Origin of the sequence: Mesorhizobium sp. M0968 (assembly GCF_040319065.1) — a bacterium.
Lineage (GTDB): Bacteria > Pseudomonadota > Alphaproteobacteria > Rhizobiales > Rhizobiaceae > Mesorhizobium.
This window is the reverse complement of the sequence record NZ_JAMYNL010000023.1, coordinates 1-83,692: the sequence shown is the minus strand read 5'-3', so window position 1 is coordinate 83,692 and position 83,692 is coordinate 1. Positions and strand designations below refer to the sequence as shown.

Sequence of the window (83,692 nt, the reverse complement as noted above, 5' to 3'; positions counted from 1 at the left end):
CTTCGAGGTCGACCTCCATGATCTGCAGCGGCTTTCCGGCGGCAACGGCGACAGCGGCGCGCGTTTTCATCAGGCAATCCTCCCATGACGACCCATAGAGTTTCTCATTCCGCCATTGCTGCGGATGAGACCGCAATACGCTCATTCATCGCCGTATCCCCGCGAAAAGGAATAGGACTAAAGCAGACACGTAAGTCCACTTGCGGGGCTTTGATAAATCTTGTGGCGTCCGCTAAGCTCATTGTGGGCACCTTGAATTCGCGCTGGTCCGGGAACAATCGGACTTTAGTGCAAGAATAGGCAGTTTTATCGATGACGAGCGCGGTGCCAGGCACTCTCGCGGCCTTTTTGTGCTTTTTTTTCCAGACCGCCAACGTTACAGGCGTGATGGCCCAGGAAGTGACGGGCAAGCAACCGGTCGCAGCCGACAGGCCGGAAAGAAAGATAACCGAAATCAGAATAGGTTATTTGCGGGCCTACGCGCCGCAACTGGCGCTTTCCCTGCTGGACCTGCCGCCACGCGACGAAGGTGTCGCCGGCGCCAATGTGGCGATCGGCGACAACAACACGACAGGAAAGTTCCTCAGCCAGAAATTCAGCCTCGACATAGCCGAGGTCAAGCCGGACGCCGACGCGGTTCAGGCGTTCAACGATCTGATTGCCAAAGGTGACCGCTATGTTGTCGCTGACCTCTCGGCCAGGCAATTGCTGTCGATCGCCGACATCGCCCGCGACAAGGGCGTTCTGGTTTTCAATGTCGGTGCCACAGACGACAGCCTGCGCGAGGAAGACTGCCGCATAAACATTTTCCATGTGGCGCCGACACGAAGCATGCTGGCTGACGCGCTGGCGCAGTATCTCGTGGTAAAGAAATGGCCGAATTGGGTGCTGCTCTATGGTTCGCACGAGCGGGATCATCTCTATGCGGCCGCGTTGCGCCGCGCGGCGGCTCGCTTCGGCGGTCAGATCGTCGCCGAGAAGGAGTTCAAAGACACTGGCACGGCGCGCCGCACCGACACCGGCGCCACGCAGATACAGCAGCAGATTTCCGTGTTCACGCAGGATCTGCCGGAGCATGACGTGGTGCTTGTCGCCGATGAGAGCGAGGTGTTCGGAACCTATGTGCCCTTCCGCACCTGGACACCGCGGCTGGTCGCTGGCACGGCCGGTCTTGTCGCATCGTCCTGGCATCCCGCGAGCGAGCAATGGGGTGGCATTCAAATGCAAAGCCGTTTCCTGAGGACGACCGGCCGGCGAATGCTGTCCAAGGATATGTCGGCCTGGACGGCGGTGCGGGCGGTGGGCGAAGCCAGCACGCGGACCAATGGCGACGATCCGAAGAAGATCAGCGACTACATCCGCTCGGACGATTTCTCGGTCGCCGCCTTCAAGGGACAGAAGCTGACCTTCCGCAAGTGGAACCATCAGCTTCGCCAGCCAATCCTGCTCGGCGACACCAAATCCGTGGTCTCGACATCGCCACAGGAGGGTTATCTCCACCAGATCTCCGAGCTCGATACGCTCGGCGTCGATCAGCCGGAAACGAAATGCGTCCTTAAGTAGAACCAATCGGGAGGAATTTTCGTGCAGAGACGAGCTTGCGCACTCGCCATTCTCGGCTTCATGGCCAATCCGGCGTGGGCTTACACCGTGTATGTCTCCAACGAGAAAGACAATACGATAACGGTCGTCGACACGGCGACGATGCAAGTGGTGAAGACCGTCGAAGTCGGCCAGAGGCCGCGCGGTATCACCATCTCGCATGACGGCAAGTTCATCTATTTGTGCGCCAGCGATGACGATACGATCGAAATCATCGATACCGCGACGCTGCAGATCGTTGGCACGCTGCCATCAGGTCCCGATCCCGAACTGTTCGTGCTTTCGCCCGACGGCAAGACGCTCTACGTCGCCAACGAGGACGACAATCTCGTCACCGCGATCAACGTCGAGAGCAAGCAGGTCATGACCGAGATTCCCGTTGGGGTGGAGCCTGAGGGCATGGCCGTCAGTCCCGATGGCAAAACCATGGTCAACACCTCCGAAACCACCAGCATGGCGCATTTCATCGACACCGGCAGCCATGAGGTGACCGACAACGTCCTGGTCGACACGCGTCCGCGCTTTGCGCAATTCAAGCCCGACGGATCCCAGATCTGGGTCAGTGCCGAAATCGGCGGCACCGTCAGCGTCATCGACAGTCTCAAACGCGAGGTGGTGAAGAAGATCCAGTTCGCGATTGCGGGACTGCGGCCCGAAACCATCCAGCCGGTCGGCATCGCAATCAGCGCGGACGGCAAGAAAGCCTATGTCGCGCTCGGCCCAGCGAACCACGTCGCCGTCATCAACACCGAAACCTACGAGGTGGAAAAATACATCCTGGTCGGCCAGCGCGTCTGGCATCTCGACTTCACCCCCGATCAGAAGACGCTGATCACCACCAACGGCAATTCCAACGACATCACCTTCATCGACACGGCGACGGACGAGCCGGTTCAATCGGTTACGGTGGGCCAGCAGCCTTGGGGCGTGGCCATATCGCCCCACTAGACCGCAGCAATGATCAGGGAGACCGACGTGATGAATATTTGCCGCGGGGATGTTGCAAGTGCACTAGATGACCAGCGCGCCCCGAAGGAGCCAGCGGCATGCAGCATGTGAGGACAAGCGGAGCTGGAGAGGAGGTGGCAGCGCTCGATGTTGCCGGCGTCAGCCATTCCTATGGTCCGAAGCGAGCGCTCCAGGACGTCTCATTCTCGATCGCGCCGGGAACTTTCACCGTTCTGCTCGGCCTCAATGGGGCCGGCAAGACAACTTTGTTCTCACTGATCAGCCATCTTTACGGCACCCGCCGCGGATCGATTCGCATCTTCGGCTATGATGTCAGCCGCGCTTCGGGCGAAGCGCTCAGGCGTGTCGGCATCGTATTCCAGGCACGCACGCTCGACCTCGACCTCAGCGTCCACCAGAACCTCTCCTACCACGCCTCGCTGCATGGCATTGGCGGCCACCAAGCCCGGCAGCGCATTGCCGCGCTGCTCGAGACAGTCAACATGCAGGGCCGTCAGCATGACAAGGCACGCAGTCTTTCCGGCGGCCAAATGCGGCGCATCGAGATCGCGCGGGCGCTGCTCCACCGCCCTTCCCTGCTGCTGCTCGACGAGGCGACGGTCGGTCTCGACATCCAGTCGCGTGCGGGCATTCTGGCCACCATCCGCAAACTCGTCGAAACCGAGGGCATCGGTGTGCTGTGGGCGACGCATCTGATCGATGAGGTCGAAGACGGCGACCATGTCGTCGTGCTGCGGCAGGGCGACCTGGTTGCCAAGGGTAAGGTGGCCGATGTCGTTGCGACGAGCGGTGCCAGTTCGATCCGCGACGCCTTTTCCAGGCTCAACCGCATCGAAACAAGCGGCATCGCGGAGATGTCGCCATGAGCGCTCCCGCAATGCCCGCAAAAGTCGCCGCCCTCACGCCGGTGAAGTTCGAACAGTTTGGGCTCCGCCACTACCTCGTTTGCCTCAAAGGGATCGTCGTGCGGGAGTGCCTGCGCTTCCTGCATCAGCGCGAGCGCTTTATATCCTCGCTGGTTCGGCCGCTCGTCTGGCTGTTCATTTTTGCCGCCGGATTCCGGCAGGTGCTCGGCGTATCGATCATCCCGCCCTACAAGACCTACGTGCTCTACGAGGTCTACATCACGCCGGGCCTGTGCGGCATGATTCTGCTGTTTTCGGGCATGCAGTCTTCGCTGTCGATGGTCTATGACCGCGAAATGGGCAACATGCGCACCCTGCTGGTCAGCCCCTTCCCGCGTTGGTTTTTACTGATCTCGAAGATGCTCGCCGGTGTCGCCGTGTCGATCGCGCAGGTTTATGCGTTCCTGATCGTTGCCTGGTTCTGGGGCGTCAAGGCGCCGCCGCTTGGCTATCTCACCGTGCTGCCGGCGCTGTTCCTGTCAGGCATGATGCTGTGCGCGCTCGGCATGCTTCTGTCTTCGATGATCAAGCAGCTCGAAAACTTCGCTGGCATCATGAACTTCGTCATCTTTCCCGGCTATTTCGCTTCTCCGGCACTCTATCCCTTGTGGCGTATCCAGGAGGCTAGCCCCCTGCTCTACAAAATCTGCCTCGCCAATCCATTTACTTACGCCGTCGAACTGATCCGCTTCGCCTTCTACGGCCAGGTTGACTGGCTGTCGCTGGGCGTCGTTGCCGGCTGCACGCTGCTGTTCCTTGCCGCCGCCATCATCGCCTACGACCCTTCGCGCGGCCTGATGACCCGCAAACAGGACACGGGAGGAAATGCCTGATGGCGCGAATGATCCATGTTCGCAGTCTGGCTCTGGTCGCCATGCTTGCGCCAGGCGTCAACGCCATGGCAGCCAACCCCGATCCGCACTGGCCCTGCATGCAGCGCAAGGTGCCGCAACTCTCGTTCGGCCAGATCTGGAGCGGACCGGACCTTCCTTCAGCCGCGAAGGACTGGTCGAAGGACCCCACCATCTCCGCCCTGATCGAGGAAGTGTCGGCTCGCCGGATGCCGATTGCGGAAGCTCAAAAGAAGATCAGGGATTTCGCGGCCTCCTTGCCGGCCGAGCAACGTGCACCCAAAATGGCGATGATGGTGCAAGGCATGTTCGACCACCTGGACGCCGAGCGTTCGCAGGTGATCTCCGGTATTTCCCGCTACGCCCACAAGCAGCTCGAAATGGCCGCCGCGTTGCGCAAGGAAGCGTCCGAGGTCGATGCATTGCGGGCAAAGCCGGATGCAGATCCCGAAGAGATCGATCGGCGAACCGAACAGCTGACATTCGCAACGCGAATTTTCAATGAACGCGTCCAATCACTGACCTACGTCTGTGAAGTGCCGACGATAATCGAGCAGCGGCTTTATCAATTGTCCAAGGCCGTCTCGGAAACGCTCGCCGCGAAGAAATAGAACCTCATTCGATCTTCGCGGCGGATATCACGATCCACGGCCGGGCAGCACGCGCCAGCGCTGAACGAAATAACCGGGATGCGTCTCGATCCACTGGGCGACCAGCGATTGCGCCTGCATGAAGGCGGTCCCGGGATTCATCGCCAGGCCGTCCACCATCTGTTCGCGTTGTTCACAGGTCTGCGGCACAGCCGTCAGACAGACCATCATAACGAGCGTGTAAAGCATTACCCCTTGTCCCCATCGATCCCGAACCCCATGCCCGGGAGGTTTCCGTGATTCCGACCAGTCTGCAGGGGTCGCACATACGGATCGCTTACGGGTGTGAAAGGACGTGGCCCCCGCTCTTTCGCGCCGCAACATAACATGGCGCTAATCTAACGCCAACGACCGCAGGGCGTTCTCCAGAGCAATCGCGTCAGGTTGCGCCGCGCCAATGTGGTGCCGACGTTTCCAGCGTCGATGATTCCGATCTTCACGGGTGTTCGTCGATGTCATCAAACCGAGAGCCCGAGTTGCTTTCGCAGGCTTTTGTCGAATGCGGATGCGGGGACGAAACGGCGCAGGAAACTGACCTGGCGCGCCATTTTTCCAGCCGCATAGCGCCCCTTCGGAGCGGGATCGGTCGCAGCCGCCAAAACGGTCCTGGCCACCACTTCCGGCGCATCGCCTTTTTCCATCGCTTTCCGCACAGCTGCATTCATGCCGGCGCGCGCAGAGTCATAGATATCGAGCAACTGATCCGGCCTGGCGAGATTTTCTTCAAATGAGGTGCGGGTATAGGCGGGCTCCACCAACACGACGCGAATTCCGAAAGGACGCAGTTCGTGGTCGAGCGATTCGGAGTAGCCCTCAACGGCATGCTTGGTCGACGAATAAAGCGCGAAATAGGGAGCTGGAATGAACCCCTGCACCGAGCTCAAATTGACGATTCTGCCCTTGCCTTGGCGGCGCATTGTCGGCAACACCGCTTTGGTTACCCGCATAACGCCAAAGACGTTCACGTCAAACAACGACTTGGCCTGGGCCATCGAGGACTCCTCCGCGCCACCAAGCAGGCCAACGCCGGCATTATTGACAAGCAGGTCGATGCGCCCGGTCTCGGCCAGCACGTCCTTGACAAGTTTCGCCACCGACGTGTCATCGGTCACGTCACAGGCCAGCATGGTAACGCCATCGGATCGGTCGACGACCGCGCGACGGCTGGTTCCGAACACGCGAAAGCCCGCGTTCTGCAGGGCTTTGGCCGTTGTGTGCCCGATACCGCTGGATGCCCCCGTCACCAGGGCGACGCCTAGATTGGTCTTGTTCATGGAGGTCACTTCTTTCTTCGTTTTGGATTGGCGTGGGAGAAGCGCGACAGGTCGGAGCGAAAGGCGTCAATCATGAGCGTCTCCGGCACTCGCGCCGGCCAGATCATCCGTCCAGCGCCGGAACAGCGCGCTGGCATTAACGCCTCCGAAGCCGAAGCCATTGGCGATTGCATAGCCCATCGCCATCGGCCGGGCCCGGTTTGCGACGAAGTCGATCCCGTCGCCGGCCAGATCGGGAGCGCTCAGATTGAGGGTCGGTGGTGCCATCTGATCCCTGAGCGCCAGGATTGCGAAGATTGCTCCGAGCCCGCCGGCGGCTCCGAGCAGGTGTCCGGTCGCCGATTTCGTTGCACTGACAGCTATCGCGAAATCGCGCCCGAACACGCTCTTGATCGCTTCGATCTCACCCAGGTCGCCCACCGGCGTGGAGGTCGCATGGGCGTTGAGATGACGAACCTCGCGGGGCGAAATCCCTGCTTGGGCGATTGCGATCTCCATGGCCCGGCGCGCACCGTCGCCGTCCTCGGGACCGGAGGTGACGTGATGAGCATCCGCTGTCGTGCCGTAGCCGACAAGCTCGGCCAGCGGTCTTGCGCCGCGCGCCAGCGCGTGGCTCAATTCCTCGATGACCAGCATGCCGGCTCCTTCGCCCATGACGAAGCCGTCCCGCGACTTGTCGAACGGTCGGGAGGCCTCATCAGGACGGTGATTAAAGGACGTCGAAAGAGAGCGTGCCGCCGCAAACCCACCGAGGCTGACAAGATTCATGCATGCTTCTGTCCCGCCGCACACGGCAATATCGGCCTCGTTGGCGCGGATTAGGCGAGCCGCATCGCCGATCGCCTGAATGCCGGCCGCGCACGCCGTCACGGGTGCACCGAGCGGACCTTTGAAGCCATAGCGGATCGAGACGTGGCCTGCCGCGAGGTTCACCAGGAAGGACGGCACCGTAAAAGGTGATAGACGGCGGACGCCGCGCCGGTCGACCGTGCGCACCGCCTCGGTTATGGCCGGGAACCCGCCGACGCCCGAGGCGATGATCGTGGCCGTGCGCAAGCGATCCGCTTCCGAGACGGGGGCCCATCTTGCTTGGGCGAGCGCTTCTCGTGCCGCGGCCAGCGCAAAGAGAATGAACCGGTCTACCTTGCGCTGATCCTTCGGCGGAAGGATGGCTTCCGGATCGAAACCAGCGTCCGGATCTTCTTCTGTGGAGGGCACCACCCCGCCGACCTTCGCCGGCAGGTCGCACACCACATCATCCGCAAGCCTCCGGATGCCCGAGCGGCCGGCCAGGAGACGCGACCAGGACGCTTCGACATCGGCAGCAAGGGGCGTGACCGCTCCCATGCCTGTGACAACAATCCGTCGCATCTATTTTCCTATCAATTTGGGTGCGCCGCCAGCGTTGCGCACGCCATTCAAGCGCCGGCTGCTTCGCGAACCTGTTCTGTCGCCGCATCCAGAAATGCCTGCGCGAGGTCGGGGTCGTTGACGACGCGCGAAAGGAGCACCGAACCGACCATTGTCGAGAGAATGGCCATGGCCTTGTCGCCGGGCCGCTCGCCGTCGGCCTCGCCAACCCAACTACCAAACATCTCAAGATATGCCCTGATCCCGGCTTCGAACGACGCTCTGACGTCCACGCCCTGTCTGGCGGCATCCGAACCGAGCGCCACGATCGGGCAGCCGTCCATCCTTTCTTCGCGATGGTCCATGCTGAGGTAGAACGCGATCACCGCGCCAAGCGGATCCTCGGGTTTTGCCGTAGTCGCGGCCGACCATCGGTGGGTGGCGCTCTCCATCGCCCGTTTGGACGCCTGCGCCGCCAGGTCCTCCTTTGACGCGAACTGCTTGTAAAAAGCGCCTTGGGTCAGCCCGGCACCCTTCATCAGATCCTTAAGGCCGATGCCGTCAAAACCGCGCTCCCGAAAAAGGCGGCTTGCCACATTGATAACGGTTTCACGGTTTTCCGCAGCCTGAGTACGACTTACGCGCATCGGTAATCTCCCTTTAGCTTGTGTTCGTAATCTATATCTTATATAGAGGGCGAACGCAATCTATCAAGAGAAGATGAGAGATGATCCGCAGAACCCCGACCGCTCCGCTCTTGGCCTCACTGAGATGGGCATGAAAACGAGACCCGCGTTGTGCTGGCGGGCGTCCTGCTCGGTGGTCTTCCCGACAGCGCCACGGATCCGACCAGCGGACACAAAACCACTAAGATTCCACCGGATCGGGATGTCAGAATCGACCCGGTAGAACGCGATCACAGCGCCAAGCGGATCCTCGGATTTTGCCGCGGTCGCGGCCGACCATCGGTGGTTGGCACTCTCCATCGCCCGCTTGGACGCCTGTGCCACCAAGTCCTCCTTTGATGCGATGCTTGTAAAAGGCGCCTTGGGTCAGCCCGGCACCCTTCATCAGATCCTTGAGGCCGATGCCGTCAAAGCCACGCTCCCGCAAAAGGCGGCTTGCCACGTTGATTGCGGTTTCGCGGTTTTCCGCGGCCTGTATGCGACTCACACGCATCCTCGAACTCTTTTTTTTTAGATTGCATCCGTAATCTATCTGCTATATAGATGGCGAATGCAATCTAAAAAGGAGACACGAAATGATCCGCAAGATCCTGAGCGCTTCGGTCCTGACCGCGCTGTTTCTGGCGACCCCAGCGTTTGCCGAGGAAGCTACCGTCGGACGCCCAATCGAAGCCGGCAGCCTGCACAACGGACGCCTCGACATGGTGGTCTATTACGTCCCAATCGACGGCGACCTCCTGGAGGTCACCGCCACCTTCGCGCCCAAGGGCGGAGGCGATCCGCTGCGCGTCGTCATGGGCCTCGCCGACCGCGACTCCGTTGCCTTCTCCATGCCGGGCTACCGGGGCTCTCTCTACGCGTTCTCGAGGTCCGGCGAGGAGGTGACAGTCGCGACTGGGACCGACAAGCATCCGCGCGCCGACGCGCTACCGGACTGACTCGCCGCGCAGGTCGCAGCCGGCCGCTGCCGGTCGACGCAGGACACAGCATAGAGAATGAACGCAATCTATTTCGGCATGAGGCGATGGGCATGAAAAAGCGACTTGTCGTTGGGCTGGGCAGCGTCCTGGCCGCGGGGTTAGGGGTGGCCGCATTCGTCACGCTGCCCATTCGCACGCAGGCAACCGCAGTGGCGGATCCGAGGCAGGAAGCGCCGATCGTCAGATTGGTGACGGCGGCGCCGGTGGCTGGATCCGAACGCGGTTTCACGGGCACGATTGCCGCGCGGGTGCAGAGCAATCTTGGTTTTCGCGTACCCGGCAAGATCATCGAGCGCCTGGTGAACGTCGGTGAACGGGTCAAGGCGGGCCAACCGCTTCTGCGGATCGACGACACCGATCTGGCTCTCGCGCTCACCGCCAAGCGCAATGCGGTCGCCGCGGCACGCGCTGTGCTGGTTCAGGCGAGCGCGGACGAAAAGCGCTATGCCGTTCTGGTCAAGAAGGAATTGGCAGCAACTCCGCAGCGCTACGAGCAGGCGAAGGCCGCGTTGGACACCGCGACCGCACAACTCGCCGCCGCCGAAGCGGAAGCGAAAGTCGCGGAAAACGAAGCGGCCTATTCCGTCCTGGTGGCGGACGCGGATGGAACTGTGGTCGAAACCATCGGCGAGCCGGGACAGGTCGTCTCCGCCGGTCAGACAGTGGTTCGGATCGCCCAGGCCGGCCCTCGTGAAGCGGTGGTCGCGCTTCCCGAAACGATCCGGCCGGCGATCGGCTCTGTGGCCGAGGCCGCCGTTTATGCAGCCGATGGGCGCCATACGGCGCATCTGCGGCAGTTGTCGGATGCCGCCGATCCCCAGACCCGTACCTATGAGGCCCGCTATGTGCTCGACGGGGAGGCCGCGGCAGCACCGCTTGGCGCGACCGTGACTATCCGGATCACAAGCCAGGCGAGCCAGCCGGAAGTCCAGGTGCCGCTCGGAGCCGTGCTCGATGATGGCGGCAAAACAGGCGTTTGGGCCCTGGATCGCGCCACCTCGACCGTACACTTCCGACCTGTCGGCCTTGTTCGTGTGACAAGCGAAAGCGCCGTGGTCTCCGGGCTGAACATGGGAGATCCGGTCGTTTCGCTCGGCGCTCATCTTCTGCAGGAGGGCGCTCGCGTCAGGTCTGCTTCCGAAAGCGGGAGCAACTGACGATGAACCTCAATTTTTCAGCGATCGCCGTTCGCGAACGGGCCGTCACCCTGTTCTTCATCCTCCTGCTCGTGGCGGCTGGCGCCTACGCGTTCCTTATGCTCGGGCGGGCGGAGGATCCCAACTTCACCATTAAGACCCTGACGGTCACGACGGCATGGCCGGGCGCGACGGCCCGCGAGATGCAGGACCTTGTCGCCGAGCCGTTGGAGAAGCGGCTTCAGGAGCTCACCTGGTACGATCGGGTCGAGACCACCACGCGGCCGGGCTACGCCTATATGACGGTCACGCTGAAGGACAGCACGCCGCCATCCGTCGTGCAGGAAGAGTTTTACCAGGCCCGCAAGAAGCTGGGGGATGAAGCCCGCAACCTGCCGCCTGGCGTCTACGGCCCCTTCGTCAACGACGAATATTCGGATGTGAGCTTCGCCCTTTATGCGCTGAAGGCCAGAGGCATGCCGATGCGTGAGCTGGCCAGGCAGGCCGAGGCAATTCGACAGGACCTCCTGCACGTGCCCGGCGTCAAGAAGATCAACATCCTCGGTGAGCGCCCCGAACAGATATTCGTCGAGTTCTCCTATGCCAAGCTGGCAACGCTGGGCGTGTCGGCACAGGACATCATCGTCGCATTGCAGCGGCAGAACACCGTCACACCGGCGGGCTCGATCGATACTCAGGGGCCGCAGGTCTTCATCAGGCTCAACGGCGCTTATGACAGTGTCCAGGCTATCGCCGACACGCCGATCGTTGCCGGGGGGCGGACGCTGAAGCTTTCCGACGTTGCCGAGGTCCGCCGCGGCTACGAGGACCCTCCCACCTATCTCATCCGACGCCAGGGCGAGCCCACCATCATGCTCGCGGCCGTTATGCAGGAGGGTTGGGACGGTCGCGCGCTCGGCAAGGCGCTGGAGGACCGGACGGCGGCCATCGCACGAACATTGCCGCTTGGGATAACGCTCGACAAGGTGTCCGACCAGGCCGTCAACATCACCTCGGCGGTCGACGAGTTCATGTTGAAGTTCGCGATGGCGCTCGGTGTCGTGCTGCTGATCAGCCTGCTCAGCATGGGGTGGCGCGTCGGCATCGTCGTGGCGGCCGCCGTCCCGCTGACGCTTGCCGCCGTGTTCCTCATCATGCTGGAGACCGGCCGGTTCTTCGATCGCATCACGCTCGGCGCCCTCATCCTGGCGCTCGGTCTTCTCGTGGACGACGCCATCATCGCCATCGAGGTGATGGTGGTGAAGATGGAAGAGGGCATGGATCGCATCAAGGCGGCGGCCTATGCCTGGAGCCATACCGCGGCGCCGATGCTGTCGGGAACGCTCGTGACGATAGCTGGGTTCCTGCCCGTGGGCTTCGCACGCTCGACGGCCGGCGAGTACGCCGGCAATATCTTCTGGGTCGTAGGGTTCGCTCTCATCGTCTCCTGGATCGTCGCCGTGGTTTTCACGCCCTACCTTGGCGTCAAGATGCTGCCCGCGATCAAACCGGTCGAAGGCGGCGTTCACGCCATATACGACACACCGAACTATCGGCGCCTTCGCCGGCTCATCATCTTTGCCGTGCGCCACAAGTTCGTAACCTGCGGTGTCGTCGGCATCGTCTTCGCACTTTCGGTTGTCGGCATGGGCAGCCTGAAACAGCAGTTCTTCCCGACATCCGATCGCCCCGAAGTGCTGGTCGAGGTTCGTCTGCCGGAAGGCACCAGCATCGAGACGACGACCGCCACAGTGGAGAAGCTGGAGCACTGGCTGGACGGCCAGCCCGAAGCCAAGATCGTGACGAGCTACGTCGGTCAGGGCGCTCCGCGCTTCTTCTTCGCGATGGCACCGGAACTGCCTGATCCTGCCTTTGCCAAGATCGTCGTGCTGACACCGGACGCGGAGGCGCGCGAGGCGCTGAAGCACCGGCTCCGGGAGGCGGTATCGCAGGGGCTCGCGCCGGAAGCCGATGTCCGCGTCACGCAGCTTGTGTTCGGACCCTATACGCCGTTCCCTGTCGAGTTCCGGGTCACGGGGCCTGATCCCGCGCAACTCTATAGCATTTCCGAGAAGGCCCTCGACATCATGCGGGGCGTCCCGGACGTGCGGCAGGCCAACCGCGACTGGGGCAACCGCACGCCCGTACTGCGCTTCATCCCTGACCAGGATCGACTGAACCTCATCGGCCTCTCGCCGGCGGAAGTAGGCCAGCAGCTCCAGTTCCTCCTCACCGGCATCCCTGTCACGCAGGTCCGCGAGGACATTCGCAATGTCCCCATCGTGGCGCGCAGCGCTGGGGCTGAGCGGCTGGATCCGGCGCGTCTGGCGGATTTCTCGCTGATGAGCCGGGACGGCCGCCAGATTCCGCTCGACCAGATCGGTCATTCGGAGATCCGTCTTGAAGAGCCGATCCTGAAGCGCCGCGACCGGACGCCCGTCGTCACGATCCGGTCGGATATCAACGAAGCGACTCAGCCTCCGGAGGTCTCAAAGCAGATCATGAAAGCCCTTCAGCCGCTGATCGCGTCCCTTCCGGCCGGCTATAACATTGAAATGGGGGGATCGATCGAGGAGGCTGAGAAGGCCAACACTGCTTTGGGCAAGATCTTCCCGGCCATGATCGCCGCCATGCTGATCGTCATCATGCTGCAGGTACGATCCTTCTCGACGATGGCCATGGTCGTGCTGACCGCACCGCTTGGGCTCGTCGGCGTCGTGCCGATGTTGCTCACCTTCAACCAGCCCTTCGGGTTCAACGCCATTCTGGGCCTGATAGGGCTGGCCGGCATCCTGATGCGCAACACCCTGATCCTGACCGAACAAATCAAGGAGAACCGTGCTGCCGGCCTTGACGACTATCACGCCGTCATTGAGGCCACCGTGCAACGCACGAGGCCGGTGATCCTGACGGCGCTTGCCGCCGTGCTGGCCTTCATCCCCCTTACGCACTCCGTGTTCTGGGGATCGATGGCCTATACGCTGATCGGCGGCACGGCGGCCGGCACGGTGCTGATCCTGCTCTTCCTTCCCGCTCTCTATGCCGCGTGGTTCCGGATCAAGCCGACCGCAGATGTGGCCCATGAGGCTTCGACCGAGGAACCGGAATTGCAAACAGCGATGGCTGCCGAATAGGGCACTGTTGTCGGAAAAGACGGTTCAAGTTCTCGCCCGCCGATTTTGCCTGAACATATGCAGGGCCAGCCGGACGATCTTGCCGCTTACGAATGATCGCCCAGGGCGAGCCCGGCAGATCCGTTTCATCAGTCCTGGAGACATCCATGAATCGTCCGCTCCGAATGCGAACTGATCCCGACGAGGTGCGCGCGCGCATCCTGGAGGTGGCGGAGGGGCACTTTCGCCGCATCGGCTACAACAAAACGTCGGTGGCCGACATCGCCTCCGAACTCAGCATGAGCACGGCAAACATCTACCGCTTCTTCCCCTCAAGGGACGCAATCAAAGAATCCATCTGCGGGAAAGCTTTGAACGAGGTAGCTGACATCGCCCTCGCAATCGCGCGCACGAACGCGTCGGCCGGGGAGAAATTGGGTCAGCTACTGACCGCCGTTCACCATCACAAGAAGATGACGCTGGTCAAGGAAAGGCGCATGCACGACCTGATTGTCGCCGCCATGCAGGAGAACTGGGCGACCATCAAGGCGCATATCGAGCACGTGGTAACTACCTTAGGGGTCATTATCCGCGAGGGCATCGAATCGGGCGAATTCAATGTCGACGATTCCGCTACGGCGGCGCGTGCCGTCCACACCGCGTTCACGCCGTTCCTCCATCCGATCCTGATCGAGCACTGCGTCCAATACGGCGAAGACACCGAAGCGGGCCTGCGCGAGCAGATCCGATTCATCCTGAAAGCTCTCGGCAAGTCGGATTGACCAGCCTGCCGTATGCAGGATCAAGCCGCCGCTGATGACATCCACGAGGACTCGACGGAGGAACTTGACACACGAACAGCAACGGTTGCCGGACCATGTGCCGGAAGAGGTGCAAAGCCGTCCCTCGTCCGAGACAGCTCTCCAAAGGCAGCCATTTCGGGCGATGCCCGCTGACCAGCCGGATGCGGACCTTGCAGCCCGCCTTCCGACGGTCGGCTTAGGGGTCGACTCCGGCCGCTCGGCCTTGATCGCTTTAGCGACCGCTCACGCGCAGCTAAGCCATACGGACAAGCGGTTGCGTCGCTCCATTCGGACTTCCATCCTAAATGATTCGAGCCTTAGGGGTTAGTCGAGTCGAAGCTGCCGCTCAGCGCCACCGCCGTTCTCCTGTATTTGCACGCCACGTCCCTACTACGACCGAAACTTGTTGAACTAGGCTAACTCGCGCGACCTCTACTGTTCGGTTCCTCGTGCGGATAGAGCTTGCCGAACAGGGGCAGGTACATCGCGCCCTTGCGCATCAGAAAATCGTGGAAGGTCGCCATCGCCGGCGAGATCGCGTGATCGCTGCGCATCACCGAAAACCATTGCCGGCGGATCGGCATGCCGACAACGTCGAGGATAACCAGCCGGCCGGCTTCGGTTTCGGCAGCGATGGTGTGGGCAGAGATGAACGCGATGCCGAGCCCGGCCATCACCGCCTGCTTGATGGTCTCGTTCGAGTCCATCTCGACGCCGAGATCGTCGATGCGGCCGGGCACGTCGCTCAGGAATATTTCCAGTGAGATGCGCGTGCCGGAGCCGGGCTCGCGAATGAGGAAATGCTCCTCGGCGATCCGCTCCTTGGAAATGTCGCGTGCCGACGCCAGCGGGTGATCGGGCGATGCGATGATGACCAGCGGGTGATCGCCGAAGACCGAGGCACGCACCGGGATTTCCTTGGCCGGGCGTCCCATCAGCGCGATATCGATGTCGTGGTTCTTCAGATTGTCGATCGTCTCGGCGCGGTTGCCGATGGCAAGGCGCATGTCGATATCGGGATGTTCCTTCATGAAGGCGGCCATCAGCCGCGGCGCGAAATATTTGGCCGTGGAAACGACGCCGAGCCGCAAGCTGCCGGCGCGCACGCCCTTGATTGCATCCATCTTGTCTTCGAGCAGACGAAGCCGCTCCTCGATGGCCTGTGCCGTCTCGACGAAGGCCAGACCTGCGGCAGTGGGACGCATGCCGTCCGACGTCCGGTCGAACAAGGCCAGTTGGAACTCCGCCTCGACCTGCCGCAACTGGATCGTCACCGCTGGAGGAGACAGCCCTAACACCTTGGCCGCGCTGACGATTTTTCCATGGCTGATGATTGCCTGAACGGTCTTGAACTGCTTGAGCGTGAGGTTTCTCATAGGGCATACTAAAATTTTTTTATTGCCTGAGTAAAGTTATTGAATTTTACTTATCCAGCGTCGTTTGTTCTCCTTTCGCAATCCGGACCGACCCGAGGAGAGGCGGCTGGATCGGGAGGTTACGATGCCAGCGGCAACGCTCGACGCTTTTCTGAACTCCTATCTTGGCGAGCCGGACGAACTGCGCTCCGCCGTCGTAGCGACCATCCGTCAGCTGACGCAGGCGGCCACCACAATCCGCAACACCATCAATCAAGGGGTGCTCGGCACCGCCTTTGCGGGAACCCGCGGCGCCAATGCTGACGGCGACATCCAGAAGGATCTCGATGTCTTCGCCGATGACATCTTCCTCGATGCCATGCGCCACGCTCCGGTCGCGCTCTACGCTTCCGAGGAACTGGAGCAGCCGGTGCTGCTCGACAGGCAAGCGGCTCTTGCCATCGCCATCGACCCGCTCGATGGCTCATCCAACATCGACACCAACGTGTCGATCGGAACGGTCTTCTCGCTCCTCCCTGCAACTGGCGCGCCGGATAGGAATCCGGCCGCCTCGTTTTTGCAGGCGGGCGTGAACCAGCTGGGCGCCGGTTTCTTCATCTACGGCCCGCAGCTGGCGCTGGTTCTGTCGCTCGGCAGCGGCACCCATGTCTTCGTTCTCTCGACCAGGCTCGGCACCTTCGTCCAGGCCTACGAGAGCCGGATCATCCCGCAGCGAACCCAGGAGTTCGCCATCAACGCCGCCAACTACCGGCATTGGGACGAGGCGGTGCGGCTCTACATCGATGACTGCCTTGAAGGCACCGAAGGCCCACGTGAGAAGGACTTCAACATGCGCTGGATCGCCTCTCTGGTTGCGGACTGCTACCGCATATTGATGCGCGGCGGCGTATTCCTGTATCCAGGCGACAAGCGCAAGGGCTACAGGCAGGGGCGACTTCGCCTCGTCTATGAGGCAAACCCGATCGCCTATCTCGTCGAACAGGCGGGCGGTGCGGCCACCGACACGATGACCCGCATCCTCGAAATCGAACCCGAGAGCCTGCACCAGCGCGTGCCCATGGTTTTCGGATCGGCGCGGGAAGTCGCGCGCATCACCCGCTACCACACCGAGCCGAGTGCCATCGGCGAGCGCGCGCCGCTGTTCAGCCGCCGCGGCCTTTTCAGGGCCTGAAGACCATGTCGGCAAAGCACCCCATCATTACCATCACCGGGTCGTCGGGCGCAGGCACCACCTCTGTCAAGCGCATCTTCGAACTGATCTTCCGACGCGAGAACATCGGGGCCGCCTTCATCGAAGGCGATGCTTTCCATCGCTACGACCGCGCCACGATGAAGGCGAAGGTGGCCGAGGAGGAAAAGGCGGGCAATCCGAACTTCACCCACTTCCATGCCGAGGCCAATGAACTGGCAATCCTCGAAGAGGTATTCGAGGAATATGGCCGCCGGGGAACCGGAAAGACCCGCACCTACATCCATGATGAGGATGAAGAGAAGCAGTACGGCACGCCGCCGGGACATTTCACCGAATGGCGCGAATTTCCGCCGAGCGACCTGCTCTTCTATGAGGGCCTGCATGGCTGCGTCGTCACCGACAAGATCAACCTGGCCAGGCACGCGGATCTCAAGATCGGCGTGGTGCCGGTCATAAATCTCGAATGGATCCAGAAGATCCATCGCGACCGCGCAACGCGCGGCTATTCCACCGAGGCGGTGATGGACGTGATCCTGCGCCGTATGCCGGACTATGTCCGCTACATCGTCCCGCAGTTTTCGCAGACCGCCATCAACTTCCAGCGCGTGCCGATCGTCGACACGTCCAATCCATTCATCGCGCGCTGGATTCCGACGCCCGACGAATCGATGCTGGTTATCCGCTTCGCCAATCCCCGCGGCATCGATTTCCCCTACCTGCTTTCGATGATCCACGACTCGTTCATGTCGCGGCCGAATTCCATAGTGGTGCCCGGCAACAAGCTCGACCTTGCCATGCAGCTGATCCTGACGCCGCTCATCCTGCAATTGATCGAACGCAAGAACCGTGTGTCGTGAGGAGGACGCCATGAACAGCCAGGCAGCAGCACTGAAGCCCGTCGCCGCCGTCTCGGAGCGCGACATGGCCAACGCCATTCGCGCACTGGCGATGGACAGCGTCCAAAAGGCCAATTCCGGTCATCCGGGCATGCCGATGGGCATGGCCGATGTCGCGACGGTGCTGTTCAGCCGCTTCATCAACATCGATCCGTCGGCCTCCAACTGGCCCGATCGTGACCGCTTCGTGCTCTCAGCCGGGCACGGCTCGATGCTGCAGTATGCGCTGCATTACCTGCTAGGCTTTGAAGACATGCCTATCGAAGAATTGCAGCGGTTTCGCCAGCTGGGCAGCCGCACCGCCGGACATCCGGAATATGGCCATGCGCTTGGCATCGAGACGACGACCGGCCCGCTTGGACAAGGCATTTCGACCGCTGTCGGCATGGCGCTGGCGGAGCGCATGCTGGCGGCCCGCCACGGCGCCGATCTCGTCGACCATTTCACCTACGCAATCGCCGGCGACGGCTGCCTGCAGGAAGGCATCAGCCACGAGGCGATCGATCTTGCCGGTCACCTGAAGCTCTCCCGGCTGATCGTCTTTTGGGACGACAATGCGATCTCGATCGACGGGCCCACTTCCCTGTCGACATCGATGGACCAGCCGGCGCGGTTCAAAGCCGCTGGATGGCATGTCCAGTCGGTGGACGGCCACGACACCGAAACCGTTGCGGCGGCAATCGAAGCGGCGCAGCAATCGGACCAGCCGTCTCTGATCGCCTGCCGCACGGTGATCGGCAAGGGCGCGCCAAATCTGGGTGGTTCGGAAAAGACGCATGGCGCGCCGCTGGGCGATGCGGAGATCGCCGCGACGCGCGAAAATATCGGCTGGGCCTTCGCGCCGTTCGAGGTGCCGGACGATATCCTTTTCGCCTGGCGCGCGATTGCCGGCCGCGGTCAAGCGGCACGCCGCGCCTGGGAGAATCGGCTTGCCGCCTCACCACGGCGGCAGGCCTTCGAGAGCGCGGTCGCCGGCGCCCTGCCCGACGCGGTCTTCGAAGCACTCGACGCTTTCCGCAAGGAGCATGTCGGGAAGGCGACCAAGGTTGCAACGCGAAAAGCCTCGGAAATGGCACTCGCTGCGATCAATGGCGCAACCGAACTGACCGTCGGCGGCTCCGCCGATCTGACGCATTCGAACCTGACGATCACCAAGGGTATGAACCGCATCGCGCCGGGCGACTACGCAGGCCGCTACATCCACTATGGAATCCGCGAGCACGGCATGGCCGCAGCCATGAACGGCATCGCACTGCATGGCGGCTTCGTGCCTTATGGCGGCACGTTCCTGTGCTTCGCCGACTACGCGCGCGGCGCGATGCGGCTCTCGGCGCTCATGGGCCAGCGTGTCATCTATGTGATGACGCATGATTCCATCGGTCTCGGCGAGGACGGCCCGACCCACCAGCCGGTCGAGCACCTGGCGATGCTGCGGGCGACGCCAAACCTCAACGTCTTCCGCCCGGCCGACATCATCGAAACGGCGGAGTGCTGGGAACTGGCGCTGAGAAGCGAGAAGCGGCCGAGCGTGCTGGTGCTCTCGCGCCAGAACCTGCCGATGCTGCGCCAAGCACCTAGCGACGAGCCAAACAGCGACGAGAACCGGTCGAGCCGGGGCGCCTACATCCTGCGCGAGCCAGTCGGGCAGCGCGCGGTGACGCTGATCGCCACCGGCTCGGAGGTCGAGATCGCGGTTGCCGCCGCCGAACGGCTGGAGACCGAGCACGGCGTCGCCGCCGCAGTTGTCTCGATGCCGTGCTGGGAGCTTTTCGCGGAGCAGGACGCCGGCACCCGCAAGGCCGTCCTCGGCTCGGCGCCCCGCATTGCCATCGAAGCCGCAGCACGGCTCGGCTGGGACCGCTGGATCGGCGACACCGGCACTTTCGTCGGCATGGCCGGTTTCGGCGCCAGCGCCCCTGCCCCGGATCTCTACCGGCATTTCGACATCACGCCCGAAGCCGTCGCGGCAGCGGCGCTGAAGCTCATCATCTAGGAGAAACCGACAATGGCCCGCATCACCCTTCGCCAGCTTCTCGACCATGCCGCCGAGCACGGCTACGGGGTGCCGGCATTCAACATCAACAACATGGAACAGGGCCTCGCCATCATGGAGGCCGCCAGGGCCTGCGATGCGCCGGTTATCATCCAGGCCTCACGCGGCGCCCGTTCCTATGCCAATGACATCATGCTGGCCAAAATGATGGAGGCATTGACCGAAATCCATCCGGCCATTCCGCTCTGCATCCATCAGGATCACGGCAACAATGAAGCCACCTGCCTGTCGGCGATCCGCCACGGCTTCACCTCGGTGATGATGGACGGATCGCTGATGGCGGATGCCAAGACGCCGGCGAGCTACGATTACAACGTCGCCATCACCGAACGTGTCGCACGCATGGCGCATTGGGTCGGCGCTTCGGTCGAAGGCGAGCTCGGCGTGCTCGGCTCGCTGGAGACCGGCCAGGGCGAGGCCGAGGACGGGCACGGCGCCGAAGGTGCGCTTTCCCATGACCAGCTTTTGACCGATCCCGATCAGGCGGTCGACTTCGTGACCGCCACCCGGGTCGACGCGCTGGCGATCGCCTGCGGTACCTCGCACGGCGCCTATAAATTCAGCCGCAAGCCTGACGGCGGCATCCTGGCCATGCAGGTGATCGAGGCGATTCACGAAAAGCTGCCCAACACGCATCTGGTCATGCACGGGTCTTCCTCCGTGCCGCAGGAACTGCAGGATATCATCAACAACTATGGCGGCGAGATGCCCCAGACCTTTGGCGTCCCGGTCGAGGAAATCGAGCGCGGCATCCGCTACGGCGTGCGCAAGGTCAACATCGACACCGATTGCCGAATGGCCATGGCCGGGCAGTTCCGCCGCGTTGCGACGGAGGATCCGCGCGAATTCGATCCGCGTAAATTCCTGAAACCCGCCATGGACGCCCTGCGCGACCTTTGCCGCGATCGCTTCGAACGCTTCGGCACCGCAGGCCACGCGTCGAAGATCAGGGTGATCGCCATGGATGAGATGGCGAAACGTTACGCCGCAGGAAAGCTCGACCCCCATATCGCAACCGCGAAAGCCGCCTGAGCGGCAAACAGGAGACCTGCCATGAACAAGATCGACATGCCCTCAGCAGGCACGCTCAAGGAAGGCAAGGAACGCTACAGGTCGGGCGTCATCCCCTACAAGAAGATGGGCTACTGGGAGCCGGACTACCGGCCCAAGGAGACCGACCTGATCGCCATGTTTCGGATCACGCCGCAGCCCGGCGTCGACCACGAGGAGGCGGCCGCCGCCATCGCCGGTGAATCCTCTACCGCGACATGGACCGTGGTGTGGACCGACAGGCTGACCGCCTGCGAGCTCTACCGCGCCAAGGCATTCAAATCCGAGCCGGTGCCGAACACAGGTCCAGGCACCAGGATCGAGCAACAGTACTTCGCCTATATCGCCTACGACCTCGACCTGTTCGAGCCCGGCTCCATCGCCAACCTGACTGCATCGATCATCGGCAACGTGTTCGGCTTCAAGGCCGTCAAGGCCTTGCGGCTCGAGGACATGCGCATCCCGGTGGCTTACCTCAAGACCTTCCAGGGCCCGGCGACCGGCATCGTGGTGGAACGCGAGCGGCTCGACAAGTTCGGCCGGCCGCTGCTCGGCGCGACGACGAAGCCCAAGCTTGGCCTGTCCGGCCGCAACTACGGGCGCGTCGTCTACGAGGCGCTGAAAGGTGGCCTCGACTTCGTCAAGGACGACGAGAACATCAACTCACAGCCCTTCATGCATTGGCGCGACCGCTTTCTCTACTGCATGGAGGCTGTGAACAAGGCGTCGGCCGCCACCGGCGAAGTCAAGGGCCATTATCTCAACGTCACCGCCGGCACGATGGAGGACATGTACGAGCGCGCCGAATTTGCAAAACAGCTTGGCTCCTGCATCGTCATGATCGACCTCGTCATTGGCTACACGGCGATCCAGTCGATGGCCAAGTGGGCACGCCGCAACGACATGATCCTGCACCTCCACCGGGCCGGCAACTCGACCTATTCGCGCCAGAAGAACCACGGCATGAATTTTCGCGTCATCTGCAAATGGATGCGGATGGCCGGCGTCGATCACATCCATGCCGGCACGGTGGTCGGCAAGCTGGAAGGCGACCCGCTTATGATCAAGGGGTTTTATGACACGCTGCGCGAGGAGCGCACGCCGCAGAACCTCGAAACCGGGCTGTTCTTCGATCAGGACTGGGCCTCGCTCAACAAGGTGATGCCCGTCGCCTCCGGCGGCATCCATGCCGGCCAGATGCACCAGTTGATCCATTATCTCGGCGAGGACGTCATCCTGCAGTTCGGCGGCGGCACGATCGGCCATCCGGACGGCATCCAGGCCGGCGCGACGGCCAATCGCGTCGCGTTGGAGGCGATGATCCTCGCCCGCAACGAGGGCCGCGACTATCTGCGCGAAGGAACCAAAATCCTCGAACAGGCGGCCAGATGGTGCACGCCGCTCAAGGCGGCCCTGGAGACGTGGAAGGACGTCACCTTCAACTACGAATCGACCGACACGGCCGACTTCGTGCCAACCGCAACGCCGAGCTTCTAGACGAAAGGAACCGTCGCCATGATGACCAATCCCGGAAACAAGGTCACGCAGGGACAGTTTTCGTTCCTGCCCGAGCTAACCGATGAGCAGATTTCGGCGCAGATCAAATACGCACTGAAAAACCACTGGGCGGTCAGCGTCGAGTACACGGACGATCCACATCCGCGAAACACCTATTGGGAAATGTACGGCAACCCGATGTTCGACCTGAGGGACCCGGCGGGCATCCTGCTTGAAGTCGACAATTGCCGGAAAGCTATGCCCAACATGTATGTCCGGGTCACCGCCTTCGATTCGACCAAGGGCTGGGAAGCACCGCGCATGTCATTCATCGTCAACCGGCCACCCAATGAACCCGGGTTCCGGCTGCTGCGCCAAGAGCGTGACGGCCGCAGTCAGGGCTATTCGATCGTGCCTTATGCGACCGACAGGCCCGAAGGCGAACGGAGCTAGGCGAACCATGCTGGACGCGATAGCTAAGAGCGCTGCCGCGCAGGGCGAATCGGTTGATCTACAGGCCGAGTTCGAGGCCTCCAACATCGACGAGGTGATGGACAAGCTCGACCGCGAACTCGTCGGCCTGAAGCCCATCAAGACCCGCATCCGCGAGATCGCGGCGCTGCTCCTGGTCGACCGGCTTCGCCGCAAGTTCGGGCTGATCTCTGGCGCGCCGACGCTGCACATGAACTTTACGGGAAATCCCGGTACCGGAAAGACCACCGTGGCGCTCAGAATGGCCGAAATCCTGCATCGTCTCGGCTATGTCCGCGAAGGCCACATGGTCGCGGTGACGCGCGACGATCTCGTCGGCCAGTATGTGGGCCACACCGCGCCCAAAACCCGCGAAGTGATCAAGCGCGCCATGGGCGGGGTGCTTTTCATCGACGAGGCCTACTATCTCTACAAGCCCGAGAACGAACGCGACTACGGCCAGGAATCGATCGAAATCCTGCTGCAATGCATGGAAAACAACCGTGACGATCTGGTTGTGATTCTTGCCGGCTACAAGGACAAGATGGACCGCTTCTTCGACAGCAATCCCGGCATGCGCTCGCGCATCGCCCATCACCTCGATTTTCCGGACTACGGCGTCAGCGAACTCAAATCAATCGCCGAGATCATGCTGGCGGAACAGAATTACCGCCTCAGCGAAGCGGCGGCCAAGGCGCTCGAAGAGTATCTCCCGATCCGCATGCGGCTGCCGCATTTCTCCAACGCCCGCTCCGTTCGCAATAGCCTCGACCGGGCGCGGCTTCGCCAGGCCGGCCGGCTTTTCGCATCGCGCGACCGGGCGTTGACGAAAATCGATCTTATCACCATCGAGGAATCCGATATTCGCGGCAGCCGCGTGTTCGCGGAAGGTAAGCTCGAAGGCGAACCGGAGACGAAGGCGCGCTGACAAGATGACGGCGGTTGGTGTGCAGCGACCGGAAACGGACGACAGAATGGGAGCCGACGACCATGGATAGCAAGACAATCATCGCGCCTTCGGTGCTTTCCGCGGACTTCTCGCGGCTCGGCGACGAGGTCGAAGCGGTCGTCCGGGCGGGTGCCGACTGGATCCATCTCGACGTGATGGATGGCCATTTCGTGCCCAACATCACCTTCGGTCCGCCGGTGGTCAAGGCGATCCGTAATCGAACGGACAAGGTCTTCGACTGCCACCTGATGATCGCGCCGGCCGACGCCTATCTCGGCGCCTTCGCCGATGCCGGCTGCGACATCATTACGGTGCATGCCGAGGCCGGACCGCATCTCGACCGTTCGCTGCAGGCAATCAGAAATCTCGGCAAGAAGGCCGGCGTGTCGCTGAACCCGTCAACGCCGGAAAGCGTCATCGAATATGTACTTGACCGGCTCGATCTGGTGCTTCTGATGACGGTCAATCCGGGCTTCGGCGGCCAGGCCTTCATTGCGGCGGTCGTCGACAAGGTCAGGCGGGTCAAGGCGCTGGTCGGCCATCGTCCGATCGACATAGAGATCGACGGCGGCGTCACGCCCGAAACCGCTCCGCTGGTCACCGCGGCCGGCGCCAATGTGCTGGTCGCCGGCTCGGCCATCTTTGAGGGCGGCACCGAGGCGGCCTATCGCGCCAATATCGGCGCCATCAGGCAGGCGGCCGACGGGGCGATCCGGAAAGCGGCGTAAACCGTTTCATCGGAGGGCAAACATTTCATCGGAGGAAAACTTGGCGGCAATCCCACCTGTCTGCGATTTCGGCTGGCGAGCCATCGACGCCGTTTTGCCAGGCGTCGACGGCACGTCGCATTCGATCTTAAGCCACGCCGGCCCGAACGGGCTGGTGGTGGCCTTCATCTGCAACCACTGCCCCTATGTGAAGGCGGTGATTTCACGCATGGTGCGCGACGCCAATGACCTCAAGGCCGAAGGCATCGGCTTTGTCGCGATCAACTCCAACGACAGCGACGCCTATCCAGATGATTCCTTCGACAACATGAAGCTCTTTGCCAGGACGAACGGCTTCACTTTCCCCTATCTCCACGACGAGCACCAGACGGTGGCGCGTGCCTACGGAGCCGTTTGCACCCCGGATTTCTTCGGGCTCAACAGCGAGTTGACGCTGCAATACCGCGGCCGGCTGGACGCGTCGCGACGCGACGCCGAATCGCCCAGGCTGAGGCGCGACCTGTTCGAGGCGATGAAGCAGGTTGCCCGAACCGGCGACGGACCGCTTGACCAGATCGCTTCGATCGGCTGTTCGATCAAGTGGAAGGATGCTGCATGAACGTCGGCGCAGGCAGGCCGTTTCGCTCGCCCAAGGCGATCCTGTTCGACCTCGACGGCACACTGGTCGATTCGGCACCTGATATAGCGGCCGCCGTCAACGAATTGCTGGCCGGCCACGATCTGCCGCCGCTGCGGCTGGATCAGGTCAAGGCCATGATCGGCGGCGGCATCAGGAAACTGGTCGAACGCGCCTTCGCGGCTTCCGGCACGCCGCTCCTCGGCAGCGCGCTCGATGAGGCCAACCGCGTCATGGCGCCGATCTATCGCAGGCATCTGACCGGCCGCACGAGGCTGATGCCTGGCGTCAGGGAGGTTCTCACGCACTTGCATTTGAGCGGAATAGCCATGGCCGTGGTGACCAACAAGCCGCAGCTGGCGGCGCGCGAAATCCTGCTGCATTTTCGGCTGACGGAATATCTCGGCGCGATCGTCGGCGGAGACGCGGTGACATACTTGAAACCGGCGCCAGACGCGCTGTTGCTGGCGCTCGACCTGCTTCAGGTCGAACCTCGTGACACGCTGATGGTCGGAGACAGCAGCGCCGACGTGGCCGCCGCCCGCGCCGCCGGCATGGCCGTCATTCTGCTGCGTGGCGGATACAGCCAAATTCCCGTTGAAGAGCTTGGCGCCGACCTCGTTTGCGACAGCCTGTTCGATCTGCCGTCCGCGATGCAGAGGCTGCAAGACGCTGCATGACCCCAAGCGCAGCCCAGCCAACGCCGGCCGAGCGCAGTCCGACGGCCGGCGGTACCGTGTTATTTTGAGAATTGTTTCAGATAAGCAATGACGTTGGCGATGTCCTCGTCTTTCTTGAGACCGACAAACGCCATCTTGGTTCCTTTGACCATCGCCCTGGGATCGCGAAGGTAGGTCGTCAGCGTGGCTTCGTCCCATTTGACGCCGGACTTGCCGGCCTCGGTCATGGCCTTGGAATAGCTGAACCCCGGATGCGTCCCGGCCGTTCGGCCGATGACGCCGTTCAAGGACGGGCCGACCTTGTTCTGGTCCTTGTCTGCGACGTGGCAGACCTTGCATTTGGCGAAGACCTTCTCACCCGCCGCGGCATCCTGTGCCTGAGACTGGGTAGTGACAAAGGTGGCGACGGACACGGCGGCGAAAAAAGCGACTGCGCGCATGGCATTTCCTCATTGATGGTGTGAGTGCCCGGGACACTTTACGCGTGTCGATGCCTTGATCGCCGGCATTCGTTTTAAAGCGGGAGAGCGAACCATTCGTCCTTCCTCCCCGGACTGGCAGGACCTGCACACCTCGAAAAGCTAGACTGCCGATGAGGGAAGTCAATCGTACAAAGGTCCTGTTTCGTTTCCCGACTGCGCGACGGGAAGTGTGTGGCGACACGCGGTCCACATCATTGACGCCTATTGGCCGAACGCGTAGCCTCACTCCAACCGGTTTGCTGTTTGGGCACCTTCAGGAATCCGCGCAACTCCAAAGCACGAACTCTGGAGAGTTCGCCGCGCAGGCGACGATAAGTGCCAAATGGACATGGTCGATCTCATATTAACGGTGTGCCTTAGCGCCAATCCGGGCAATTGCCGAGATGAACATCTCTATTTCGAGAGCCGCGGCTCTCTGTTCCAATGCATGTTCCTGGCGCCCGCCGAGATCGCAAAATGGTCTCAGGAACATCCGAGTCTCAAGGTCGTGCGCTGGAAATGTGCCGTTCCGAGCAAGGAACGAGCGATTTGATCGACATTCCTGGTTCGTCGACGGCCCTGAAAGAGGAGACGCCATGATGATTTCGCGGCGTACGACGCTGCGCTTGGCGGCTCTGGCGGCCATCCTCGCCTCAAGGCCGGTTGCCGTCTTTGCGGCCGCTAAGGTCCGAATTGGTGTCCTGAAGTTCGGCACCGTGAGCTGGGAACTCGATACGCTGAAACGCCACAAGCTCGACGAGGCCAACAGGATCGATCTGGAGATTGTCTACTTCGCCGGGGAGGATGCGACCAACGTCGCGCTGCTGGCCGGCGCGATCGACATGATCGTGACCGACTGGCTGTGGGTCTCGCGCCAGCGCTCCGAGGGCGGCGATCTTACATTGGCCCCTTATTCGACCGCCGTGGGGGCAATCATGGTGAAGGAGGAATCGCCGATCCGGACGCTCGCCGACCTCAAGCGAAAGAAAATCGGTGTCGCCGGCGGCCCGCTCGACAAGAGCTGGCTACTGGTCCAGGCGCTGGCCAGACGCGAGCACGGCCTCGACCTGCCGACAGCCTGTGACGTCGTCTTTGGCGCGCCGCCGCTGATTTCTGAAAAGGCGATGCAAGGCGAACTCGATGCCGTGCTCAATTTCTGGCATTTCTGCGCCCGGCTCGAGGCCAATGGCTTTCGCCGGTTGATCGGTGCGGATGACGCGACGAAAGCGCTTGGTGCCTCGGGCCCCGTGTCGGCGCTCGGCTACGTCTTCCACGACCAATGGGCGAGCGACAATCCGGATGCCGCCCGGGGCTTCGTCAAGGCATCCAAGCAGGCCAAGGACTTGCTGGCCAAATCCGATGATGAATGGCTGCGCCTGGCGCCGCTCATTCGCGCAGAAGGCAAGGAGCTGGAAAAACTGCGCGACCGCTATCGCCAGGGCATCCCCAGACGGCCGGTCGCCGAAGAAGCGGTCGATGCGGGCAAACTCTATCACGTGCTGGCCGCGATAGGCGGCGAGAAGCTGGTTGGCAGGGCGCCCGAGATGGCGCCCGGCACGTTCTGGCCGGAACTCACGAAATGACCGCAACGGAAGACAAGTCGCGTCGATCCGGCTTTGCGACGGCGCTGACGCCAGCGCTGACGGTAACGGTTTCCCTGCTGGGACTTTGCCTGCTGTGGAGCCTCGCGGCCAATCTGTGGCAAAGCCGAGCTTTGCCCTCACCAGGGCAGGTCTGGCAGGTGCTGCTCAGGGAAGCGGCGAGCGGCGACCTTTTTTATCACCTTGGCGCGACACTCGGACGGGTTGCTGCGGCGTACGTCGTCGCAATGATTATCGGCTCGGTCATCGGCGTCATCCTCGGGAGCCACCGCGGTGTGGACCGGTTCTTCAGTCCATGGGTGGTCCTGTTTCTCAACATTCCCGCGCTGGTGGTCATCGTGCTCGCCTATATCTGGTTCGGCCTCAACGAGGCGGCGGCGATTGGCGCAGTTGCCGTGAACAAGATCCCGAATGTCGTGGTGACGATGCGCGAAGGCGCCAGGGCGTTTGATCCGCGTTATGCCGAAATGGCCGCCGTCTACCGCTTCGCCCCACTCGAGCGCATCCGCCATGTCCTGCTGCCGCAACTGCAGCCCTATTTTGCCGCGGCCTCGCGGTCCGGCATCGCCCTCATCTGGAAGATCGTCCTGGTGGTCGAACTGCTCGGCCGCTCCAATGGCGTCGGTTTCCAGATCTATCTCTATTTCCAGCTCTTCGACGTCGCCGCCATTCTCGCCTACACGCTGGCTTTCGTGGCGGTGATGCTTGTCATCGAACTTCTCCTGGTGCAGCCCATTGAACGACATGCAACCCGTTGGCGCCGCCGTCCCGCTTAGGGTCGATATCGCCGAAAAGACCTTCAGGTCCGCGCAAGGCGTCTCGATCACGGCGCTCCAGGGTCTGTCCTTCGAGGTCCGGCAGGGCGAATTCGCTTGCCTGCTTGGGCCGTCGGGCTGCGGCAAGACCACGACGTTGCGCATCCTGCTTGGACTGGACAAAGACTTTTCCGGCTCTTTCCAACTGCCGCAAGGCGGCTCGAACCGCATCGCCGCCGTGTTCCAGGAGCCTACTTTGCTGCCATGGCGGACGGTGGAGCAGAATGTCAGGCTGGCGCTGCCGAAAAGCCTAAGAGCGAAGAGTCTCGACGAGCTGTTTGACACTCTCGGTCTCGCCGGCATGCGCTCGCTCTATCCGGCGGAGCTTTCGCTCGGCCTTGCGCGCAGGGCAGCGCTGGCCAGGGCTTTCGCCACCGAACCGGCGGTGCTTTTCCTGGACGAACCCTTTGCCTCCCTCGACGAACAGACCGCCGAGCGGCTTCGGCAATTGCTTTTGACCGTCTGGTCAGCGCGACCTACGACCGCCTTGATGGTCACGCACAATCTGCGCGAGGCACTGATGCTGTCGGACCGCATCATCGTGCTTGCGCAGCGCCCAGCCCACGTGCTCGGCATGTTCGACGTAAGAGTGCCGCGACAACATCGCAATCCACAGGTGATGAGCGACCTTTTGCGGTCATTCCAGCAAAAATTTCCGGGTGTGGCCTGATCGCCTTACGGCTCGAACGCGGATTGCAAGGTATTTCGCAGCCAATGGCCATAGAAACGGCGGGACTGTGAGGCGCACGGCCACGCGTGCCTGTTCCGCCTGACTAAAAGCAACGTACGTCGGCTTCGGCCTGCGCGCGTTTCAGTTCCGTGCGCGCCGCCTTCGCTGGCGCGCTTTCGCGAAACAACCCTGCCGCCTCCCCTGTCGTCAGCGACATGCTTTTGAAGGTCTCCGCCCTCTCATAGTGATCGTAAGGAAGGATCGAGGCGATAACATCGATCGAGCAGGAACAGCTTTCAAGCGCCTGACGTGTCTGGCCATTTGTTTGCATGCAGCCGAGCACGTAGTCGGCAATCGTTGCCGTCGGGTAGTCTCCCGCGGCGTTGGCCAAGTTGGCAAAAGCCAGCGTCGCCGCAAAGGCCACCGGCAAGGTGAGAGATCCAACAGACCTTATCATGAGGAACCTCCAGTTGGCCTGGACACCATGCATCCAGACGGGGTCATCGCTCCAATTGGCGACGTGCCGCAAAGCCAGTCAAGCTCCCATGGCCTGCGTATAGGACCAAAGGAGGAATGCCCTATCGACCGACAAGAGCCCGCTTCATGACCCGCTGCGCACCTTCCTTCATACGTTCATTTCATGCTTCGCTCACTATCGGCAACGAGCGAGACGCCCGCATACTTACTCGTAAGTGCCCCGCAGAATATATCGAAATAAAGTCAAATGTGTATCACCTCGAGAATACGCGAACAATATGTTTGCTATATATATCGCGGCTGGCGGTCATCCTCTTATTAGTTCTTCACGCGGCGCTTATTTTAATTGTTTCTAAATATTGCATCGCACCATATCGATATTGCAGCGCAGCGACCCATTGTAGGTTTTTGCTTGCCTGACCTTTTACGATGACATAGCTTTTTCCTGTTTCCGGCTTCAAGAGCGCCACCGTCATCAGGGAGCGGCGGCAGTCTTTCGAAGACCAAGGGGGGCGGGCGGTAACGGTGCCCTCTGCTTCGGGGTAGGTCGTGACAGCTGCCGGAAAATAACTTCCCAACATGAATTGCTTGGGCAAGCCCTTGTGGGGCTTGACGGTCGATTCTTCACTGCGAACCCGGGAGGATTTTGGATGCGTGTACTTGCGAAAACTACTTACATTCTGACGACCGCGGCGTTTTTATCGCTCGGCGCTGCCTATACGGCTTCGGCCAATGAAGACCTTGCAAAGCTCGCATCGGATGCGAAGAACTGGGCAATGCAGACGGGTGACTACGCCAACACCCGCTATTCCAAACTCAACCAGATCACTGCCGACAATGTGAAGAACCTGCAGGTCAAATGGAGCTTTTCCACCGGCGTGCTGCGCGGTCACGAAGGCGGGCCGCTGGTCATCGGCGACGTGATGTATGTCCACACGCCTTTCCCAAACAACGTCTATGCTCTGGACCTCAAGAATGACGGCAAGATCCTGTGGAAATACGAGCCCAAGCAGGACACGAACGTCATTCCGATCATGTGCTGCGACACGGTCAATCGCGGTGTTGCCTATGGCGACGGCAAGATCATTCTCAACCAGGCCGACACCACCGTCGTCGCGCTCGATGCCAAGACCGGCAAGGTCGTCTGGTCTGTCAAGAACGGAGACCAGACCGACGGCGGAAAGGGCGAATCCGGCACGTCGGCACCCGTAGTCATCAAGGACAAGGTGCTCGTGGGCGTCTCCGGTGCTGAATTCGGTGTTCGCGGCTGGCTGGCCGCCTACAATCTGAAAGACGGCAAGCTCGCCTGGAAAGCCTATTCGGAAGGTCCTGATGCAGACACCCTTCTCGATCCCGAGAAGACGACCCATCTCGGCAAGCCTGTCGGAAAGGATTCCGGCACGAACACCTGGGAAGGCGAACAGTGGAAGACGGGCGGCGGCACGACATGGGGATGGTATTCCTATGATCCCAAGCTGAACCTGGTCTATTACGGCACCGGCAATCCCTCGACCTGGAACCCGGTCCAGCGCCCAGGCGACAATCGCTGGTCCATGACAATCATGGCTCGCGATGCGGATACCGGTGTTGCCAAATGGCTCTACCAAATGACCCCGCATGATGAGTGGGACTATGACGGCATCAACGAGATGATTCTCGTCGATGGCATGGAGGTCAACGGCGCCAAGCACGACGTGCTGGTGCATTTCGACCGCAACGGCTTTGCCTACACAATGGATCGCGCCACCGGCGAACTTCTCGTCGCCAAGAAATACGATCCGGCAGTGAACTGGGCGACGGAAGTCAACATGGATCCCAAGAGCGACCAGTATGGCCGCCCGCAGGTCGTGGCCAAGTATTCGACCCAGCAGAACGGCGAAGACACCAACTCGACCGGTATCTGCCCGGCCGCGCTTGGAACCAAGGACCAGCAGCCGGCCGCCTACTCGCCGAAGACCGGGTTGTTCTACGTGCCGACCAACCATGTCTGCATGGACTATGAGCCTTACAAAGTGAGCTACACCGCCGGTCAGCCCTATGTGGGCGCCACCGTGTCGATGTATGCGGCACCCGGCGGTGACGGTAACATGGGCAACTTCATTGCCTGGGATGCAGCCAAGGGTGAGATCGTCTGGTCGAAGCCCGAGCAGTTCTCGGTGTGGTCGGGCGCATTGGCGACGGATGGCGACGTCGTCTTCTACGGTACCCTCGAAGGCTACATCAAGGCGGTCGATAAGGACGGCAAGGAACTCTACAAGTTCAAGACCCCGTCCGGCATCATCGGCAACATCACGACCTACGAGCATGACGGCAAGCAGTACGTCGCCGTTCTGTCCGGCGTCGGTGGATGGGCCGGTATCGGTCTGGCAGGTGGGCTGCTTTCGCCCGATAACGCCGCCGCCTGGCATGGCGCCGTTGATCAGGGCCGTGCGCAGGGCGATCAGGCCGCGGTCGTTGGAACCGCCGGTCTGGGTGCCGTCGGCGGTTATGCGGCACTTGCCGACTATACGACGCTGGGCGGCCAGCTCACCGTCTTCGGCCTCCCGGACTGATAACCGGGAAGAGCCTCACGGCTAGGTTCGAAAACGAGAGCCCGGGTCACCCCGAAGCCGGGAACCGGGCTCTCGATTGCGCCGCGCACCCAACTCCGATCAATGCCGCTGCACGACGGCAGCCAGGATTTCTGGCAAACGAAGGAAGAGCCTGAATGATCGTTCGCATTGCAGTTTCCGCTCTCGCCCTGGTCCTGCTGCCTCTGGCCAGCTCAAGTCTGGTACGGGCCGAAGACAGCATGGAGAAAGCCAAGGCGGTGAAGCAAGAAGGAGGCAAATATTTAGATGCGGACGGAAATCCGACCTACAAGATCGAAAACGGAACCGTCGATTGGTACACCTTCAGCGGGTACCGCCGGTATCACTCAGATTGCCATGTCTGTCACGGACAGGACGCCACAGGTTCGAGCTATGCGCCTGCCCTGGCTAATAGCCTGAAGACCATGGATTACGCCACGTTCCTGTCGATCGTCGCCGAGGGCCGCAAGAATGTCGGCGGCGGCAAGGAAAACGTCATGCCCGCCTTTGGCGACAACAAGAACGTCTATTGTTACCTGGACGATCTCTACGTCTATCTGCGCGCGCGCGCCGATGGCGCGGCACCCCGCGGCAGGCCGCCGAAGCACGAAAACAAGGCTCAGGCAGCCAAGGATGCCGAAGCATCCTGCATGGGTGGATGATATGACCGGCTGCACTGCATCGAAGCTGCGTGTCGTTCTGCCGATCCTCGGCGCGCTCGCCTTGCTGCCGTCGAATGTTCTGGCGCAAAATGCCGGGCTTGGCGCTGCGGGCGAACTGGTCGATCCCGACATTCTGCGCGTCTGCGCAGATCCCTCGAACATGCCCTTTACCGACAAGAACGGCCAAGGCTTCGAAAACAAGCTGGCTGAACTGGTTGCCAAGAAGACGGGGCGGAAATCAGTCGCTTACACGTGGTTTCCCACTGTCACCGGCTTTGTGCGCAATACGCTGGGGGCCAATCGATGCGACATCATCATGGGCTACGCCCAAGGCGATGAATTGGTGCAGAACACCAACGCCTACTACCGCTCCGCCTATGTGCTCGTATACCCCAAAGGCAACGGCATGGAAGGCATCGAGACGATCGAAGACCCGAAACTTTCCGGCAAGAGAATCGGCGTCGTCGAAAGCACGCCGCCAACCGCCAACATGGCCGCCAACAAGCTTCTGCGGACCGCCAAGATCTACCCGCTGGCGGTGGATACGCGCGTCACGCCTTCCATGGGGGAGGTCATGATCAAGGACATGCTCGCCGGCAAGATCGACGCGGCGGTCCTGTGGGGGCCGATGGCGGGCTACTATGCCAGGGAACTCGGAGCCGATGTCACCATTGTTCCGCTGTTGAAGGAAAAAACCGGCTCGCGCATGTCCTACCGCATTACCATGGGTGTACGTCCGTCCGACCAGGAATGGAAACGGACGCTCAACCGGGTGATCAGGGAAAACCAGGCGGAGATCACCAAGCTCCTGCTGGGTTACAATGTGCCGCTGATCGACGAGCACGACAATCCGATTACGCAATAGTTGGGATGGGTCAGGAGGAGGAAAAACCTACGCGATGAACAATTGAAGAGAAGACTACAGCTACTTTCGATACTTTTTTGTTTTTCGGGCTTTCAAAACCTTGTGTTCATTTGTCCATTTTGAGAACGTGATGGACGAGCCATTGCTTCGGTGCCCTGCAATGGTTGGCTAACCACCGGATCGGCCCCTTCGGGCTGGTAGAAGAGGAGAAATGTTATGAAGAAGAGCTGGACAAAACCGACCATGTGCCAGGTTGCTGCGGGCTTTGAAATTTCGCGCTATCTGCCTGCTGAAATTACTCCCAAGAAGTAGGCCGCAGAGGTGCGTGTCCCTGGCAACAGGGGCACGCATCCCCTTGCCGTATGGGATTTTCGTGAAAGAGTTTGAGGCGCGCAAAGCGGGCGGGCCGTTTTTTGCGGCTGCAAATTGGCTGCTGGTCAGAGAAGCCGCGGGGCGGGCGTTTTCATGCGCTTGAGAATCATCGGATCGGCGGCCGGCGGCGGCTTTCCGCAATGGAACTGCAATTATCGTCTGAGCCGTGCGGCTCGCACCGGGGTAGCTGGTGTGCATTCACGAACCCAATCGAGTGTCGCCGCGTCGGCGGATGGCCTCGGCTGGGTTCTGTTCAACGCCTCGCCCGACATTCGCCAGCAGATCGCGGCAACGCCTGAATTGCAGCCCGCGCACGATGCGCCGCTGCGCTCGACCCCTATTCGCGCGGTGGTGCTGACCAATGCCGATGTCGATCATGTCGCCGGCCTGCTCAGCCTGCGTGAGCGGCAGCCTTTCGCTATCTATGCAACGACACAGGTTCTGGCGACGCTGGTGGCGAATTCGATTTTCAATGTCCTCGATCCGGCGCTCGTGCCGCGACGCATCTTGCCGCCGGCGCAAGAGCTGTCGATCTGCGACGCAGACGGCCACGACACCGGGGTGGCTGTCGAGAGCTTTCCCGTGCCCGGGAAGATAGCCCTCTATCTCGAAGAAAGAGGCCAGCCGGATGCCAATTTCAGCTCCGATGCCGGCGACACGATCGGCGTCCGTATCGCCGGAGCCGGCAGTCGCGGCTCCGTCTTCTACATCCCCGGCTGCGCGCGCATCGATGCGACCCTGCGCACGCGTCTGGCCGATGCCGCATGCCTTCTGTTCGACGGCACGGTCTTCACCGACGACGAGATGATTGCTGCCGGCGTCGGCCAAAAGACCGGTGCACGCATGGGGCATCTGGCAATGTCGGGAGACGCGGGGTCGATCGCCGGCTTGGCCGATGTGAGGATCGGCCGCCGTGTCTTCGTCCACATCAACAACACCAATCCTGTTCTGGACGAGAATTCTGCCGAGCATGCAGCCGTCGAAGCGGCTGGCTGGGAAGTGGCCTGCGACGGGATGGAGATAGAACTTTGAGTGATTTCCACGACGCGGCCAGCAACGGCCTGTCCTCAAGCGAGCTCGAAGCAGTGCTGCGGCAGGTCGGTGCCGAGCGCTATCACAACCGCCATCCTTTCCATCACAGGATGACCAGCGGTGCGCTGTCGAGGACCGAGATGCAGGCCTGGGCGCTGAACCGCTATTGCTATCAGGCGGTCATTCCGCGCAAGGACGCCATGATCCTCGCGCATGCCGAGGATCCGGCGTTTCGCGCCGCCTGGCGCAAACGCATCGAGGATCATGACGGCGAGGACGGCTGGAGCGGCGGTATTGCGCGCTGGTTGCACCTGGCGACCTCGCTCGGTCTCGATGCCGACGCGGTGAAGAGCGAGAGGCTGGCCCTGCCGGCCACACGTTTTGCGGTTGGCGCTTACCTCTCCTTTTGCACGAACCGGACCCTGCTGGAGGCGGTCGCGTCGTCGCTGACCGAGATGTTCTCGCCGCTCATCATCGGCGAGCGGGTACCCGCGATGCTGGCCAGATACGATTATATCACCGAGGACACGCTGGCCTATTTCACCCGGCGGCCTGAACAGGCCTCGCGCGACGCCGACTTCGCCCTCGCCTATGTGCTCGAACATGCCGACACGGCAGAACGCCAGCAGCAGGCGATCGATGCACTGGTGTTCAAATGCGATATACTCTGGGCCATGCTCGACGCGCTTCAACACGCCTATGGCGAGCCGGGCAATATCCCGCCCAGCGCCTTCCGTCCGGAGGCAGCCCAATGATGGCACTGCGCGAAAGAGCCATAGTGTCGCTGCAGTCGGTTCCATCGCTGCCGAAGCACGTGCGCATACAGCATGACCCCGTGCGCCAGGCGTTCGCCGTGCTGTCGCCCGAAAAGGTGTTCTGGCCAAACGAGATCAGCCTCGACATATTGCGCCGCTGCGATGGGCGATCCACGGTCGGCGACATCATTGCCGGCCTTGCCGCAGATTATGATGCCGAACGGGAGGCTGTGGCGGCCGATGTCGTCGCCTTCCTGCAGGAATGGTCGGACAAGCTGCTGGTGAAGCTATGAGCGAGCCCCCTCTCCCCCCGATCGGCATGCTGGCGGAACTGACGCATCGCTGCCCGCTGCAATGCCCCTATTGCTCCAATCCGCTCGAGTTGCTGAAGGCCAATCGCGAACTCGACACGCAGAGCTGGCTCGACTTGTTCTCGCAGGCGGCCGACCTTGGCGTTCTCCAGGTGCATCTGTCCGGCGGTGAACCGACGCTGCGTCGCGATCTCGAGCAATTGATCGCCAGGCTTTCGGCGCGCGGCGTCTACACCAACCTGATCACCGCCGGCGTCGGCATTGCGGATGGCCGCATCGAGGCATTTGCCGAAGCCGGGCTCGACCATCTGCAACTGAGCTTTCAAGGCGCACGGCCGGCGACCACCGAGCGCATCGGCAATCACAGGGGCAGCCACGAAAAGAAGCTGGAAACGGCACGCCGCGCTCGCGCGGCCGGCTTGCCGCTTACCATCAACGCGCCGATCCATCGCCACAATATCGAGGAGGTACCGGAATTCATCGATCTGGCCCTTTCGCTGGGTGCGGAGCGTCTCGAGATCGCCAACGTGCAGTACGCCGGCTGGGCGCTGACCAATCGCGATCAACTCATGCCCGAGCGTGCTGCCGTCGACCGCCAGGCGGAGATCGTCGCGGCGGCGCGCGAACGGCTCACCGGCATCATGAACATCGATTTCGTCACGCCGGATTATTTCGCCATCTATCCCAAGCCGTGCATGGGCGGCTGGGCGCGCGACGCCTTCATGGTGACGCCAGACGGCACCGTACTGCCATGCCATGCCGCCCAGACCATACCGTCGCTCGGCTTCGAGCGTTTTGAATCACGCAGCCTGGCCGCGATCTGGACCGATTCCCCGGCATTTAATGCCTTTCGAGGCACGGACTGGATGCAGGAGCCCTGCCGCAACTGTGAGCGGCGCGAGATCGACTGGGGCGGCTGTCGCTGCCAGGCGATGGCAATCGCCGGCGATGCCGCCGCGACGGACCCGGCTTGCGCGAAATCGCCGATCCATGCGCGCATGGCAATGCTGATCGATGAGGCCCAGCGCGCTGCGACGGTTCCTTCGAAGGACGAACCATTCGTCTACCGGCGCATCGGCGTCGTCACCGAGCCCGCCTGACTGCCGACCAATTCCTACGGCCTACCCTCGTGAAAGCCGTTCGGCATGCCACGTCATATGGTCATGCATGAATGTCGAAATGAAAAAATAGGAGTGATCGTATTCGTCCTGCATCCGCAATTTCAACGGAATGCCTGCCTTGGAGCAGGCGTCTTCGAGCAGCCAAGGCCTGAGGCCCTCCTGGAGGAAACCGTCTGACGTTCCCTGATCGACCAGGAATTCCGGGAAACGGTGCCCATCCTCGATGAGCGAAGTTGCATCGTAGCGCCGCCACGAGGCCTCATCCAGGCCGAGATATTTTTCGAAAGCCGGCCTCGACCAGCCGGCTGTGCTTGGCTGCACGATCGGCGCAAAGGCCGAGCAACTTCTGAAACGCCCGGGATTGTTCAGTGCGATCGTCAGCGCGCCATGCCCGCCCATCGAATGGCCGAAGATCGACTGGCGCGCCATATCGGCGGGAAATTCGCGCCCGATCACGGCTGGCAGCTCCTCGACGATATAGGAATACATGCGATAGTTCTTGGCATACGGCTCTTGCGTCGCGTCAAGGTAGAAACCGGCGCCGCTGCCGAACTGCCAATTGTCCTTTTCATCCGGAATGTCGGCACCACGCGGGCTGGTGTCGGGACAGACAACGATCACGCCAAGTTCGGCGGCAATACGTCTGTATTCACCTTTTTCCATCACATTTGCATGGGTGCAGGTGAGCCCGGAGAGGTACCAGACCACGGGACAACGGCTTTCCCGTGCCTGCGGAGGCACGAAAATGGCAAACGTCATTTCGCACGAGCAGTTCGTGGAGAGATGCGAGTAAACATGCTGGGCGCCGCCATGCGACTTGGCAGTCGAGACGAGTTTCAGGTGCTCTGGCATATATCCTTCTCCACCAATTTTAACCGCCGACCGTAGGCTCTACGACATCAAGGGTGATCGCGGCAACCTTGGTGGCCCGGCTGGCGCGCGGGGCTCTTGATCGGAGCCGGGATGGCCTGCCTTCGCCGACCGTCTTGGCGCAGCAAGGCGCGAGAGGCCGCTCGCTGGCGCAGCGCCATACGGGCCAGGCTGGGCGATTGTTGGCGATGCTGGCTATAACAAGGACGCAGTCACTGCGCAGGCATCGGCGATGCTTCCGGGACGCCGAGCCCTGCGCAAATGCGGCTTGACGTCCAGTTTGCCAAACCTGGTCAGCGGCGGTTTCGCAACCCACTGATCGACTTTTGCCCCGCGGAAACTGCCGGCCGGTTGACGACAACCATTCGCGGTGTTCAGCAACGCCCGGATCGCCGCGGCAAATTTTCGCGCTCTGTCTGGTACTGCCGGGCCAGAACCCTGGGAACTCGCACAAGGCCTTCACGCTCACGGCCACGATGTCCGCTTTGGCCAGCAGGTCGACAGCAATGGCCGCCTGCCCCTCATCATCGGCGACATAGGCGCGCAGCAGCACATTCGTGTCGGCCGTAACCCTCATTCCTCGCCGGACCCGGCCACAGCGCCCGCTTCCGCCATCGCCTCGTTGATCTCCTCGATGCTGAGCACCCGGCCGTTCGTCTTGCCTCTGAGGAAGCCGTGGAGGTCCCGGAACGACCCCTTCGCCCGTGCAGCCCTCAATTCCGCCCGACCGTCGGGCAGCAGATCAAGCTCGATTTTCTCGCCCGGTTTGATGCCCAGATGTTGCAGCACGTCCTTGCCGAACGTCACCTGTCCCCTTGTCGTCACTGTCAACGTTGTCATGTTAAACATTCCTGTTCATCGCGATAAGACAATGCAAATCTGCATTATTATCAATGCAGATGGTCGGGGCCAAGCTTGGCGTCCATGCGGCGACTGAATCGCGACCAGCGCTCTGCCAGAGTGAAGTCGCCAAACGTCACCTGGAGGCCAGCATGCAAGCCAACACCGCGGCCGCTATCCGCGTCGATCTTGCCGCAATGTTGTCTCGTTAGAGCTGTCTCGTTCAAAATGGCTCGTCAATTCGCTTCGGCTGGTGTCGGGAATGGCGCGACCGCCGCCGGGAAGCGAGGGAAGACAGCGTCAAGTTCGATTAACCAGAGATCAACAAGAACAAGCCATCGCCGCATAGGCGTCTGCCTGCGTGGGTATGGACGGATTCACTCATGCGCAATATGAATCATGAATGGAGATGAGGCCTGCCGTGGCGCTCACATTTTCGCCGTGTCGCTAAGGCAGGTGACGCTCGTTCAATGACGCTGCGCAGGGCGGGTTGGCCTTCTGGTCTAACGCCGCCCGCAGAAGTGTCGATATCAGGGGATCTGGTCAATGACCGACAACAAGCCAGACGTTACCAAGGATTGGCAAGCGACGCAGGGCCAGAAGTCCTCCGCCACGCGTCTTCGCCTTTTCGCCGCACTCTCGTGGATCGTCGCCATTGGCGGCGAGATCTACGGAATTATGCTGCTTCGCCAGAACAAGTTCGACCAGGGACACCTGCCGCTGGTCATCGGCCTTCTGGTCGGCATCGCGATTTTCGCAATCGCCGGCAACTTGCTATGGAAGGCGGCCAACAGGCACGATCCGGCTCGTGCATCCGACGCAGCCAGGTTCTTCTTCCAAAACCAGCTCGGCGCAATCATCACACTGATTGCCTTCCTCCCGCTGGTTTTCCTGATCCTCACCGACAAAAACATGGATCCGCGGACCAAGAAGGTTGCCGGCGGCGTCGGCGCCGCGCTGGCCGTGCTCGCGACGGTGATGGGGATCAGTTTCAAACCCCCGTCGGTCGAACAGTACACCCAGGATATGAACGCATGCGCAGCCCAGATCAAGTCGGGGCAGCCCACCACCGCCTGTTCGCCCGATGTCGCCGCTCAGGCGCAGGCGATCGCGACGGACACCGCCGCCGTGGCGGCGGCGACGCGCGACGCGAGCCACCCCGCCGGTCAGGATGTCGTCTACTGGATCGCGCCCGAAAACGGAGCCGCGAAATCCACCGAGCCGCATGTTTTCCACCTCTGCGCAGGCGTGAGCCCGCTGAAGGACAAGACTGTGAATAGTGGCTCCGTGACGGAGGCCTACGCACAGAACGCCGTCCGCATCACGAAGCAGATCGATATGGAACAGAAGCAGTGCGGGTTCACCGCCACAACCAGCACCAACTGAACCCGTTTGCACTCGATCGGGTCCAGCCGTTGGTCTTGTCGAGAAGGATGGCGCGTAAGCGCAGGCTCAGTATTGACTCGCCGAAGCAACGCCAAATGCCGGGATCGCCCGGCTGGCCAATATTGTCCAACTGCAAACTTATCCGCGGCGGGCGATGACCTGGCGTCTTACGCACGGCAGCTTCCGGCCTGAGCGCTTCGAATGGAAAATGACGTTAATGAAGCGCATTGCCGCCCAGCAGCGTTACGGGCGGGAAGCGATCCGGGAACTTCTGGCGCCCAAAAAAACGATAGCGGACATTTCACCTGGTGGGCCGCATCGACCAGAAGCGGATTGGGCAAGCGTTCCATGGCATGTAGCGTCGGGTATCGCGCACCTGCTGGACCCCTGTTGACGACTGCCTGCTGGCTTGGAGGCGGGGGAGTGGGGAGTCTCGGGGCGAACGACTATTTCATTCCGCCGAGGGCATTCGGCAGCGGCATGGCCGGCCTTCAAAGTCCTTTGGCCGGGAAGTTCGTACGAATAGTCGGAATCAGGCAACCCTGTTTTCCGAGCTGGATTTTGAAGCTGTGAATGAGCGGCTATGATGAACGCGCCGAGTGCAAGTAAGGTCACGAAGGCCCCTACAATAAGCTTTAGAGGAGACTACGTCGATGACGAACGTGCGCGCCCTTGTCCTTGAACGCCAGCACGAACTCAAGCTGCGTGACATCGATCTGCCACAGACCGTCGGCCCGGGCGAAGTTCGCATCAAGATCCATACGGTGGGCATCTGCGGCTCCGACGTGCACTACTATACGCATGGCCGCATCGGCCCATTCGTGGTCGAAGCGCCGATGGTCTTGGGCCATGAAGCCGCCGGCACCGTCGTCGAAACGGGGGAACGCGTCGAGCATCTGAAGGTCGGCGACCGCGTCTGCATGGAGCCGGGTATCCCCGATCTCAATTCGCGGGCGAGCCGGCTCGGCCTCTACAACATCGATCCAGCGGTCAGGTTCTGGGCAACGCCGCCGATCCACGGCGTGCTGACGCCCTATGTCGTCCACCCCGCCAACTACACTTTCAAACTGCCCGACAATGTCAGCTTCGCCGAAGGCGCCATGGTGGAGCCCTTCGCCGTCGGCATGCAGGCGGCTGCCAAAGCAAAGATCGCGCCGGGCGACACGGCGGTGGTGATTGGCGCAGGGCCGATCGGCACGATGGTGGCGATCGCGGCGCTCGCGGGCGGCTGCGCCCGCGCCGTTGTTGCAGATCTCGCCCAACCCAAGCTCGACATCGCCGGCGGCTATCAAGGCGTGATCCCGGTCAACGTCCGCGACAAGAACCTGGCGGCGGAGGTAAAGCGCCTGACCGATGGCTGGGGCGCCGACGTGGTGTTTGAATGCTCGGGCTCGTCCAAGGCATGGGAGACCCTGCTCGATCTGCCGCGGCCCGGTGGCGCGGCAGTGGTGGTCGGCCTGCCGGTGGCGCCGATCGCATTCGATGTCGCCACCGCCTCGACCAAGGAAGTTCGCATCGAAACGGTGTTCCGATATGCCCACCAATATGAGCGGGCAATCGCGCTAATGGGGTCGGGCCGGGTCGACCTAAAGCCACTCATTTCGGCGACCTTCCCCTTCGAAGATTCCATCACCGCCTTCGACCGCGCAGTCGAAGCCTGGCCGGCGGACGTAAAGCTTCAGATCCTGTTGCCGGATTAAGGGGAATTCCAAAGCGCCCGGGTTGTCCTCCCGATCTCCTCGATGCTTTCGTAGCCTTCCGGGCTGCCAAAATTGGCGGCGGCCCTGAGCGCGTTTGAGGCTGGTGCACGGCATTTGCTGGCGGCGCTCCCTCCAAAAACAACCCGGTACCCGGCGATCACGGCATCCTCTGGGACCACGAGCAAATCCCTGGAGCGCTGACGGAACCGACTTGACAATTCGGCGGCCGTCCGACACGTTCTTAACAAAAGGCACAACAAACTTACAAAAGTTCAAGTTGGCACAATCTGGCCGATAGGGAGAAGGCCGATGCGTCTGTGTGACCGAGCGGAGATTTGCGCGTGAGCACGGTGACCGTGACCCGCGAAGCGCCCAGATGGGCCCTGCCCCGGTTCATGACGGCCGAGCATCCTTTCCCCTGGCTCGCGCCGATCACGGTGATGCTTCTCGTGTTCGGCATCTATCCCCTCGCCTATTCGGTCTGGCTGTCGTTTCACAAACGCAATGTCGTTTCCCGTCAGCTCGACTTCGCCGGGCTCCACCAATGGACGCGCGCCTTCTCGGATGCGCGTATGTGGCATTCGCTGGAAACCACGCTGATCTATACCTTCGTCGCGCTTGCGGTTCAGCTTGCGCTCGGCATCCTCATCGCGCTTCTGCTTGACACCGATCGCAAAGGTTACGGCGTGCTGCGGGCGCTGATGACACTGCCGCTGGTGGTGCCGCCTGCGGTGACCGGAATGATGTTCCTGCTGATGCAGGACGGCTCTTTCGGCGTCCTGTCGTTCTACCTGTATGCCCTCGACCTGATCTCGCCGGCACAGCCGATCCTGACGCAGCCCGGAACCGCATTGGCGGCGATCCTGCTGGCAGACATATGGCAATGGACGCCGTTCATGGTGCTCATCATCCTGGCAGGGCTCAGGGCGCTGCCGAAGGAACCTTTCGAGGCCGCCGCGATCGACGGTGCCAACGGCATCCAGACCTTCTTGCGCCTCACATTGCCGATGCTGCGCAAGGTGATAGCGGTCGCGGTGCTGATCCGCGGCGTCGATCTCTTTCGCATCTACGACTACGTCTACATCATCACCGCCGGCGGGCCAGGCACGGCCACCGAGACGCTTTCGTTCTACGCTGGCCGTATCTACTTCACCGGAGACTTCCCCTATGCCGCAACCCTGTCGCTGATCGTGCTCGTCGTCTTGATCGTCGTGTCGAACCTCTTCGTCAGGCTCTTCAAGGTGAGGTTCTGATGGAGTCGTCGCGCGCCCAAACGATCGCCCGCGACGTGCTCGCCGTCCTGGTGGTGGCGATCTTCATGTTCCCCATCGCGTGGTGGGCCTTGTCGTCCATCAAACCTTATTCGGCGATCTTCGACCGCAGCGGACCGGTCTACACCGGTTTCACACCGACGCCGGACAATTACCGCGTGACGTTGCTTGGCGTCTCACGCGTCGACATCGGCATGGAACAGGGCGGCGAGGCGGCCGGGGTCATCAAGGGTGGCGCCAGTTCCTACGATTCCCGCCAGTCGTTGCTCGACAGCGCCATCATAGCCGTCGGATCGACGGCGCTGACGCTGCTGCTGGCCACCCTGGCCGCCTATTGCCTGTCGCGAATGCAGTTCAGCGGCCAGCAGTCCTTCCTGTTCTGGATTCTCTCGCAGCGCTTCATGCCGCCAATCGCGATCGTCATTCCGATCGTTTTCATGTTCCGCGATCTCGGCTTGCGCGATACCTATACGGGCCTCGTCCTCGTTCACAGTTTGATCAACCTGCCGCTGGCGGTTCTGCTTTTGAAGTCGTTCTTCGACGATGTTCCGCGCGAGGTTGATGAGGCGGCGCTTATTGACGGCGCGACGCGCTGGCAGACGTTCCGACGCGTGGTCCTTCCCATGGTCAAGGGCGGCATCGCTGCGACGGCTGTGCTGTGTTTCATCTTTTCGTGGACCGAGTTCCTGCTCTCACTCTTCCTGACAACGTCGATCCGCACTGTGCCGGTGAAGATCTCGACCTTTGTCACCTCGACGGCGACCGAGTGGGGCTACATCACAGCGCTCGGCACGTCCGCGATCATACCCAGCTTCATCTTTATCCTGCTGGTTCAACGGCATCTGGTCCGCGGCCTCACCCTCGGATCGCTGAAGGAGTGAGGCACAGACGAGAAGAACGACGACAAAAACGCAATGGAGGAACGATCATGAGCTTCAGTGAACACGACAAGAAGACATTCGTCGCCGATACCTGCAATGACTTTACGGCGCGCCGAATAACCAAACGCGACTTCATGAGGAAGATGGCGCTCGCCGGTGTCGGCTTTTCCGCCTTCGGATCGGCCATGCTAGGTGGTGGCCGCACCAGTCGGGGGATGCTGGGCCTCGGGGTTGAAGAAGCCCGCGCCCAGGACGCCGATATGCTGAAGTGGCTGGCCGACGTCGGCAAACCATATGCCGGCACCAAAATCCGCTACACGTCGGAAGCGACGCCGCCAACGATTGTTGCCAACCAGCTTGTCGCGGGTGAATTCACCAAGGCAACCGGCATTGAGGTGGAAGTCGAGATCGTGCCGCTGGAGCAGGTTCTCGCCAAGGCGACGCAAGACGTACAGGGCCAGCTTGGCACCTATGACGTCTACTATCTCGACCAGTCCTGGATGGCGACATTTGCCCAGGATGTCGTCGATCCGCGCGAGTATTACGACCAGAACAAAGAACTGGCGATGCCGAACTTCGACTGGGACGATTTCTCCAAGCCGCTGGTCGACGGCATCGCCATGTACAACGGCAAACAGTGCGGAATTCCATTCGATATTCCGATCTTCATCCTGATGTACCGCAAGGATCTTTTCGACAAACACAACATTGCCCTGCCGACAGACCTCGACGCCTACCTCAAGGCCGTGCAGGCGCTCACAGAGGCAGAAAAAAGCAACGGCATCTTCGGCACCGCGTGCCAGGCGAAGTCCGGCCACTATTCGCTGGAATGCGACTGGACCTTCGCATTGTGGGGCCATGGCGGTTCTGTCTTCAACAAGGACAAGAAGTTTGTCGGCAATGACGAACGCGGCGTGGCCGGGCTCAAATTCTATCAGGAACTGGTCAAGAACTCGCCGCCGTCGGCGACGACTTGGACCTGGGACGGCCAAGGACAGGCCCTGACACAGGGACAAGCCGCCATGGCAATCACCTGGGGCGAGGATTTCCCCGGCTTCGATGCCAACGATTCCAAGGTCAAAGGCCTGTTCGAGGCCCTGCCCGCGCCCAAGGAAGTTCCTGGTCGTCGCGCCGCCGCCGATTGCGGCTTCAACGAAATCCCGGCCGTCGGCCACCAGGGCGGCTCGATGATTTCGCTGTCGCAATATTCCAAGAACAAGGAAGCGGCATGGCTGTTCATGCAGTGGGTCTGCTCGAAGGATGTCATGGCGCGGGTATCGACGCTCGGCGGCGGCGCCTCGCCGATGCGCAATTCCTCTTTTACAGATCCTCGGGTCAAGGCGAAGGCTGTTGTCGGCCCCGGAACGACACGCCATTTCGACGCGATCAAATACACGATCGACAATCAGATGGGATCTGAGCCGGACATGCCGATCTGGGCGGATCTGTCGAACAACGACATTCCGGTTGAGCTCGGCAAGTTGCTTACGGGCCAAGACTATGGCGGCGATGCCAAGGCATGCCTGGATGCCATTGCCGGCATTGTCGACGGCAAAGTTAAGGATGCCGGTCTTTAGCGGCTGGTCGGTGATTTGGGCGAAGGCGGTTTCGACCGCCCTCGCCCGTTGGCAACGTGGCGGCAATGGTTCCTGATCTCGTCATCGGCATTGATTCCTCGACCTCGGCAACCAAGGCGATCGCCTGGGATCGCAATGGTCTGGCCGTGGCCGAAGGTCGTGCACCGCTTGCAATGTCCAACCCGCGTTCGGGCTATTTCGAGCAGGATCCGGCCGAGTGGTGGACCTCGACGGTCGCAGCGCTGCGCGCCGTGACGTCAACGGTTTCGCCGGCACGCATTGCCGCCCTTGCGATTGCCAACCAACGCGAAAGCTTCGGCCTTTTCGACGAGCAAGGCCAGGCGGTCGGGCCGGCAACGCTCTGGCTCGATGAGCGCGCCCGTGGGAAAGCACGGCGCTTCGGCGAGAGTTTCGGCGCGGCACGCGTCCACGCAATATCCGGCAAGCCGCTGGACGTCATTCCTTGCCTTTACCGCATGATCTGGTTCCGCGAGCAAGAGCCCGAGATTTTTGCCCGGGTGGAGCGGATGGCCGAAGTCCACGGCTATCTGGTCTTTCGCTTGAGCGGCCGGTGGGTGACGTCCACCGCATCCGCCGACCCGATGGGCATACTCGATATGCGGGCTATGGACTGGTCGAACGATATACTGGAGGCAGCGGGCGTCGCCCGGCGCATGATGCCAGAAGTGGCGCGGCCCGGCACCGTTCTGGGCCAACTAACTTCGGAAGCGGCCATTTCGACGGGCCTGCGCGAGGGCACGCCGATCGTCGCCGGCGGCGGCGACGGTCAATGCGCCGGCACGGGCGCTGGTGTGTTGCAGCCGCGATGCGCTTACATCAACCTCGGCACGGCGGTCGTCTCCGGCAGCTTCGGCACGGACTACGTCCACGACCAGGCCTTCCGCACCGAAACGGCGGTCGCCGATAATGGCTACATCTACGAGACGTGCCTTCGCGCCGGCACTTTTCTTGTCGACTGGATGGCGCGCGAGATGCTTGGCGTCGATCTGCATGGCGCAAGCGATGCCCTGGAGGCGCTCGAGGCCGAAGCCGCTGCCAGCCCGATCGGCGCAGGCGGCATAATGCTCCTGCCCTACTGGCAGGGCGTCATGGACCCACACTGGGACAGTGCGGCCCGTGGTGTGATTGCCGGGCTTTCGGGCTCGAGCCGCCGCGGCGACATCTATCGCGCCGTGCTGGAAGGCATAGCGCTGCATCAGGCCGCGACAAGTCAGCGGGCGGCTGCGGCTGCCGCCCAGACTATCGACCAGTTCATAGCCATCGGCGGAGGAGCGAAGTCCGACCTGTGGATGCAGATTCTGGCGGATGCACTGGGCCGTCCCGTAAAACGTTCGACGACCGTCGAAGCCTCCTCGCTAGGCGCGGCGATGGCGGCGGCAAAGGGGGTGGGCTGGTTTTCCACCATCGCCGAAGCGTCGCTGGCAATGGCCAGCGAGCCGGCCAAAACCTTCGAACCGGACACGAAACGGGCCGCGCTCTACGCCGAACTTCTTGCGATCCATGCCGATCTTTGGCCAACGCTTGCAGCCTGGAACCAGCGCCTCGCGGCCTTCATGGAGGCCGATCATGGCTGAAACGACCAACTGGAACGCGTTGATCGAGGACGTTGTAGCTGGACGCTGGACAGATCCCAAGACAGGCGCGGCCGCGGTCCTGCCGTTCCAGACGATCGAATTGCTGGAGACGACGGAAGGCCGCGAGGCGGATCTCGTTGCGCCGCTGAAGCTAGGCAGCCGCATCGCCGTGGTCTCCGATATCAACACCGTCGATGTGATGGGCAGGCGCGTCGCGAAGGCGCTGCGTGCCATCGCCGACATCGATGAAATCGTGCTGCCTGACGGCCTCGACTGTGATGAGGCGACGATCCAGGTGGTCAGGGAGAAGACACGTCACGCCGAAGGGGTCGTGGCCGTCGGGTCGGGCGTCCTCAATGACAGCTGCAAGCATGCAACCTTCCTCGACGAGCGACCCTATGCCGTCTTCGGCACGGCCGCCTCGATGAATGGCTACGGCGCCTCGACAGCGTCGGTGACCTTGGCCTCCGGGCTCAAGATCTCGCTGCCCTCACACGCCCCCAGGGGCATCTTCCTGGATCTTGGCGTGTCGGCCGCAGCGCCCGCCTGGCTCAGCGCCGCCGGGCTTGGCGACAGCCTCTGCCGCTCCACGGCCCAGATCGACTGGTGGGCTTCGCATCGGCTGTTCGACACTTACTATTCCGAGGTGCCCTACCTGCTGCAGGCGGGCGATGAGGAGCCGATGCTGGCCCATGCGCCTGGCCTTGCCAGGCATGACGTCACCGCTGTCGGGCATCTCCAGCGCGTCCTGACGCTGTGCTCGATGGGCGTGTGCTTTGCCGGCGTTTCCCATCCCGGGTCCATGGGAGAGCACCAGATTTCCCATTGGGTCGACATGTTCGCGCAAGACCATCATCCCGGCACCACGCACGGCCAGCAGGTGGGGGTTGCCTCGCTGGTCATGGCGCGGCTGCAAGCGCGGCTGCTGGACATGGAAAAGCCGCCGCAGGTGAAGCCGACCGCCATCGACGAGGCGGCGATGCTGGCCCGTTATGGCGCGCAACTTGGACCACTTTGCATTGCCGAGATGAAGAAGACGGCACTCGACGCCAGCCAGTCGGAAATCTTCAACCGCAGGCTTGCGGAAATCTGGCCGGCGCTGCGCCAGGAGGTTCGGCCGATGGCAATGCCGGTCGCCCGCATGGAGGCAGCACTCAAGGCTGCGGGAGGGCCGGTCACCGGCGCGGAACTAGACCTGCCGCGCGCGCTTTGGCACGACGCCATTCGCTATTCGCGAGAAATCCGCGGCCGATGGTCCTTTGTCAACCTGGCCGCCGATGCGGGACTCTTGGAAGAGTTTCTGGAGAGCGAATGGTGAGAGCGCATCCGATCGCCAATCGCTCGCATGGCGAAAATGAGATCCAACCGGCAAGGGCAATCGAAGGGTAGCAATTTATGGCGTCTGTCACCATCAGCAACATAAAGAAGGACTATGGCGCCCTCTCGATTATCGATGGACTCGATCTCTCGATCGAGGATGGCCAGTTCGTCGTTCTGCTGGGGCCGTCCGGCTGCGGCAAGTCCACTCTGTTGCGCATGATAGCCGGTCTCGAGCCCATCACGTCCGGTGAGATCGCCATAGGCGACAGGGTCGTCAACATGCTCCATCCCAAAGACCGCAATATCGCGATGGTCTTCCAGAATTACGCGCTTTACGCGCACATGACCGTCTTCGACAACATGGCCTTTTCCATGCAGTTGAAGAAGCGCCCCAACGAAGAAATCAAACAGAAGGTCGGGTGGGCGGCATCGATCCTCAACCTGACACCCTATCTGGAACGGTATCCCCGCCAGCTTTCGGGCGGCCAGCGGCAGCGCGTCGCCATGGGTCGCGCCATCGTGCGGGACCCAACTGTGTTCCTGTTCGACGAACCGCTGTCCAATCTCGATGCCAAGCTGCGGGTGCAGATGCGCACCGAAATCAAGGAGCTCCACCAGCGGCTGAAGACCACCACCGTCTATGTCACGCATGACCAGATCGAGGCCATGACCATGGCCGATGTCATCGTCATTATGCGCGACGGCCATATCGAGCAGATCGGGCGCCCGCTCGATGTCTACGATCGCCCGGCAAACCTCTTCGTCGCCTCCTTCATCGGCTCGCCCGCAATGAACATGTTCCATGGCGAGGTGGCTTCCGAGCGCGACGCCTGGGTGGTGCGGACCGACGAGCTATCCCTCCCGCTGCCGCCAGGGGCTGCGGTCCGGCCCGGCCAAAAGGTGATCTACGGCATTCGCCCCGAACATCTTCGACCAGTGGCCGACGGGCGCGGCATTCCGGCGAGGATTACGGTTGTCGAGCCGACTGGCCCCGAAATCCACATCTTTGCCAGCATGGGCAACACCGCAATCTGCTCGGTGCTGCATGACCGCATGGAGCTCTCTCCTGGAGCTGTGATCCATCTGGAGCCGGCGCCTGAGCGAATCCATCTGTTCGACCAGGGCAGCGGCGAGCGGCTGGACAAGGGAAGAAGCTGAATGGCGCGGATCATCATCCTCGGCGCCGGCGTCATGGGCTCTGCCATGACGCTTCCGGCCGCTCACGCTGGTAACCGCATCACTCTTGTCGGGACCCATCTCGATGGGGAGATCGTCGGCTCGGTGGCCAGCACAAGTCATCACCCACGCCTCAACATCGCTCTGCCTGATGTGGTAACCGCCTGTTCCTGGACCGAATTCGCTGCGGCCATGAACGATGGACCCGATCTGCTTGTACTCGGCGTCTCGTCGGCCGGCATTCCTTGGGCGATCGACCGCATTGCAGAAAGCATCAAGTCGCCCGTGCCGATACTGATGATTACGAAAGGGCTTGCATCAAGCGACGAAGGCGTGGAAATCCTGCCACATCTGCTTGCCCGCGAGATCGAGCAACGCACCGGCTTGTCGGTCCCTATGATGGCCGTCGGCGGACCCTGCATTGCCGGCGAACTGGCGGCGCAGCGCGACACCTCTGTGATCGTGGCCGGGCATGATCCCGACCAGGTGGCCGCGGCGTCCCGCATTCTGCGCGCGCCTTTCTATCATGCGCGATCGTCATCCGATCTCGTCGGCGTCGAGATCTGCGCCGCTTTCAAGAATTTCTACACACTCGCCGTTGGAGCTCCCGTCGGGCTGCTCGAGCGCGACGGCAAGGCGCCCAATGGCGCACTGATGCACAATCTTGCCTCGTCGCTATTCTCGCAGTCCCTCGCCGAGATGGCGATTCTGGTCGAAGCCCTGGGTGGAAAGGTCGAAACAGTGCTGGGGCTGGCCGGCTCCGGCGATCTTTATGTGACCTGCCAGGCGGGCCGTAACGGTCGCATGGGGCGCCTACTCGGCCGCGGCCTGCCCTATTCCGTGGCGAAGCGCGAACACATGAGTTCAGACACGGTCGAGGGCGCGCAACTGGCGCTGGACCTTGGTCCGACTTTGAAGAATATGATGGCCCGGGCTGTACTTCCCCACGATCGCCTGCCGCTGACGAGCGCCATCATCGACGCAATTTGCCATGATGCTCCGCTGGTTTTGTCCTTCGACCGCTATCATCGAGGCTAGCGGAGCCGGGAAACTCGATTGATGCCTCATATCGATGAGCACATGGCTCCGCCGAGCCGCTCTGGACCCGCTGCCGCGGAGTGGACAGGATGATCTGATGGAGAAACCAGCGCGAAAGAAACGCGACGGCCGCCAAGCCGTAACGAGTTCCGTCACGGCCGATCGCGAGGAAGGGCTGCTCGTGCGCGCCGCCTGGCTTGCTTATGTCGGTGACCTGACGCAAGCACAAATCGCCAAGTCTCTTGGCCTGACACGCCTTCGCGTCAACCGGATGCTGGCGCATGCCCGCCAGCGGGGGATCGTTCAGATACGCATCAATTCCAAGGTGGCGAACTGCATCGAGCTGGAGCATCGGCTGCGGGACGCCTATGGCGTTTCCGACCCAATCGTGGTTCCGACACCGCCCGATCCTACCCTGGTGCCACAGGTGATCGCAGCCGCTGCCGGTGAAGCCCTGTCGCATAGAATCCGTGACGGGATATCGGTGGGCGTGGGATGGGGACGGACGCTCCAGCTTAGTCTGCGCTCAGTGACCGTGCGCCCCGTCAGAGGGATGTCGGTCGTTTCCCTGCTCGGCGGGCTCACGCGTGGATCGGCGATCAACATCTATGAAATCGCCTCGCGGCTCGCGGCGCTTTTCGACGCGGAATGCTACTACATCGCAGCACCGGTGTTCACAGACACGGAGGCCACGCGCGATCTGCTTATGCGCCAGTCCATTCTGGAAGACGCCTTCACCCATGCCCGCGACGTTGACGCCGCTTTCGTTTCGGTTGGCGCGGTGCACAAGGACGCCACCATCTTTCGGATCGGACTGGTAGGAGACGATGATCTCAGATCGCTCCAAAAGGCCGGAGCCGTCGGCGATATTTGCGGCCACTGGATCGGCGCCGACGGACAACTCGTCGATCACCCGCTAAACAGCCGTGTCATCGGCCTCGCCCCCGAACATCTGCGCGACGTCGACACTGTGATCCTGCCCTCCGGCGGCCTCGACAAGGTTCCGGTGCTGCGTGCCGTGTTGCGTCTCGGCGTCGTCGATGTGCTGATCACCGACGAGAAAACCGCTGAGGCGATCCTTGCGGAAAAGCCGTAGCGCAGACTGACCTCTACCAGCAGAGCGGCTCGCGAGTGATCGCTTCTTCGCGTCACAGAACCTCGTGGATTTCCTCGATCGAAGTCTCGCCGATCCGCTTGTCGAGAACGATCTCGCCGCGCGCCATCGCCACGACCCGGTCACAGCATTCGAAAACATGATGCATGTTGTGGCTGATGAAGACGCTGGTGATGTTCTGGGCCTTGAGGGCACGAACGAAGCCGATCACCTTTCGCGTCTCCTTGACCGAGAGATGATTGGTCGGCTCGTCGAGGATCATGACTTTCGACTTGAAGTGCATGGCCCGGGCGATCGCCACGCCTTGGCGCTGGCCGCCCGACAGTTCGCCGACCAGCGCGTCGGGCGATCTCAGATGCAGATCGACGTCGGCGATCGCCTTGACGCTTTCGTCACGCATGCGCTTCTGGTCCAGGATGCCGATGCCGAAAACCGAGCCCTTCACCGGCTCGCGTCCGATGAAAACGTTGCGGGCGATGGTCATGGTCGGGACCATCGAATTGTACTGGTAGATCGTCTCGATGCCGCGATCCATGGCGTCGCGCGGGTTCGAGAATCGGACCGGTTCACCTTCGATCCTGATCTCGCCGCCATCGGGCTTTTGGGTGCCTGACAGGATGTTGATCAGCGTCGATTTGCCGGCGCCGTTGTCGCCGACAAGGCCCAGCGCCTCGTCTGGATAAATGTCCAGCGTGACGTTCTTCAAGGCGTGGACGCCGGAATACCATTTCTGGAGTCCCTTGATCGCGATGATGGGTGCCGCCATGATCAGGTCTCCACCTTCATTGCCCTGCCCCGCTTTCGAAGCCAGGCGTTCACGACGACCGCGAAGATGGTCAGGAAGCCGATTGCCATCTTGAACCAGTTGGCGTCAACCTGGCTCAGCACCAGTCCGTTGTCGATGACGCGGATCAGGGCAGCCCCGATGATGCCGCCGAAGATGGTGCCAATGCCGCCAGTCAGCGAGGCGCCACCGATGACGGCAGCCGACACGGCCTGCAACTCCAGCCCCTCGCCGATCGAAGGCAGCGGCGCGCCGAGCCGCATCACCTGAATGGTGCCGGCAAAGCCGGCGAGCACCGAACAGATCATGAAGCAGGCGACCTTCACCCGGGCCGTCGGGATGCCCATCGATTGCGCGGCGGGCAGAAAGCCGCCGGTGGCGCGCACCCAGTTGCCGAAATTCGTGCGCGACAGAAGCACCGTCACCAGGATTGCCACGGCGAGAAACCAGAAGAACGACATGCGAAAGAGGTCGCCCGGCCCCACATAGATCGTAAACAGCCATTTGGGCAGAGCGTTGGCCGGGATGACAGGAGGGAAGCCACCGGAGATTACCACCGTCAGCGAACGCGCGATGAACAGCATGCCAAGCGTGGTGATAAAGCTTGGTATCGCGAAACGAATCGTAATGAACCCGTTGAAGAAGCCAATCAGGGCGGCGATCGCGAGTCCGGCGGCAAAGGCCGGCGCGAACGGCACGCCTGCCGCCAGCATCACCGCCATGGTCATCGGGGTCAGCGCAAATACCGAGCCTACCGAAAGATCAAACTCGCCGCATATCATCAGCAGGGTCACGCCGATCGCGACCAGCCCCATTTCAGGCAGCAGCCCAAGCATTCCGCGCACGTTCTGTGTGTTCAGAAATACGCCGTTCGAGCGAATCTGAAAGACGAGGAGGAGGAGGAGCAGGAACACGACCGCCGCAAGCTCCGGCTTCTCCAGATAAATCTTCATCAAGCGCTTCATCATTCGCTCCGGCTTGGGATTGTTTGCGCTGGCTTGTCGCATCGGCAAGGGGATGGCCGCAGTCTGTCTGCTACCGCCCCCGACAAGGGAGATGCCGTTGGAGGATGGGACGGAGCCGACGCCCAAGGCCGTGCTGCCTGGCCCTCCCCTTGCCCTCTCCGCGTAAGAACGAGGAGAGGACGCCGGCTTCGCGCCTACCGCACGCCTTGTGCGGCCAGTTCCTTGAGCTTTGGCACGTCTTCCTTGACGATGATGCCCTTGCCGGTGTCGATGTCTGCCGGCAGCAGACCGACGTTCTTGGCGAGATAGGCTTCCATCACCGGCATGAAGCCCTGCATGTAGGGCTGCTGGTCGACCTGGACCTGGATGTAACCCGCTTCCATCTGTTGCAGGACTTCCGAGACGATGTCGAAGCCGCCCATCAGCACCTTGCCCGGCTCGATGCCGCGATCGATCAGGACCTGGGCGACGTAGGCATGCCAAAGGCCGGTGTCGAAATACACCGTGGTGTCCGGGTGGGCAGACAGATAGGCGCCAACACGATCGGCGACGACGGCGCCATCTGTGCCGGTGTCGAGCCGTTCAATGACCACTTCGCGTCCGGCATTCGCGGCCTTGTATTCCTCAAGGAACTTCATGACGCCGGCAGCGCGCTGTTCCGACCAGTTCTGACCGGGCGCGGAGACGCCGACGAGCGCCCTGATCTTGCCTTCCTTGGGGAAGAACTCGGACATCTTCTTGCCGAGTTCGTAGCCGGCGGGAATGAAGCCTTGGCCGATGAAAGCCTGGCGGGCATTGCCGGCTGCACCCTCGGTGTCGTCGACGTTGGACGCGATGACCGTGACGCCGGCAGCGCGGGCGTCGGCGATGATCTGGTCGAAGGCATTGTTGTCGACGATCGAGGTGATCAGCGCGTCCGGTTTTGCCGCGAGCGCCGCCTGCATGTTGCCCGATTGTTGCTCGATCGAGCCTTCGGTCTGCGTGAAGACCATCTGGCAATTGGCCTGGATCTTGGCGCAGGCGTCGTCAAAGCCCTTCTTCACCGCCTGCCAGAACGGGTTCGACGCCGACGAATGATGCGTGAAGACGATGTTCATCGGCTCCTGTGCGCGTGAGCCGATTGCCGAGCCACCAGCCAGTACTGCTGCCAAGGCTGCCGAGATAAGTAGCTTCTTCATGATTCTCCTCCTCCGTAGAAAGCTGCTTCAGGTTCATTTTCAGAGAGTAGATGCGTCGCTCACCCGTCGAAGCGCCGTGAAGGCGCGATCGATCTCCGGGTTCAGTTCCATGCCGAGGCCCGGTCCGGGGGGCACGGTGATCATGCCGTTCTTCACCTGCGGCAAAGCGGTCACAAGATCGCGGTACCAGGTCTTGTAAAAGGCCCTGACACTCTCCTGGACAAGCGCGTTCGGCGCATTCAGCGACAGGTGGGTCGATGCGCCGAGCACCACTGGACCGGTGCAGTCGTGTGGCGCGACCGGCAGGTGCCATGCTTCAGCCATGGCAGCGATCTTGCGCGCCTCCGAGAGCCCGCCGCACCAGCTGATATCAAGCATAATGACACCGGCCGCTCCGGTTTCGAGAAGGTCGCGGAAGGCCCACCGGGAACCGAGCGTTTCCGAAGCCGATATCGGCGCCAGCGAAGCCTCGGCATAGCGTTTCAGGCTGGACAGGCTGTCCATCCTGATTGGATCTTCGTGCCAGAAGGTCTTGTGGGGGGCAAGCTCGCGAGCGATCTGCATGGCCGGCAGCAGCTGCCACATTGAATGGAATTCAACCATGATGTCCATCTTGTCGCCGACCGCATTGCGGATTTTCTCGAACGGCGCCAGCGCGGAATTCAAGTCGGGCTGCGATATATACTGGCCGCGCGTTTTCTCGGCGGCCATGTCGAAGGGCCAGATCTTCATGGCCGTGATGCCTTCCTCCAACAACGAATGCGCCAGTTCGTCGGCGCGGTGAAGGAAGCCGTTCAGATCATCATAGGCGTCGCCGGGCTTATCGAGCCCGTAGTTGGCCGTCGTCTGCCCGGTGGCCTTCTTGATGTATTCGGTTCCGGCACAGGTGTTGTAGGTCCTGATCTCGTGCCTGGTGAACCCGCCGAGGAGTTGTGCGATCGGCTGACCCGTCGCCTTTCCGAACAGATCCCAAAGCGCGATGTCGAAAGCGGAATTGCCCCTGACTTCCGCGCCCGTCGATCGGAAACCGAGATAGCCGACAAGGTCGGCGGCAAGCAGGTCGATCTGCAAGGGGTCGCGCCCGATCACGCACGGCGCGACATATTCGTGCAGATAGGTCTCGACGGTTTCAGCCATGAAAAAGGTCTCGCCGAGTCCGACGAGGCCTTCGTCCGTGTGAACCAGGACCCAGAGAAGGTTCGGCCGCTCCTTGAGCCGCAGCGTTTCCAGTTTCGTGATCTTCATTGCGCCCCTGCTCCTCAGGCGATGCCGGCCGCCAGCAGGGCCTTGACGCTCTCGTCAAAATGCCTCGCCATCAGGTCACGTGCCGACTGGGGATCACCGGTCTCGATTGCTTCGGCGAGGTCGATATGGATCTGGATCATCGCCAACTGCTCGGCATCCGAAGGGCGGGTCCGCCAGCCGATCGGCCAGGTCTGGCGCGATACGCGCTCGAACGCGCCGACGATGAGGCTGAAAACCGGATTCTTCGCAGCCTTGGCGATTTCGAGGTGAAAGGCGAGATCGTGCTCCATGACCTGTTCCGGCCGCTGGAAATTCTCGAGCATGGCGAGCGCGTGCGTCCTGATCCTTTCCACTTCGTCGGCTGTTCTGCGCAAGGCCGCCAGCATGGCGGTGCGGGTCTCAATCGTGCGGCGCACGTCATAGATTTGCTGCACCGTGATCTGCTCGGTGTGGACGCCATGCTCGATCACCAGTGACATGGCGCCATAATCCAGCTCGGCGACGGTAGCCCGTCTGCCCGCCCTCAGGTCGATAAGCCGCATGGCGGCGAGCGAGCTGAAGGCCTCGCGAACCACGGTACGCGAGACGCTCAATTGTCTCGAAAGCGCGGCCTCGCTGGGCAGCCGGTCGCCGGGCCCGAGCTCATGCGCGCGGATATGGCGCGTGATCTCGCCGATCGTATTGCTGACCAGGCTCGCTGCGTCGGAATGTTTTGCGGATACGGCCGTGCTCACGCAATCTCCCGTTCAGGAGTGGGCAAACCTGTATGGCAGGTTTTCCAGATATGTTGATAGTACATAGGAAAGCTGTAAGTCAATCGAGTCTTCGCCGGGAGACCTCGGCATCATCGCCGGGGACATCGATGACCAGAGGCTTGCATGAGCGATGCTGTTGACGCGACCGGGTGCGGGAGCCTGCGTGGTCGAACAGCGATCATCGCGCTTGGGTAGGGCAGACATTCTCGTCGTGAACACCGGCGGGCGGCCGACCATGCCGCCCGAAAATATCTCGACGGACGATTCACTGCTATTTCGATCGACGCACCCCATATGAGCGGAAAGAGTGTCACTTGAGGACTTGCCTATGCTGATTTCGCGTTGGGGACGGTTTGCAGTTTTGTTTGCGGGGTTGTTCCTGGCATTTTCCATGGTCGCTGTGGATCACGCCGATGCGCGCCGTGGCGGCAGCTTCGGCAGTCGCGGCATGCGCACTTTCCAGCCGGTCCCGCCGACCAGAGTTGCGCCGCAACCGGCCGCACCGGTCGAGCGCTCGATGTCGCCCAATGCGACCACGAACAATGCGGCCCGTCAGCCGCAGGCATTCCAGCGCCCGGGCTTCTTCAACGGCCTCGGCGGATCGATGATACGTGGGCTGCTTCTCGGCGGTTTGATCGGCGTTCTTCTGGGTCATGGGTTCGGCGGCTTGGCCGGCATGTTGGGTCTTTTGCTCCAAGTACTGCTGTTCGGCGGCGCGATCATGCTGGCGATCCGCTTTTTCCGCTTGCAGTCGGCGCAAAGCCCAGCGCCCGCTACGGCTGGTGCCTCGCGGGGCACCGGGACCTTTGCGCGAAACGCAGCAGCGCGGCACGAGCCGAGCAACGGCCCGACTTCCTCCATTACCGGCATCGGGTCAGGATTTGGCGGAACGAGCCAAGCCAACGCTTCCGATGAGATCACTCTCACCCAAACCGACCTCGACACGTTCCAGCAACGGCTGACGGAAGTTCAGGAGGCATTCGGGCGCGAGGATCATGCTGCATTGCGCCGGTTGGTGACACCCGAGATGGTGTCCTATCTGTCCGAGGAACTTGCCGACAATGCCAAAAAGGGGCTCAGGAACGAGGTGTCGGACGTCAGCCTGCTGGAGGCCGATATTGCGGAAAGTTGGCGGGAGGGTGATCGCGACTACGCGACGGCTGCTTTGCGCTATGAGTCTCGCGACGTGACCCGCGACCGCATCAGCGGCAAGATCGTTGAGGGCCAGGCCGATCAGCCGACGGAGACGGCCGAACTGTGGACCTTTACGCGGCAGAACGGCGGTGACTGGAAGCTTGCCGCAATACAGCAGCCTGGCTGATGTGCTTGCCTTCATTGAGATGTCTGCGCAGAGGCTGTTCAGGTTTCGCGCTACCACTCGAAGACCAGCGCCCTTTTCGCGCTTGATCAATCCGTCACGGACTGATGCGGTAGCTCACCAGCGCGCGCCGGCGTCGGCCGGTCGGTCAATCGAGTCTTTAGCACGTCGATGAGGCTGATTGTGATGGCGATCACCGCAGGTCCGAGGACAAGGCCGGATGCTCCGAACAAGACGATGCCGCCGACCGCGCCGATAAAGGCCACCACCGTGTGGAGGCGCAACCGATTCCCGACAAGCATCGGATAGAGCAGATTGTCGATGCCGCCGACGATGACGCCGCCCCAGACGGTCAATATCGCTGCGCTGGCCCAAGCTCCCTCCAGTGCGAGATAGACCGCTGCGGGCACCCAGATCACAAACGCCCCGAGCACGGGCACGATGGCAAGAAGTCCCATGACAAGGCCCCAAAAGACTGGCGTCGGCAGGCCGAGCCACCAGAACATCAGGCCACCCAATGTTCCCTGGACGGCGGCGACGAACACGGTGCCGAGCAGTGTTGCATGGACGGTCTCCGCAAAGCGAGACAAGATGTAGGCTGTCTCCGGAGCGCGCAGGGGCGAAAGGCCCGCGACGGCTTGCAGGCCATGTTGGCGGTCGCGCAGAAAATAGAACAGAAGATAAAATGTCAGGCCGAACATCGCGACTTGATAGATGGAGCCACGCAATAGCGATGTGCTTTGTCCCGTCAGCCATTGCACGAATGCGGCGACTGAGCCGGCCGGATCGAATTGGTTCTCGATCCATTGGGCAATGGCCGAAAGCGTGGGATAGCCAGACATGAAGCCGACTGCGTTCCAACCGCGGATGACCTCCTCCAGATAAGTCGCTCCGTTTACCGCCTCGCGAACGAGCTGTTGTGCGACGAGCGCCAGCGGCAGGCCGACGGCGATCGCCGCGACGCTTACCGATATCAGCGCTGCCAGGTTTCGATTTCCGACCCGTCTCTCAACCCACCGGTGAGCCGGAGACAGAATAATTGCCAGGACGAGCGCCCAGGTCAATGCCGGCAAAAAAGGCCACGCCAGCAGATAACAGACATATAGACCGATCGCCGTCGCTGCCAGGACGCCGAGCAATTTCAATTGTTTCACATCCGCCATCTGTTTCAGATCGGGCATCTCTCGCTGTCTCGCAAGCCCAGCGAGGCTAATGGTTTTCCTGAAGAAAGGCAGGTCGGTTGCCGTACCCTTACGGTCAGGCTGCCGCTGAGGCGCTTCGAGTGACCTTCAGGGGATTTTGACGGCATGCAAATCGAACCTGATATCGCTCGCCTGCGCTTTGACGGCCTTTCAGCCCGTCTGTGACTGGCAGATGGGCTTGAACAACAGCGACGACAGGAAAACGCTTCAGAACTCCCACGGAGCTGTCAGAACGAGTCCTGCCGTCTCGAAGTCAGTCAGATTGCGCGTGGCGAGGCGGCCACCGTTTACTCGAGCGATCGCCGCGATCATGCCATCGGGTGCCGACACGCCGCGTCCCTGGCGAGCAGCAGCACCCATAATTTCCCCATAGACCAGCGCAGCTTTCTTCTGCTGACCGATGATGCGGTCTGCGAAACGCCGGCGCCAGTCGCCAACCCTTCCTCCAGCCGTTCGGCACGTTGATCCGGTCTTATCTTCGCAATCGGTTGGAAGCGCGAGTTGGGCATGGTATCGGATCAGCCAGGCAATGCCTCGTCTGGGGTTCTTTCAACGTTTCGGCAACGACGTTGGTATCGACAAAGATCAAAGCTCGACGCCTCGATTCGGCCGGCGACTCTCACGGATCACCGCCTCAAGGTCGATGTCTGTGCCGGATTGCGCTGAAAGCCGCGGATAAAAGGCAGAAGCAGGCTCACGATCGGCCTCGCGGACCTCGTAAGATTCGAGGGCGCGCTCGACCACCTCCGCAATCGAGCGGTTTTCACGGCGGGCAAGTCGGTGTGCAAGATCGCGCGCCTTGGCGCTGCGGACTGAGAGTTGTGGCTCGGCCATATCGGACTCCTTGGCACCCATTGTATTTCGCCTGCTAGCAAGATGGCTTTTGATGGCTTGATGTCAAAATCGATCTTGCAGGGCGTGTTGCGGCTGCGCTTGACAGCTTGCGACCGAACCCGATGGACTTGGCCAGTGCCGAGCGACAAACGGCATTGACGCATTCTCCGAACCAATCGAGCGGGCCAATCTTGCTTTGGCGCGCGCTGTCGGCTCGCGCTCCTGTTTCAACGATGTCGCCGAGGCGCGCGATCCGGCCCGTCATCCAATCCTGCCAGCGAATAGCTCGTGCTTCGCCCACCGGCTTCATCTCTCACGAGTATCCCTTGCGCCAGAAGATCATTGATATCGCGCAAGGCCGTGTCAGGTGAGGTCTTGGTCAGCACTGCCCATTTCGAGGAGGTGAGCTTGCCTTCGAAGCCGTCCAGGAGCCGATTGACGACTTTGCGCTGGCGTTCGCTTAGAGGTCGTTGGACCATCTCCTCCCAAAAACGGGCCTTTCGCAGCACATTGGCCAAAATCTCCTCGGCCCCGCTGAAGGCGCGGTCGAGGCAGCTTAGAAACCATTGCAGCCAAGGGGTGATGTCGAGACTGCCCTTCTGCGTCCGTTCGAGGATCGCGTAGTAGTCCTTCCGCTCCGCCCGGATTTGCGCGGACATGCTATAGAACCGCTGAGCGCTGCCCTCCGATCGCCCCAACATCATGTCGGCGATCGCGCGGGCGATACGGCCGTTGCCATCCTCGAAGGGATGGATGGTGACGAACCATAGATGGGCGACCCCCGCCTTCAGAACGGGATCAAGCGGCGCGTAACCGTTGAACCAGTCGATGAACGCGGCCATTTCAAGCTCAAGCCGGGCCGCTGCTGGAGCTTCATAGTGGACTTTCTCCCGACCGATGGGACCTGAGACGACCTGCATCGGACCAGAGGCTTCATGCCGCCACGCACCGACGATAATCTTCGTCATGCCGCTGCGACCCGTCGGAAACAGGGCCGCATGCCAGGCGAACAACCGCTCATCCGTAAGTAGCGCCTGATAGTTCTGAGTTGCGTCGAGCATCATCTCGACCACGCCCTCGACATCGCGGTCGACCGGCGCCAGTGCGCCAATATTCATGCCCAGTCGGCGGGCGATGGACGACCGCACCTGTTCCTTGTCGAGAATTTCACCCTCAATTTCGCTGGATTTGAGAACGTCCTCCGTTAGGGTCTGAAGCATCGCCTCGGCACGCAATTCGAAGCCTAGCGCCTCCATCCGCCCCAGCAGCCGGCCCTGCCGATGGCGCACCGTCGCCAGTTGATCGGCAAGGTCCTGGCTGCGCCACTCGAACTGCGGCCAGTTTTCAAGCTCGTAGATATAGGTCGCCATATTCTCCGCACTTTTTGCGTCGAATATGGGCCTCAATCGTCGTATATGCAAGATCATTTGCCGCAATGTATGCGGTGAATAGACCAGCTAAACACCGCATGGTCACGGCTTATTATTCCTCTTGTCGGCTTCTTCTCTCAAAGACCTCCCATCTTGACGCTATATCTCCTCAGGTTATGAGGCATTTTGCGGTTAGGCAGTGAGATGGCACTGGTCCAGTACTCCGACAATGGCTTCTTCGCTCCGCGCACGATTGCCGACGCCTTTCGCACGACGAGCGACGAAGTCGGCCGAACTGCCGGGCTGGGCAAGGATGCCGTCCAGCACAAGCAGCGGGTCCGGTCGGACAAGACCATGGCCGATGTGGTCCACAAGGTCGAGCCGTGCTTCGGTTCAACCCTTCGCAAGATCGCCCACCTTGCCGCTACGAATTGAGAGCTGTGGCTCGGCCATATAGGATTCCTTCGCAGCATTACTTAAACCCACTGGACCCAAGGCGGTCGCCCTCAATCAGCAGTAGACCTGCCCAAGCTCCACCCGTCCGTGCGTTGCGGCCGCCCTAACGCCGGATTGTGCGCGCCGCATCTACCGCTCGCGACTTCGCCTACGACGCTCCCGACGACCAGCTCCTGCGCTCATTGCGCCATCTGGCACGCGGAAAAGCTCGCTGAAACCGCTCGACCGCCATTCTAGAAAGACGACTGACAAGGCCTCCCTTTGGCGGCATGATGCAAGCATCAACATCTGAGCCTTCCATGCTCAAATCGCCGAAGGTAGTTGAGAACTTCGGATGACCCGTATCGCAACTTTTAACGTCAACGGCGTGAACGGTCGCCTGCCCTTGCTCATCAAGTGGCTGGGTCAGACCGACTATGACATCGTGTGCCTTCAAGAACTGAAGACTTCGGACGAGAAATTTCCCGCGGAAGCCGTCAGGAACGCCGGTTATGGCGCGATCTGGCACGGGCAAAAGTCCTACAACGGTGTAGCCATACTCGCACGGGGAAAGGAGCCCCTGGAGCGTCGACGCGGCCTGCCGGGTGACCCTGACGATACTCACAGCCGGTATATCGAGGCAGAGGTGGATGGGATCGTCGTGGGGTGCATCTACCTGCCCAACGGCAATCCAGCTCCCGGCCCGAAATTCGACTACAAGCTCCGCTGGTTCGACCGTCTGATCAGCTACGGCCAGCTACTGCTCAAGGAGGGGATCACAAGCGTTCTGTGCGGCGACTACAACGTCGTGCCAACGCCGATCGATGCGGTGGTGCCGAGACGTTGGACGGGCGACGCAGTCTACTTTCCGGAGAGCAGGCAGGCCTACGCCGAAATGCTAGACAATGGCTGGATGGATGCCGTCCGCTGCATTCATCCGGAGAAAGGCATCTACACGTACTGGAACTTCTCCTACCGAGGCGGTTATGATCGGAGTTCCGGCCTGCGGATGGACCACCTCCTCGTCAGCCCATCACTTTCGAACAGGTTACGTGACGCGGGCGTGGACGCTGACCTGCGAGGCTGGGAAAAGCCGAGTGATCATGTGCCCGCCTGGATAGAGATCGACCCGTCCGGCAATTAGTTGACATGATCGAATGTTCGGCGGAATCGCCGGGCGTCTTCGCCCACTGCTAATAGAATGCGCTGCGAGATTGCTCACGCTGCTTTTCTAGCAGCCGCCCTAAACGGACGGTCAATGCTGAACGCATCCGGACGGATGGCTGCCTCCACCTGGCTCCAGGTCACGGGACGGGCGATTGGGAAGCCGGGTCGCGCTCGTGGGGAGAAGGCGCCGACCGCCGTGTTGCCGCGCCCATTGCGAAGGTAGTCGATGAAGATGCGGCCCTTTCGGGCTGCCGGCGCAGCGGAGAGCAGATAGCGATCAGGATGAGCTTCAGCGAGGCGCTTGGCGAACGATCGAGCAAGGAGCCGGGCATTGTCGTGCGTGATCTTCGTCTCAAGTGGGGCCATCAGGTGAATGCCCTTGCCGCCCGTCACCTTCGGCCAGCTCTGCAGACCTTCCGCTTCCATGATGTCGCGGAGCGTTAGCGCGGTCTCGATCACTTCATCCCACTCGACCCCCTCGCCCGGATCAAGGTCCAGAACAACCCGGTCGGCATGTTCGATGTCGTCAACAGTAGCGTTCCAGGGATGCAGCTCTACCGCATCCATCTTGACCAGCCCCAGCAAGCCGGCAAGGTCGTCCACCCACACGCGCACACCTTCGCCACCCTCGCGCTTCTGAACGCGCATCTGATGCACTGCTGCGGGGATCTTCGGCAGCGCGCCCTTGTGGTAGAAGGTTGCCCCGAGAGCATGGCGGACCAGCTTCAGCGGTCGGTGGCCGAGATGGACGAGTGCGTAATCGGCAACCCTCTGCCAGTAGCGCGCAAGCTCTTCCTTGGAGGGCGAGACCGCGTCGGGCAGCAGTTGCAGGATGTTCTCGCTGGGAACGCCATATTCCTGGGCTGGTCCACGTCGCTTTGATGGCGCCGGAGGCTTGGCCGGGATCGCCACGAGGTCTTCTCGCAGACCCTTGAATACTGCCTCGCGCAACACGCCGCGATCAGTGACGCCGCTGAACTGTACCTCGGCCAGCACCTCTGGTCTGACCCACGTCGCCTTCGGCTTCACGATGGGCTCTGACAGAGGCGACTTGCTGATGATCAGCGGGTCGAGCCGCTCTCGAACCAGTTGAGCAACGCTCAAGGTGTAGCCGCTGCGGGCCTTCCCGGCATAGAGCAGTCGGTCGCCCTCGCGGCGACCGATGTAGAGGGATGCGATGCGGCGCGGGTGAGCGCCCAGCTTCTCGACAAATGCCACGATGGGGAAAGTGTCGCTCTTGATGCACTTCACCTTGAGCCAACTGGTCTGGATCCCTGAGCGGTAGGTGGCATCGGTGCGCTTGGAGACGATGCCCTCCAACCCCATGCGGCAGGCATGTTCAAACACGTCCGTGCCGCCCAACTCCAGATGTTCGGCGTAGGTCAATGTCGGGGCTGAGTTCTTCAGCAGCTTCTCTAGGGCTGCCTTACGCCTTACCAGCGGCTGCTGCCGCAGATCGCGCCCGTTGAGGTGCAGCAGGTCGAATGCGCAGAAGATGAGCCTCGGCGAGTCTGGGTTGCCCAACTCCCGTTCCAACGCTTGGTAGTCCGGCAGGCCAGTGTCGCCGAGAACGACAGCCTCCCCGTCGATGATCGCCGCCTTCACCGGCAAGCCCGCCGCCGCTTGAACAATTCGTCGGTATCGGTGCGACCAGTCGTAGCCACGGCGCGTGAAGGCTCTCGCTTTGCCGCCCTCAATGATCAGTTCGGTGCGGTAGCCGTCGTACTTGATCTCATGAAGCCATTCGCCGCCCTCGGGCGCATTCTCGACCAGCGTCGGCGACTGGAACTCAATGAAAGAAAGCCCGTCTGTGGCGTTACGCATGCACCCTCCGACGGCGACTCAAGACGCAGAGCAGCAATAGGTTCCGGGGCATTTTAGCGAAATTGTATGTTGGGGCAGTTTATGGTTCCGTTGGAATTAGCATCAATTATCAAGCCGCGCACATAGCAAGGACTGGCGCGAGCTGGAGGCGGATTTGCTATGGCTCGATCTGCCGCCAGCCAAAATGCAATGACAATAGCCAACGCTTGGGAGGCGTGCGTGGCGCGGATCGTAGTCGCACCGCAATTGCACCGCCGTGGCGTCGTAGTCGAGGTGTCGGGGTCCGCCGAGCCTCCCTGCACCATCCTGATCTGATGTGCGTCCTGACATGGACTCTCCTTCCATGGCTGCATCGGGGCAAGCGGCAATTTCTGTCCTCACCAAAGGTCCGCTTTGTGAATAGCCGTTCATTGCGGCTGCCATGGATGAGCAACGGTCGGGTGGAAGCCTCACATTGCTGCGATCGATCTGAACCGGAACGGGCGCGCCATGAGCAGAAATTGAGAAACATCTTCCGAAGTGGACATTCGGGTGATGCGCTGGGCACGGAAGCAAGGAGGCTCGTGCATTCGGGGCGCGCCCTCTTTAAAGCCGTCACGGGGCTTGCAATTCGGTGGCGCATTGCGACACTTGTTGCATGAGCACGTCCGCACAACCAGTGCGTCTGGCCCGCCCCGAAAAGAAGCGGCGTCGCATCCCTATTGCGGTCATCATGGCGTTGAGTTTTGGCAGCCTCATATTCCTGTCGGTCGGGGGCGTGCTCGCGTTGTCGGTCGGCGCCAATTTTCGCAACACGTTCGACTTGCTCGGCGCTCAGTCGACACTCCTGATCGATGCGATGGAGGACTCGCTGCGCGCAGAGATGGGGGACGCCGAGAACGCGGTCGACGGCATCGCGCAGCTGTATGCCCAGGGCGAGTTCCAGATCGACGACGAGGCGATGTCTGCAGCCGTTGCCGGTGCTCTGGCTACCGCCTCGGGGGTCGAGGCGATGCTGATCTGCACCCCCGACCTGGTCTGCCGTGGCGCCGCGCGCTCAGTCGAAAACAACGTTGCAACGGGCGCCATCGAGCATTTTCCGGCCAAGCCCGAGAAGTCGCCCCAAGTCCGCGCCGCCCTCGAACAACGCAGACGGGTCGGCGGCAGGCAATGGGGGGCATTCGTAGCCAACGAGTTCGGCCTGTACGCGCATGTCTCAGTGCCGCTGGCACGTGATGGCGTGACGCAGGCCTGGGTGATCGCGGCGGTCGAATTGCAGAAACTGTCCGATATCACGCGGGAGCTATCATCGCGATTTGGCACGCATGCCTTCATTCTCGACGGCGAAGACCGCGTGCTCGCCGACCAAAGGCTGGCCGATCCCGACGCTCTGAAGAACGGCGTCCTGCCGCTTACGCCGCTGGCCACGTATGGCGATCCGGTATTGGCCGCCTATAGCGCGCGGAAGGTAGAGCGGGATTTCGACACGCGCCGCGCCCGCGACATAGAAATCGCCGAGATCGACCGCAGCGTGGACAATGCGTCCGAGTGGAGCGGCGACGCCACCTACATCGCCATCACCCGCAAGATCGCAGGCTATGGCAACGAGCCCTGGACGCTCGGCGCGTATTTCGAGACCAGTCAGATCAGCAAGGAGATCGAGCGCGTGTTGGGATCGGCCCTGCTCGGTCTTGGGGCGATGGCCGTGGCGGTCATCGTCGCGATCCTGCTTGGCAGCCGCCTGTCGCGACCGATCCAGGCGATCGCCGGCCAGGCCATGCGCGTTGCCGATTTCGATCTCGACGGCGTGACTCCGCTGCCGCGCAGCAGGGTTCTGGAGTTGGACAACCAGGCTTCGGCCTTCAACGCCATGCTGATCGGTCTGCGTGCATTCTCGACCTATATTCCGCGCTCGCTGGTGGCCAAGCTGGTGCGCACCGGAGAGGTCGGCATCGCCGAACCGCGCGAAGCGGTCGTCACCGTCATGTTTACCGACATCGTCGGGTTCACCACGCTGTCGGAGCAGATGGACGCCGCAGCCGCGGCCAGGCTGCTGAACCACCACTTCGAGATCCTGTGCGGCGCGGTCGATGCACATGGCGGTACGGTCGACAAGTTCCTGGGCGACGGCATGCTGGCGTTCTTCGGCGCGCCGGATCGTCTGAAGGGCCATGCCGCCGCGGCCGTCCGCGCCGCCGCGGCGATCCGCGAGGAGCTGGACAAGGACAATCTGGAAGCGGCTGGCGAAGGCCGGCCTCCGCTTCATGTCCGCATCGGCATCCACACAGGCTCCGTCATCGTCGGCAATATCGGCGCATCCGATCGCGTGAACTACACAATCGTCGGCGACACCGTGAACATCAGCCAGCGGCTTCAGGAACTCGGCAAGTTGCTCGCACCAGATGCCGCGACCGCCATCGCCATTTCCGGCGAGACTGTTTCGCGGCTCGACGAAAAGTTCGAAACGATCACGGCGGGCAAGCACAGGTTGCGCGGGCGCGGCGAAGCGACGGAAGTCTTTCAGCTTCGCAAAGTCGCGACGTCAGCACCGCCCCGTATGGACGTTCGCCACGCCCAAGCAGGCTAGGGCCATGCCGCTTCCATGCCGTTGATCGGCGGCTTGGAGAAGCCGGCGCGAATGCTGATTCCGGCTAATGTCGACTTCCAAAAAGAGAATTCGGCTCCGCAAGGTCTCGAAAGGGTCATCGGCGTGAATTCGTCCTGCGCGAACGACCTTCCCCTCGGGGTCGCTCAAAGACTCCCATCTTGCGGACCAACCTCACCAAGGCGTCTGGGCTTTAACGTCGGCGATTGTCGTGTGGCGCTTTTTTGATCATCCTATCGAGCGGTTGGAAACTCGTTGGCCTCGAAAACATGGTGATGCACACGGCCGGTGAACATCTTGAGCAGCTCTCCAGTCGCATCGCGGCTCTGAAAGCGAACGTCGGACTGCAGCGCCTTGTTGCAGGCGTCCATGTCGTGATAACGGATGGCGAGCGCCATGGCATAGACGGGGGCGCCCTCATCCCGTGCCGTGCCATCCAGAACGCGCACCTCCTCGGCTCCAGGAAATTGCGTCCACAACGGCACTAGCCTTTCCCTGACAAAGCGCCGGAATTCGCTCTCGCGTCCGGGGTGGATTTCGCCTTCGAACAGGGCGTAGCGAATGATCATGGCGAGGATTTCCTGATTTTCTGCGCTTGGGATGGCCGCCGGCCGGCAAGGGCAGGTCGCGGTGCAATTCGTGGATTTGTCGTGCGAATGCGATGCGGGCGCATCGCGTATTGCGCCCGCATCGCCGGGCGTCCTACTTGCCCCAGATCTTCTTGTATGCGTCGCGGTAGCCATTGCCGGGGTCGAATGCGTTATTCGGCCCACCGTCGAACTCGACATTGTCGGCCGTCACCACATGCAGCGGCGACAGATAGCCCGACCATTTTTCGCCAGCGATGGCGCGGTTCAGCTCGTCGACCAATTGCCAGCCCTGCAAGTTGAGCGGTTCGGCGACGGTCACCTTCTGGAACTGACCGGCGCGAATGCGCTGATAGGCCGATTCCGAACCATCGCCGGCGGCGACATTGATCGGCGCGTCGGTACCGGCTTTGCCGGCGGCGGCAAGTGAGGGTCCCATGAAGTCGAAATAGAGATCGTTGATCGCCAGCGAATGCGTCCAGGCATCGCCGTATTTCTGCAGCAGCGAAGTGGTCAGCTGCGGCATGCGCTGCGAAGTCTCGGCGATCGGCGTGTCGACATATTCGAGCACCTTGCCGCCCAACCGCTCGATCTCCGCCTTCATCTTGTCGGCTTTGGCGATGGCGATGGCGTAGGTCGAATCGGTGAAGATAACGACGCCGGGCTTGCCCTTGGCATCGGCGTAGGCCCAGTCGGCCGCGGCCGTGGAGACTTGCATGGCATCCGTCGACACGTTGGCGAACACGCCGCTTTTCTCGTCGGGCCCGATCACCGGTCCGGCATGCCAGGAGACCAACGGGATACCTGCGACCTTGGCCTGTTCCAGCGCCGGCGCCTGCTCGACCGCGTCAAAACCGTTGATGACGATGCCATTCGGCTTCAACGCCATGGCTTGGCCGAAGGCAGCGGTGCGGCCGCCGATCGAGCCGGCGCCGTCAATCACCTTGACCTCCCAGCCTATCGCCTTGGCTGCTTCCTCGACGCCGTTGGTGACGCCCAGGATGCCGCCGTTCTTGAGGTCGCCGGCGAGCACGACGATCGTCTTGCCTTGCTGCGCCTTCGGACCGGTGGTCGGGCCATCCCAGGCCGTGACCTTCTGCGCATATTTCTGGACGACCGCCATGGCGTCGGCTGTGGCGTCCGCCCGTGCCTGGCCGGCGAACAGGACAGGAGCAGCGATTGTCATGGCCGTCAAGGCGACGGATGATTTCAGGAATGTTCTGCGTTGCATGTTGGTACCTCCCTTGGTTTCAAGAAATTGCATGGTCTTTCAAAACTCGGCTTTCGATTGGAGTTGACGACATGTCACCGGCTGATGTCGCCCGCCACCGGACCAACGCCGGCCGGATGTGCGTTGACGTAGATGGCGTAAAGGGATGTCTGCGCAGTGATGTAGAGGCGGTTGCGCTTGGGACCGCCGAAACAGACATTGGAAACGAGCTCGGGAACCAGGATACGGCCGATCAGGGTTCCGTCCGGCGCATGGACGCGCACCGAGTCGGCGCTGGAGGCCCAGATGTTGCCGTCGCGATCGACGCGAAAACCATCGAAGAGGCCTGCCCCGCACTCGGCGAAGATGCCGCCTGCGCGCGCCGACCGGCCATCGGCGGCAAGGTCATAGGCCTTGATCGCGCGCGGCAGGCCGGGCACATGGCTGGCGCCGCTGTCCGACACGTAGAGGATCGTCTCGTCGGGCGAAAAAGCCAGGCCGTTCGGCTGCACCATGTCGGTGACAACGGCGCTCACCTCGCCCGAAAGCTCATCGAACCGGTAGACATGGGAGCCGCCGATCTCCGCTCTGGCGATCTTGCCCTCGTAGTGGCTTTGGATGCCGTAGACCGGGTCGGTGAACCAGATCGTACCGTCGGATTTGACCACCACGTCATTGGGTGAATTGAACCGCTTGCCTGCAACGGTTTCGACAAGCGTCTGCCAACGCCCGTCATGCTCGAGCCGGGAGACACGGCGCCCGCCATGCTCGCAAGCAACGACGCGGCCTTCGCGGTCGAGTGTGTGGCCGTTCTGGTAATTACAATGGGCCTCGAAGATGCTGACGGAACCATCGCTTTCGTCGTAGCGCAGCAGCCGATCGTTCGGGATGTCCGACCACAGCAAATGCCTTGCGGCCGGGACGTACACCGGTCCTTCCGCCCAACGGCTACCGGTCCATAGCCGTTCGAGCTTGGCATGCCCGATCATCAGCTTGCCGAACCGATCGTCGAGAACCTCGTAGTCGTTCATTCCATGATCCACGGGTTTGGCTCGATTTGTCACTTCGAGGGCTGCGCGACGGTCTTGGTCCGGTTTCTTTGCGCTGCGCCGCGCTTGCGCTGGGCGTAGCCGGCTATGCCTATGGCGACGAGCAGCGTGACGCCGTTGAACAATGGCTCGACGAAGAACGAGCCGCCGAACTGCTGGATACCGGAAATGCCGACCGCCAGGATGATGACGCCCGTCATCGTGCCCCAGACGTTGACTCGTCCAGGCTTGATCGTGGTCGAGCCGAGAAAGGCGCCGACGAGAGCCGGCAGCAGATACTCCAGTCCGACGCTGGCTTGGCCAATGCGAAGCTTGGAGGCGAGCAACACTCCTGTCAGCGCCGTCAGGAAGCCCGAGGAGATGAACGCCCCAATGACGAAGCGGCGCACCGGAATGCCATTGAGAGCAGCCGCCTTCGGGTTGGCGCCGATGGCATAAACGTAGCGGCCGATCGGCAGATATTCGAGAATGATCCACAGTGCGACGGCGATGCCAAGCACGTAGAGGCCGGTGATCGGCAGCCCGAACACCATCGTGCCGTTGAGCGCGTAGAAGCCGTTGGGCAACACGCCGACAACCTGCCGGCCGCCAGTGTGCCAAAGCGCCAAGGAATAGAGCACGGTGCCGGTGCCCAGCGTGGCGATGAAAGAGTCGATGCGGGCGACTTCGACCAGCAGGCCGTTGAGGAAGCCGGTCGCGGCGCCGAGAACCAGCACTATCATCACTGCCAGCGGCCACGGAATGCCGAACATGGTCTGCAGACTGATGGCCAGGATGTGCCACAGCACAATGCCGTAGCCGACGGTGAGGTCGATGCGTCCCGACGCCATCGGGATCATCGCCGCCAGCGACAACAGCGCAATAATCGCCTTGTCGGAGATGATCGAGCGCAGGTTAAGCAGCGTCGGGAACGTGTTCGGCAGCAGGATCGAAAACAACAGGATCAGCAACACCGTCAGGATAACCAGCCCGTAGACCGGCAGCAGCCGGATGACCTTCTGCCCCATGGACAAATCAGCCATCTCGCCGCGGGTCGGTTCGAGGGCGCTGGATTCGATCGATTGCATGAGTTCGCTCCCAGAAAGATCAGGCGGCTTCGGAAGCCGATGCCGCGGTGATCACGGCCGATGTGGTGAGGTCTTTGCCGGTGAGTTCGCGAACGATCTGTCCTCGCGAAAACACCAAAGCGCGGTGGCAGATGTGGGCAATCTCCTCGAAATCAGTCGACACCACGACGACGGCGAGGCCGGCTTCAAGCGCGCGGCCGATCAGCCGATAAATCTCTGCCTTGGCGCCGACATCGACGCCGGCGGTCGGATCCTCGGCGATCAGCAATGTACGGCCGGTGTGGAGCCAGCGCCCGACGACCACCTTTTGCTGGTTGCCACCCGACAGCGCCTCTATCGGCAGGTTCGGATCGTTGGGGCGCAGCCCGACGGAACTGCCGATCGCCTGCGCCAGCGCAGCCTCCCTGTGAGGCGCAAGGAAGGAAAACAGGCCGCGCTTGCCGGCGCCGGGATTGAGGAAACTGTTCTCACGGATCGACAAGGATCCAGCGATTGATTCTTCGGTCCTGTCACGCGCGATCAGGCCGATGCCGGACGACATCGCCGCGATCGGGCTGGACAGGTCCGGCACAGCCCCGCGGATCGTCACCGTGCCGGAAAAGGCCTGGCAGCCAAACAGCGCCCGGCCAACCAGTTCCTGCCCGGCGCCGCGCAGGCCGACCAGGCCGAGCAACTCACCCTTGCGCACGTCGAAAGACACCGGGCCGGCACCGGCGCAGACCAGGTCGCGGACAGCACAGATCGTCTCGCCGGCCTGCGTTTGAGCCTTGCTGAAAACCTGGCTGACCGGACGGCCGACGATCATCTCGACCAGTTCGTCCGGTTTTGTGTCGGCGACTTTCTTCTCGCCGACCAGCCTGCCGTCGCGCAGCACGGCGACGCGATCGGCGATGCGGAAAATTTCATCGAGGCGATGCGAGACATAGATCATGCCGACGCCGCGCTGCTTGAGCGGACGGATGGCGTCGAACAGCCGCTCGACCTCGTCGGCGGGAAGGCTGGCGGTCGGCTCGTCGAGCACCAGCACATCGGCCTCGGTAGCCAAGGCGCGAGCGATGGCGACCAGCGACTTTTCTGTACGGGTCAGATCCTGGACCCGTGTCGTCGGGTCGAAGTCACAGCCGACCAGCTTGAGAGCCTCATGCGCCCTCGCCTCGGTCGATCGCCAGTCGATGAGCCCGGAGCGCAGCGAAAAGCCTTGGGCCAGGCCGACATTCTCGCCGACCGTCATCCATTCGATAAGACCGAGATCCTGGTGAATGAAGGCGACGGGCTGGCGCTGGTTCGGCCGCGGCGGGCGATGATGGTAGGGCTCGCCGCGAAACAGGATTTGGCCGCCATCCGGCCGATAGATGCCGGCGAGCGTCTTGATCAGCGTCGACTTGCCGGCGCCATTCTCGCCGAGCAGCGCCAGGATCTCGCCCTTGTGCAGATCAAGCGTCACGTCGGAGAGCGCGCGGGTGCCGCCGAACTCCTTCGTAATTGACTTGAACTCGATCAGTTTTTGCTCGGTCACAATGCGTTCCTCCCGAGATCGCCCAAATGATGTTATCGATAACATTTCTAGGCGTCAAGCATCAAAGAATAAGGCCAACGGATCAGCTGGTCTTGCCGTCGAGCAGACGCATCATCTCGGCCGAATCGTTCGGCCCCAATCCAGCGGCGCAGAGCAGGCGATGGATCTCGACCACCTGCCCGGTCATCGGCATCGGCGTCTTGGTTTTCAGCGCGAAGGCCTGCAGCGAATCCAGATCCTTCAGCATGTTGTCGATGCGGCCGGTCGCCGAAAAATCCCGGGCAGCGAATTTTGCCATGAATTCCTGCATGATGCTGGAATCGGCCCGCCCGCCCTTGAGTGCCGCGGGGATTGCCTTCGGGTCTACGCCGCCGGCTTCGGCAAGCTTCACGGCTTCGGCGACAGCCTGGAACAGTACGGCGCAGAACAGCTGGTTGATCAGCTTTGTCGTCTGCCCCGCCCCACTCGGCCCCATCAGTGTGTAGTTGGTGCAGAGATGCCGCATCACCGTGCGCGCCTGTTCGAAGTCTTCAGCCTCGCCACCCGCCATGACTGTCAGCCTGCCGGCCAGCGCGCCGGGAACGCCGCCCGAAAGCGGGCAGTCGAGCCATTTCATGCCGGTCTCGGCTGACAGCTTCCTGGCCATCTGCGCGGTGTCGACGGGATCGATCGACGACATGTCGATCAGCAGCTTTTCCGACGACGCCGCAGCCGCGACACCACCATCGCCAAACACCACCGAACGCACGATATCGGCATGGTTGAGACTGAGGACGACGAAGCTGCTCGCCCGCGTTGCTTCCGCCGCCGACGCGGCGGCAACCGCACCCCTTGCAGTCAGCGCGGCGACCTTGGCCTTGTCCAGATCGAACACCGTCACGGCTTGCCCGGTCTCGATCAGGCGGGTGGCGATCGCCGACCCCATGATGCCGGCGCCGACAACGGCGACTTTTGCTGGTTGCGTCATTTCAACGTGCCTTTCTTTGATCTGGCAGGGCCGACCCCAAATGTACCCAGACCCTGCAACACTCTATCGGCAATCGTGTCGACAGGCGCCTCGATGTCCACTGTGACCACCAGCTTCTCGTCACCTGGATGCTCCAGTGTGGCGAACTGGCTGTCGAGCAGCGCCGGCGGAAAGAAGTGGCTGCGGCGCTCGGCGAGCCTGGCTTGCAACACCGCACGTGAACCGTCCAAAAATACGAAAAGCACGGGCCCAATGGCACCATCGCGAAGACGATCGCGATACGATTTCTTCAGCGCCGAGCAACTCGCGACGAGCCCGCGTCCTTCCTCATGGGCATGGCGCAAGGCTGAGCCCAACAGGTCCAGCCAAGGCCAACGATCCTCGTCGGCAAGCGGTATGCCCGCCGACATTTTCTCGACATTCCCGCGGGGGTGCAGCGCGTCGCCTTCGACAAAAGCGAGCCCTAGACGAGCCGCGATCGCGATGCCAATGCTGGTCTTGCCGCAGCCGCTGACACCCATCACGACGATGGACCAGGACTCAGAGGCAGGTTGTGATGCCGCCATCGACATAGAGCGTGTGTCCATTGACAAAGGACGAGGCCGGTGCAGCCAGAAAGATCGCCGCGCCGACCAGTTCGCCGACATCGCCCCAACGACCCGCCGGTGTGCGGTTGGTCAGCCAGGCTGAAAACTCGGGATTGTCGACCAGCGCCTGGTTGAGCGGCGTCTTGAAGTAACCGGGCGCAATGGAATTGATCTGCAAGCCGTGCTTCGCCCAATCGGCACACATGCCGCGCGTCAGGTTGCGCACAGCGCCTTTCGTGGCTGTATAGGGGGCGATGTTCGTTCGGGCCAGTTCGCTCTGCACCGAGGCGATATTGATGATCTTGCCGCGCCGCCGCGGGATCATGTGCCGCGCCACCGCTTGTCCCACGAAGAACACGCTGGAGATGTTGGTGCGCAAGAGTTCCTCCCATTTGTCGGCGGGGAAATCCTCGAGCGGCATTCGGAACTGCATGCCGGCATTGTTGATAAGAATATCGATGGCGCCGATCGTCGCCTCGATATCCGCGACGCCGTTCGCCACCGCTGCATGATTGGTGACGTCGAAGACGGCGCTATGGACCTTGTATCCCTTCGCTGTCAGTGCATCCGCAGCTGTTTTGACCTTTTCGGCGCTGCGTCCGTTGAGCACGATTTCGGCGCCGTGCTGCGCCAACCCCTCGGCCAGCGCCAGGCCGATCCCCTGTCCCGAGCCGGTGACCAGCGCCCGCATGCCGGTCAAATCGAATAATGAACTGCCCAAATGCTCCTCCTGAGCAATGTTTCCTGAGCGGCCACGATTTCCAACGCACTGCCGCCAGTCCCTATTGACATGAATGTTATCGATAACATAGTCAATGGAAAAATGAGTTCGCACAGGAGACGACGCCGTGACCGACATTTTGATGACAGGTCCCTATCCCGATTGGGACATGGGAGATCTTGAGGCGAAATATCGCGTCCACAAACTTTGGCAGTCCGAGGACAAGGACGCGTTGCTCTCAAGCCACGCCGGCGCGATCCGCGCCATAGCTACGCGCGGCGAGCTTGGCGCAAGTGCTGCGCTGATGAGAAAGCTGCCGCAGCTCGAAATCGTTTCCTGCTATGGCGTCGGCACCGACGCCATCGACCTTGCCTATGCCAGTGCGAACGGCATTCGTGTCACCAATACACCTGATGTTCTAACCGAGGACGTAGCCGATATCGGGATCGGGCTGCTGCTCGCCGTGGCGCGAAAAATCCCGCAGGCCGACGCCTATGTACGCGATGGAAGCTGGCGCAAGGGCAATATGGGGCTGGTCACGCGTGTCTGTGGAAAAAGGCTGGGCATTGTCGGCATGGGCCGCGTCGGTGCGGCGGTGGCGAAGCGCGCCGCTGCATTCGACTGCACGATTTCCTATTTCGACAACCGCAAGCGCGACGATCTTCCTTATACTTTTGTCGGCGATCTGGTCGAACTGGCGCGCGAGAGCGAATTTCTGATCGTAACGCTCGCCGGCGGCGAAAGCACAAAACACATGATTAATGCGTCGATCCTGGCAGCGCTTGGAGCAGACGGTATCGTCATAAATATTTCGCGCGGCAGCACGATCGACGAGACCGCGTTGCTCGCGGCCCTGGAATCCAGTGCCATCAAGGGTGCCGGGCTCGACGTGTTCTGGAACGAGCCAACCATCGACGAGCGCTTCCTGAAGCTTACCAACGTCGTGCTGCAACCGCACCACGCCAGCGGCACGGTGGAAACCCGCAAGGCCATGGGTCAGCTCGTTCGCGATAATCTCGCGGCCCACTTCGGCGGACAGACCTTGCTCACACCGGTCGTCTGAGAAGGGATCACATCATGAAGTCGATCGTCATCCACGCGGCAAAAGACCTGCGGATTGAGGAGACCGATCCGGGCTCCCCTGGCGCCGGACAGGTCGAGATCGCGGTCGAGGCTGGCGGCATCTGCGGCTCGGACCTGCATTATTACAACCATGGCGGCTTCGGCGCGATCCGCCTTCGTGAACCCATGATTCTTGGCCATGAGGTTGCGGGCACGGTGCGGGCCCTCGGCGACGGCATCTCCACACTTGCGGTCGGCGATCGCGTGGCGATCTCGCCCAGCCGAGCCTGCAATGCCTGTCGCTACTGCCTGCAAGGCATGCAGAACCAGTGCCTCGACATGCGCTTCTATGGCAGCGCCATGCCGATGCCGCACATCCAGGGCGCCTTCCGCCAGCGCCTGATCGCCGAGGCGTGGCAGTGCCACAGAATAGCCGACCACATCTCCATCAACGAAGCCGCTTTCGCCGAGCCCTTCGCGGTGACGCTGCATGCCATGAACCGCGCCGGCTCGCTGCTCGGCAAGCGGGTTCTGGTCACCGGCTGCGGGCCGATCGGCGCGCTTTGCATCCTCGCCGCACGAGCCCACGGCGCACGCGAGATCGTCGCCACCGATGTCATGGAGGGCGTGCTGGCGAAGGCCCTGGAGATCGGTGCCGACCGGACGATCAATGTCGCGACAAACAGCGAAGAGCTCGCCGCCTACAATGTCGACAAGGGTAGTTTCGACATGATGTTCGAGGCCTCCGGCAATGAACGCGCGGTGCGTGCAGGGCTCGATGTCCTGAAGCCACGCGGCGTGCTCGTGCAGCTCGGTCTCGGCGGCGATCTGTCAATCCCGCAGAACCTCATCGTCGCGAAAGAGATCGAGATGCGGGGCACTTTCCGTTTCCACGAGGAGTTTGCGCTCGCCGTCGACCTGATCAATCGCCGCCGGGTGGATGTCAAACCGCTACTGACGGGCATCTATCCTCTCGACGAGGCGGTCGCGGCTTTCGACATCGCCGGTGACCGGAACAAATCCATGAAGGTTCAGATCGCGTTCTGAAGATCCTTCGGTTGCGCTGGAGGCGCATCGGCACATCGCATGAAATCACGTCGGCGCCAACCGCCGCCAAGGCGGCGTGTGCCACATCGAAATCCTGCTCGCCGGTTCCCGACCCGACGCCGATGCCGCCCGCAAGGCGTCCGCCGAAGCGGATCGGCAAGCCCTCGGGCAAATTGGTCACGCCGCCCTGCGATGCGATACCGGCTGAGAGCGCCGCTTCGAACGCCATGCCGCCAGTAGCGGCGTTTATTGACGCTGCGGTGCGCGCCTTCGCCTGTGCCGAACGCATGCTGAGGAACCGCGCGCCATCCATGCGCAGACTGGCGAGGACTTCGCCGCTCGCATCGACGACCACGAGACATTACGGCACGCCCATCGTAACGGCGCGCGCTGCTCCGGCTGCAACGGCTTTCAAAGCACCGTCATGCGTGAGGGTGATGGTCTCGCGAAACATCGCTGCTGGGCTGCCCTTCGCTGCGTTTGAATCGATGCAGGAACTCAGGTGCTTTCGCGCTCGACGACGCGATAGCTTGTGAGGACGATTTCTTCGCCGTGTCGTTTCTCGTCGCCTCGGATCACCTGGATCAATCTGCGGGCGGCCTGTTGCCCGATGCCGTAGCAGTCGACATTCACGGTGGTGATGCCGGGATGGCAAAAGGCGGCTACCTCGTAGTCGCCGAAGCCGGCAATGGCGATGTCCTGCGGGATCCGCATGCCCCGGCGCTTGCATTCCATCAGTGCGCCGAAGGCCGAAAGGTCCGAAACGCAGAGTACGGCTTGCGTGTCCGGCCAGCGCTCCAGCATGCTGACGACGGCCTGGCCTCCCTGCTCGATGGATATCGGCGGCACGCCAAAGGAAACGAGGCGCCCAGTTGGCAGGCCGAGTTCCTCAATGGCTCTGACAAAGCCTTCGCGCCGTTGGCTGCCGCGCGTGTCGCGCGAGGTCGTGCCACCGATGTAACCGAATTTATTGTAGCCTTTTCTGGCCAGCGTCTTGACGAGAAGCCCCATCGCCTCTTCGTTGGAGAATCCGACCACCTGATCGATGGGTTTCGCCGGCAACTCCCAGGTTTCGACTACAGGGATACCCGCGTTTTTAAGAAGCCGGCGGGCGCGCTCCGTATGGGCGCCGCCGGTCAGAATGATGCCTTCGGGCCGCCGACGGAGCATCGCTTCGATCAGCTTTTCCTCCTTCTCGACCGTATAGTCGGTGTAGCCGAGCAGAAGCTGGAGTCCCGTGCTCTCCAGTTCATCCGTTATGCCGCGCGCCGTATCGGCGAAGTTGGAATTGTTGAGTGATGGAACCATCGCGGCAACAAATCCAGTCTTGCGCGAGGACAGGCTGCCGGCCGATTGGTCGAGCACGTAGCCGAGGTCGTTGACCGCGACCATGATCTTTTCCCGCGTGGCCTTGGAAACGAGGCTGCCCTCTTTCAGGGCGCGTGAAACCGTCATGGTGGACACACCTGCCCGCCGCGCCACGTCGACCATCGTCGGGGCGTGGCTCTCGCCCGGTCTCGATGAGGCTGCCTTGGCCATCATGCCGCTCCACCAGCCGGCAGCGATGTGCCCAAGCAAAACGCTGGACACTCGGGCACAAGGTCTCTGCGGCGTCCGGCATCGCTCATGAACCACCCGTTGGAATCAACTTCACGCAAGGTATGTTATCGATACCATATCAAAAGACAACAGCCACATACGGCCCAAGCGTAAACATGGTCATGAGCACCGGTTTGGGCCGCGATCACACTTTGGCTCTACTGCCGACGACGATTGCCGAATGAGGTCCGCCCGACAGGACCGGACACCGTTTCTTCGATGCCTGCCGGGCGTGGGTGCGCCAGCTCTGTCAGCCAGCCCATAGCGAGCAAGTCGACGGTGTAGGCGACGGGATCAGGAGCAGCAGGGCAGGAACGCCCGCCATTGGGATGCCGGCACCACACGATAGACCGCCTTCATGTAGTTGGCGCTCCCGAGCAGATAGATCGCCGGTCCGCCAGTGAGGATCAGGACTTAGGTTAGGCCGTCTTGAGCGGATCATGGGAATGCGCCAGCACCAGATCGTTGCCGACGGCGGCGGCGATGACCTCGCCGACCAGGATCCCGCGGGCATAACGAGGCCTATCTGCCGAATTGTCGGAGGTTAGGAACTCTTCCGCCGAGGAGAACGACTTCGCGTTGAAACCGAACGCTCTAAGCAGGTCTGGCAGGGACTCGCGCACGGATTCATCGTCGTCGACGACAGACACGAGTGGTTGCACAACTTTTCATCGAATCCCCGCTGAACTCTGCGCATTGCCCATAGCCGATGCGCGCACGGTGCCGACCTCGCGAAGCCCTTCCCCGAAGTACTCCGGGATGGAGAATGAGAACGTAGCACCCGGGCCACGGTTCCGTTCAGCCCACAGGCGTCCGTTATGGCTCTCTATGATGGTGCGGCTGACGGACAACCCGATCCCCATGCCCTCGCTCTTGGTTGTATAGAACGCCTCGAAGAGGCGCGCCGTTCCTTCCGGCCCGAAACCAACGCCGGCGTCCTGTACGGAGAGGTGCACGTGATCGTCCAATTCGGTTCTGATCACCAGCTGCTTCGGGCGGTCATCGACGCCGCTCATCGCATCGGAAGCGTTCCGCAGCAGGTTTATGATTACCTGTTGAAGCTGGACCCGGTCACCGCCGACCGGCGGAAGCCCGTCGGCGAACTCGGTGTGCAGCACCACCCGGTTTCGTTGAAGATCGCCGGACGACAGTGCAATCACCTCTCGCGCAGCCTCGTTCAGATCAATTGGTTCGATCGTTGGGGACCGTTTGCTGAAAAGCGCGCGCAATCGTGCAATCACGTCCGCCGCACGATTGCCGTCGCGGATGGTGCGGCGCGCGGTTTCTTGCGCGACCTCGATGTTTGGCGGGTCGGCCGCCAGCATGCGAAGGCACGTGCTGGCATTGGTAATGAGGCTGATTGACCTCATGCGCGATCGAGCCCGTTATTGCGCCGAGGCTCATTATCCTCGTGAGGTGGGCGAGTTCCGACCTAAGTTTGTCGTGCGCCTGCGCCAACAGCCGGCTTTGTGTCACGTCCTGAACCGCGCCAACGCATTCCAGTCGACCGGTATCGTGCTTTATCACGCGGCCGAATACTCTGACGTGTTTAATCCTGCCATCAGCCATGAGAAGCCTGATGTCGTATTCGGGATTGTCCCGACCGGAGCGCACCCGACGGGCGGCTGCACGATGCCAACAGCCTTGATCGTCGCCAGCAGCAGGGGGCCTGCGGGCTGGACTTGGAACGGCGCGCCTTGTCGGGATTGTCCTTGAGCGAGCGCGGATCAACGAATTTCAGTTCCATTGGAATGCTCCTGGAGGGTTGCGGACGCGGCCTTTTCACCGGTCCTTTCTCGTCTTCTTTCCGAAGACATCACCCGGCCCGCGGAGCGGGCGGGCCGGTGCAACTGCCTGGTGAGCTTCCCTGCCCGGCAGGCCAAGCGGGGCTTTCAGCCCTGCGCCGGACGACGCGGCCGGGATTGCGAGGCTGGCGGTTGAGCGTCAGCGCCACCGGTCCGACCGATCAGCGAGCGGGTTTTCCTTGCCCCCCATTTTCCTCTCCCCACGCTGTCCAAATCTGCTGGGCGGAGCGCTCACGCCTGACGGAGCTTGAAACCCGTGTATATTATGGCAATATACACTGATGATCGAATGGGAACGGATTGCCGGCTTCGACTGGGATGCGGGCAACGCCCGCAAGAGCATCGACAAGCACGACGTCAGCCAGGCCGAGGCGGAACAGGTGTTCTTCAACGAGCCGTTGCTGACCGTTCCCGACGCAAAGCACAGCGCCATCGAGCAACGAATTCATGCTCTGGGGCGCACCGATGATGGAAGGCTGCTGCACATCACCTTCACGCTTCGGGACAAGGACACCAAGATCCGGGTGATTTCCGCCCGGGATATGAGCCGCAAGGAGCGAGGCTACTATGACCAAGACAGCTAAGCCGGTTCCGACCTTTGCATCGGAGGCCGAGGAGCGCGCCTTCTGGGAGTCCAACGACTCCAGTGAGCATGTCGATTGGAGCAAGGCAGAGCGGGTCCGCCTGCCCAACCTCAAGCCGTCGTCGACCTCGATCTCGTTGCGGCTGCCCAATAGCCTGCTCGAACGGATCAAGGTCGCGGCGAACAAGCGCGACGTGCCCTATCAGTCCCTTATCAAGACCTGGCTGTCCGAGAAGATTGACGCCTCTCGAGGCTAAGGAGGCCGGCCTTAAGCCGCCTCTACCTCTCCCGGGTAACGAGCGGCAATGCCGATCTTGACAGGATGACGAGCGGGGGCTTCTTCCGCGACAGCGTTACGCTGGTCAGCGGCGCGACCGGCACCGGCAAGACGCTGCTGGTGACCAATTTCCTGGCCGGTGGCGTCGCGGCCGGCGAACGCTCCTTACTGGTTGGCTACGAAGAAAGCCGCGGTCAGCTCATTCGCAACGCGCGCAGTTGGGGTGTCGATTTCGAGACGATGGAAGCGGAAGGCGGGCTCAAGGTCGTGTGTCTCTGTCCGGAGGCGCAAAGCCTTCCCGACCATCTGCTGATGATCCGTCAATTGGTCGAGGAATTCAAACCGGATCGGCTTGCCATCGACAGCTTTTCCGCGCTCGAACGCATTGCGCCGGAGACCGGCTTTCGCGAGTTCCTGATCAGCCTCACATCCTTCGTCAAGAAACGGGAAATCGCTGGACTTTGCACCGCGACGGACAAGTCGCTGGTCGGCGGCCATTCGGCGAGCGAACAGCACATCTCGACGCTGACCGACTCCATCATCCTTTTGCGCTACATTCAGAAAGCACAGTTCATGCATCGCGGCCTCATGGTGCTGAAGATGCGCGGCAGCGAACACGACAAGCAGATCAGACGCTTCACGATCGATGGCGGCGGAATGCATCTCGGCCAGCCGATAGAGGGCGCGCCGGATGTCTTCGGCGGTTCCGCGACGAACGATCCGTCATAGTCATACCTGTGAGGAGGCCAGAATGATGACGCGGAGCGCGGCGGAAATTTCCGACCTGACCGATGATCCGCAGCTGACCAGCATCAGCCAGCTCAGTTTCCGTCTCCTGATCGAGAACACGGCCGACGGTGTCCTCGTCGTCGATCTTTCGGGAGCGGTTCTCTTCGCATCGCAGCCGGCATCGTTCATGACTTCAACAATCTGATCGCCGTCTTCGAATCCGGCCTCCGGCAGTTGACAAAGCAGCTTGCGGAGAATCCCGCCGATCCGAAAATCGGTACGCTGATCGAGGAGATGCTGAAGCGCACGCGAAATGGCGGCGCGCTGACGCAGCAGTTGCTCGCCTTCTCCCGGCGTCAGTCCCTGGAGCCCGAAAAGGTCGATCTCAACCAACATATTGGATCGCTCACCGCTCTGCTGGAGCGGACCCTCGGCCGCGACATCAGGATCGAGCGTCATCTCGATCCAGCGCTCGGTCCGGTTCTCATCGACGCCAATCAGCTCGACGTCGCCATTCTCAACCTGGCGGTCAACGCCAGGCAACTCGCCCGCAACGAAAGGGTTCCATCAGGACGTCGGAATATTTAGTATAATTTCTGAGCGGGAGATCGCATAACTGGCTCGCGCGAAGACCCCCCGTGTCACGTTTGCCGCAGCATTATCCTCGCTCCTTGAACTGAAGATTTGTGTCGGTCTGGCGTCGGCGTTGCACATCGTGAACGTTGGAATGCTTCTGTCCAATGTTTGCTCACGCTGTGATGCCGATAGGGCAGGCTCTTGCGGCAGCGTGCCGCAAGGCCGCGACGAATGAAACGCCGGCCCAGTTCAACCCGCGCGACGTCGTTCAAAGCTGGGGGGATCGATCTCCATCAAGCGGTCTGCGGCCTCGACCGCAGTTCGTATCCTGCTGCACAGCGC

Annotated in this window: 80 protein-coding genes and 5 pseudogenes; 51 read left to right on the top strand and 34 right to left on the bottom strand. The window is 61.8% G+C overall.

Annotated features, from left to right (window positions below; translation table 11 throughout):
- Window positions 1–387 precede the first annotated feature (387 nt).
- The 5 genes from NKH67_RS27515 to NKH67_RS27495 all read left to right on the top strand — a co-directional run bounded on the left by NKH67_RS27515 (window position 388) and on the right by NKH67_RS27495 (window position 4,938).
- Window positions 388–1,563 (top strand): lanthanide ABC transporter ABC transporter substrate-binding protein PedA1, encoded by a 1,176-nt coding sequence (locus NKH67_RS27515; protein WP_353032226.1) that lies wholly within the window; start codon window positions 388–390, stop codon window positions 1,561–1,563.
- Between the two features lie 21 nt (window positions 1,564–1,584).
- Entirely contained in the window at window positions 1,585–2,550 is a 966-nt protein-coding gene (locus tag NKH67_RS27510) for a YVTN family beta-propeller repeat protein (protein ID WP_352474598.1), read from the top strand.
- Window positions 2,551–2,648: 98 nt separating this feature from the next.
- Entirely contained in the window at window positions 2,649–3,437 is a 789-nt protein-coding gene (locus NKH67_RS27505) for a lanthanide ABC transporter ATP-binding protein PedB/LutE (protein ID WP_352934624.1), read from the top strand.
- An 11-nt stretch (window positions 3,438–3,448) separates the two neighbouring features.
- Window positions 3,449–4,309, top strand: coding sequence for a lanthanide ABC transporter permease protein PedC (locus tag NKH67_RS27500; RefSeq protein WP_352503305.1), 861 nt, complete (start codon window positions 3,449–3,451; stop codon window positions 4,307–4,309).
- Complete coding sequence (locus tag NKH67_RS27495; protein ID WP_352934627.1) at window positions 4,309–4,938, top strand: hypothetical protein; 630 nt, start codon at window positions 4,309–4,311, stop codon at window positions 4,936–4,938. The genes NKH67_RS27500 and NKH67_RS27495 overlap by 1 nt, the downstream gene beginning before the upstream one ends.
- Window positions 4,939–4,965: 27 nt before the next feature.
- Here NKH67_RS27495 and NKH67_RS27490 read toward each other — a convergent pair whose 3' ends face one another.
- The 5 genes and pseudogenes from NKH67_RS27490 to NKH67_RS27470 all read right to left on the bottom strand — a co-directional run.
- Window positions 4,966–5,166 (bottom strand): hypothetical protein, encoded by a 201-nt coding sequence (locus NKH67_RS27490; RefSeq protein WP_352474601.1) that lies wholly within the window; start codon window positions 5,164–5,166, stop codon window positions 4,966–4,968.
- 269 nt (window positions 5,167–5,435) lie between these two features.
- Window positions 5,436–6,251 carry an oxidoreductase gene (locus NKH67_RS27485; protein WP_352874822.1) on the bottom strand — a complete coding sequence of 272 codons (816 nt, stop codon included), beginning with the start codon at window positions 6,249–6,251 and terminating at the stop codon, window positions 5,436–5,438.
- Window positions 6,252–6,317: 66 nt separating this feature from the next.
- Complete coding sequence (gene fabF, locus NKH67_RS27480) at window positions 6,318–7,622, bottom strand: beta-ketoacyl-ACP synthase II (RefSeq protein ID WP_353032218.1); 1,305 nt, start codon at window positions 7,620–7,622, stop codon at window positions 6,318–6,320.
- Between the two features lie 47 nt (window positions 7,623–7,669).
- Window positions 7,670–8,248 (bottom strand): TetR/AcrR family transcriptional regulator, encoded by a 579-nt coding sequence (locus NKH67_RS27475; RefSeq protein ID WP_353032216.1) that lies wholly within the window; start codon window positions 8,246–8,248, stop codon window positions 7,670–7,672.
- Window positions 8,249–8,506: 258 nt separating this feature from the next.
- A pseudogene (locus NKH67_RS27470) lies at window positions 8,507–8,780 on the bottom strand (TetR/AcrR family transcriptional regulator); the annotation flags it as partial.
- Between the two features lie 82 nt (window positions 8,781–8,862).
- Here NKH67_RS27470 and NKH67_RS27465 point away from each other — a divergent pair.
- The 4 genes from NKH67_RS27465 (at window position 8,863) to NKH67_RS27450 (ending at window position 14,298) form a co-directional block, all read left to right on the top strand.
- On the top strand, window positions 8,863–9,225 hold the full coding sequence (locus tag NKH67_RS27465) for a hypothetical protein (protein ID WP_353032214.1): 363 nt from the start codon (window positions 8,863–8,865) through the stop codon (window positions 9,223–9,225).
- Between the two features lie 92 nt (window positions 9,226–9,317).
- Window positions 9,318–10,424, top strand: a complete 1,107-nt coding sequence (locus NKH67_RS27460; RefSeq protein WP_353032212.1) for an efflux RND transporter periplasmic adaptor subunit — start codon at window positions 9,318–9,320, stop codon at window positions 10,422–10,424.
- A 2-nt stretch (window positions 10,425–10,426) separates the two neighbouring features.
- A complete protein-coding gene (locus NKH67_RS27455) occupies window positions 10,427–13,537 on the top strand; it encodes an efflux RND transporter permease subunit (protein WP_353032210.1) in 3,111 nt (1,036 codons plus the stop codon).
- 146 nt (window positions 13,538–13,683) lie between these two features.
- Window positions 13,684–14,298, top strand: coding sequence for a TetR/AcrR family transcriptional regulator (locus NKH67_RS27450; protein WP_352795824.1), 615 nt, complete (start codon window positions 13,684–13,686; stop codon window positions 14,296–14,298).
- 437 nt (window positions 14,299–14,735) lie between these two features.
- Here the strand turns inward: NKH67_RS27450 and NKH67_RS27445 are convergent, their stop codons facing one another.
- Window positions 14,736–15,695 carry a LysR family transcriptional regulator gene (locus NKH67_RS27445; RefSeq protein WP_353032208.1) on the bottom strand — a complete coding sequence of 320 codons (960 nt, stop codon included), beginning with the start codon at window positions 15,693–15,695 and terminating at the stop codon, window positions 14,736–14,738.
- A gap of 124 nt (window positions 15,696–15,819) precedes the next feature.
- On the opposite strand from NKH67_RS27445, the gene NKH67_RS27440 reads away from it, so the two are divergent.
- From NKH67_RS27440 to gph, 10 genes are all read left to right on the top strand, one after another.
- Window positions 15,820–16,866, top strand: coding sequence for a class 1 fructose-bisphosphatase (locus tag NKH67_RS27440; protein WP_353032206.1), 1,047 nt, complete (start codon window positions 15,820–15,822; stop codon window positions 16,864–16,866).
- Window positions 16,867–16,871: 5 nt separating this feature from the next.
- Window positions 16,872–17,744 (top strand): phosphoribulokinase, encoded by an 873-nt coding sequence (locus NKH67_RS27435; protein WP_023678839.1) that lies wholly within the window; start codon window positions 16,872–16,874, stop codon window positions 17,742–17,744.
- A 10-nt stretch (window positions 17,745–17,754) separates the two neighbouring features.
- The gene (gene tkt, locus NKH67_RS27430) at window positions 17,755–19,776 is read left to right on the top strand and encodes a transketolase (protein WP_353032204.1); all 2,022 of its coding nucleotides are present in this window, start codon (window positions 17,755–17,757) and stop codon (window positions 19,774–19,776) included.
- A gap of 12 nt (window positions 19,777–19,788) precedes the next feature.
- Window positions 19,789–20,868 carry a class II fructose-bisphosphate aldolase gene (gene fba / locus NKH67_RS27425; protein ID WP_352507750.1) on the top strand — a complete coding sequence of 360 codons (1,080 nt, stop codon included), beginning with the start codon at window positions 19,789–19,791 and terminating at the stop codon, window positions 20,866–20,868.
- A 21-nt stretch (window positions 20,869–20,889) separates the two neighbouring features.
- On the top strand, window positions 20,890–22,383 hold the full coding sequence (locus NKH67_RS27420) for a ribulose-bisphosphate carboxylase large subunit (RefSeq protein WP_084641467.1): 1,494 nt from the start codon (window positions 20,890–20,892) through the stop codon (window positions 22,381–22,383).
- An 18-nt stretch (window positions 22,384–22,401) separates the two neighbouring features.
- Window positions 22,402–22,836 (top strand): ribulose bisphosphate carboxylase small subunit, encoded by a 435-nt coding sequence (locus tag NKH67_RS27415; RefSeq protein ID WP_352474618.1) that lies wholly within the window; start codon window positions 22,402–22,404, stop codon window positions 22,834–22,836.
- 7 nt (window positions 22,837–22,843) lie between these two features.
- Entirely contained in the window at window positions 22,844–23,782 is a 939-nt protein-coding gene (gene cbbX / locus NKH67_RS27410; protein WP_352617335.1) for a CbbX protein, read from the top strand.
- Between the two features lie 62 nt (window positions 23,783–23,844).
- Window positions 23,845–24,531: a ribulose-phosphate 3-epimerase gene (gene rpe, locus NKH67_RS27405; RefSeq protein ID WP_353032202.1), complete on the top strand. Its 687-nt coding sequence runs from the start codon at window positions 23,845–23,847 to the stop codon at window positions 24,529–24,531.
- A gap of 40 nt (window positions 24,532–24,571) precedes the next feature.
- Window positions 24,572–25,129 (top strand): thioredoxin family protein, encoded by a 558-nt coding sequence (locus tag NKH67_RS27400; RefSeq protein ID WP_352474623.1) that lies wholly within the window; start codon window positions 24,572–24,574, stop codon window positions 25,127–25,129.
- Window positions 25,126–25,827, top strand: a complete 702-nt coding sequence (gene gph, locus NKH67_RS27395; RefSeq protein WP_352775152.1) for a phosphoglycolate phosphatase — start codon at window positions 25,126–25,128, stop codon at window positions 25,825–25,827. The genes NKH67_RS27400 and gph overlap by 4 nt, the downstream gene beginning before the upstream one ends.
- Before the next feature lie 59 nt (window positions 25,828–25,886).
- Here gph and NKH67_RS27390 read toward each other — a convergent pair whose 3' ends face one another.
- The gene (locus NKH67_RS27390; RefSeq protein ID WP_352503280.1) at window positions 25,887–26,267 is read right to left on the bottom strand and encodes a c-type cytochrome; all 381 of its coding nucleotides are present in this window, start codon (window positions 26,265–26,267) and stop codon (window positions 25,887–25,889) included.
- 364 nt (window positions 26,268–26,631) lie between these two features.
- Between NKH67_RS27390 and NKH67_RS27385 the strand changes: the two genes are divergently transcribed.
- The 4 genes from NKH67_RS27385 to NKH67_RS27370 are packed head-to-tail and all read left to right on the top strand — an operon-like array spanning window position 26,632 to window position 29,374.
- A complete protein-coding gene (locus NKH67_RS27385) occupies window positions 26,632–26,841 on the top strand; it encodes a hypothetical protein (RefSeq protein ID WP_023678830.1) in 210 nt (69 codons plus the stop codon).
- A gap of 43 nt (window positions 26,842–26,884) precedes the next feature.
- Window positions 26,885–27,871, top strand: coding sequence for an ABC transporter substrate-binding protein (locus tag NKH67_RS27380; RefSeq protein ID WP_353032200.1), 987 nt, complete (start codon window positions 26,885–26,887; stop codon window positions 27,869–27,871).
- Window positions 27,868–28,665 carry an ABC transporter permease gene (locus NKH67_RS27375; protein ID WP_353032198.1) on the top strand — a complete coding sequence of 266 codons (798 nt, stop codon included), beginning with the start codon at window positions 27,868–27,870 and terminating at the stop codon, window positions 28,663–28,665. The genes NKH67_RS27380 and NKH67_RS27375 overlap by 4 nt, the downstream gene beginning before the upstream one ends.
- A complete protein-coding gene (locus NKH67_RS27370) occupies window positions 28,634–29,374 on the top strand; it encodes an ABC transporter ATP-binding protein (protein ID WP_352617382.1) in 741 nt (246 codons plus the stop codon). Before NKH67_RS27375 ends, NKH67_RS27370 begins: the two co-directional genes overlap by 32 nt.
- Before the next feature lie 103 nt (window positions 29,375–29,477).
- On the opposite strand, the gene NKH67_RS27365 is transcribed toward NKH67_RS27370, so the two are convergent.
- Both NKH67_RS27365 and NKH67_RS27360 read right to left on the bottom strand, forming a co-directional pair.
- The gene (locus tag NKH67_RS27365; RefSeq protein WP_023678826.1) at window positions 29,478–29,831 is read right to left on the bottom strand and encodes a hypothetical protein; all 354 of its coding nucleotides are present in this window, start codon (window positions 29,829–29,831) and stop codon (window positions 29,478–29,480) included.
- Between the two features lie 346 nt (window positions 29,832–30,177).
- Window positions 30,178–30,432, bottom strand: coding sequence for a hypothetical protein (locus NKH67_RS27360; RefSeq protein WP_352744692.1), 255 nt, complete (start codon window positions 30,430–30,432; stop codon window positions 30,178–30,180).
- 195 nt (window positions 30,433–30,627) lie between these two features.
- Here NKH67_RS27360 and NKH67_RS27355 point away from each other — a divergent pair, with 195 nt between their 5' ends.
- From NKH67_RS27355 to pqqE, 8 genes are all read left to right on the top strand, one after another.
- Complete coding sequence (locus NKH67_RS27355; RefSeq protein ID WP_502893813.1) at window positions 30,628–32,403, top strand: methanol/ethanol family PQQ-dependent dehydrogenase; 1,776 nt, start codon at window positions 30,628–30,630, stop codon at window positions 32,401–32,403.
- 155 nt (window positions 32,404–32,558) lie between these two features.
- Entirely contained in the window at window positions 32,559–33,083 is a 525-nt protein-coding gene (locus NKH67_RS27350; protein WP_352474919.1) for a c-type cytochrome, methanol metabolism-related, read from the top strand.
- Window position 33,084: 1 nt separating this feature from the next.
- Window positions 33,085–33,948 carry a substrate-binding domain-containing protein gene (locus NKH67_RS27345; RefSeq protein WP_352450664.1) on the top strand — a complete coding sequence of 288 codons (864 nt, stop codon included), beginning with the start codon at window positions 33,085–33,087 and terminating at the stop codon, window positions 33,946–33,948.
- A gap of 216 nt (window positions 33,949–34,164) precedes the next feature.
- Window positions 34,165–34,260, top strand: a complete 96-nt coding sequence (locus NKH67_RS27340) for a pyrroloquinoline quinone precursor peptide PqqA (protein ID WP_101918690.1) — start codon at window positions 34,165–34,167, stop codon at window positions 34,258–34,260.
- A 153-nt stretch (window positions 34,261–34,413) separates the two neighbouring features.
- Window positions 34,414–35,352, top strand: a complete 939-nt coding sequence (gene pqqB / locus NKH67_RS27335; protein ID WP_353032196.1) for a pyrroloquinoline quinone biosynthesis protein PqqB — start codon at window positions 34,414–34,416, stop codon at window positions 35,350–35,352.
- Entirely contained in the window at window positions 35,349–36,107 is a 759-nt protein-coding gene (gene pqqC, locus NKH67_RS27330) for a pyrroloquinoline-quinone synthase PqqC (protein ID WP_353032194.1), read from the top strand. The genes pqqB and pqqC overlap by 4 nt, the downstream gene beginning before the upstream one ends.
- The gene (pqqD, locus tag NKH67_RS27325) at window positions 36,104–36,400 is read left to right on the top strand and encodes a pyrroloquinoline quinone biosynthesis peptide chaperone PqqD (RefSeq protein ID WP_353032192.1); all 297 of its coding nucleotides are present in this window, start codon (window positions 36,104–36,106) and stop codon (window positions 36,398–36,400) included. Before pqqC ends, pqqD begins: the two co-directional genes overlap by 4 nt.
- Entirely contained in the window at window positions 36,397–37,518 is a 1,122-nt protein-coding gene (gene pqqE / locus NKH67_RS27320; protein ID WP_353032190.1) for a pyrroloquinoline quinone biosynthesis protein PqqE, read from the top strand. Before pqqD ends, pqqE begins: the two co-directional genes overlap by 4 nt.
- Window positions 37,519–37,539: 21 nt before the next feature.
- Here the strand turns inward: pqqE and fghA are convergent, their stop codons facing one another.
- Both fghA and NKH67_RS27310 read right to left on the bottom strand, forming a co-directional pair.
- Window positions 37,540–38,391: an S-formylglutathione hydrolase gene (gene fghA, locus NKH67_RS27315; RefSeq protein WP_353032188.1), complete on the bottom strand. Its 852-nt coding sequence runs from the start codon at window positions 38,389–38,391 to the stop codon at window positions 37,540–37,542.
- A gap of 591 nt (window positions 38,392–38,982) precedes the next feature.
- Entirely contained in the window at window positions 38,983–39,249 is a 267-nt protein-coding gene (locus NKH67_RS27310) for an AbrB/MazE/SpoVT family DNA-binding domain-containing protein (protein WP_353032186.1), read from the bottom strand.
- Between the two features lie 546 nt (window positions 39,250–39,795).
- Between NKH67_RS27310 and NKH67_RS27305 the strand changes: the two genes are divergently transcribed.
- From NKH67_RS27305 to NKH67_RS27260, 10 genes are all read left to right on the top strand, one after another.
- The gene (locus NKH67_RS27305; protein WP_023678783.1) at window positions 39,796–40,635 is read left to right on the top strand and encodes a succinate dehydrogenase/fumarate reductase transmembrane subunit; all 840 of its coding nucleotides are present in this window, start codon (window positions 39,796–39,798) and stop codon (window positions 40,633–40,635) included.
- Window positions 40,636–41,288: 653 nt separating this feature from the next.
- On the top strand, window positions 41,289–42,335 hold the full coding sequence (locus tag NKH67_RS27300) for an NAD(P)-dependent alcohol dehydrogenase (RefSeq protein ID WP_353032184.1): 1,047 nt from the start codon (window positions 41,289–41,291) through the stop codon (window positions 42,333–42,335).
- Window positions 42,336–42,676: 341 nt separating this feature from the next.
- Complete coding sequence (locus NKH67_RS27295) at window positions 42,677–43,588, top strand: carbohydrate ABC transporter permease (RefSeq protein ID WP_352684021.1); 912 nt, start codon at window positions 42,677–42,679, stop codon at window positions 43,586–43,588.
- Complete coding sequence (locus NKH67_RS27290; protein ID WP_352620264.1) at window positions 43,588–44,487, top strand: carbohydrate ABC transporter permease; 900 nt, start codon at window positions 43,588–43,590, stop codon at window positions 44,485–44,487. The genes NKH67_RS27295 and NKH67_RS27290 overlap by 1 nt, the downstream gene beginning before the upstream one ends.
- 47 nt (window positions 44,488–44,534) lie before the next feature.
- The gene (locus NKH67_RS27285) at window positions 44,535–46,064 is read left to right on the top strand and encodes an ABC transporter substrate-binding protein (protein ID WP_353032182.1); all 1,530 of its coding nucleotides are present in this window, start codon (window positions 44,535–44,537) and stop codon (window positions 46,062–46,064) included.
- A gap of 65 nt (window positions 46,065–46,129) precedes the next feature.
- Window positions 46,130–47,659, top strand: a complete 1,530-nt coding sequence (locus NKH67_RS27280; protein ID WP_353032180.1) for a xylulokinase — start codon at window positions 46,130–46,132, stop codon at window positions 47,657–47,659.
- Window positions 47,652–48,977, top strand: coding sequence for an iron-containing alcohol dehydrogenase (locus NKH67_RS27275; protein ID WP_353032178.1), 1,326 nt, complete (start codon window positions 47,652–47,654; stop codon window positions 48,975–48,977). The genes NKH67_RS27280 and NKH67_RS27275 overlap by 8 nt, the downstream gene beginning before the upstream one ends.
- Before the next feature lie 77 nt (window positions 48,978–49,054).
- Window positions 49,055–50,137, top strand: coding sequence for an ABC transporter ATP-binding protein (locus tag NKH67_RS27270; RefSeq protein WP_352831915.1), 1,083 nt, complete (start codon window positions 49,055–49,057; stop codon window positions 50,135–50,137).
- On the top strand, window positions 50,138–51,193 hold the full coding sequence (locus NKH67_RS27265) for a hypothetical protein (protein ID WP_353032176.1): 1,056 nt from the start codon (window positions 50,138–50,140) through the stop codon (window positions 51,191–51,193).
- A 97-nt stretch (window positions 51,194–51,290) separates the two neighbouring features.
- The gene (locus NKH67_RS27260; protein WP_353032174.1) at window positions 51,291–52,289 is read left to right on the top strand and encodes a sugar-binding transcriptional regulator; all 999 of its coding nucleotides are present in this window, start codon (window positions 51,291–51,293) and stop codon (window positions 52,287–52,289) included.
- A 52-nt stretch (window positions 52,290–52,341) separates the two neighbouring features.
- Here the strand turns inward: NKH67_RS27260 and NKH67_RS27255 are convergent, their stop codons facing one another.
- From NKH67_RS27255 to NKH67_RS27235, 5 genes are all read right to left on the bottom strand, one after another.
- On the bottom strand, window positions 52,342–53,073 hold the full coding sequence (locus tag NKH67_RS27255; protein ID WP_254819755.1) for an ATP-binding cassette domain-containing protein: 732 nt from the start codon (window positions 53,071–53,073) through the stop codon (window positions 52,342–52,344).
- A 2-nt stretch (window positions 53,074–53,075) separates the two neighbouring features.
- Window positions 53,076–54,056 carry an ABC transporter permease gene (locus tag NKH67_RS27250; RefSeq protein WP_352503300.1) on the bottom strand — a complete coding sequence of 327 codons (981 nt, stop codon included), beginning with the start codon at window positions 54,054–54,056 and terminating at the stop codon, window positions 53,076–53,078.
- 194 nt (window positions 54,057–54,250) lie between these two features.
- On the bottom strand, window positions 54,251–55,234 hold the full coding sequence (locus NKH67_RS27245) for a sugar ABC transporter substrate-binding protein (RefSeq protein ID WP_502893811.1): 984 nt from the start codon (window positions 55,232–55,234) through the stop codon (window positions 54,251–54,253).
- 39 nt (window positions 55,235–55,273) lie between these two features.
- The gene (locus NKH67_RS27240; protein ID WP_352503248.1) at window positions 55,274–56,479 is read right to left on the bottom strand and encodes a mandelate racemase/muconate lactonizing enzyme family protein; all 1,206 of its coding nucleotides are present in this window, start codon (window positions 56,477–56,479) and stop codon (window positions 55,274–55,276) included.
- A 14-nt stretch (window positions 56,480–56,493) separates the two neighbouring features.
- Entirely contained in the window at window positions 56,494–57,213 is a 720-nt protein-coding gene (locus tag NKH67_RS27235) for a FadR/GntR family transcriptional regulator (RefSeq protein ID WP_352503247.1), read from the bottom strand.
- Between the two features lie 352 nt (window positions 57,214–57,565).
- Between NKH67_RS27235 and NKH67_RS27230 the strand changes: the two genes are divergently transcribed.
- Window positions 57,566–58,555, top strand: coding sequence for a Tim44 domain-containing protein (locus NKH67_RS27230; RefSeq protein WP_502893812.1), 990 nt, complete (start codon window positions 57,566–57,568; stop codon window positions 58,553–58,555).
- 86 nt (window positions 58,556–58,641) lie between these two features.
- Here the strand turns inward: NKH67_RS27230 and NKH67_RS27225 are convergent, their stop codons facing one another.
- From NKH67_RS27225 to NKH67_RS27210, 4 genes and pseudogenes are all read right to left on the bottom strand, one after another.
- Entirely contained in the window at window positions 58,642–59,733 is a 1,092-nt protein-coding gene (locus NKH67_RS27225; protein ID WP_353032170.1) for an AI-2E family transporter, read from the bottom strand.
- A 228-nt stretch (window positions 59,734–59,961) separates the two neighbouring features.
- Window positions 59,962–60,343 (bottom strand): annotated as a pseudogene (locus tag NKH67_RS27220) (PIN domain-containing protein).
- Window positions 60,340–60,588 carry a type II toxin-antitoxin system VapB family antitoxin gene (locus tag NKH67_RS27215; protein WP_352934703.1) on the bottom strand — a complete coding sequence of 83 codons (249 nt, stop codon included), beginning with the start codon at window positions 60,586–60,588 and terminating at the stop codon, window positions 60,340–60,342. Before NKH67_RS27215 ends, NKH67_RS27220 begins: the two are co-directional and overlap by 4 nt.
- A gap of 227 nt (window positions 60,589–60,815) precedes the next feature.
- Window positions 60,816–61,958 (bottom strand): Fic family protein, encoded by a 1,143-nt coding sequence (locus NKH67_RS27210; protein ID WP_353032168.1) that lies wholly within the window; start codon window positions 61,956–61,958, stop codon window positions 60,816–60,818.
- 204 nt (window positions 61,959–62,162) lie between these two features.
- Between NKH67_RS27210 and NKH67_RS27205 the strand changes: the two genes are divergently transcribed.
- Window positions 62,163–62,393 carry a hypothetical protein gene (locus NKH67_RS27205; RefSeq protein ID WP_502893810.1) on the top strand — a complete coding sequence of 77 codons (231 nt, stop codon included), beginning with the start codon at window positions 62,163–62,165 and terminating at the stop codon, window positions 62,391–62,393.
- Between the two features lie 355 nt (window positions 62,394–62,748).
- Window positions 62,749–63,537 (top strand): exodeoxyribonuclease III, encoded by a 789-nt coding sequence (xth, locus tag NKH67_RS27200; protein WP_353032166.1) that lies wholly within the window; start codon window positions 62,749–62,751, stop codon window positions 63,535–63,537.
- Between the two features lie 74 nt (window positions 63,538–63,611).
- Here xth and ligD read toward each other — a convergent pair whose 3' ends face one another.
- On the bottom strand, window positions 63,612–65,384 hold the full coding sequence (gene ligD, locus NKH67_RS27195) for a DNA ligase D (RefSeq protein WP_353032164.1): 1,773 nt from the start codon (window positions 65,382–65,384) through the stop codon (window positions 63,612–63,614).
- A gap of 637 nt (window positions 65,385–66,021) precedes the next feature.
- Here ligD and NKH67_RS27190 point away from each other — a divergent pair.
- Window positions 66,022–67,950: an adenylate/guanylate cyclase domain-containing protein gene (locus NKH67_RS27190; protein ID WP_353032162.1), complete on the top strand. Its 1,929-nt coding sequence runs from the start codon at window positions 66,022–66,024 to the stop codon at window positions 67,948–67,950.
- Window positions 67,951–68,201: 251 nt separating this feature from the next.
- Here the strand turns inward: NKH67_RS27190 and NKH67_RS27185 are convergent, their stop codons facing one another.
- From NKH67_RS27185 to NKH67_RS27150, 8 genes are all read right to left on the bottom strand, one after another.
- Window positions 68,202–68,537 carry a hypothetical protein gene (locus tag NKH67_RS27185; RefSeq protein WP_353032160.1) on the bottom strand — a complete coding sequence of 112 codons (336 nt, stop codon included), beginning with the start codon at window positions 68,535–68,537 and terminating at the stop codon, window positions 68,202–68,204.
- A gap of 133 nt (window positions 68,538–68,670) precedes the next feature.
- Window positions 68,671–69,786, bottom strand: a complete 1,116-nt coding sequence (locus NKH67_RS27180) for an ABC transporter substrate-binding protein (protein ID WP_353032158.1) — start codon at window positions 69,784–69,786, stop codon at window positions 68,671–68,673.
- 74 nt (window positions 69,787–69,860) lie between these two features.
- Window positions 69,861–70,796 (bottom strand): SMP-30/gluconolactonase/LRE family protein, encoded by a 936-nt coding sequence (locus tag NKH67_RS27175; protein ID WP_353032156.1) that lies wholly within the window; start codon window positions 70,794–70,796, stop codon window positions 69,861–69,863.
- A gap of 29 nt (window positions 70,797–70,825) precedes the next feature.
- Complete coding sequence (locus NKH67_RS27170) at window positions 70,826–71,881, bottom strand: ABC transporter permease (RefSeq protein ID WP_352450612.1); 1,056 nt, start codon at window positions 71,879–71,881, stop codon at window positions 70,826–70,828.
- 19 nt (window positions 71,882–71,900) lie between these two features.
- Window positions 71,901–73,442 carry a sugar ABC transporter ATP-binding protein gene (locus NKH67_RS27165; protein ID WP_502893809.1) on the bottom strand — a complete coding sequence of 514 codons (1,542 nt, stop codon included), beginning with the start codon at window positions 73,440–73,442 and terminating at the stop codon, window positions 71,901–71,903.
- 37 nt (window positions 73,443–73,479) lie between these two features.
- Window positions 73,480–74,364, bottom strand: coding sequence for an NAD(P)-dependent oxidoreductase (locus tag NKH67_RS27160; RefSeq protein ID WP_352927192.1), 885 nt, complete (start codon window positions 74,362–74,364; stop codon window positions 73,480–73,482).
- On the bottom strand, window positions 74,361–74,936 hold the full coding sequence (locus NKH67_RS27155) for a gluconokinase (protein WP_352922009.1): 576 nt from the start codon (window positions 74,934–74,936) through the stop codon (window positions 74,361–74,363). The genes NKH67_RS27160 and NKH67_RS27155 overlap by 4 nt, the downstream gene beginning before the upstream one ends.
- Window positions 74,905–75,642 carry an SDR family oxidoreductase gene (locus tag NKH67_RS27150; protein WP_353032222.1) on the bottom strand — a complete coding sequence of 246 codons (738 nt, stop codon included), beginning with the start codon at window positions 75,640–75,642 and terminating at the stop codon, window positions 74,905–74,907. Before NKH67_RS27150 ends, NKH67_RS27155 begins: the two co-directional genes overlap by 32 nt.
- Before the next feature lie 172 nt (window positions 75,643–75,814).
- Between NKH67_RS27150 and NKH67_RS27145 the strand changes: the two genes are divergently transcribed.
- Together NKH67_RS27145 and NKH67_RS27140 are read left to right on the top strand one after the other, a co-directional pair.
- A complete protein-coding gene (locus tag NKH67_RS27145) occupies window positions 75,815–76,735 on the top strand; it encodes a 2-hydroxyacid dehydrogenase (protein WP_353032220.1) in 921 nt (306 codons plus the stop codon).
- Between the two features lie 14 nt (window positions 76,736–76,749).
- On the top strand, window positions 76,750–77,781 hold the full coding sequence (locus NKH67_RS27140; RefSeq protein WP_353032152.1) for an L-idonate 5-dehydrogenase: 1,032 nt from the start codon (window positions 76,750–76,752) through the stop codon (window positions 77,779–77,781).
- A 43-nt stretch (window positions 77,782–77,824) separates the two neighbouring features.
- Here NKH67_RS27140 and NKH67_RS27135 read toward each other — a convergent pair.
- From NKH67_RS27135 to NKH67_RS27120, 4 genes and pseudogenes are all read right to left on the bottom strand, one after another.
- Window positions 77,825–78,136 (bottom strand): annotated as a pseudogene (locus tag NKH67_RS27135) (heme-binding protein); the annotation flags it as partial.
- 143 nt (window positions 78,137–78,279) lie between these two features.
- Window positions 78,280–79,323, bottom strand: a complete 1,044-nt coding sequence (locus NKH67_RS27130) for a LacI family DNA-binding transcriptional regulator (RefSeq protein ID WP_352922012.1) — start codon at window positions 79,321–79,323, stop codon at window positions 78,280–78,282.
- Between the two features lie 596 nt (window positions 79,324–79,919).
- Window positions 79,920–80,042 (bottom strand): annotated as a pseudogene (locus NKH67_RS27125) (DNA-binding response regulator); the annotation flags it as partial.
- Window positions 80,043–80,048: 6 nt separating this feature from the next.
- Complete coding sequence (locus NKH67_RS27120; RefSeq protein WP_352474885.1) at window positions 80,049–80,705, bottom strand: sensor histidine kinase; 657 nt, start codon at window positions 80,703–80,705, stop codon at window positions 80,049–80,051.
- Between the two features lie 25 nt (window positions 80,706–80,730).
- Here NKH67_RS27120 and NKH67_RS27115 point away from each other — a divergent pair, with 25 nt between their 5' ends.
- The 4 genes and pseudogenes from NKH67_RS27115 to NKH67_RS27100 form a co-directional block, all read left to right on the top strand.
- Window positions 80,731–81,096, top strand: a complete 366-nt coding sequence (locus NKH67_RS27115; RefSeq protein WP_352474899.1) for a hypothetical protein — start codon at window positions 80,731–80,733, stop codon at window positions 81,094–81,096.
- 370 nt (window positions 81,097–81,466) lie between these two features.
- Window positions 81,467–81,769 carry a BrnT family toxin gene (locus NKH67_RS27110; RefSeq protein WP_352474884.1) on the top strand — a complete coding sequence of 101 codons (303 nt, stop codon included), beginning with the start codon at window positions 81,467–81,469 and terminating at the stop codon, window positions 81,767–81,769.
- Window positions 81,753–82,025: a BrnA antitoxin family protein gene (locus NKH67_RS27105; protein ID WP_352474883.1), complete on the top strand. Its 273-nt coding sequence runs from the start codon at window positions 81,753–81,755 to the stop codon at window positions 82,023–82,025. The genes NKH67_RS27110 and NKH67_RS27105 overlap by 17 nt, the downstream gene beginning before the upstream one ends.
- Window positions 82,026–82,078: 53 nt before the next feature.
- Window positions 82,079–82,774, top strand: a pseudogene (locus NKH67_RS27100) (ATPase domain-containing protein); the annotation flags it as partial.
- Here NKH67_RS27100 and NKH67_RS27095 read toward each other — a convergent pair.
- The gene (locus tag NKH67_RS27095; RefSeq protein WP_352474882.1) at window positions 82,775–83,317 is read right to left on the bottom strand and encodes a hypothetical protein; all 543 of its coding nucleotides are present in this window, start codon (window positions 83,315–83,317) and stop codon (window positions 82,775–82,777) included. It abuts the pseudogene before it with no gap.
- Window positions 83,318–83,692 lie beyond the last annotated feature (375 nt).

What these genes read in the sequence shown, in the direction of transcription:
- NKH67_RS27515 (WP_353032226.1), top strand. Translation starts at nt 388, where the DNA reads ATGGCCCAGGAAGTGACGGGCAAGCAACCGGTCGCAGCCGACAGGCCG.
- NKH67_RS27505 (WP_352934624.1), top strand. Translation starts at nt 2,649, where the DNA reads ATGCAGCATGTGAGGACAAGCGGAGCTGGAGAGGAGGTGGCAGCGCTC.
- NKH67_RS27500 (WP_352503305.1), top strand. Translation starts at nt 3,449, where the DNA reads ATGCCCGCAAAAGTCGCCGCCCTCACGCCGGTGAAGTTCGAACAGTTT.
- NKH67_RS27495 (WP_352934627.1), top strand. Translation starts at nt 4,309, where the DNA reads ATGGCGCGAATGATCCATGTTCGCAGTCTGGCTCTGGTCGCCATGCTT.
- NKH67_RS27490 (WP_352474601.1), bottom strand. Translation starts at nt 5,166, where the DNA reads ATGCTTTACACGCTCGTTATGATGGTCTGTCTGACGGCTGTGCCGCAG.
- NKH67_RS27485 (WP_352874822.1), bottom strand. Translation starts at nt 6,251, where the DNA reads ATGAACAAGACCAATCTAGGCGTCGCCCTGGTGACGGGGGCATCCAGC.
- fabF (WP_353032218.1), bottom strand. Translation starts at nt 7,622, where the DNA reads ATGCGACGGATTGTTGTCACAGGCATGGGAGCGGTCACGCCCCTTGCT.
- NKH67_RS27475 (WP_353032216.1), bottom strand. Translation starts at nt 8,248, where the DNA reads ATGCGCGTAAGTCGTACTCAGGCTGCGGAAAACCGTGAAACCGTTATC.
- NKH67_RS27465 (WP_353032214.1), top strand. Translation starts at nt 8,863, where the DNA reads ATGATCCGCAAGATCCTGAGCGCTTCGGTCCTGACCGCGCTGTTTCTG.
- NKH67_RS27460 (WP_353032212.1), top strand. Translation starts at nt 9,318, where the DNA reads ATGAAAAAGCGACTTGTCGTTGGGCTGGGCAGCGTCCTGGCCGCGGGG.
- NKH67_RS27455 (WP_353032210.1), top strand. Translation starts at nt 10,427, where the DNA reads ATGAACCTCAATTTTTCAGCGATCGCCGTTCGCGAACGGGCCGTCACC.
- NKH67_RS27450 (WP_352795824.1), top strand. Translation starts at nt 13,684, where the DNA reads ATGAATCGTCCGCTCCGAATGCGAACTGATCCCGACGAGGTGCGCGCG.
- NKH67_RS27445 (WP_353032208.1), bottom strand. Translation starts at nt 15,695, where the DNA reads ATGAGAAACCTCACGCTCAAGCAGTTCAAGACCGTTCAGGCAATCATC.
- NKH67_RS27440 (WP_353032206.1), top strand. Translation starts at nt 15,820, where the DNA reads ATGCCAGCGGCAACGCTCGACGCTTTTCTGAACTCCTATCTTGGCGAG.
- NKH67_RS27435 (WP_023678839.1), top strand. Translation starts at nt 16,872, where the DNA reads ATGTCGGCAAAGCACCCCATCATTACCATCACCGGGTCGTCGGGCGCA.
- tkt (WP_353032204.1), top strand. Translation starts at nt 17,755, where the DNA reads ATGAACAGCCAGGCAGCAGCACTGAAGCCCGTCGCCGCCGTCTCGGAG.
- fba (WP_352507750.1), top strand. Translation starts at nt 19,789, where the DNA reads ATGGCCCGCATCACCCTTCGCCAGCTTCTCGACCATGCCGCCGAGCAC.
- NKH67_RS27420 (WP_084641467.1), top strand. Translation starts at nt 20,890, where the DNA reads ATGAACAAGATCGACATGCCCTCAGCAGGCACGCTCAAGGAAGGCAAG.
- NKH67_RS27415 (WP_352474618.1), top strand. Translation starts at nt 22,402, where the DNA reads ATGATGACCAATCCCGGAAACAAGGTCACGCAGGGACAGTTTTCGTTC.
- cbbX (WP_352617335.1), top strand. Translation starts at nt 22,844, where the DNA reads ATGCTGGACGCGATAGCTAAGAGCGCTGCCGCGCAGGGCGAATCGGTT.
- rpe (WP_353032202.1), top strand. Translation starts at nt 23,845, where the DNA reads ATGGATAGCAAGACAATCATCGCGCCTTCGGTGCTTTCCGCGGACTTC.
- gph (WP_352775152.1), top strand. Translation starts at nt 25,126, where the DNA reads ATGAACGTCGGCGCAGGCAGGCCGTTTCGCTCGCCCAAGGCGATCCTG.
- NKH67_RS27390 (WP_352503280.1), bottom strand. Translation starts at nt 26,267, where the DNA reads ATGCGCGCAGTCGCTTTTTTCGCCGCCGTGTCCGTCGCCACCTTTGTC.
- NKH67_RS27385 (WP_023678830.1), top strand. Translation starts at nt 26,632, where the DNA reads ATGGACATGGTCGATCTCATATTAACGGTGTGCCTTAGCGCCAATCCG.
- NKH67_RS27380 (WP_353032200.1), top strand. Translation starts at nt 26,885, where the DNA reads ATGATGATTTCGCGGCGTACGACGCTGCGCTTGGCGGCTCTGGCGGCC.
- NKH67_RS27375 (WP_353032198.1), top strand. Translation starts at nt 27,868, where the DNA reads ATGACCGCAACGGAAGACAAGTCGCGTCGATCCGGCTTTGCGACGGCG.
- NKH67_RS27370 (WP_352617382.1), top strand. Translation starts at nt 28,634, where the DNA reads ATGCAACCCGTTGGCGCCGCCGTCCCGCTTAGGGTCGATATCGCCGAA.
- NKH67_RS27365 (WP_023678826.1), bottom strand. Translation starts at nt 29,831, where the DNA reads ATGATAAGGTCTGTTGGATCTCTCACCTTGCCGGTGGCCTTTGCGGCG.
- NKH67_RS27360 (WP_352744692.1), bottom strand. Translation starts at nt 30,432, where the DNA reads ATGTTGGGAAGTTATTTTCCGGCAGCTGTCACGACCTACCCCGAAGCA.
- NKH67_RS27355 (WP_502893813.1), top strand. Translation starts at nt 30,628, where the DNA reads ATGCAGACGGGTGACTACGCCAACACCCGCTATTCCAAACTCAACCAG.
- NKH67_RS27350 (WP_352474919.1), top strand. Translation starts at nt 32,559, where the DNA reads ATGATCGTTCGCATTGCAGTTTCCGCTCTCGCCCTGGTCCTGCTGCCT.
- NKH67_RS27345 (WP_352450664.1), top strand. Translation starts at nt 33,085, where the DNA reads ATGACCGGCTGCACTGCATCGAAGCTGCGTGTCGTTCTGCCGATCCTC.
- NKH67_RS27340 (WP_101918690.1), top strand. Translation starts at nt 34,165, where the DNA reads ATGAAGAAGAGCTGGACAAAACCGACCATGTGCCAGGTTGCTGCGGGC.
- pqqB (WP_353032196.1), top strand. Translation starts at nt 34,414, where the DNA reads ATGCGCTTGAGAATCATCGGATCGGCGGCCGGCGGCGGCTTTCCGCAA.
- pqqD (WP_353032192.1), top strand. Translation starts at nt 36,104, where the DNA reads ATGATGGCACTGCGCGAAAGAGCCATAGTGTCGCTGCAGTCGGTTCCA.
- pqqE (WP_353032190.1), top strand. Translation starts at nt 36,397, where the DNA reads ATGAGCGAGCCCCCTCTCCCCCCGATCGGCATGCTGGCGGAACTGACG.
- fghA (WP_353032188.1), bottom strand. Translation starts at nt 38,391, where the DNA reads ATGCCAGAGCACCTGAAACTCGTCTCGACTGCCAAGTCGCATGGCGGC.
- NKH67_RS27310 (WP_353032186.1), bottom strand. Translation starts at nt 39,249, where the DNA reads ATGACAACGTTGACAGTGACGACAAGGGGACAGGTGACGTTCGGCAAG.
- NKH67_RS27305 (WP_023678783.1), top strand. Translation starts at nt 39,796, where the DNA reads ATGACCGACAACAAGCCAGACGTTACCAAGGATTGGCAAGCGACGCAG.
- NKH67_RS27300 (WP_353032184.1), top strand. Translation starts at nt 41,289, where the DNA reads ATGACGAACGTGCGCGCCCTTGTCCTTGAACGCCAGCACGAACTCAAG.
- NKH67_RS27290 (WP_352620264.1), top strand. Translation starts at nt 43,588, where the DNA reads ATGGAGTCGTCGCGCGCCCAAACGATCGCCCGCGACGTGCTCGCCGTC.
- NKH67_RS27285 (WP_353032182.1), top strand. Translation starts at nt 44,535, where the DNA reads ATGAGCTTCAGTGAACACGACAAGAAGACATTCGTCGCCGATACCTGC.
- NKH67_RS27280 (WP_353032180.1), top strand. Translation starts at nt 46,130, where the DNA reads ATGGTTCCTGATCTCGTCATCGGCATTGATTCCTCGACCTCGGCAACC.
- NKH67_RS27275 (WP_353032178.1), top strand. Translation starts at nt 47,652, where the DNA reads ATGGCTGAAACGACCAACTGGAACGCGTTGATCGAGGACGTTGTAGCT.
- NKH67_RS27270 (WP_352831915.1), top strand. Translation starts at nt 49,055, where the DNA reads ATGGCGTCTGTCACCATCAGCAACATAAAGAAGGACTATGGCGCCCTC.
- NKH67_RS27265 (WP_353032176.1), top strand. Translation starts at nt 50,138, where the DNA reads ATGGCGCGGATCATCATCCTCGGCGCCGGCGTCATGGGCTCTGCCATG.
- NKH67_RS27260 (WP_353032174.1), top strand. Translation starts at nt 51,291, where the DNA reads ATGGAGAAACCAGCGCGAAAGAAACGCGACGGCCGCCAAGCCGTAACG.
- NKH67_RS27255 (WP_254819755.1), bottom strand. Translation starts at nt 53,073, where the DNA reads ATGGCGGCACCCATCATCGCGATCAAGGGACTCCAGAAATGGTATTCC.
- NKH67_RS27250 (WP_352503300.1), bottom strand. Translation starts at nt 54,056, where the DNA reads ATGAAGCGCTTGATGAAGATTTATCTGGAGAAGCCGGAGCTTGCGGCG.
- NKH67_RS27245 (WP_502893811.1), bottom strand. Translation starts at nt 55,234, where the DNA reads ATGAAGAAGCTACTTATCTCGGCAGCCTTGGCAGCAGTACTGGCTGGT.
- NKH67_RS27240 (WP_352503248.1), bottom strand. Translation starts at nt 56,479, where the DNA reads ATGAAGATCACGAAACTGGAAACGCTGCGGCTCAAGGAGCGGCCGAAC.
- NKH67_RS27225 (WP_353032170.1), bottom strand. Translation starts at nt 59,733, where the DNA reads ATGCCCGATCTGAAACAGATGGCGGATGTGAAACAATTGAAATTGCTC.
- NKH67_RS27215 (WP_352934703.1), bottom strand. Translation starts at nt 60,588, where the DNA reads ATGGCCGAGCCACAACTCTCAGTCCGCAGCGCCAAGGCGCGCGATCTT.
- NKH67_RS27210 (WP_353032168.1), bottom strand. Translation starts at nt 61,958, where the DNA reads ATGGCGACCTATATCTACGAGCTTGAAAACTGGCCGCAGTTCGAGTGG.
- NKH67_RS27205 (WP_502893810.1), top strand. Translation starts at nt 62,163, where the DNA reads ATGGCACTGGTCCAGTACTCCGACAATGGCTTCTTCGCTCCGCGCACG.
- xth (WP_353032166.1), top strand. Translation starts at nt 62,749, where the DNA reads ATGACCCGTATCGCAACTTTTAACGTCAACGGCGTGAACGGTCGCCTG.
- ligD (WP_353032164.1), bottom strand. Translation starts at nt 65,384, where the DNA reads ATGCGTAACGCCACAGACGGGCTTTCTTTCATTGAGTTCCAGTCGCCG.
- NKH67_RS27190 (WP_353032162.1), top strand. Translation starts at nt 66,022, where the DNA reads ATGAGCACGTCCGCACAACCAGTGCGTCTGGCCCGCCCCGAAAAGAAG.
- NKH67_RS27185 (WP_353032160.1), bottom strand. Translation starts at nt 68,537, where the DNA reads ATGATCATTCGCTACGCCCTGTTCGAAGGCGAAATCCACCCCGGACGC.
- NKH67_RS27180 (WP_353032158.1), bottom strand. Translation starts at nt 69,786, where the DNA reads ATGCAACGCAGAACATTCCTGAAATCATCCGTCGCCTTGACGGCCATG.
- NKH67_RS27175 (WP_353032156.1), bottom strand. Translation starts at nt 70,796, where the DNA reads ATGAACGACTACGAGGTTCTCGACGATCGGTTCGGCAAGCTGATGATC.
- NKH67_RS27170 (WP_352450612.1), bottom strand. Translation starts at nt 71,881, where the DNA reads ATGCAATCGATCGAATCCAGCGCCCTCGAACCGACCCGCGGCGAGATG.
- NKH67_RS27165 (WP_502893809.1), bottom strand. Translation starts at nt 73,442, where the DNA reads ATGTTATCGATAACATCATTTGGGCGATCTCGGGAGGAACGCATTGTG.
- NKH67_RS27160 (WP_352927192.1), bottom strand. Translation starts at nt 74,364, where the DNA reads ATGACGCAACCAGCAAAAGTCGCCGTTGTCGGCGCCGGCATCATGGGG.
- NKH67_RS27155 (WP_352922009.1), bottom strand. Translation starts at nt 74,936, where the DNA reads ATGTCGATGGCGGCATCACAACCTGCCTCTGAGTCCTGGTCCATCGTC.
- NKH67_RS27150 (WP_353032222.1), bottom strand. Translation starts at nt 75,642, where the DNA reads ATGCGGGCGCTGGTCACCGGCTCGGGACAGGGGATCGGCCTGGCGCTG.
- NKH67_RS27145 (WP_353032220.1), top strand. Translation starts at nt 75,815, where the DNA reads ATGACAGGTCCCTATCCCGATTGGGACATGGGAGATCTTGAGGCGAAA.
- NKH67_RS27140 (WP_353032152.1), top strand. Translation starts at nt 76,750, where the DNA reads ATGAAGTCGATCGTCATCCACGCGGCAAAAGACCTGCGGATTGAGGAG.
- NKH67_RS27130 (WP_352922012.1), bottom strand. Translation starts at nt 79,323, where the DNA reads ATGATGGCCAAGGCAGCCTCATCGAGACCGGGCGAGAGCCACGCCCCG.
- NKH67_RS27120 (WP_352474885.1), bottom strand. Translation starts at nt 80,705, where the DNA reads ATGCTGGCGGCCGACCCGCCAAACATCGAGGTCGCGCAAGAAACCGCG.
- NKH67_RS27115 (WP_352474899.1), top strand. Translation starts at nt 80,731, where the DNA reads ATGAGGCTGATTGACCTCATGCGCGATCGAGCCCGTTATTGCGCCGAG.
- NKH67_RS27110 (WP_352474884.1), top strand. Translation starts at nt 81,467, where the DNA reads ATGATCGAATGGGAACGGATTGCCGGCTTCGACTGGGATGCGGGCAAC.
- NKH67_RS27105 (WP_352474883.1), top strand. Translation starts at nt 81,753, where the DNA reads ATGACCAAGACAGCTAAGCCGGTTCCGACCTTTGCATCGGAGGCCGAG.